Source organism: Pseudomonas sp. PGPPP4, assembly GCF_002256045.1.
Classification (GTDB): domain Bacteria; phylum Pseudomonadota; class Gammaproteobacteria; order Pseudomonadales; family Pseudomonadaceae; genus Chryseomonas; species Chryseomonas oryzihabitans.
Window position 1 is genome coordinate 503,447 of the sequence record NZ_NKID01000002.1, and the last position, 111,968, is coordinate 615,414.

A 111,968-nucleotide genomic window follows, 5' to 3' on the forward strand; every position below is an offset into this window, starting at 1 on the left:
CGCCGAGGATCTGGATGGCTTCCAGGGCCATCTGGGTGGCCTTCTCGGCGGTGTAGAGGATCACCCCGGCGGCGTCCTTGCGGGTGGTCTCGCCGCGGTCGCAGGCCTGGGCCACGGCATAGAGATAGGCGCGGCTGGCGTTGAGGCCGGTGTAGAGATCGGCCACCTTGCCCTGGATCAGCTGGAATTCGCCGATGCTCTGGCCGAATTGCTTGCGGTCGTGGACATAGGGCAGCACCACGTCCAGGCAGGCCTGCATGATGCCCACCGGGCCGCCGGCGAGGACCACCCGCTCGTAGTCCAGGCCGCTCATCAGCACCTTGACCCCGCCATTGACCTGGCCCAGCACGTTGTCTTCCGGCACCTCCACGTCGTCGAAGAACAACTCGCAGGTGTTGGAGCCGCGCATCCCCAGCTTGTCGAACTTGCTGCCGCGGCTGAAGCCTTTCCAGTCACGCTCGACGATGAAGGCGGTGATGCCGTGGGCCGCCTTTTCCGGTTCGGTCTTGGCGTAGATGACATAGGTGTGGGCATCGGGCCCGTTGGTGATCCAGGTCTTGCTGCCATTGAGCACATAGCGATCGCCGCGGCGTTCGGCGCGCAACTTCATGGAGACCACGTCCGAGCCGGCGTTGGGTTCGCTCATGGCCAGGGCGCCGATGTGCTCGCCGCTGACCAGCCGGGGCAGGTAGCGAGCCTTCTGCGCGGCGCTGCCATTGCGGTGGATCTGGTTGACGCAGAGATTGGAGTGGGCGCCATAGGACAGGGCCACCGAAGCCGAGCCGCGGCTGATCTCTTCCATGGCCACCGCATGGGCCAGGTAGCCGAGTCCCGCGCCGCCGTATTCCTCGCCCACGGTGATGCCGAGCAGCCCCAGGTCACCAAAGGTGCGCCAGAGATCCATGGGAAAGCTGTTGCTGGCATCGATCTCGCCCGCGCGGGGCGCCACCTCCCGGACGACCAGGGTGCGCACCTGATCGCGCAAGAGATCGAGGGTCTCGCCCAGGGCGAAGTTGAGACTCGGGTAGCTCATGGGGTCACCTGTTGTCTGGATTGTCGGGTGCGAGCGGTCAGCCGATCAGGCGCGCACGGGGCGACTGCCAGGCACGGCGCGGAGCGGAAAGGGACAGGGCGGGGCTGTGTCATCGGCCAGGCGCGGGCGTGGCCCGGAAGCAGCAGCCGCAAGGACGTCGGGCAGGACCGCCGACGGCTGGGCAAGGGTGCGCTCGACGCGCGGGTGCGGAACGCGGGCGCCAGGGCGCTCATGGTCCGTCCTCCTGTTCATTGTTCTTGTCGTGGCGACCGCGAGAGGAAGGCGGCGCGCCTGTGCCTCTGAGTCTAGGAGGAGAAATGCGCTATCGTGAAACGATAAAAATAGAATCCAGGTATTGGAAAATCAGATGGCACTGCTCAAGGACATCTCGATGCGGCAACTGCGCTATTTCGTCGCCGCGGCGGAAAACAGCCAGTTCTCCCTGGCCGCCAGCGCGGTCAACGTCAGCCAGTCGGCGGTCACCACGGCGGTCAGCCAGTTGGAGGCGAGGCTCGCCGTGCGGCTGTTCGAGCGCCTGCCCCACGGCGTCAAGCTCACCGCCGAGGGCCACCAGTTCTATCACCATGCCCGGCACATCCTCGACACCCTGCAGGACGCCGTCAGCCAGCCGCTGTTCCAGAGCCATGCCCTGACTGGCCAGGCGCGGGTCGGCGCCTCCTATGCCGTGCTCGGCTACTACCTGCCGACCCTGCTGGCACGCTTCAAGCGCAGCTATCCGCAGATCGACATCGACCTGCGCGACATGGACCGACCTAGTATTGAAGCCGGCATCACCGACGGCACCCTGGAGCTGGGGCTCACCGTCATCTCCAACGTCGACGCCACCCAGCCCTTCGAACGTCACCTGCTGATGCGCTCGCCGCGTCAGCTCTGGCTGCCCAGCGCCCATCCGCTGCTGGCGCCGGAGCGCGTCACCCTGGCCGACATCGCCCCCTATCCCTACATCCTCGCCACGGTGGACGAAGGCGAGACCTCGACCCTGCGCTACTGGCGCGCGGCGGGCCTGGAGCCCAATGTGGTGTTCAAGACCTCGTCCATGGAATCCCTGCGCGGCCTGGTCGCCCACGGCTTCGGCGTGACCATCCTCTCCGACATGCTCTATCGCGGCTGGTCGCTGGAAGGCCGCAAGCTGGAAGCCCGCCCCGTGGCCGATGCCATCCCGCCCATGGAGCTGGGCCTGATCTGGAGTCCCGAGGAGCGCCTGGGCACTGGCGCTCAGGCGTTTCGGCAATTCCTGGTGTCGGCGGCGGGGTAGCGGGGCGAGGCGCGTCGGCCTCAGCCCTTGGACTGCGCCGGATCCGCACTGCGTGGATAGGTGCGCTCTTCCTCGATGCGGCCATCCGCGGTGTGGATCTTGACGCTGCCGGTCTTGCCGTCCAGATATTGCGCGGCCTGGTGGACGATGGCGTCCTTGGTCGAGGCCTTGAGCAGGGCGCGATCGCCGTGCTCTTCCTTGAATTCCCAGCCGGTATCGGTAGGTAGGATGTGGTAGTTCTGCATCTGGTCTCCCTGGGGCCCTGGGCCCGTGCCTGGTCTTGGGTTGCAGCTGTTTCGACCCGCTTTCGCTCGAGAACATTCGAGCGAAGCGGCCCGGCCAAGCCAGGCAGGGGGTCGGGCCGCGCCATTCAGCCCTGCAGATAGACCACCTGGGTATGGGTGTACTCATAGAGCCCGTGCTTGCCGTCGGCGCCGCCGATGCCGGACTTGCGCACCCCGGCGTGGTAGCCCTGCATGGCCTCGAAGTTTTCCCGATTGATGTAGGTTTCGCCAAAGTCGATCTCGCGCATGGCGTGCATGGCCTTGCCCAGGCTGCGGGTATAGACGGAGGAGGTGAGGCCGTATTCGCAATCGTTGGCCAGGGCGATGGCTTCGTCGAGATCATCGACTATCTGGATCGGTAGCACCGGGCCGAAGATCTCTTCGCGCATGATCGGCATGTCCGCACGACAGTCCGCCAGCACCGTGGGCTGGAAGTGGAAGCCGCGACCCAGGTCGGCGCGGCTGCCACCGGTGACCAGGCGGGCGCCCTGGCCGAGGGCGACGTCGACCTTGGCCGCCACCTTGTCCAGGCCGGCGGCGTTGATCAGCGGTCCCATCTCCACGCCGGTGTCGGCCAGAGGGTCGCCATAGCGGGTGGCGGCCATGGCGCGGCCGATGCGCTCGATGAAGTCTTCGGCCACCGCGCGTTCCACATAGACCCGCTCGGCGCAGTTGCACACCTGCCCGGTGTTGATGATGCGTGAGTCGCGAATGGCCCGGACCGCCAGGTCCAGGTCGGCATCGGCCAGGACGATGGCCGGCGCCTTGCCGCCCAGCTCCAGATTGAGCTTGGTCAGATTGGGCGCGGCAGCGGCCATGATCCGCGAGCCGGTGGCGACGCTGCCGGTAAAGCTGACCATGTCGATACCGGCATGGGCGCTGAGCTGGCCTCCCACCGCGCCGGCGCCGCTGACCAGGTTGAACACCCCGGGCGGCAGATCCGTCTCGGCCACCAGGCGGGCGAATTCATGGGCATTGATCGGGGTTTCTTCGCTGGGCTTGATGACGATGGTGTTGCCGGTGAGCAGCGCCGGCGCGAGCTTGCGGGCGATCAAAAAGAAAGGGAAGTTCCAGGGCAGGATGCCGGCCACCACGCCCAGTGGTTTGCGCAGGAGAAAGATCTGCTCGTCGGGCCGGTCGCTGGTGATGATCTCGCCTTCGATGCGGCGTGCCCACTCGGCCATGTAGTCGAGGTAGTCGGCGGTGAAGTTGACCTCTACCTCGGCCAGACCGTGGATCTTGCCCTGTTCGGCGACAATGGTTTGGGCCAGCCGCGGCGCCTGCTCGCGCAGCTTGGCGGCGATGGCCTGGTCGACGTCCTCGCGACTGGACGCCGGCACCCGGGCCAGGGCCTCGCCGGTGGCCGGGTTGTGGACGAGAAAGTCCTCGGCGACCGGGAGGAAACGGCCATCGATGTAGTTCTGGTAGAGGGGCAGATCAGCCATGGCGGACTCCGGGTCAGTAGGTGCGAGAGGGCGCCTGGGGCGCTTCGAGGGGGCGATAGCGGGCCAGGTTGGCCATCGCCGCCTGGCGGAACAGGCTGATGTCGATGCCGACGGCGACGAACTGGCAACCCCAGTCGCGATAGCGCCGGGCATCGTCTTCCTGGGGCGCCAGGATCCCGGCCACCTTGCCGGCCGCGCGGGTCGCGTCGATGGCGGCGCGGATGCGCGCCTGCACCTCGGGGTGGCCCGGATTGCCGGCATGGCCGAGGCCGCTGGAAAGGTCGGCCGGACCGACGAAGACGGCGTCCACGCCCTCCACCGCGGCGATCTCGGCGACATTGTCGCTGCCCAGCCGCGATTCCACCTGGACGATCAGGCACAGCTCGGTATGGGCGGTGTGCAGGTAGTCCGGCACTGCATCCCAGCGGGTGGCCCGGGCCAGGCCGCCGCCGACGCCGCGGATGCCGTGGGGGGGATAGCGCATGGCCCGCACCAGGGCGCGGGCCTGGTCGGCGGTCTCCACCATGGGCACCATCAGCGTCTGCACGCCGATATCCAGCAACTGCTTGATCAGCACCGCGTCACCGGTCACGCAGCGCACCACCGGCGCCGTGGGGTAGGGCGCCACCGCCTGCAACTGGGCGAGGATGCTCGGCACCGTGTTGGGCGCGTGCTCGCCGTCGATCAGCAGCCAGTCGTAGCCGGTGCTGGCGGCGATCTCGGCGGCATAGCCGGTGGCGAATCCGGCCCAGAGGCCATAGAGGGTATCGCTGCCCGTGAGGCGGGCCTTGAAGGGATTGCGTGGCAGTTCCATGACGGTGGTCTCCAGGGAAATCAGGAAGGGGTGTCGGGCAGGCGCACCAGCAGGCCGTAGCTCAGGGCGCCGGCCACCGCGACCGCGGCGGCGATGCCGAGGGCGAGGCCGAAGGAGCCGGTCTGCTGGACGATCATGCCGGTGATGACCGGGGCGAAGGCGCCACCGAAGTAGCCGCCGAAGTTCTGGATGCTGGCCAGCGAGGCCACCTGGTGCGAGGGCACGGCGACGCTCACCAGCGACCAGGTGCCGGCCACCGCCACGTTGAGGCTGAACAGCGCCAGGCTGAAGCAGAGGATGACGCTGCCGATGCCGGTCACCCCGGCGCTGCACAGGGCGAACAGCCCGGCCGCGGCCAGGCCGCCGCAGATCGGCAGCTTGCGACTGAAGGCCAGGCTGCGCCCGCTGCGGGTCAGGCGATCCACCAGCAGGCCGCCGCCGATCACGCCACAGGCGCCGGCCAGGAACGGCAGGCTGGCGACCCAGCCGGCCTGGGACAGGGACAGGTGGTGGACCCGCTCCAGGTAGGCCGGCAGCCAGGTCAGGAACAGCGACAGCATGTAGATGATGCCCACGTAGCCGATCACCACGCCCCAGGTCAGGCGGCGGCGGAACAGCCCCAGCCAGTCGGCGAAGGTCAATCGCTGGCCAGCGTCCTGGAGGGGCAGCCCGGCATCCAGGTGCGCCCGCTCGGCGGCGTCCAGCGCCACCTGGACCCGATCGCGATAGCTCAGGTACCAGAGCGCTGCCACGGCGATCCCGAGCACGCCCATGGCGATGAACATCTGCCGCCAGCCCAGCCACAGCAGCAGGGCGGTGAGGATCGGCTGGGAGATCGCCGGTCCCAGGGAGGAGGAGAGGTTGAAGATACCGGAGGGCAGGCCGCGCTCGCGCACGTTGAACCACTCGCTGACCACCTTGGCTCCGGCCGGGAATTGCGGCGCCTCGCCGATGCCCAGGCCAACGCGGGCGAGGATCATCAGGTGCAGGCTGCTGAGCAGCCCGAGCACGCCCTGGGCGATGGACCAGAGGCAGATGCCCAGGCCCAGGGTCAGGCGCGCGCCGAAGCGATCCAGCAGGCCGCCGACGGGCAGCTGGGCGAAGGCATAGGCCCAGGCGAAGGCCGACAGCAGCAGGCCCATCTCGGTCGGCGTGAAGCCCAGTTCGCCGCTGATGGTCTGGTTGGCGATGGCCAGGGTGCTGCGGTCCAGGTAGTTGACGAAGCCCGCCAGCACCAGCAGCGCCAGCGCAATCACCTGGACCCGCTTGAGGCGAGCGCTCTTGGGTGGCAGCGGCGTCGCCGCGGGACGTGCATCCGCCACGGGTGCCGCCAGGGTGTCTTGGGTCGCTTTCATCCAGCCCTCCCGGGCAACGCCTCAGTGGCGATAGGGACGTTCCAGGGCGCACTCCGGATTGAGACGCACGCCGAAGCCGGGCCGATCCAGCGCCGAGGCGCGCATGCGGCCCTGCACCGGGACGGGTTCGTCGAGCAACTGCGGATGGAACATGGGCACCACCTCGTCGGCCTTGGGCGCCATCATCAGGAACTCGGCGAAGGGACTGTTGGTGCGGGTGATGACGAAGTGGTAGCTGTAGACCGAGGAGCCATGGGGCACCACCAGGGCGTTGTGGGCATCGGCCAGGGCCGAGATGCGGATCAGCTCGGTGAGGCCGCCGCACCAGCCGACGTCCGGCTGGAGGATGTCGCAGCAACCCATCTCCAGCAGCAGGCGGAAGCCCCAGCGGGTGGCCTCGTGCTCGCCGGTGGTGACCAGCATGCCCTTCGGCACGTTGCGCTTGAGTTCGGCATAGCCCCAGTAGTCGTCCGGCGGCAGCGCCTCCTCGATCCACTTGAGGCCGAATTGCTGGGCGCCCTGGGCCAGACGGGTGGCGTAGTTGAGGTCCAGACTCATCCAGCAGTCGAGCATCAGCCAGAAATCGTCACCGACCCGCTCGCGCATGGTCGCCAGGGCCTCCAGGTTCTTGCGCAGGCCTTCCTCGCCCTCAGCCGGGCCATGCTGCAGCGGCAGCTTGCCGCCTATGAAGCCCATTTCCTTGGCCAGGTCCGGGCGGGCGCCGGTGGCATAGAACTGCAATTCGTCACGCACGGCGCCGCCGAGCAGCTGGTGCACCGGCTCCTGGCGCAGCTTGCCGAGCAGGTCCCAGAGCGCGAGATCCACCCCGGAGATGGTGTTGAGCACGATGCCCTTGCGCCCGTAGTAGAGGGTGGAGAGGTACATCTGGTCCCAGATCTTTTCCAGGTCGGTGACCTTGGCCCCCTCCAGGAAGCGCGCCAGGTGCCGCTCGACGATGAAGGCGCCCAGTTCGCCACCGGTGGTGACGGCAAAGCCCACGGTGCCGTCGCTGGCCTCGACTTCCACCACCAGGGTGCCTAGCACATTGATGCCGAAGCTGCGCCGGCTCTGGCGGTATTCAGGGTACTTGGCCATGGGCGTGGCGATGTGGTCGTCGATCCAGTGGCCGTCGCCCTGGTCGTGGTAGTCGGCGCCGCCGCCGCGAAGGGTGTAGGCGCGCACCTGCTTGATGGTGGGTAGGGTCATGGCGAGGCTCCCTTAATGACTGGGCGTGAGCTGGGGTTGGGGATCGGCCTGGTCGCGGCGGCGCAGGCCAAGGATCAGGGCGGCGGCGACCAGGGTGGTGCCGGCGAGCAGATAGAGGCCGGCGCCGGGGTGGGCGAAGGTCACCTCGGCCCAGCGCTTGGCCAGGGGCGCGATGAAGCCGCCGATGGCGCCGCAGGTATTGATCAGGGCGATGCCGCCCGCGGCGGCGCTGCCGCGCAACTGGTCGGACGGAAAGGTCCAGAACAGCGGCTGCACGGCGATGAAGCCGGCGGCGGCGAAGCACAGGGCGATCAGCGCATAGAGCGGCGAGAAGGTCACCGAGGCGGCGATGCCCAGACCGGAGATGGCCAGGGTGGCGGCGGCGGTGCGCCGGCGTTCGCCGGTGCGATCCGACCAGCTGGGGATCAGCCAGGCGGCGAGCAGGGCGCAGACCCAGGGAATCGCCGAGACCAGGCCGACCAGCAGCCCGACCTTCTGCCCGAGCAGCCCGGCCACCTGGGTCGGCAGATAGAAGACCACGCCATAGACGCTGGCCTGGATCAGCAGGTAGATGCTGCACAGCAGCAGGATGCGCGGCTGACCGAGCAGGCGCAGCAGGCCGCCGTGGTGCGGCTTGGCGGCGTCCTCGGCGTCCAGCGCCTGTTGCAGCGTCTGCTTTTCTTCGGCACTCAACCAACGGGCATCACGGGGCCGGTTGTCCAGATAGAACCAGGCCCAGACGCCCACCACGCTGGCCAGTAGCCCTTCGACCAGGAACATCCACTGCCAGCCGTGCAGACCGCCGAAGCCGTCGAATTCCAGCAGCAGGCCCGACAGCGGACTGCCGAAGATGAAGGCCAGGGGTGCGCCGAAGTAGAAGAAGCCCAGTGCCCGGGCGCGGTAGCGCGAGGGGAACCAGTAGGTGAGGTAGAGGATGACGCCCGGGAAGAAGCCGGCTTCGGCCACCCCGAGCAGAAAACGCAGCACATAGAAGGCCGTCGCCGTGTGGGCGAACATCATGGCGGCGGAGATCAGGCCCCAGCTCACCATGATCCGGCACATCCACAGCCGGGCGCCGACGCGGTGCATGATCAGGTTGCTGGGAATCTCGAGAAAGGCGTAGCCGACGAAGAAGACCCCGGCGCCAAAGGCGAAGGCCGCGTCGGAGATGCCGGTGTCGGCCTGGAAGGCGACCTTGGCGAAACCCACGTTGGCCCGGTCGAGAAAGGCCATGACGTACATCAGCAGCAGGAAGGGCAGCAGGCGCCGGGTGACCTTGGCGACCAGCCCCGGAGACAGGGTGGTGTGCATGGCGATCTCTCTTGTTGTTGTGATTCGGCCACGGCTCAAAGTAGTCGCAGTTGCAATGCCTGGATAATCGCTTTTTGTTTAGGGCCGATACCCTTAAGGTATCGCTACGCGCTCGAGACTCTGCTAGAGCCTTCCCGCCTTGCAGACCCCGCCGCCGCTCGCCCCATCAGGAGGCCGCCGATGAACGCTTCTTCCCATGCCCGCGCGCTGTTCAGTCGCCTGCGCTACAAGCACCTGCTGATGCTGGTGACCCTGGCCGGCACCCGCAATCTGCACCGCGCGGCGGAAGCCCTGCACATGTCCCAGCCGGCCACCACGCGGATGCTGCAGGACGTCGAGGAAGCCTTTGGCTGCGTGCTGTTCGAACGCCAGGCGCGCGGCCTGAAGCCCACCGCGCTGGGCGCGGAGATCCTGGAGTTCGCCCGGCGCGCCCTCAATGGCCTGGATCGCTGCGCCGAAGACCTCGATGCGCGTCGCGCCGGTGGCTATGGGCATCTGGCGGTGGGCGCCATCATGGGTGCCTTGCCCGACCTGGTGGTGCGGGCCATCGCCGAAAGCAAGGCGCGCCAGCCGGGCCTGCAGTTGCGCATCCTCGGCGACACCAGCGACCAGCTTACCGAGCTGCTCGAACAGGAGCGGATCGATGTGGCCATCGCCCGTTTCACCCAGCCAGCCGATCTCGGTCGCTTCACCTTCGAGCCCCTCGGCAACGAGCACCTGGCGGTGGTGGTGCGCACCGGGCATCCGCTGGCCGGGCGCGCCGCGCCCGATCTGGCCGAACTGGTGGCCGAGTGGCCGTGGATCCTGCAGCCCGAAGCCAGTCCCGCGCGGGTCGCGCTGGAGGCGGCCTTCGCCCGGCGCCAGTTGCCACCCCCGGCGGACGTCATCGAATGCGGCTCGGTGTTCGCCATGCTGCAGCTGGTACAGATCACCGACGCCATCCTGGTGCTGACCGAGGCGGTGGTGCGCGATCACCTGCGTACCGGGCTGATGGTCTCGCTTGATCTGGAGATCACCGAACCCCTGACGCCCTTCGGTATCCTGCTGCGCGCGGGCCAGGTACCCGGCGCGGCCCTGGAAGGCTTTCTCGGCCTGCTCAGGCAGCAGGCCGCTGGCGCCGCGGCCTGAACGAGAGGGGGGCGTCGCCGGCTGTGCACGGCGAGAAATATTTTCGCTACGCCTGTTGTTTCTTCCCTGATAAATCAGTATCTTAGCGGCCGCTGGTGCAGAGAACCCCGCTGAACAGGTTCTCGGCAAGTGCCAGCAGGATGCCGCAAGGCTTCCATGCGCAGCGGTAGTTCAGTCGGTTAGAATACCGGCCTGTCACGCCGGGGGTCGCGGGTTCGAGTCCCGTCCGCTGCGCCACCTACCGCCCGTGAGCCCTGGCTCGCGGGTAACGAAAGAAGCGGCCCTTGTGGCCGCTTTTTTTCGTCCTGCATTTTTGTCGCCAAGTCTTGCCGCCGGGAAACCCCAACGCTTCGCTAGCCTCCAATGGCTAACGTCGATGCGCGGGAGTGGCCATGAAGATCGCCTGTCTGGGTTGGGGGTCGTTGATCTGGAAGGCGGCGGAATTGCCAGTCGCCTCGAACTGGTTCGAAGACGGCCCCAGGTTGCCCATCGAATTCGCCCGGGAAGGTGACAGCGGCGAGTTGGCCACGGTCATCTGCGCAGGCGTGGCTGAGGTCCAGGTGCTTTGGGCCTATCTGGCGGTCGACACCCCGGAAGAGGCGCGCGAGGCCCTGCGCGAGCGCGAGGGGGTGCCAAGAGAGCAGCCCGAATGCATCGGCAGCTGGCCGAGCGGTCCGCATTCGCCCTTTCAGCCGCGCATCGCCGCCTGGGCGGCGGAGCAGGGCGTCGACGCCGTGGTCTGGACGGCCTTGCCGCCGCGCAGTGGTGGTCTGAATCAGCGCATGCCCACGGCGGCGGAAGCGCTTTACTATCTGCGCACCCTCGATCACGAGCGGCAGGCGCATGCGCGGGACTATATCCGGCGCACGCCGGTGGCCATAGATACCGAATACCGGCGGATAATAGCCCAGACCTTCAACTGGCAGCCCCTACCCGAAGCCCAACCGGACTTGGACGCCTCGGCCTGAGGCGCATGCCAGCGCGTTTAGCCAAGTCCAAGCCTGGAAGTTCTGCCAACTGCTGCATGATTATGCAGTTGGGTTAAGCGTTCTTACTTGGCTGGCTGTTTTCGATGGCTTCGGTTACTACCGGGTAACTTGCGAAGAGACCTCTCAAGACCTTGTTGGCGCCAATTCGCCGGCTTGGCTTAAGGTTTTCTTAATATTCCAACTTGCAGACACAAGAAGTGGCCTCTATTTTTTCAACAGGATTACTTGTCACTGGCATCTGGGGCATCAATCCTTTATTGTCGCGTGCAACTTTCGCCTGCGGGCGAAGTGTTCACCAGCCTTTTCAAACAGCCCTCAGGAGTGCCCATGTCCCGTCTCGCCGAATTCCGTGCCGCCGAAGAACAACTTCGCGCCCAATTGCAGCTGCTCGAAGATCTCAAGCAGGACAGTTCCCTGCAAAAAGAAATCGAATTCGAAAGTAAGCTCCAGGCCCTGATGGATGAATACCACATGAACCTGGGCGATATCATCGGCATCCTGGATCCCAACGCTGCCCCCAAGCACAAGGCGCAGACGCCGCACCCGGAAAAGCCGGCAGGCAAGCGTCGTCCGCGCAGCACCAAACGTTATCAGCATCCCAAGACCGGCGAAATCATCGAAACCAAGGGCGGCAACCACAAGTTGCTCAAGGCTTGGAAAGCCGAACACGGCGCCGATACCGTGGAAGGCTGGTTGCAGTAACGTTTCGACGGGATGGCGGTCGGTAGCCGTGCAAGACGAGTCTACCGACCGGAATCTTTCCCCACCCCTGCAATTCCTTCACCTCGCGCATTTCCGCCATCTTCAGGCCCCTATACTGGGGACGAATAAGTCTCAGGCGCTGCTCTAGCTGCGGTCACCCTCGCATTCATCATATCTTTTAGTCACCCCCTGGGCTCATAAGAACGGCCAGTGCCATTCAGACTTATGCAGAGGGTCTGGGATGCGGGAATAACGGCGAAGGCGGCGTGTTTCCGCACTGGATAAGCGGCATTCAGCCCAGCACGGCTAACCTTCGGCGCGCAGCCGATAACCCACGCCGGGTTCCGTGACGATATAGCGCGGCGCTACCGGATCGTCCGCGAACTTCTGCCGGAGATGGCCAATGACGATGCGTAGATAATGACTGTCCTGCGCATGGGTCGGGCCCCAGATATCGATCAGCAATTGCCTTTGCGTCACCACCCGTCCCGGATGTTGGGCGAGGGCGGCCAGCACGGCGTATTCCTTGCGCGTCAGGGCCACTTCGCTGCCGGCCAGCGTGACCCGGCGATAGGCGAAATCCACCTTGAGATCGCCCACTTCCAGCGCCGCCACCTGCTGGCTCGCCGTGGCCGAGGTCTGGCGCAACAGGGCGCGACTGCGCGCCAGGAATTCCTGGATACCGAAGGGCTTGGTCACGTAGTCGTTGGCGCCGGCGTCCAGGGCGCGGACCTTCTCGCGTTCGTCCGCCCGCACCGACAGCACCAGCACCGGCACCGCGGACCATTCGCGCAATTCGACCAGCACCTCCTGGCCGTCGCGATCGGGCAGACCCAGGTCGAGGATCACCAGGTCCGGCTGGCCCAGCGCCGCCTGGGCCAGGCCTTCGGTGCCGGTGGCGGCTTCGCTGACCTGGTAGCCCTGGGCCGCGAGACTGATGCGCAGGAATTTGCGGATCTGGGGTTCATCGTCGATGACGAGGACGTGAGCGGGCATCTGGGCGGGTTCCACACGAGAGGGCGTCATCATAGCCGCTGCGGCTGCCGCATGAGCCAGTCTTATGCCGCCGGAGGCGCGGGCAGCGGCAGGTGCATGCGCATCGTGGTACCGCGACCGTCCAGGCCGTCTTCCACGCTGACCCGTCCGCCATGGGCGCCGACCATGCCCTGGCAGATCGCCAGACCCAGACCGGTGCCCTGGCCACCGCGATCGCCGCGCGCCGCGGTATAGAACATGTCGAAGATCCGCGGGCGATCCTCGGGCGGAATGCCCGGGCCTTCGTCGGCCACGGCCAGTTGCAGTTCATTGCCCTGGCGCAGCAGGCTGATCTCCAGACGGCCGCCGGGTGCGGAGAAGCGGATGGCGTTCTCCAGCACATTGACCAGCGCCTGTTCGATCAGCGCCGGATGAACCCAGAGCAGCGGCAGGCCCGGTTCGATCCGGGTGGTTACCCGCAATCCCGTCAGCAGTGGCTGCAGGCGTTGCAGGGCGCTGGCGAGGATGTCGCCGGGGTCGACCCAGTCCCGCGCCAGTTGCAGGCTGCCGTGGCCGAGACGGGTCATGTCCAGCAGATTCTGGATATAGCGATCGAGGCGTTCGGCCTCCTGGCGGGTGGCCTCCAGCAACTCCTGGCGATCACTGGCGGGTATGGCTGCGCCCAGGGTCGCCAGGGCGTCGATGGAGCCGCGCATCACCGTCAGCGGCGTGCGCAGGTCGTGGGACACCGAGGCGAGCAGGGCGCTGCGCAGCTGTTCGGTCTCGCCGTGCAGGCGCGCGGCCTCGAGATCCTCGCTGAGGCGCACCCGGGCCAGGGCCTGGGCCAGCGGCTGCGCCAGGCTGGCCAGCTGGCGGCGCTCGGCGTGATCCAGCGGCTGGGCATCGTCACGCCGTATGCCCAGCACGGCCAGGCTGCCCCCCTCGCCGAGCAGCGGCCACCACCACCAGCTGCCGGACGGCAGGGTGTCGGTGCCGCGACCGGCCGGCTTTTCCTGCTTCCAGGCCCATTCGGCGGCGATGCGTTCACTGTCGGCCAGGCTCAGCTCGCCCGGTTGGCTCACCAGCTGCCCCGCCTTTTCCGGCAACAGCAGGCAGACGTGGCGAGTGGCATCGCCCAGTTGCTTGAGGGTGACGCTCGCCACCGCCTGGCGATCGCTGGCAGCGCTCAGCTGGCGGGTGAAGTCCAGCAGCGCCAGGGTCTCGCGTTGGGTCCGGCGCAGCGCCTGCAGCTGGCGCCGCTGACGGGCGGCCAGGTCGCCGGTGAGCAGGGCCATCAGCAGGAAGAAGGCCAGGGTGAGGACGTCCTGCTCGCGATTGATGGTCAGCGAGAAGGCCGGCGGGATGAACAGGAAATCGTAGGCGAGAAAGCCCAGCAGGGCGCAGAACAGCGCCGGACCGCGACTGCTGCGTACCGCCACCAGCAGGACGGCGGCCAGAAAGATCAGCGAGATATTGGGCAGTTCCAGCAGGCCGGACAGGCCTTCGGCGATGGCCGCGGCCACGGCGGTCGCCAGGACGGCGGCGCCATAGGGGCCGGGCTTGATGGACCGGCGCGGGCGGGCGGCCGGTGGGGCGTCGCGATCCAGATCGAGGATGGCGATCTCCAGCCCCTGGGCCAGGCGCAGCAGACGACTGGCCAGGCGGCGCCGCAGGCTGAAACCGCGCGGCCGGCCGCGGCCGATCAGCAGCACGCTGGCGCGCTGGTCGCGGGCATGGCGGACCAGGGCGCGGGCCGGATCGCTGTCTCTCAGGGTCAGCACCTCGCCGCCCAGGCGTTCGGCCAGGCGCTGGCTGGCCTGGAGGTTGGCGCGGGCGGCGTCGTCAAGCGGCTGGCCGGTGTCGACGTGGACCAGGGTCCAGGGCAGGTGGCGCTGGTCGGCGAGGCGGCTGGCATGGCGCACCAGGCGCTCCGCCGAAGGCGCGGTGCCGGCGCCGACGATCAGGCGACCCAGCAGCGGCGGGGCGGCCTGGCCCTGCTGGCGGTATCTCAGGGCGAGCGCCGAATCCACCTGGGCGGCGGCGGTGCGCATGGCCAGCTCGCGCAGGGCGGTGAGATTGGTCTGGCTGAAAAAGGCATCGATGGCCGCGCGCGCCTGCTCGGGCACATAGACCTTGCCCTCGCGCAGGCGCTCCAGCAATTCCCGCGGTGGCAGATCGATGAGCACCAGGTCATCGGCGTCGAGCAGCACCTGGTCCGGCACGGTCTCGCGCACCTGGACGCCGGTGATGTCGCGCACCTCGTCATTGAGGCTTTCCAGGTGCTGGACATTGACCGTGGTGTAGACGTTGAGGCCGGCGGCGAGCAGGTCTTCGACGTCCTGCCAGCGCTTGGCATGGCGACTGCCGGGGGCGTTACTGTGGGCCAGTTCGTCGACCAGCACCAGCTCCGGCGGATCGGCCAGCAGGCCTTCCAGATCCAGTTCGCTGAGCTTGAGGCCGCGGTGCTCGACCCGCCGCAGCGGTTGCTGCGGCAGGCCGGCGAGGAGGGCGGCGGTCTCCCGCCGCCCATGGGTTTCGACGATCCCGGCGCGCACCCGGCGGCCCTGGCGCAGGGCGGTCTGGGCCGCCTGCAGCATGGCGTAGGTCTTGCCCACGCCGGGCGCCGCCCCCAGGAAGACCTTGAGACGGCCACGGCCTTCGCGGTGTTCGGCGAGCAGCGCTTCGGCGCGCCCGGTGCTGTCGGTCATTTGCTCAGGTCTGCCAGGGCCAGGTTGAGGAGCAGGACATTAACCGTTGCCGGACCGAAGCGCGAGGTGCGCGTCTGTTCGCTCACCAGGGCTTCCAGGCGCTCCGGCGCCAGGCCGCGCGCGGCGGCGACCCGGGCGATCTGATAGCGGGCGCCGGCCGGGGTGAGGTCCGGGTCGAGGCCGCTGGCGGAGGTGGTCACCAGTTCCTGGGGCACCGGGCCCTGGCCGGTCACCTGGACCTCGGGCAGCGCCTTCTCGATCCGCTCGCGCAGCGCCGGGGCCGACTGGGCCAGGTTGCTGGCGCTGCTGGAGACGGTGGCGTAGTCGCCGGCCGAGGGGCGCGGCTGGAACCACTCGGGACCGCTGAATTTTTGCGCGATCAGGCGCGAGCCGACCACGCCGCCGTCGGCGCGCTGGATCAGGCTGCCGCCGGCCTGGTCGGCGAACAGCACCTGGCCGAGCACCGTCACCAGCAGGGGGTAGGCGCCCCCGGTCAGGGCGCTGAGCAACAGCAGCATCAGCACGGCGGAACGCAATTGCATGAGCATGGCGGTCTCCTCAGACCAGACCCAGGGCGCCGAGCGCCAGGTCGATAGCTTTGATGCCGACGAAGGGCACGACGATGCCGCCCAGCCCATAGATCAGCAGGTTGCGGCGCAACAGGGCGGCGGCACTGGCGGCCTTGACCCGCACCCCGCGCAGCGCCAGGGGAATCAGCGCGACGATGATCAGGGCGTTGAACACGATGGCCGACAGGATGGCGCTCTGCGGACTGGCCAGGTGCATCACGTTGAGCACGTTCAGCTGCGGATAGATGCCGGCGAACAGCGCCGGCAGGATGGCGAAGTACTTGGCCACGTCGTTGGCCACCGAAAAGGTGGTCAGGGCGCCGCGGGTCACCAGCAGTTCCTTGCCCACCTGCACCACGTCGAGCAGCTTGGTGGGGTCCGAATCCAGGTCCACCAGGTTGGCGGCCTCCCGGGCCGCCTGGGTGCCGTCGTTCATCGCCATGCCGACATCGGCCTGGGCCAGGGCGGGGGCGTCGTTGGCGCCGTCACCGCACATGGCCACCAGCTTACCCTCGGCCTGTTCACTGCGGATGCGCTCCAGCTTCTTTTCCGGGGTGGCTTCGGCGATGACGTCGTCCACCCCAGCCTCGGCGGCGATGGCGGTGGCGGTGAGGGGGTTGTCGCCGGTCACCATCACGGTGCGGATGCCCAGGGTACGCAGCTCGGCGAAACGCTCGCGGATGCCCGGCTTGACCACGTCCTTGAGGTGGATGGCGCCCAGCAGCCGGCCTTCACCGCAGACCAGCAGCGGGGTGCCGCCACTCTTGGCGATGGTCTCGATCTCCCGGGCCAATACCTCCGGCAGGTCGGCCCGGGTCTGGCCGAGAAACATCAGCACCGCGTCCACCGCACCCTTGCGGTACGCGCGGCTCTGCCAGTCGATGCCCGACAGGCGCGTCTCGGCGCTGAAGGGAATGGGCGTGACCTGGGCGCGCGGCGGCTCCTCCAGCGGATGCAGGTTACGCAGGTATTCCACTATAGAGCGGCCTTCCGGGGTCTCGTCGGCCAGCGAGGCATAGAGGGCGCCCTCGGCCAGGGCTTTGGGCGTGATGCCCTGGACCGCGTACAGGGCGCTGCAGCGGCGATTGCCGAAGGTGATGGTGCCGGTCTTGTCCAGCAACAGGGTATGGACGTCACCGGCGGCCTCCACGGCGCGCCCCGAGGTGGCGATCACGTTCAGCCGCACCAGGCGATCCATGCCGGCGATGCCGATGGCGGAGAGCAGGCCGCCGATGGTGGTGGGGATCAGGGTCACCAGCAGGGCCACCAGGAACAGCAGCGGCAGCTCGCCACCGGCCAGGGCGGCAAAGGGCTGCAGGGTCACCACCACCAGCAGGAAGATCAGCGTCAGGCCGATCAGCAGGATGTCCAGGGCGACCTCGTTGGGGGTCTTCTGCCGCTTGGCGCCTTCCACCAGGGCGATCATCCGATCGAGGGTCGACTCGCCGGGGTTGGCGGTGATGCGCACCCGGATCCAGTCCGACACCACCCGGGTGTTGCCGGTGACCGCCGAGCGATCGCCGCCGGACTCACGGATCACCGGCGCCGATTCCCCGGTGATGGCCGCCTCGTTGACCGCGGCCACGCCTTCGACGATCTCGCCGTCACCGGGGATCAGCTCGCCGGCTTCCACCCGCACGATCTGGCCCTTGCGCAGGGCGCTGGCCGGCACCATCCGGTGCTCGCCGTTTTCCTCCAGGCGAGCGGCGAGATTTTGGCCGATGCCCTTGAGGCTGTCGGCGCGCGCCTTGCCACGTCCCTCGGCGAGGGCTTCGGCGAAGTTGGCGAACAGCAGGGTGAACCACAGCCAGAGGGTGATCTGCACCGCCACCCCGGTGCTCACGCCATTGTCCGGCGCCAGGCACAGCAGGGTGGAGAACAGCGCGGTGATCTCCACCACGAACATCACCGGCGAGCGGATCTGCTGGCGCGGGTCGAGCTTGACGAAGGCCTGCCGCAGCGCCTGGCGCCACAGGGTGCCAGGGGTAGGAGTGGGCAGGGTGTGGGTCTGGGCATCCATTTCAGCGGACTCCGAACAGTTGCAGATGATCGGCGATCGGCCCCAGGGCGAGCGTCGGCAGGAACGTTAGGCCGCCCACCAGCAGCAGGGTGATCACCAGCAGGGTGACGAACAGCGGCCCGTGGGTGGGAAAGCTGTTGGGGCCGAGCGGCACGGGTCGCTTGGCGGCCAGGCTGCCGGCGATGGCCAGGATCGGCAGGATGTAGCCGAAGCGACCGATCAGCAGGGCCAGGCTCAGCATCAGGTTGTGGAAGGGCGTGTTGGCGCTGAAACCGCCAAAGGCCGAGCCGTTGTTGGCCGTGGCCGAGGTGTAGGCATAGAGCAGCTGGCTGAAGCCATGGGGGCCCGTGGCGCCGATCCCGGCCACACCGGCCGGAACGCTGGCAGCGATGGCGCCCAGCACCAGCACGCCCAGCGGCATGACCAGCAGGGTCGCCACCAGCAGCCGCACCTCGGGGGCTTCCAGCTTCTTGCCCAGGTATTCCGGGGTACGACCCACCATCAGGCCGGCGATGAAGACGGCGATCAGCACATTGAGCAACATGCCGTAGAGGCCGGCACCGACGCCGCCAAAGATCACCTCGCCGAGCATCATGTTGAACAGGGCGATCAGGCCGGTCAGGGGTGCCAGGCTGTCATGCATGGCGTTCACCGATCCGTTGGAGGCGGCGGTGGTTACCGTTGCCCAGAGCGCCGAGGCGGTACCGCCGAAGCGGGTCTCCACGCCTTCCAGGGACGCCCCCTGGGTGATCGACAGGCCGGCCAGCGCGGGGTTGGCGTGATTCTGGGCACCGATGGCCACGGCGCCTCCGATCACCAGCAGGCCGAACATGGCGGCGAAGATCGCCCAGCTCTGCCGCCGATCCTTGACGTAGTGGCCAAAGCTGAACACCAGCGCGGCCGGAATCATCAGGATGGCCGACAGCTCCAGCAGATCGCTCAGCGCCGTGGGGTTCTCGAAGGGGTGCGCCGAGTTGACGCCAAAGAAGCCGCCGCCGTTGGTACCCAGCTGCTTGATCGCGATCTGGCTGGCCGCCGGGCCCAGCGGCAGGGTCTGGCTGGCGCCCTGCAGGGTGGTGGCATCGACATAGGCGGCGAAGGTCTGGGGCACGCCCTGCCAGATCAGCAGCAGCGCCAGGGGCACGCACAGCGGCAGCAGCACATAGAAGGTGGCGCGAAACAGATCGACCCAGAAATTGCCGATCTCCTGGGCGCTACGGCGGGTGATGCCGCGCGCCAGGGCGGCCAGCACGGCCACGCCCACTGCGGCGCTGACGAAGTTCTGCACGCCCAGGCCAACCATCTGGCTGAAGTAGCTCAGCGAGGCTTCGCCGCTATAGGCCTGCCAGTTGGTGTTGGTGACGAAGCTGATGGCCGTGTTCAGCGCCAGGGTCCATTCGAGCCCGGGCAGGTGCTGCGGATTGAGCGGCAGTTCGCCCTGCAGCAGCAGGATGGCGAACAGCAGCCCGATGCCCAGTCCATTGAACAGCACCAGGGCGATGGCATAGGTGCGCCAGTCCTGGCCGCGGCCATCAGTGCCCACCACCTTGAGGGTCAGGCGCTCCAGGGGCTCGCCGACAAAGGTCAGCCAGGTCCGCTCGCCTTCCAGCGCGCGGTAGAAGTAGCGCCCCAGGAAGGGCGCGGGAAGAAAGGTCAGGGCCAGGAAGGCCAGGATCAGGAACGCGGCTTGGCTGTCCATGCCGCCTCCCTAGGACCGGCCGGCGCGCAACAGCGCCGCCAGCAGATAGACGAACAGACCCAGTGCCAGGAGCAGGGCCAGAAGATTCCAGGGGGTCATCGCGAGTTCTCCAGAGACGGCCGTTGCCGCGTGGAGAAATTGTCGGGAGGAGGGGTGTAAAGAAGCGAGGCGGGGAGCGGTGGCGGGGCGTAAAGAAAGCGTTAAATCGGCCCCGCCCGCCAGTGCTGGCGGGGCCTTGCGACTATTGCTTGGGCGCGGCCTGCTGTTCTTCCTTGGCCTTCTTGTTGGCCTCGTGGTGACCGATGGCGCAGCCCGCGGCGGCGCCGGCAACGCCGTGACCACCGGCGACATGACCCGCGGCGCCGCCGACCACGGCGCCCTTGACGCAACCGGCGGCGAAGGTGGCTTGGCTGGCGCCGAGCAGCAGAGCAGACAGGGCAAGGGTAGGCAGTAGCTTCATGGTGGCGACCTCTCGTGGGTGCGAAGTAATGTCCTGTAACAATTGACCAGGCCGAGCTTCGCCAGTTCTCTTGCTCTATCCATTTGCGTAGACCGGCAAAGGTTATCGCGGCCATGGGCCGCTCCTACGGGCCCGAGGTAACCGTAGGAGCGGCCCATGGCCGCGATAACCACCTCGGGCGCGAAGCATGAAAGGGCGGAAAGATCGCCACTAGATCGTGCTGCTAGCGCGGTGCCTGAGGCAGGACGGCCCAGTAGGCCGGTTTCGGCCGTTGCTGGCGGCCGAACAGCAGCGGCTGGTCGTCTCCCGGTACGCCGGGCGGGTTGTTCAGATAGCTGTGGTCGTCGGCCACGCCCCACCAGGTCACGGCGCTCACCTCGGGATGCCTCAGGACCATGGCCATGAGGTCGCGATAGCGCTCGGCCTGAAGGTCCAGCCGCTGCGGCAGACCGAGTGCGGGGTGGTAGTCGTGATGCTGATAGAGACTCATGTCCAGCTCGGTGATCTGGTTTTCCAGCCCCAACTTGGCGAAGGTGGTGAGCGACTGATCGATGGCCGCCAGCGCTGGCCAGTAGATGCTGATATGGGTCTGGTGGCCGATGCCCTGCACCGGCACGCCCTCGGCCAGCAGCCCTTTCACCACCCGCGCCAGGCAATCGCGCTTGGCGGGCTCCTGGGTGTTGAATTCGTTGATGAACAGCCGCGCCTGGGGATCGGCGGCATGGGCGGCGCGAAAGGCTTCGGCGAGGTAGTCCGGGCCGACCACCTGTAGCCAGCGGTCGTTGCGCAGGCAGCTGGGTTGGTTGGGATCGATGACCTCGTTGACCACGTCCCAGGCATAGACCCGGCCACGGTAGCGGCCGACCACCGTGGCGATGTGCTGACGCAATCGCTGCAGCACCCGCTCCCGCGAGGCCGGCTGGCCGCCATCCCCTTGCCAGAACCAGTCCGGCGTATGGCTGCCCCAGAGTAGGGTATGGCCGCGAATCGCCAGCCCATGCTTTTCGGCGAAAGCGACGATGGCATCCGCAGGGGCGAAGACGTAGTTGTCTTTCTGCGGATGGATGCGTGCGGGTTTCATGGCGTTCTCCGCCACGACACTGCTGAACTGCTGCGCCAGCAGTACGCCGTCGGGCCCCGCGAGCTGGTCGGGCTCGATGGCGGCGCCGATCTTCAGGCGCGGTGCATAGGCCGCGGCCAGGGAGCGGGTGGCGGATTCCAGCGGCTCAGCGGCCCCGGCAGCCGCAGCGGCACTGCAAAGACCGAGCGACAAAAGCATTGCAACGAGTGGGCGTGGCATCTGCATGAAGCTCCGGAAGGGGCGTGGGATTATCGCTTCGGCCGTGCGGAGCATCCTCAGGAGTGAGGATGCTGCTGCTCTTCCTTGGCCTTGGTGGCCAGGTGGTGGCCGATTGCGCAACCGGCTACCGCACCCGCGATGGCATGGTGTCCGGCGAAATGCCCGGCCACCCCGCCTGCCACGGCGCCCTTGATGCAGCCGGCCGCCATGCTCGTTTGGCTGAGGCCGAGCAACAGGGCGGTCAGGGTGATGGCAGCAAGACGTTTCATGAAAGGGACCTCGGGCTGGATGGAGAGCCGAGGGTAAGGGGCGCTGGGTTAACTAGTGCTTAAGGCCGCGTGCCTTCGTCTCGCACCGTATTGAATGCGGCTGCCATTTCCCGCCGACTGCCAGGCTCCCGTAGCGTGGAAAACGGCGCAGCCTTTTCCACTGCTTGCCACCGATGCCTCTCTCGACCTCGCAGCAGGGTGGACAAGCTTCGCGTTGTCCACCCTGCTGCGAGGTCAAAAAAACCGCCCCGAAGGGCGGTTTTCAGTACCGAACGCTAACGTCAGACTTCGACGGCGGCGATGCGGGCCTTCTCGGCGCTTTCACGGAATTCGGCGATCTGGTCGAAGCTCAGATAGCGGTAGACGTCCGCGGCCATGCTGTCGATGCTCTTCGCGTATTCCATGTACTCCTCGACGGTGGGCAGCTTGCCCAGGATCGAGGCCACCGCTGCCAGCTCCGCCGACGCCAGGTAGACATTGGCGCCGTCGCCCAGGCGGTTGGGGAAGTTACGGGTGGAGGTGGAGACCACGGTGGCGTTGGCGGCCACACGGGCCTGGTTGCCCATGCACAGCGAGCAGCCCGGCATTTCCATGCGCGCGCCGGCCTTGCCGTAGATGCCGTAGTAGCCTTCCTCGGTCAACTGGTGCTGGTCCATCTTGGTCGGCGGCGACAGCCACAGGCGGGTCGGGATCGAGCCCTTGACCTTGTCCAGCAGCTTGCCGGCGGCGCGGAAGTGACCGATGTTGGTCATGCAGGAACCGATGAACACCTCGTCGATCTTGTCGCCAGCCACCTGGGACAGCAGACGGGCGTCGTCCGGATCGTTCGGGGCGCACAGCACCGGCTCGTTGACCTCGGACAGATCGATCTCGATGACTTCGCTGTATTCGGCGTCGGCATCGGCGGCGAGCAGTTCCGGGTTGGCGATCCAGGCTTCCATGGCGCGCGCGCGGCGCTCCAGGGTACGCGGGTCACCGTAGCCTTCCTCGATCATCCAGCGCAGCAGGGTGATGTTGGACTGCAGGTACTCGGTGATCGACTCGGGCGACAGCTTGATGGTGCAACCGGCGGCGGAACGCTCGGCGGAGGCATCGGACAGCTCGAACGCCTGCTCCACGGTCAGGTCTTCCAGACCTTCGATCTCGAGGATGCGGCCGGAGAAGATGTTCTTCTTGCCCTTCTTCTCGACGGTCAGCAGACCCTTCTGGATGGCGTAGTAGGGGATGGCATGCACCAGGTCACGCAGGGTGATCCCAGGCTGCATCTTGCCCTTGAAGCGCACCAGGACCGACTCCGGCATGTCCAGCGGCATGACGCCGGTGGCCGCGGCGAAGGCCACCAGGCCGGAACCGGCCGGGAAGGAGATGCCGATCGGGAAGCGGGTGTGGGAATCGCCACCGGTGCCGACGGTGTCGGGCAGCAGCATGCGGTTCAGCCAGCTGTGGATGATGCCGTCGCCCGGACGCAGGGAGACGCCGCCACGGGTGCGGATGAAATCTGGCAGGGTGTGGTGGGTCTTGACGTCGATGGGCTTGGGATAGGCCGCGGTGTGGCAGAAGGACTGCATCACCAGGTCAGCCGAGAAGCCCAGGCAGGCCAGGTCCTTCAGCTCGTCGCGGGTCATCGGGCCAGTGGTGTCCTGGGAACCGACGGTGGTCATCTTCGGCTCGCAGTAGGTGCCGGGGCGCACGCCCTCGACGCCGCAGGCCTTGCCGACCATCTTCTGCGCCAGGGTGTAGCCCTTGCTGCTCTCGGCCGGCTGGTCCGGCTTGTTGAACAGGTCGGTCGGACCCATGCCCAGTTCGGCACGCGCCTTCTCGGTCAGGCCACGGCCGACGATCAGCGGGATACGGCCGCCGGCGCGGACTTCGTCCAGCAGCACGGGGGTCTTGAGTTCGAAGGTGGCGAGTACCTCGTCGCTGCCGTGGCGGGTGACCTTGCCGGCCTTGGGATAGACGTCGATGACGTCGCCCATTTCCAGCGCCGACACGTCGAATTCGATCGGCAGGGCGCCGGCGTCTTCCATGGTGTTGTAGAAGATCGGGGCGATCTTGGAACCGAAGCAGAAACCACCGGCGCGCTTGTTGGGCACGTAGGGGATGTCGTCGCCAAAGAACCACAGCACCGAGTTGGTGGCGGACTTGCGCGACGAACCGGTGCCGACCACGTCACCGACGTAGGCGACCGGGAAGCCCTTGGCGCGCACTTCCTCGATCTGCTTCAGCGGACCGATGCTGCCTTGCTGCTCGGGCACGATGCCGTCGCGAGCCATCTTCAGCATGGCCAGGGCGTGCAGCGGGATGTCCGGGCGCGACCAGGCGTCAGGCGCAGGGGAGAGGTCGTCGGTGTTGGTTTCGCCCGGCACCTTGAACACGGTCAGGGTGTACTTCTCGGCGATTTCCGGACGCTTCTTGTACCACTCGCCCTCGGCCCAGGACTGTATGACGGCCTTGGCGTGGGCATTGCCCGCCTTGGCCTTCTCGGCCACGTCGTGGAAGGCGTCGAACATCAGCAGGGTGTGCTTGAGTTGTTCGGCAGCCACGGCGCCCAGTTCGGCGTCGTCCAGCAGCTCGACCAGGGTGGCGATGTTGTAGCCGCCCTGCATGGTACCCAGCAGCTCGGTCGCGCGCTGCTTGGAAATCAGCGGGGACTGGGCTTCGCCCTTGGCGATGGCAGAGAGGAAACCGGCCTTCACGTAGGCGGCTTCGTCGACGCCCGGCGGCACGCGGTTGGTAATGAGGTCGACGAGGAATTCTTCTTCGCCGGCCGGGGGATTCTTCAGCAGTTCGACCAGACCGGCCGTTTGCTCGGCGTTCAGCGGCTGGGGCACGATGCCCTGGGCGGCACGCTCTTCTACGTGTTTACGATAGGCTTCAAGCACAGGTTGACCCTCATCAGTGGTCCAATATTGCGTCCGGGGGCTGGCGCCCCGAAATGTATCCGGCAGGGTAAGACGGGGGAGGCTGCGGGCAGGACCGCCGTCGCGCCGGACGCATTCCGCTGGAAGCTGTTTTCAAAGTTTTACGCCGGCTGCTGGAGAGCTGATCGGCAGCAAGGCGGTTGATGAGGCCGCCGCTGCCGGATCGCCGGATACTTTGCTCGTGACGCTTTGAAAACAGCTTCGTATCGGACATTGCGCCTATAAGGCTGCCTAATTCTACGCCAAGCCTCGAGCGAAGTTAAGCGCCGCGTTGTCGCATCGCTGGGACGGCTGATTGGACCTTGGCCGCAGGCTGCTACCGGCCCAGGTGCGCGAAGCGTCCGCTGAAGGGTTTGGCGATGGGGTATGCCAGGTCGCCATGCTTGCTGGTGCCCAGGCCCAGGTCGACCAGGGCTTCGGCCAGCTTGACCGCGGCGCTGACGCCCTCGATCACCGGAATGCCGATGGCCTCGCTCAAGGCCTCGCGCAGATCGGCCATGCCGCCACAGCCCAGCACGATGGCGCCGGCGCCTTCCTCGTCACGGGCGCGGCGGCCCTCGGCGGCGATCAGTTCGATCAGGCTGTCGTCGGCGGCTTCCAGGGCCAGCACCGGCAGGTCGATGCAGCGCACCGAGGTGCACAGCTCGGCGAAGCCGTAACGCTGCAGCAGGTGCTCGGCGATGATGCGCGTGCGGGTGAGGGTGGTCACCACCGCGAAGCGGGTGGCCAGCAGGCTGGCCAGGTGAAAACCGGCCTCGGCGATGCCCAGCACCGGCCCCTGGGCCATTTCCCGCGCGGCCAGCAGGCCCGGATCGCCAAAGCAGGCGATGACGTGGGCCGCGCAGCCGGCCTCGACGCCCTTGCGCATTTCCTCTATGACCCCGACCGCGGCCACGGCCTCGTCGTAATGACTCTCGATGGACACCGGACCGGCGTCCGGATTGCTGGCGAGAATGGTGGTGCCCGGACGGGCGATGGCCTGGGCCGCACGACCGATCTTGGCGGTCATGCTGGCGCTGGTGTTGGGATTGATGATCTGAATCTGCATGGGAGCCTCAGCTGCGTTTGAAGATGCTGCGGAAATCGGGTTCGGCGGCCGTGGGCCGGTCGATCCGGAGGGATTCGCGGATGAGGCGCAGGTGCTGCGCCATCCACTCGCTGGCGGCCGTGCCGTCGCCGCGGGCGAGCAGGTCCAGCAGGTCTTCGTGCTGGCCGCAATCGCAGCCCAGGCTGTGCCGCGAGCCATAGATGGCGATCAGCAGCGAAGAGCGACTGGCCAGTTGGGCGACCTGTTCGGTCAGCACCTGGTTATCGGCCAGGGCGGCGAGTTCGACGTGAAAGCGCGCGGACAACTGGATCGCCAGGCTGTGGCGGCCGCCATGCTGCGCTTCGTGCTCTTCGAGGCACAGTTGCCGCAGGGGCGCGAGCTGGGCGCTGTCGACGCGGGCGGCCACCAGGGGCATCAGCGCCGGTTCGATCAACTGGCGTGCGGCGAGGATGTCCTGGGCCTCCTTGGCGCTGGGCTGGGCGACCTGGGCGCCGCGATTGGCGCGCAGGGTCACCAGTCGCTCCAGGGCCAGCCGCTGCAGCACCTTGCGAATGCCCGTGCGGCTGATGCCGAAGGTTTCCGCCAGGGTGTCTTCCGGCAGACGGGTGCCCGGGGTCAGGCGATGCTCGACGATGGCTTCGAGAATGTCCTGGTAGATCCGTTCGTCCCGGGGCGAGGCGGCAATGGCGAGCGGTGAGGGTACTACACTCATGGGCTGACTCCGGCGATTTGACTGAATTGTATACAAAGTCTTGGGCGACGACGATGGGCGAATGTGTCCTGCTTTGTGCGCCAAGGTAGCGCCTGTCTGCCACCGAACGCCCCAGAGAAGTGCATCTGCGGTAACGCCTGCAGGCCTGGATTAGAGCCTCTTTTCTCTAAAATTCTCTATCGAGCCAGGAGGTTAAGGACATTTTTCGGTAGCTGGCACGTTCTCTGCCTGGTGGATTGTATACAAAACAAGGCGGGCGCCGTATGCAGGTGCCCGCTACCACGGAGGAGGCGATTCATGAACCAGCAGATTCCCCCGGGCTACAGCCCGCGCCTGTACAACGAAGACCTCGGCCCGGTCGAGCAGAAATGGAGCTGGTACAACATCTTTGCCTTCTGGATGAGCGACGTGCACAGCGTCGGCGGCTATGTCTTCGCCGCCAGCCTGTTCGCCCTGGGGCTAGCCAGTTGGCAGGTGCTGATCGCGCTGCTGGTGGGGATCTGCATCGTGCAGGTGGTCGCCAACCTGGTCGCCCGGCCCAGCCAGCAGGCCGGCGTCCCCTATCCGGTCATCTGCCGGCTGGCCTTCGGCGTCTTCGGCGCGAACATTCCGGCGGTGATCCGTGGCCTAATCGCGGTCGCCTGGTACGGCATCCAGACCTACCTGGCCTCCAGCGCCCTGGTCATCGTGGTGCTGCGCTTCTTTCCCGCGCTGGCGGTCTATGGCGACAGCAGCTTCCTGGGCCTTTCCTATCTGGGCTGGGGCGGCTTCCTCACCCTCTGGTTCCTGCAGGCCTGCGTCTTCTGGGCGGGGATGGAATCCATCCGCCGCTTCATCGACTGGGCCGGTCCCGCCGTCTATGCGGTGATGTTCCTGCTCGCCGCCTGGATCGTCTGGCGCGCCGGCTGGAGCAACATCAGCTTCACCCTGGCGGAAAAGCAGCTGACCGGCTGGGCGGCCTTTGGTCAGGTGATCGTCGCCATCGCCCTGGTGGTGTCCTATTTTTCCGGGCCCACGCTGAATTTCGGTGACTTCAGTCGCTACTGCCGCTCCATGCAGGATGTGCGGCGCGGCAATTTCTGGGGCCTGCCGATCAACTTTCTGGCCTTTTCCCTGGTCACCGTGGTGATCGTCTCCGGCACCCTGCCGGTGTTTGGCGAGATGATCCATGACCCCATCGCCACCGTGGCCCGCATCGACAACACCACCGCGGTGCTGCTGGGCGCCTTCACCTTCGTGACCGCCACCATCGGCATCAACATCGTCGCCAACTTCGTCTCGCCGGCCTTCGACTTCGCCAACGTGGCACCCAGCAAGATCAGCTGGCGTGCCGGCGGCATGATCGCGGCCGTGGCCTCGATCTTCATCACCCCCTGGAACCTGTTCAACAATCCCGAGGTGATCCACTACACCCTGGACGTGCTGGCGGCCTGCATCGGCCCGCTGTTCGGCATCCTGCTGGTGGACTACTACCTGCTGCGCAAGGGCCGGATCGACGTCGATGCCCTGTTCGACGATTCCCCGCAGGGCGCCTACTGGTACAGCGGCGGCGTCAACTGGGTCGCGGTCCAGGCGCTGGTGGCCGCGGCGCTGATCGGCTTGTGCTTCACCTTCGTGCCCTGGTTCAAGCCGATCGCCAATTTCGCCTGGTTCACCGGCTGCTTCCTCGGCGGGCTGTTCTTCTACGCCCTGAGCCGGCGCAGCGCCAGCCCGCTGCCGAGCCGCGGCGTCGCCGCGGTGTGATTCGACCTGAGGTTCTGCACGACCGGCGCGGGCCACCCGCGCCGGTCGTTGCCGTTTCCGGCTAGACTAGGCGTTTTGCTCCAAGGCTTGCCGCCCATGCCCGCTCCTGTCATCAAGACGCCCTGCGTCGGCCTGTGCTCGACGATGTTCGGCGACCACGTCTGCCGTGGTTGCAAGAGATTCCACCACGAGGTAGTGAACTGGAATCTCTACGGCGAAGAGGAGCGTCGCGCCGTCTGGGCGCGCCTGGAGCTGCTGCTGGTGCAGGTGGTGTCGGCCAAGGTCGATGTCTTCGATGCGGCGCTGTTGCGCCAGCAGTTGCAGCAGCGCAGCATTCGCTTCCGGCCGGATCAGTCCGAGTATTGCTGGGCCTATCAGTTGCTGGCCCGCGGTGCGCGCCATATCCAGCAGCTGGACGCCTATGGGGTGCGGCTCCTGCCGGAATTTCGCGAGCGCCCGCTGGCCGAGTTGCGCGACGCCATCGACCGGGAATTCTTTCTGCTCTCCGAAGCCCACTACGACCGCTACATCGCCCCGCGCTTCCTGCTCGAAGGCGTCGACAGCCGCGTCTGAAGACCAGCAGGCGGGCGGCGCTGCCCAGGCGCGCGCCTTTCTCTATAATGCGCGGCTTTTGCACGGGATTACGCTGATGTCCTTGCCCGAGATGAACGAATTCCTCGGTTGCCGTACGCCGGATGCCTGGGTCGAGGCCGCGCTGCAGGATCTGCCGACGCTGCTGCAGGACCACGCTAACAACGAGAAGAAGGCCGCCGGCGCCGCCTTCCACTATCTGTTCACCTATTCCAATCGCGCCGAACTGTCCTGGAAGATGTCGCGCATCGCCCGCGAAGAGTTGCGCCACTTCGAGCAGGTGCTGCAGATCATGAAGCGCCGCGGCATCGAGCACCGCAACGTCAGCTCGGCGCGCTATGCCGGCGCCCTGCGCAAGCTCTGCCGCAACCATGAACCGCTGAAGCTGACCGACAGCCTGGTGATCGGTGCCTTCATCGAATGCCGCTCCTGCGAGCGCTTCGGTGCGGTAGCGCCCCATCTGGACGCGGAGCTGGGCAAGTTCTACAGCGGCTTGCTGGCCTCCGAAGCCCGGCATTTCCAGGACTATCTCAAGCTCGCCTATCTCTATGGCGAGCGCGACGACGTCGACGCCAAGATCGCCGAGGTCCGCGCTCTGGAAGTGGAACTGATCACCTCCAGCGACAGCGAGCTGAGATTCCACAGCGGCATCCCAACCGCTGCTTGAGTCGCGCTACTTGCAGGCCTTGGTCTGGCCCACATAGGGATTGCCGTGGCCCATGATGCAGGCCAGGCGCTGATTGCGCTGGCGCTCCCAGGCCTCGGGCGGGTACTGCTTGGTCCAGGCGGTGTACAGCTGGCTGTCCTGCTTGGACAGGCGCAGGCCATAGCGGTCGCTCATATAGAAGTAGGTGCGGGCGACCATGCCGCGGATCTCCGGGCGTGGCATGGCGGTCTTGGCCTTGAAGTCCACCACCATCTGGCAGGCGCCGTACTGGCTGGGTTTCTGCGGCAGCCAGCCAAAGGCGAAGTTGCTGCGATCGCCATTGACCTCGCCAACCACCGGCACCAGGTTGAAGAGATCGGCCTCGGCCTTCTGGTAAACCGGATCGCTGGCCGTGCAGTTCTTGCGCCCGCCTTTCTGCCAGCACTGACGCTGGTGACCGATCACCCACGCCGGCACGATGTGCTCCCACTCGATGCGGCTCGCGCGCTGGGCGCTCTTGCGCGGGACGTAGCCGCAACTCTTCAGATCCACGGTCTTGCCGTTGTAGTGGCAGCCGCAATAGAAGTCCACGCCCTGCTTGGCATAGACCTTGGTCGCGACCACCTTGGCTTCGCTGAAGGTGCGGGGCGGCTGGGGTGTCGCCAGGGCGCTCAGGGAAGCCAGGCTCAGGCAGAACAGCAGGGCGGGGCGCAACGACATGGAGAATCCGTCCGAAAAAGCGCGGATACTACCGACCCGCCTGGGGTCGCGGTGTGACTGGGTTCACTGGAATTCGCCGCGCATTACCCACGGGCTGAAGCGAAACACGATTCGATATCAATGACTTAGAGGTATGGCATGGCAGCCTGGGACATCTTCTGCACGGTGGTGGACAACTATGGGGACGCCGGTATCACCTGGCGTCTGGCCCATCAGCTGGTCGCCGAGCATGGACAGCAGGTCCGCCTCTGGATCGACGACCTCTATCCCCTGGCGCGGATCCAGCCGGGGGTCGATGGCACGGCCGAGCAGCAGTGGCATCGCGGGGTCGAGGTACGCCGCTGGCATGCCGACTGGACGCCGGCCGAGCCGGGCGACGTGGTGGTGGAGGCCTTCGCCTGCCAGTTGCCGGACGGCTTCATCACCGCCATGGCGCGGCGCGCCGAGCGTCCCCTCTGGCTCAATCTGGAATACCTGAGCGCCGAGGAGTGGATCGAAGGCTGTCACGCCCTGCCGTCGCTGCAGCCCACCGGGCTGAACAAGTACTTCTTCTTTCCCGGCTTTACCGCCCAGGTCGGCGGGCTGCTGCGCGAGCGCGACCTGCTCGAGCAGCGGGACGGCTTCCTGCAGACGGCCGCGACGCGGGACGACTTTCTCGCCGGGCTGGGCGTCCGCCGGCAGCCGGGCGAGCGCCTGTTCTCGCTGTTCGCCTACGAGAATCCGGCGCTGATCGACTGGCTCGATGCCCTGAGCGCCGGTAACCGGCCGACCTGCCTGCTGGTGCCGGAGGGGCGGGTGCTGGCCAACGTCGCCGCCTGGCTGGGCGTCGACTGGCTCAAGGCCGGCGACAGCCACGGCCGCGGCGCCCTACGGGTGCAGGTGCTGCCCTTCGTCTCCCAGCAGCAATACGACCGCCTGCTGTGGTGCTGCGACTTCAATGCCATCCGCGGCGAGGACTCCTTCGTCCGCGCGCAATGGGCGGCGCATCCCTTCGTCTGGCACATCTATCCGCAGGAAGAGGACGCCCACTTCGTCAAACTCGAAGCCTTCCTGGCGCGCTATGTGGCGTCCGGTACCCCTGAGCTGGGCGCCGCGGTCAGTGCCCTGTGGCTGGCCTGGAACGGTCGCGGCGACCTGGCTGCGGCCTGGTCGGCGCTGGACGCACAGGTCGAAAACTGGCGTCTGCTGGCGCGCGACTGGAGCGATCGGATGGCTTCTCACAGCGATCTTGCCGCCAGCCTGGTGCATTTCCATACAGATTGGCTATCATATGGCGCCTCGAAATCCCGTTCTTCCATCCATACGGATAACCGCATGAAAACCGCACAAGAGTTCCGTGCCGGCCAAGTGGCCATGATCGACAACGCTCCCTGGGTCATCCAGAAAGCTGAATACAACAAGTCCGGCCGTAACGCTGCAGTGGTCAAGATGAAGCTGAAGAGCCTGCTCTCCGGCAGCGCGACCGAGACCGTCTTCCGCGCCGACGACAAGCTTGAGCCGGTGATTCTGGATCGCAAGGAAGTCACCTATTCCTACTTCGCCGATCCCCTGTACGTCTTCGTCGACGACGAGTACAACCAGTACGAAGTGGAGAAGGACGACCTGGGCGAAGCCATCGCCTTCATCGAAGACGGCATGACCGACGTCTGCGAAGCGGTGTTCTACAACGACCGCGTCATCTCCATCGAACTGCCCACCACCATCGTGCGCCAGATCGCCTACACCGAGCCGGCCGTTCGCGGCGACACCTCGGGCAAGGTCATGAAGACCGCTCGCCTGAACAACGGCTACGAGCTGAAGGTCTCCGAGTTCTGCGATATCGGTGACCACATCGAGATCGACACCCGTACCAACGAGTACAAGTCGCGCGCCAAGGTCTAAACCAGGCGTCTCGATCAGAAAGCCCGGCTTGCCGGGCTTTTTGCTGTCTGGGCTTTCGCCGTGGGCCGGTCTGGCCGGTCTCTCCAAATCTCTTTGCCGCTGGATAGAATCGCCGTGGAATCGCTGTTTACCTTGTTGATCGATGTCGTCCTCGGGGCGGTGCTGGGCGTGGTGGGTGGGCTGTTCGGCATCGGTGGCGGCCTCATCGCCATTCCGGTGCTGGCACTGCTGTTCGGCCTCGACCAGCAACTGGCCCAGGGCACCGCTCTGGTGATGGTGGTCCCCAACGTGCTGCTGTCGGTCTACAAGTACAACCAGCGCAATCGCATCGATTGGCAGCGCGCCGCCTTGCTAGCGGGCGCGGGCATGGTCTCGGCCCTGGTGGGCACGGCACTGGCGGTCTCCCTGGACGCCCGCTCCATGCGCCACGGCTTCGTCGGCTTCCTGCTGCTCCTTGTGCTCTACAACCTCTGGCAACTCTATCGCCGTGGCCAGCCACCGCTGACCACGCCGAGCCGTCTGGGCCTTGGCGTGCTGGGGCTGGTGGCGGGACTGGTCGGTGGGCTGTTCGGCGTCGGCGGGGCGGTGATCGCCACGCCCATCCTGGCGGGCGTGATGGGGCTGACCCAGGTCGCGGCCCAGGGCATGTCCCTGGCCATGGCGTTGCCCACCACGGGCGTCACCCTGGCCAGCTATGCCTGGCATGGCGAAGTGGATTGGAGCGTCGGCATTCCCCTGGCCATCGGCGGCCTGCTCAGCGTCAGCTGGGGCGTGAAGCTGGCCCACCAGTTGCCCGAACGGCTGCTGCGCCTGCTGTTCTGCGGTTTTCTGCTGCTCTGCGCGGCGCTGCTGGCGCTGCGCTGACTACTGCCGAAAGCCCTCGGCGATATGCTCGGCGAGGGTGTCGATGATCGGCGAGGCGCTGCGTGGATTACGCAGCAGTTCGATGGAACAGGAGGGCAGGTCGGGCATGCCGTCGGCTTCTCCCAGCCGGCGCAATTCGCTCGGCAGCAGGCTCTCCAGCTGCGCGGTGACCGCCAGGCCTGCCTTGACGATGCCCAGCAGAGCGGCAAGGCTGGGGCTGCTGTAGGCCAGGCGATAGCCACGGTCGCGATTGTCCAGGGCGCGGCGGGCCCATTCGCTGAGAAAGCAGGAGGTATTGAACATCGCCAGCGGCAGCGGATCGCGCTGGTGAATGTCGAACCCGGGTGCCTCGGCCCAGACGAAGCGTTCCCGCCGCAACGGCAGACCGATCTCGTTGCCCGGTTCGCGGGTGACGATGGTCAGATCCAGATCCTGACGCTGCAGCAGACCCGCGGTGGGCTCGCAGTGGACATCCACCTGCACCAGCGGGTAGGCCTTGGCGAAGCCCGCAAGGATGCCCGGAATGAACCTCATGACGTAGTCGTCAGGGGTGCCGATGCGCACCGTCCCCACCATGTGCGGCTCGCGCAGAGTGGTCATCACCTCCCCATGCAGCTTGAGGATCCGCCGGGCAAAGCCCAGCAGGATCTGGCCTTCCGCAGTCAGACGGACCTGGCGGCCGTCACGCTCGAACAGTCGCCGCTGCAGCACGTCCTCTTCCAGCTTGCGCATCTGCATGCTCACCGCCGACTGGGTGCGGTTGACCACCTCGGCCGCGCGGGTGAAGCCGCCCTGATCGGCGATGGCGACAAAGGTGCGCAGCAGATCGGTCTCTATGCTGGGGTAGTTCATGGCATCAGCTCGGTGAATGGATCGCATCAGAAATATTCGTTGAATTGATGTTAAGCCGGCTTCCAGACTTGAGCCATACCCTCTGGAGAAGGAGATGCACCATGGCTCAGCTCATAGCTCACCGAGATTCGTCCGGGCGTTCCCCTGGTGTTGCGGGCGTCACCTCTCGTCTGCGGCAGGCCTGGGCCTGGTTGCGGCGGGCGATAGAGCTTTCCCGCCAACGCCGAGCGCTCTATCGGCTGGATGAAGGCGCGCTGCACGACCTCGGCCTGAGTCGCGCCGATGCCTGGCAGGAGGCCGACAAGCCGTTCTGGCAGCAGCCCGCGGAGGAGCGCCGCCGCCGATCCTGCTAGGGTGAAAGATCCCTTCCTCTATCAGGAGCTCGGATGGACAGCCTTTCCCTGCGCGAGGCCCGGCGTCTGGCCTTGCGCGCCCAGGGTTTCGGTAATCAACCCAAGGGTGGCGCGGGTCCGGCCGCCCTGTATCGCCAGGCCGCACGCCTGAACGTGCTGCAGATCGATTCGGTCAATGCGCTGGTGCGCTCCCATTACCTGCCGCTGTTCAGCCGTCTCGGCCACTATGCCTTCGCCGATTTCGATGCCCTGGCCTGGGGCCAGGGGCGCAAGCGCCAGCTCTATGAATGCTGGGCCCACGAGGCTTCGCTGGTGCCGGCCGAGGTCTGGGCCGAGCTGCGCTGGCGGCGCGATCAGGCGCGCCAGGGCATCGGCATCTATCGGCAGCTGGCGCGTTTCGCCGTCGAACAGCCGCAGGTCGTCGCCCAGACCCTGGAGGCGGTGGTGCAGCGGGGTGCCCTGGGCGCCGGCAGCCTGGCCAAGCGGGTCGAGCAGGCCGGTCCCTGGTGGGATTGGAGTCCGGGCAAGCTGGCGCTGGAGTGGCTGTTCGCCGCCGGCGAGGTGACGGTGGCCGGGCGGCGCGGCTTCGAGCGCCTCTATGACCTGCCCGAGCGGGTGCTTCCTTCGGAGATCCTTGCGGCGCCGGCTGTTGCGCCCGAAGCCGCCCGCCGCGCCTTGCTCCTGCGCAGCGCCCGTGCCCTGGGCGTGGCGAGCGAGGTCCAGCTGCGTGACTATTTCCGTCTCAGTCCGGCCGAAGCCCGCCAGGGCCTCGCCGAATTGCTGGAGGAGGGCAGTCTGCAGTCCCTCCAGGTGCAGGGCTGGTCGAAGCCGGCCTATGTCGCCGAGACGCCCAGTCCCGGGTGCCCCGTGCGCGCCGCGGCGTTGCTGTCGCCCTTCGATTCGCTGGTCTGGGAGCGTGAGCGCACCGAGCAGCTGTTCGGCTTTCGCTATCGACTGGAGATCTACACGCCGGCGGCCAAACGGGTCTATGGCTACTATGTGCTGCCCTTTCTCTACCGGGAGCGGCTGGCGGGGCGGGTGGATCTGCGCGCCGAGCGGGCGCAGTCGCGGCTGGCGGTGCATGCCGTGCATCTGGAGGCGGCGGGGCTGGATGACGAGGGGCTGGACGCCCTGGCGGGGCAGTTGCGTACCCTGGCCGACTGGCTCGGTCTCGCCGACCTGCGGTTGCACGGGCCGGCGGACGTCTTGCGCGAGGCGGTGGCGCGGCACTAGAGCGCGCCGCGCCCTCTCTGCCTTAGCGGCGAATGCCCTTGAGCGTCTCGGCGATCATGAAGGCCAGTTCCAGGGACTGGTCGGCATTCAGGCGCGGGTCGCAATGGGTGTGGTAGCGATCGGACAGGGCGTCTTCGGTGACCGGGCGGGCGCCACCGATGCATTCGGTGACGTTCTGGCCGGTCATCTCGATATGGATGCCGCCCGCGTAGGTGCCCTCGGCCTGGTGCACGCCGAAGAATTCCTTGACTTCGCCCAGCACGCTGGCGAAATCCCGGGTCTTGTAGCCGGTGGACGCCTTGATGGTGTTGCCGTGCATGGGGTCGGAGCTCCACAGCACCTGACGACCCTCCCGCTCGACGGTCTGGATCAGGCGCGGCAGGTGATCGCCGACCTTGCCCACGCCCATCCGCACGATGAGATTGAGGCGACCCGGATCGTTCTCGGGGTTGAGGGTGTCGATCAGGCGGATCAGGTCTTCGCTGGTGGTAGAAGGACCGACCTTGACGCCGATGGGGTTGTTCACGCCGCGCAGGAATTCGACGTGGGCGCCGCCGGGCTGGCGGGTGCGGTCGCCGATCCAGAGCATGTGCGCCGAGCAGTCGTACCAGTCCCCGGTCAGGCTGTCGCGACGGACGAAGGCTTCCTCGTAGTTGAGCAGCAGCGCCTCGTGGGCGGTGAAGAAGTTGGTTTCCTTGACCTGGGGCGCGGTGTCCAGGCCGCAGGCGCGCATGAAGGCGAGGGTCTCGTCGATGCGGTCCGCCAACTGGTGGTAGCGGTCGGCCAGCGCCGAGTTGGCGATGAAGTCCAGATTCCAGCGATGCACCTGGTGCAGGTCGGCGAAACCGCCCTGGGCGAAGGCGCGGAGCAGGTTGAGGGTCGCGGTGGACTGGTTGTAGGCCTGGATCAGGCGCTGCGGGTCGGGGATGCGGCTGCCTTCGGTGAAGTCGATGCCGTTGACGATGTCGCCACGGTAGGCCGGCAGGGAGACGCCGTCCTGGACCTCGTCGCCGGAGGAGCGCGGCTTGGCGAACTGGCCGGCCATGCGGCCGACCTTGACCACCGGGCAACCGGCGGCAAAGGTCATGACCACCGCCATCTGCAGCAGCACCTTGAAGGTGTCGCGAATCTTGCCGGCGGAAAATTCGAAGAAGCTTTCCGCGCAATCGCCGCCCTGCAGCAGGAAGGCCCGGCCCTGGGTGACCTCGGCGAACTGTCGGCGCAATTCGCGGGCTTCGCCGGCGAACACCAGCGGCGGATAGCCGGCCAGGGTGCGCTCGACATCGGCGAGACGGGCTTTGTCGGGGTATTCGGGCTGTTGCTGGATGGGCAGGCCTCTCCAGCTGGTGGGGCTCCAGGGCGCGGACATGATTCTCTCTGAGGGTGCGATGAAGCCGTCCATGGTAACCGATAGCGGCCGCATGGCTCGATAGACAGTGCCCATCGCGGCTACCATGGGCGGCTATAGAGGAGGGTGGTGATGGTCGAGACGGAAGTGTTGCTGGAAGAGGTCGTCGATGACCATGGCCGGATCCGGGTGGTGGAGGTGGGACCTTATCGCTTCCTGGAGTTTGGCGAGGAGGTGGAGCAGAGCTGCGTCTTCACCGCGGACCCCGCCTGGCTGGAATACGACTACAACCGCGCCATGCTGCTCGGCGCGCTCTGCCACCCACAGCCGCGGCGAGCGCTCTTTCTCGGCCTGGGCGCCGGCACCCTGACCCAGGCCTGCCTCAAGTGGCTGCCCCTGGAGGCGGTGGAAGTCCTGGAACTGCGCCCCGCGGTGCCGCGCCTGGCGCGCCAGCATCTGGGCCTCGACGAGGACCCGCGCCTGGCCATCCGCATCGGCGATGCCCTGGACCTGCTCGACAGCGCGGCGCCTGCCGATCTGATCTTCGTCGACCTCTATACCGATGTCGGTCCGTCCAGTGCCCATCTGGCCTGGCGCTTCCTGGAAAATTGCCAGGCCAAGCTCAACCCCGGCGGCTGGCTGATGATCAACCAGTGGAGCGCCACCGACGGCAAGCCCCTGGGCGCCGCCCTGCTGCGCGGTCTGTTCCGCCACCACTATTGGGAGTGCCCGGTGGTGGAGGGCAACGTCATCCTGCTGGTGCCGGCCAGGCTGGAGCAGGCGCTGGACGAGGCGGGCACGCGGCAGCGCGCCCGGGAGTTGACCCCGCGGATCGGCTTCGATCTGGAGGCCTATCTGGACAACCTGCGTGCGGCAACCTGACCACAAAAGTAGACCAAGGTTCTCTGGAGAAATGTCCAGGGTTCGGGTATCATTCGCCCCGGTCTTTTTGACCTTCCGTTCAGGAACTGCATTTTCCCGGTCCGCCGCCATGGCCACACCGGTCGTGCGTTCGCCCGACGGCGAACAATCCTAGACGCTTCACCCCTTTTTCATCCGCTATTTCGCAAAAAGCTCACACCTTGGCTGCCTGGGCGACTTCGGTCATTCGGATAAGCGCAGCTCTTGGCTTTGGGGTCTTTGCGAAGCACACGAGGCAAGACAATGACCCAGGACACCAGCGGTTTCGCTGCGCTCAATCTCAATCCCGCCATCCTCGCCGCCATCAAGGCCGTCGGCTATGAAGAGCCGTCGCCCATCCAGTCGCAGTCCATCCCGGTGATTCTCTCCGGTCACGACATGATCGGCCAGGCCCAGACCGGTACCGGCAAGACCGCAGCCTTCGCTCTGCCGCTGCTTTCCAAGCTCGACCCGTCCCGCCGCGAACCCCAGATTCTGGTGCTGGTTCCCACCCGTGAACTGGCCCTGCAGGTGGCTACCGCCTGCGAAACCTATTCCACCGAGATGCCCGGCGTGAAGGTCGTGGCCCTCTACGGCGGCGCGCCCATGGGCCCGCAGCTGAAGTCCCTGCGCATGGGCGCCCAGGTTCTGGTCGCCACCCCCGGTCGTCTGTGCGACCACCTGCGTCGCGACGACAACCTGCTGGCCACCGTCCAGCACCTGGTGCTCGACGAAGCCGACGAGATGCTCAAGCTGGGCTTCATGGATGACCTCGAATTCATCTTCGAAGCCATGCCGGAATCCCGCCAGACCGTGCTGTTCTCGGCGACCCTGCCGCCGTCGATCCGCGCCATCGCCGAGCGTCACCTCAAGGAACCGCAACACGTCCGCATCGCGGCCAAGACCCAGACCGTCGCCCGCATCGAGCAGGCGCACCTGATGGTCCACGCCGACCAGAAGCCGGCCTCGGTGCTGCGCCTGCTGGAAGTGGAGAACTTCGACGCCCTGATCGCCTTCGTCCGTACCAAGCAGGCGACCCTGGACCTGGCCGAGCTGCTGGAGCGCCAGGGCTATCGCGTCAGCGCCCTGAATGGCGACATGCCCCAGGCCCAGCGCGAGAAGACCATCGAGTCGCTGAAGGACGGTTCGCTGGACATCGTGGTCGCCACCGACGTCGCCGCTCGCGGCCTGGACGTGGCGCGCATCACCCACGTGCTGAACGTGGACATGCCCTACGATCCGGAATCCTACGTGCACCGTATCGGTCGTACCGGCCGGGCCGGTCGTGAAGGTCGCGCGCTGCTGCTGGTCACCCCGCGCGAGCGCCGCATGCTGCAGGTCATCGAGCGCGTCACCGGTCAGCGCGTCGGCGAAATCCGTCTGCCCGACGCCGAAGCCGTACTGGAAGCCCGTATCTCCCGCCTGGCCGATGGCGTGGGTTCGCTGCTGGCCGATGCCGACACCACTCACGGCGCCCTGCGTCAGGAGCTGTGCGAGCGTCTGCAGTGCGATCCCTCGACCCTGGCCGCGGCCCTGCTGGCCAAGCTGACCAGCGGCCGCGCCCTGGACATCGAGTCGGTCCGTCGCGAGCAGCCGCTCACCCCCGGCGCCGGCCGTGGCGAGCGTCCCCGTGGCGAGCGCAGCGAGCGGGGCGATCGTCCCGAGCGTGGTGAGCGTCCGGACCGTGGCGAGCGTCGTCCGATGCAGCCGCTGCCGGAAGGCCGCGTGCGCTGCCGCACCGCCCTGGGCGCCCGTGATGGCGTCGCCGCCAAGAACCTGCTGGGTGCCATTATCAACGAAGGCGGCATGGATCGCGAGGCCATCGGCCGCATCCAGATCCGTGACTCCTTCAGCCTGGTGGAGCTGCCCGAAGAAGGCCTGGAGCGTCTGCTGACCAAGCTCAAGGATACCCGCGTAGCCGGCAAGGCCCTGCGTCTGCGTCGCTATCGCGAAGATTGATCCCCGCGGTCACATGAAAAAGCCCCGGATATCCGGGGCTTTTTTCTGCCTGCAGGAAACGCGGGCGGTTAAAGGATCACCTTGTCCTTGAGCTTTTCCGCCGCCAGCTGCAGCGCCTGGATGACCCGCTCCTTGTCGTAGTTCTGGATGTTGTTGGTATCCAGGTACATGGAGAAGCCCGGCAGTTCGTGCTCGACATAGCTGGGGGAGGCGCCCAGGTCGCGACGGAAGTCCACCACCTGATAGATCTGTACCGGCTTGCTGAAGCCCTTGACGGTGATCCAGCTCTTGTCCCGGCACATGATGGTTTCCTTGACCAGCGAGTAGGTCTCGTGGCTGATCAGGATCTCGCCGGCATCAGCGGCATTCTCCAGGCGGCTGGCCAGGTTCACTTCGCGACCGATGATGGTGTAGTCCATGCGCGTGCTGGAGCCGAAGTTGCCGACCGTGCAGTAGCCGGTGTTCAGGCCCATGCGGATCTCCAGCGGCTTGTTGATGCCCTGGCTGCGCCACTGCTGGCGCAGGACCTTCATGTGCTTGCGCATGGCGATGGCCATGGAGACCGCGGCCACGGCGTCCTTCTTGGCGCCCTGGCTGTTGGCGTCGCCAAAGAACACCATCACGCAGTCACCGACGAACTTGTCGATGGTGCCACCGTATTTGACGGCGATCTTCGACATCTCGTTGAGGTAGTTGTTGAGCATGTCGGTGAGGGCTTCGGCCTCGAGTTCTTCGGACAGCTCGGTGAAGCCCTTGATGTCGGAGAAGAACACCGTGATCTTCTTGCGCTGGGTGCCCAGGGCGATGTGCTGCTTGCCGGTGAAGATGGATTCCCAGACCTGGGGCGAGAGGTACTTGGCCAGGTTGTGCGCCAGGATCGCCGACTTTTCCTGCTCGCGCTTGAGGTCGTCGTTGATCTGGATGAGTCGCTTGCGCTGGCGATGCAGGAAGTAGCCGGTGCCCCAGAGGTGCAGCATGGTGCCCACCACGCTGGTGACCGCTACCAGCAGCGGACTGGTGAGGTCGACGCCCTGAAAGAAGGTGGCGCTGCCCAGCGCCGCGGCGCTGGTGGCGAACAGCAGGCACAGGCCGAGCAGGCGCGGACCGCCGCGCAACATGCTGGTATAGCCGAGCATGAACAGCAGCATCAGGGTGGGCATCAGCGGGAAGCGCAACACCACCGCGGCCATGCCGACATGGATGGCGTCCAGCGCGGCAAGGATGATATCGGTCTGGGCGCCGCGATCCCGTCTGAGCTTGAGGCTCAGGGTCTGGGCCACATGGGGGTAGAGCAGGGCATAGGGGATCAGCCACAGGCCCACCGCATCGGCCTGGGTGTAGTACCCGGCGGTGACGCTGGCGGCGGTGATCAGATAGGCGAATACCCGGGCGTAGTAGACGCCCAGGCTGTCACCGGACGCAGCGAGGAACCGGTTGAGCGCAAACTTCATCTGTCGGGTCCGTTTCGAAAAAGGCGAGAGGTCGGGATAACTCCGTTCGCGACGATGAAAGCGGCCGGGTTTTCTAGCATTCGCGATCTTAGCCGACCGCCCCGGTAGCGGCCAAGAATGTCAGCCATTCCGCTGCTGTGACAGCCAAATTCGGCAGTCGTCCCTGGGGTACACTGCGGCATCTTTACAGGAGAGACGCTATGGATGCCCTCGAAGCCCTTTGCAATCGCGCCTCGGTCGGTCGTCTGACCGAACCGGGCCCAACGCCCGCGCAACTCGAGACCCTGCTGCGCGCCGCGGACCGGGCGCCGGACCACAAGCTGCTGCGCCCCTGGCGGCTGATCCTGGTGAGTGGCGCCGGCCGCACGGCGCTCGGCGAGCTCTATGCCGACGCCCTGCGCCGGCGCGAGCCCGACGCCGATGCGGCGGCCCTGGACAAGGCGCGGCGCATGCCGCTGCGGGCACCTCTGGTGATCGCCGTCGTCGCCACGCCCCAGGAACACCCCAAGGTGCCGGTCCAGGAGCAGATCATCACCGCCGGCTGCGTGGCGCATGGCCTGGTCAACGCGGCCTTCGCCCTGGGACTGGGCGCGGTCTGGCGCTCCGGTGAGTTCAGCTACGATCCCTGGGTCTTGCAAGGGCTGGGACTGGCCGAGGGCGAACAGCTGGTGGGCTATATCTACCTGGGCACGCCGGAGGTGGCGCCGCGGATCCCGGCACCGCGTGATCTGAGCGGCCAGGTCAGCCATTGGTCAGGACCGGCCTGAGCGGCAGGGTGACGGTGGCAAGAAAGCCGCCGTCCGGGTGATTGCTCAGGTGCAGCTCGCCACCGTGGCGCTGGATGGCGCGGCGGGCGATGGCCAGCCCCAGGCCGTAGCCGGTCGCGTGCTGTTGGTCCGAGCGGAAGAAGGGCTCACCCAGCCGGGGCAGGTCATCGACCTTGACCCCGGGGCCATGGTCGCGCACCTGGATGCGCACCTCGCCCGCGGCGGCGGTCGCCGAGATGACGATCGGCAGGGCGGGCGGGTTGAAGCGCAGCGCATTGCGCAACAGATTGTCCAGCGCCCGTTCCAGCACATCGGGCCAGCCGTCCAGCCGCAGGGCGGCGGGAACGTCCAGTTCCACCCGCTGCTGCGGGGCGCTGAGCTGGGCATCCTCGACCAGGCCTTCCAGCAGCGGGTGCAATTCCAGCTGCTCGGGCGGACCGGGATCCGCTTCCTGGCGGGCCAGGGCGAGAATCTCGCCGATCAGGGTTTCCAGGCGGTCGCATTCCAGGGTCAGGCGCGGCCACATGTTGCCCAGGTCACGGGGATCGGAGCGTTCGGCCAGCGCCAGGGCGATGCGCAGGCGGGCCAGCGGGGAACGTAGCTCGTGGGACACGTCGCGCAGCAACTGCCGCTGGCTGTCGATCAGGCGCTGCAGATGGGCGCCCATGCGATTGAAGTCTTCGGCCAGCACGCCCAGTTCGTCCTTGCGGCGGGCGAGGCGGGCGAGGGTGTCCTGCTGATAGGCGGTCTGCCCGAGATCATGAACCGCACGCCTGAGATGATTGAGCGGGCGGGTCAGGCTGAGGGTCAGCAGCAGGCTGAACAGGGTCAGCACCACCGTGGCGATGGCCAGCATGCCGACCGGCCAGAACAGGCTCTGGCGGCGCCAGGCACCCAGCTCGGGGGTGGGCAGGTGGTAGATGAACAGGTAGGTCTGGCCACTCGGGCTGGTGTATTCGTCGGTCAGACGTCGCCAGGGCAGCGGCCGGTTGGGGTCGCGGGCGCCGGGACCGGGGCGCTGCTGACGCTGCGGCTGGTCGAGATCCTGGTCGAAGATGCGCGGTGGCAGGGTGCCGCGCACCAGGGGCGAGCCGTTCTCGCCCAGCACCAGCACATCGATGCCGTAGCGGCCCTTGCGTTGCTCGAGCAGGCCTTGGGCGGCGGCGGGACCGTCGTTTTCATAACGTTGTACCCACTGTTCGGGGAGATCGCGCAGGCCGGGATGCTGCGCGAGGATCCAGGAATCCTGGTCGGCCAGGTGGCCGAGCAGCATGGTCAGGCCGACCGCGGACAGGATGGCCAGCCAGAAGGTGGCGAAGATGCGCCAGAAGAGGGAACGGAAAACCATGCGGTCGCCTTGGTCAGACGCTGCGCCGAGGACCATCGGCGCAGCGATCGGGGATCAGGAGGACTTGTGGTCCTGCTTCCACTGCTGGAATTCGGCCCACTCCTTGGCGCGATCCTCACGCTTCTTTTCCATTTCGTCGAAGCGCTTCTGCTGATCGGGCTTGAGCAGGGCGCGAATGGACTGACGGGTCTTGTCGCGACTGCCATCCAGCTGATCGTGCAGGGCCTTGCGCTGATCCTCGGGCAGCTTGTCGAGGTAGCTCTTGACGATCTCGCGCTGCTGCTGGCGTTCCTCGCCCATCAGCTTGCCGACCTGCTCGCGTTGCTCGGGGGTCAGCTTGAGGCCGCGCAGGGGGCCATCGCCACGCGGACCGCCATCCATCAGCTTGCCGTGGGGCGGCGGGGTGATGTCGGTGCTGTCCTGGGTAGCGGCCAGGGTCAGGGTCGGCAGCAGGGCGGCGAACAGCACGGCGGGCATGAGTTTGCGCATCGGGAAATCTCCTTGGGATGACCGGTGCAACACCGGATGAGCCCAGTCTAGGAGCGGGGGAGTCAGTGGCGGTCAGCGGGGGTAAAGAGGGGGTAAAGGCTGCGCGGTGGGCTAGACGCTGTAGTAGTAGCCGCGGCCCCGCAGCGCCAGGATGCGCGGACGACCGTCGGCATGGCTGCCGAGCTTGCGGCGCAGATTGCTGACATGCATGTCCAGGCTGCGATCGTAGAGGGTCAGCTTGCGGCCCAGGGCCGCCTGGGCCAGCGCCTGCTTTTCCAGGGGTTCGCCCGGTTGCCGCAGCAGGGCTTCGAGGATGCGGCTCTCGGTGAGGGTCAGGGTGATCTCGGTTTCGCCGATGTTGGCGACGCCGCGCGCCAGACTCAGCGACAGGTCGCCCAGTTGCAGGCGGGCCGCGGGCTGGGCCGGATGACTGCGTCTGAGGATGGCTCGGAGGCGCGCGGTGAGTTCGCGCGGATCGCAGGGCTTGGCCAGGTAGTCGTCGGCACCCAGCTCCAGGCCGAGGATCCGGTCGAGCGGTTCACCCCGTCCCGACAGCATCAGCACGGGCAGTTGCGGATGATCGCTGCGCAGCTGCTTGAGCAATTCCAGGCCACTGCCGTCAGGCAGCATGACGTCCAGCACCACCACGTCCGGCGTCGCCTCGCGCAACTGGCTGCGGGCGTCGCTGCCGGCATGACAGGCGGTGACCTCGAAGCCTTCCTGTTTCAGCCAGGCACCGAGCAGGTCGCACAGTTCCTGGTCGTCGTCGATCAGCAGTATCTGACTCATGGGATCAGTCTCGCGGTTCATCCATGGGTTGCAGATGGCGCGCCAGATAGAGGCCCTGACCGAGCATGAACACCAGGGTCATCGCCAGACTGCCAAAGACCTTGAAGTCGACCCAGAAACTTTCATAGGTGAAGGCCACGTAGAGATTCGCGCAGCCGCAGACGATGAAGAAGACGATCCAGGCGATGTTCAGCCGCGTCCAGATAGGGGCTGGCAGGCGCACCGCGTGGCCCAGCATGCGCTGGATCAGCGGCTTGTCGCCGATGAACTGGCTGCCCAGGAAGGCCAGGGCGAACAGCCAGTTCACCACCGGCGCCTTCCATTTGAGGAAGGTCTCGCTATGGAAGGCCAGGGTCATGCCACCGAACACCAGGCAGGCGATCAGCGTCAGCCACTGACTCTTCTCCAGCCGGCGCTGGGTCGCGAAGATCGCGCCGTAGACCACCAGGGAGGCGATGATCAGCACCGCGGTGGCACTGAAGATGCCGCCCAGGGTAAAGGTGTGCCCGGCGAACTCCAGCGGACGCGGATCGAGCTTGTAGACCAGGAAGAACAGGAGCAGGGGGATGAAATCGATGAATTGTTTCATTAACGCAGCCGATAGCAGTGCATCGCGGCATAATACCTGATGAAGCCGGAGGAGAAAGCCATGCGTATCGACCTGCACTGTCATACCACCGCGTCGGACGGCGCCTTCGCGCCCGCCGAGGTGGTCAGACGCGCCCATGAGCGCGGGGTGCAACTGCTGGCCATCACCGACCACGACACCCTGGATGGCTATGCCGAAGCCCTGGAAGCCGCGGACGACCTGGGTCTGCGCCTGCTCCCCGGGATCGAGATGTCCTGTACCTGGGGCGGGGCTACCCTGCATGTGCTGGGCTACAACTTCGCCCCCGAGGCGCCCGAATTGAACGCCGCGCTGGAAGCCCTGCACGAGGGACGCTGGGAGCGCGCCCGGGAAATCGACCGGCGGCTGGCGGCCAAGGGCATGCCCGGAACCCTGGATGGCGCCCGGGCGGTGCAGCTGGCCCTGGGCGACAGTCGCAACGCGCCGGCCCGGCCGCATTTCGCCGAATACCTGGTGCAGGCGGGCTTCGTCGAAGACCGCGGCGATGCCTTTCGCAAGTGGCTGGGCGGCGGCAAGCTCGGCGACGTCAAGCAGCACTGGCCGACCCTGGCCGAGACCCTGGCGACCCTGAAGGGCGCCAAGGCCTGGATCAGTCTGGCCCACCCGCTGGCCTATGGCTTCACCCGCACCAAGCTGCGCAAGCTGATCGGCGAATTCGTCACCGGCGGCGGCCACGCCATCGAGGTGGTCAATGGCGTGCAGCCGGCGGAGCAGGTCGGCACCCTGGCAATTCTGGCGCGGGAATTCGGTCTGATGGTCAGTGCGGGCAGCGATTTCCATGCGCCGGCCGACTGGTCGGAGCTGGGGATGTACCGCCCGTTGCCCGAAGATCTGCCGCCCCTCTGGGCGCGCTTCAGTCAACCGCTGTACCCTCAGAATCGGGAACCCCAATGAGCCAGTTCATCGAGATTCATCCGCAGAATCCCCAGCCGCGGCTGATTCGTCAGGCCGTGGAAATCATCCAGTCCGGCGGTGTCATCGCCTATCCCACCGATTCGTCCTATGCCCTGGGCTGCCGTATCGGCGAGAAGAGTGCGGTTGAGCGTATCCGCCGCATCCGCCAGCTCGACGACAAGCACAATTTCACCCTGGTGTGCTGCGACCTCTCCGAGTTGGGCATCTATGCCAAGGTGGACACCAGCGCCTTTCGCCTGCTCAAGGCCTACACCCCCGGACCCTATACCTTCATCCTCAACGCCACTCGCGAGGTGCCGCGCATGCTGCTGCATCCCAAGCGGCGCACCATCGGCGTGCGGGTGCCCCAGCATCCCATCACCCTGGCGCTGCTGGAGGCGCTGGGCGAGCCGCTGATGAGCGTGAGCCTGATCCTGCCGGGGGATGACGAGGCCCTGGGCGATGCCTGGGAGATTCGCGAGCGTCTCGAGCATTTCGTCGACCTGGTGATCGAGGGCGGACCGGGTGGCCTGCAGCCCTCCACCGTGATCAGCCTGGCCGACGACGAGCCGGAAGTGATCCGCGTCGGTGCCGGCGATCCCACGCCCTTCATGATCGAAGCATGAGCGAAGCCCTGGACCCCCAGCTGCTCGAACCCGAGCAGCTGCGCCTGGCGCTGGTCTATGGCGAGGCCTTCACCGAACTGCCCCAGGACCTCTACATTCCGCCGGATGCGCTGGAGGTCTTTCTCGAAGCCTTCGAGGGGCCCCTCGACCTGCTGCTCTACCTGATCCGCAAGCAGAACATCGACATCCTCGACATTCCGGTCGCCGAGATCACCCGGCAGTACATGAGCTACGTCGAGCTGATGAAGGCGGTGCAACTGGAGCTGGCCGCCGAATACCTGCTGATGGCCGCCATGCTGGCGGAGATCAAGTCGCGCATGCTGCTGCCGCGCGCCGAGGGCCTGGAGGCCGAAGAGGAAGACCCGCGCGCCGAACTGATCCGCCGGCTGCAGGAATACGAGCGCTTCAAGAAGGCCGCCGAGGATCTCGACGACCTGCCGCGGGAGGGACGCAACTTCGTGGTGCCCAGCTTGCCGACGCCCGAGGCGCGGGCGCGCAAGCTCCTGCCCGAGGTGGAGCTGGGCGAGTTGCTGCTGGCCATGGGCGAGGTCCTGCGCCGCGCCGACCTGTTCGAGAGTCACCAGGTGACCCGCGAGGTGCTGTCCACCCGCGAGCGCATGAGCCAGGTGCTGGAGCGCCTCAAGGATGGCGCCTTCGTGCCCTTCGTGGCGCTGTTCACTCTGGACGAGGGCCGGCTCGGGGTGGTGGTGACCTTCATGGCCATCCTCGAGCTGGTCAAGGAGTCACTGGTGGAGCTGGTGCAGAACGAGCCCTTCAGCCCCATCCACGTCCGCGCCCGGGTCAGAGACACCGATGCGGAAGAGGTCGCTCAGGCGTAAGCCAGCGCTGCCGTCGCGGCCGCGCTCTTGCGCTTGCCGACCCGCAACCGGGCGCCTTCACCGGCCGCGGCCAGGGCCGCGGCTTCAGCCACGCTGGGGCTGCCGGTGTGCTGCAGGGCGACCGCACTCGGCGAGGCGACGCCCTCCTGTTGCGCCAGACGTTCGGCGGAGAAGCCCTGCAAGGGCAGTTGCCAGCGCTGGGCCAGGTGTTGCAGGGCGCTTTCCTGCACACGTCGGTCCACCGTGGCCAGCGCCGTCAGGGCGCCGGGGTCGCAGCCGGCCTCCTGCAGCACCGCCAGCGCCAGCGCGGCCAGCTCTTCCAACGAACAGCCCCGGCGGCAACCCAGGCCCAGCACCAGCGCCATCAGGCGTGCGGCGCCTGGCGCCGGAACAGCCAGCTGCAGGCGAGCCCCAGGAGCAGCCAGAACGGCAGGTTGCTGGCCAGCACGGCGATCTGGAAGTGCCGTTGCAAAGCCTCCGGTGCCAGGCTGGTATGGGCGACGGGTTGGGGCGCACCCAGCAGATGGGGAATGACCAGTAGCCCGAGGGCGGCGATCTTGAAGCCGGGATGGCGAGCGAACGCCAAGAGCGCGAGCGCCGCGGCAGTGGTACCGGCAGTGCCCAGCCACCAGGCCTGACGCAGGGTGAGATCCGCCGCGGCCGTGCCGGGTAGCTCCGGCGGCAGGCCGAGGCTGGGGGCCAGGCAAAAGGTGGCATAGCCGGCCAGGCCCCACAGCAGGCCCTGGTACAGGCGGGTCGGGCCCCTCAGGTTGAACAGGCCCGCCAGGATCAGGCCGAAGCCTACCGCCACCACCAGGTTGCCACCAAAGGTCGACAGGGTTCGCGGCCAGCCATCCGCCGGCGCCCAGGCTGCTTCTTCACCGTGATCATGCGGTCCGGCCATGGCGGGCGCCTCGGTCTGGACCTCGTAGGTTTCCGCCTGAAGGATGAGCGGCGTCAGCCACAGGCTTTGCAAGACGCTCAATAGCAGGGCAGCGAGCAGACCGGCCACGCTGGCACTGAAGGCAATACGCTGGAACATGGCGAACTCCTTTTAGTGGCAGGGGAAGCCTTCGCTATGGCGGGTATCGTGGGCGCCGTTGTGCAGCGCCTCGACATGGGAGAAGCCGGCCAGAAGCACCAGGCCCAGGCCGAGCAGGCAGGCGAGCAGGGTGGCGGTCAGGCGCTGGGTGCGGGTAGTGGTCTGGGGCAGAGCGGTGGTCGAGCGGGTAGCGGTCATGGCAGGGCCTCGGAGTCGAAGCGGCAGGGACGCGCCAAGGCAGCGAGCCGCAGGCGGCCGCCGTCCAGCACGACCGCCCACCGCGGGTTGCTTGAAAGCGACAGGCCGGTCTCCGGACTCACGAGGGTCTCAAGGTGCGGTCTTGGCTGCGCGTCGGCCTGGCTGCGTTGAAACCCTCCGCGGAATGCTCATTTACGCTCGGTAAACTGCGCTTCCTTGGAGGATTTCGCCTCGCCAGGCGCTAGCTCGCTCAAGACCGCCTACCTGTACGACTACCAGGATCGCCTTCCCCAGACTTGCCGGCCGGGTGGCATCGTGATCCTGCGCTCGTCTACCGTTGCGGGGGCAGTGCCGGACTCGGACCGGCTTCCCGTTTCACCGCGACCCATGGCGGAGTCGCGACACCTGAAGCAGCGGCGAGCAGACCACGCGCCTCGTCCGCCGGTCAAGTCTGGCCGATTGACACCCCGGCGGGGCGCTCGTAGCCTGTCGCGTTCCGAGGTGCTCTTGTCGGCAAGAGCTTGAAAGGGAACGCGGTGCGACACCGCGGCTGCCCCCGCAACTGTAAGCGGCGTTTTTAGCCTCTCCACTAGAGCCTGTTCATAATTTGCTGCGCGTCGGCCAAACTGCGTTGAAGCTGCTTTCGGAATGCTCATTTACCATTCGTAAACCCGAGCGCGGGTCCGATCCGCTTCCTCAAGCATCTTCGCCTTGTTTGACTCTAGCTCGCGAAATTATGAACACGCTCTAAGGCCACTGCTCACGCGGGAAGGCCGGAGCCGGGCGCCGCGAGCCAGGAGACCTGCCTCGCCACGTTTCGAACACGCAACCGGGCGGGGTGATCCGGGCTGCCATTGGGGCCTCGCCGCGGTGCGAGCGCCCGGCATGCCTGCCCGTCTTCTTTCGCTTTCTCTCTAAGGGCAGCCCATGAAAACCCTGGCCAAGACCCCCGTCACCATCGTTACCGGCTTCCTCGGTTCCGGCAAGACCACTCTGCTGCGGCACATGCTCGACCACGCCGAAGGCCGCCGCATCGCGGTGATCGTCAACGAATTCGGCGAATTGGGCATCGACGGCGAGATCCTGCGCCAGTGCAGCATCGGCTGTACCGAGGAAGAGGCCCAGGGCCGCGTCTTCGAACTGGCCAATGGCTGCCTGTGCTGCACCGTGCAGGAAGAATTCTTCCCGGTGATGAAGGAGCTGGTGGCCCGCCGCGGCGACATCGACCATATCCTCATCGAGACCAGCGGCCTGGCCCTGCCCAAGCCCCTGGTACAGGCCTTCCAGTGGCCGGAGATCCGCAACGCCTGCACGGTGGATGCGGTGATCACCGTGGTCGACAGCCCCGCGGTGGCGGCCGGCACCTTCGCCGCCCATCCCGAGCAGGTGGACGTCCAGCGCCGCCAGGACCCCAACCTCGACCATGAATCGCCGCTCCACGAGTTGTTCGAAGACCAGCTCGCCAGCGCCGATCTGGTGATCCTCAACAAGGCCGATGGCCTGGATGCCGAGGCCCTGGCGCGGGTACGTGCCGAGGTCACCGAGGAGTTGCCGCCGGCGGTCAAGGTGGTGGAAGCCAGTCGCGGCGTGCTGCCGCTGTCGGTTCTGCTGGGGCTGCAGGCCGAATCCGAGGCCCATATCGACAGCCGTCCCACCCACCATGACCTCGAAGGTCATGAAGACCACGATCACGACGAATTCGACTCCTTCGGCGTCCAGCTGCCCGAGGTGGCCGAGGCGACCCTGCTGGCGGCCCTGGCCGAGGTGGTCAAGACCCATGGTGTGCTGCGGGTGAAGGGCTTCGCGGCCATCGCCGGCAAGCCGCTGAGACTGCTGGTCCAGGGGGTCGGCACCCGCTTCGACAAGCACTTCGACCGCCCCTGGAAGACCGATGAGACTCGCAGCACCCAGCTGGTGCTGATCGGCCAGGAGTTGGACCAGGCGGCTATCACCGCCCAGTTGCGCGCCGCGGTCGCCTGACGCCAGATGCATCTGCTGCGTACCCAGCCGGGCGGCTTCGTCCCCGACGACGGCATCGCCCACCTGGCGCAGACGCCCGGTGAGATCGTCGTACTCTGCAGTGGCGATTCGCACCTGGCGCTGCTGGCGGAGGCGACCCGTAGCCTGGACGAAGACTATCCGAGTCTGCGCCTGGCCAATCCCATGCAGTTGCAGAACCACGCCTCGGTGGACCTCTATGTCGAGGAGGTGCTGAGCCAGGCTCGGGTGGTGTTCATCTCCCTGCACGGCGGCCAGGGTTACTGGCGTTATGGCATGGAACGGCTGGCCGAGTTGGCCGCGCGGGGGCTGACCCTGATCGCGGTACCCGGCTGCGATCGGCCTGATCCGGAGCTGATGGCCCTGGGTACGGTGGCCCCGGAGCTGGCCGAACGGCTGTGGCGCTATCTGCGCCAGGGAGGGCTGGGCAATGCCCGGGATTTCCTGCATTGCCTGGCGGCCGAATGCCTGGGTGCCCCGTACACCTACCAGCCGCCACGGGAATTGCCGCGGGTGGCGGTCTATCAGCCGGAAGGCCTGGGTCTGGACGGCTGGCGCCAGCACTGGCGACCGGATTGGCCGACCGCGGCGCTGCTGTTCTATCGCACCCATCTGCAGTCGGCCAACACCGCCTTCGTCGACGTCTTCTGCCAACAGCTGGCCGCCGAAGGGCTGAATCCGTTGCCTATCGCCGTGGCCAGTCTCAAGGAGCCGGCCTGTCTGGAGGAGGTGGAGCGGCTGCTGGACGAGACCAACGCCGCGCTGATCCTCAATACCACCGGCTTCGCCCAATCCAGTCCGGAGCGGCCGAATCTCACGCCGTTCCGTCGCCCGGTGCCGGTGCTCCAGGCCATCTGCGCCCAGGACAATCGCGAGCGCTGGCTGGAGAATCCCCAGGGTCTGGGTGCCCGCGATCTGGCCATGCATATCGCCCTGCCGGAATTGGACGGGCGCATCATTACCCGGCCGATCAGCTTCAAGGGCCTGGCCTGGCGCTGCGAGCGCAGCCAGAGCGACGTGGTCAACTACCAGGCCGATGGCGAGCGCATGGCCTTCGTCGCCCGCCTGGCGCGCAACTGGATCGAGCTGGCGCGGCGTCCCGCGGCGGACAAGCGCATCGCCCTGATCCTGGCCAACTATCCGACCCGTGACGGCCGCATCGGCAATGGCGTGGGTCTGGATACCCCGGCGGCGGCGCTCGGGGTGCTGCAGGCCCTGCAGGGCGCCGGCTATCCGGTGGCCAATCTGCCGGAGAGCGGCACCGCCCTGATCGAGCGCCTGCTCGGTGGGGTGACCAACGACAGCGCTCTGCGCGATCTGCGTCCGGCGTTGCAGAGCCTGGCGCTGGATGACTACCAGGCCTTATTCGCCGGGTTGCCACCCAGCCTGCAGCAGGCGGTGACCGAGCGCTGGGGTGGGCCCGAAGCCGATCCCATGCACCGTCGCGGTCGGCTCATGGTGGCCGGGGTGCGCTTCGGCCTGACCTTTGTCGGCATCCAGCCGGCGCGTGGCTATGACGTCGATCCGGCGGCGGTCTACCACGATCCTGCGCTGGTGCCGCCCCATGGCTACCTGGCCTTCTATTTCTGGCTGCGCGAGGCCTATGGCGCCCAGGCGGTGGTGCATCTGGGCAAGCACGGCAATCTGGAGTGGCTGCCGGGCAAGGGCGTCGGGCTGTCGGCGGAGTGTTGGCCGGACGCCATCCTCGGACCGCTGCCCAACGTCTATCCCTTCATCGTCAACGACCCGGGCGAGGGCGCCCAGGCCAAGCGCCGTACCCAGGCGGTGATCATCGACCACCTGATGCCGCCGCTGACCCGGGCCGAGAGCTACGGGCCGCTGCGCGACCTGGAGCGCCTGGCCGACGAATACTATGACGCCAGCCTGCTGGATCTGCGGCGCGCCACCGAACTGCGTGGCGAGATCCTGCAACTGGTGCGCGAGACCGCCCTGGATCGCGAGCTGGGGCTGGTGATCACCGACGATCCGGACAGCTGGTTGCCGCAACTGGACGCCTATCTCTGCGACCTCAAGGAGTCGCAGATCCGCGACGGTCTGCACGTGTTCGGTAGATCTCCGACCGGACAATTGCGGCGCGATACCCTGGTGGCCCTGCTGCGCATCCCCCGTGGCGATGCCCAGGGCGGCAATGCCAGTCTGTTGCGGGCGCTGGCCAAGGATCTGCGGTTGGACTTCGATCCCCTGGCCGCCGACCTGGGCGAGCCCTGGCAAGGGGCGCGCCCGGCTTGTCTGGCGGCGCTGTCCGCCGAACCCTGGCGCACCCTGGGCGATACCCGAGAACGCCTGGAGTTGCTGGCCCTGGCGCTGGTCGCCGCGAGGGTCGATGCCGAGCCGCTGCCGTTGGCGCTGGACGAACTGCCGGCGACCCGGCCGGTGCTGGAACACCTGGTCACCCAGGTGGCGCCGGCGCTGGACGGCTGTGGCCGCGCTGAAATCGGCGGCCTCCTGGCGGCCTTGGACGGACGCTTCGTGCCGGCCGGTCCCAGTGGCGCGCCCAGTCGCGGGCGGCTGGATGTCCTGCCCACCGGGCGCAACTTCTTTTCCGTGGACGTGCGCAACCTGCCGAGCATGACCGCCTGGCGGCTCGGCTGGCAGTCGGCCAATCTGCTGCTGGAGCGTCATCTGCAGGAGGAGGGCGACCACCTGCGCCAGCTCGGGCTCTCGGTCTGGGGCACCGCGACCATGAGGACCGGCGGCGACGACATCGCCCAGGCCATGGCCCTGCTGGGCGTGCGCCCGGTGTGGCAGACCGGCAGCGCCCGGGTCGAAGACTTCGAGATCCTGCCGCTGTCGCTGCTGGATCGCCCGCGGGTGGATGTCACCCTGCGCATCTCCGGTTTCTTCCGCGATGCCTTCGGCGGTCTGGTACGGCTGTTCGATGCCGCCGTCCAGGCGGTCGCGGCCCTGGACGAACCGGACGATCTCAACCCCCTGGCCGCCCAGGTCCGCCGCGAGCGCGCTGCCCTGGAAGCGGCCGGTACCGCTGCTGACCTCGCCCGGCGTCAGGCCGGCTGGCGCATCTTCGGCGCCCAGCCCGGCGCCTATGGCGCCGGTGTCCAGGGCGTGGTGGAAGAGCGCCAGTGGCAGGATCGCAGCGAACTGGCCACGACCTACCTCAACTGGGGCGGCTATGCCTATGGCGCTGAGGATGAGGGCACCGCCGCCCGTGACGACTTCTCGCGCCGCCTCGGCCGGCTGCAGGCCGTACTGCAGAACCAGGACAACCGCGAGCACGATCTGCTCGATTCCAACGACTACTACCAGTTCCAGGGCGGCATGCTGGCCGCCGCCGAGACCCTGAGCGGGCAGCGTCGCGCCAGCTACTTCGGTGACCACGCCCAAGCCGATCTGCCGAGGATCCGCACCCTCAAGGAAGAACTGGGCCGCGTGGTGCGCTCGCGGGCGGCCAATCCCAAGTGGATCGCCGGCATGAAGCGCCATGGCTACAAGGGGGCCTTCGAGATGGCCGCCACCGTGGACTACCTGTTCGGCTTCGGCGCCACCACCGAGCTGGTGGAGGATCACCAGTACCGGCAACTGGCCGATGCCTATCTGCTCGACGCCGATACCCGTGACTTCGTCGAACGCCACAACCCCGAGGCCCTGCGCGACATGACCGAGCGCCTGCTGGAAGCCCAGCAGCGCGGCCTCTGGCAGGATCCGGGCGACTACCGCGAAGCCCTCGAACAGCTCCTGATGGATATGGATGAAGCCTGAGATGACCGCCCCCGTCTTTCCCCTGGCCGCCGTGGTCGGCGCCGACAGCCTCAAGCTGGCGCTGTGCCTGAATGCCATCGATCCCCGTATCGGCGGTGTGCTGATCGAAGGACCCCGGGGCATGGCCAAGTCGACCCTGGCCCGGGGCCTGGCCGATCTGCTCGGCGACGGTCCCTTCGTCACCCTGCCATTGGGCGCCAGCGAAGAGCGCATCGTCGGCACCCTGGATCTGGAGGCGGCGCTGGGCGAGGGCCGGGCGCGCTTCGCGCCGGGCGTACTGGCAGCGGCCCATGGCGGCGTGCTCTATGTCGACGAGGTCAATCTGCTGCCGGATCACCTGGTCGATCTGCTGCTGGATGTGGCGGCCAGTGGCGTCAACCGGGTGGAGCGCGACGGCATCTCCCATGAGCACGCCGCGCGTTTCCTGCTGGTCGGCACCATGAATCCGGAGGAGGGGGAGTTGCGTCCGCAGTTGCTGGATCGCTTTGGTTTCGCCCTGGCGCTGGACAGCCGGCCGGCCCCCCGGGAGCGGGCGGAGATCCTGCGCCGGCGGCTGGCCTTCGACAGCGATCCGTCAGTCTTCATTGCGCAGTGGGAGGCGGCGCAGGCGGAACTGCGGCAGCGGTGCGCTGTGGCCCGTGCACGGCTGGCGGACATTCCACTGGACGATGCCGCGCTGGACGCCATCACTGCAGGCTGCCACCAGGCCGGGGTCGACGGCCTGCGTGCCGATCTGGTCTGGTTGCGCGCGGCCCGCGCCCATGCGGCCTGGCGCGGCGCCACGTCGATCGAAAACGCCGATATCGCCGCCGTGGCCGAATTCGCCCTGCGCCATCGGCGCCGCGAGTTGGCGGATGGTTCTTCAGTAATACCACCCCTTCAGGATAATTTGGCGCCCGCTACTTCGGAGCGAGCGCCTGGCGATCAACAGGAGCAGCGGGATGCCGAGCCCGCGCAAGGCGAGGGCGATAGCTGGGGTGCCCTGGCGCCGGAGCCCACTGCAACGGGTCCCAGACGCCGTTTGGGCGGGGCAAAAAAGTCCTAGGCATCCGATCGTCCTACCCCTTGGATCGCGATGCCCGAAGCGGGACAGGCAAGGCCGCGGGCGGTCGCCAGGGCGCGCGTTCGCCGGGTACCGAAGGCCCTGTCGCCTGGGTACCGACGCTGCTCCGCGGGCGTCCGCGTCGCGCGGGTGATCTCCTGCGGCAACCGCGCCGACGGCGTCCGGCCCAGCTCTGGCTGGTGATCCTCGATCACTCCGCGTCCACCCGCCGCCACGGTGCCCTGGCCCAGGCCAAGGGCCTGCTGGCCGACTGGTTCGAGCAGGCCTATCGCCAGCGGGTCAGGGTCGCGGTCCTGCAGACGGCCGGAGATCGTCCTGAGTGGTCTTTCCAGGGACAGCGCAGCGGTCAGGCCCTGCAGGCCTGGCTGGAGCAGCTGGGGGCGGGCGGGGGAACGCCCTTGCTGGCGGGACTGGCGGAAGCCCAGGCCTGGCTGAAGAGTCGCCGGCGGCAGCGTCCCGGCGAGGAATGCCAGCTGCTGCTGGTCACCGATGGCCGCCTGCGTGAGCTGGAGGGGCTGGCCCTACCGGACTGTCCCATCCGGGTGCTGGATATCGAATTGGGACCGCTGCGTCTGGGGCGGGCAGGGGAATTGGCTCGGCGCCTGGGTGCGGAATACCTTCACCTTGAGGAAGTACCGGTGGTCTAGCCTCCGGTCCGGTGTGGGTTGGGCCGAGACGGCCTCTTCGTCGAAGCCCCACATCGAGGAACTAGAGTCTTGCTCTGTTGGGCTTCGCTGCGCTTAACCCAACCTACCGGTGTAGCGTAGGTTGGGTTGAGACGGCCTTATCGTCGAAGCCCAACACCGAGGCACTCGAGCCTCGCGCTGTTGGGCTTCGCTGCGCTCAACCCACCCTACCAGAGCGCCTTAATGCCCGCTCTTCATCGCCTTGACCAGGGTATCCACGTTGTAGCGGAACATGGCGGCATAGGTGGGCGCCGGGCCGTCTGCCGGTGACAGGGCTTCGACGTACAGCTCGCCACCCGGCTGGGCGCCGCTGGCCTTGGCGATCTGCTGCACCAGGCGCGGATCGTTGGAGTTCTCGAAGAAGTAGGTGGCGACATGCTCCTGCTTGATCTGGCGGATCAGCTTGGCGACGTCCTGGGCGGACGCCTCGGCCTCGGTCGACAGCCCCAGCGGCGAGATGAAGGTCACGCCATAGGCGTCCGCGAAGTAGCCGAAGGCGTCGTGGGAGGTCAGCACCTTGCGTTTGGCCTTGGGTACCTGGCCGATCTGCTCGCGGGCATAGCGATCCAGGGCTTCCAGTTCGGCGATGTAGCGATCGCCGTTGGCCTTGAAGGTGGCCGCGTCCGCCGGATCCACCGCGGACAGCGCCTTCACCACGTTGCGGGTGTAGACGATCACGTTGAGCGGGTTGTTCCAGACGTGGGGGTCGATACCGCCATGGTCGTGATCATGGTCCGCGTGGCCGTGCTCATCCTCGTCTTCCGCCATCTCGCGGGTCTTGATCCCTTCGCTGAGCACCACCGGCGGGCGCGCCTGGCCGGAGGCCTTGATCAGGCGGTCCATCCAGCCTTCCAGGTGCAGGCCGCTCATGAACACCACATCGGCCTGTTTCAGCGCCTGGGCATCCGTGGGCGTCGGTTCGTAGGCATGGGGATCGCCATTGGGACCGACCAGGGAGGAGACCTGCACCTGATCGCCACCGACCTGTTTGACCACGTCGGCGATCACGGTAAAGGTGGCGACGGCCTTGACCGGGGCGGCCTGGGCCTGGCCGGCAGCGGCAAGCAGCAGGGCAGCGCCCAGGGAGAACAGGGATTTCATGGTGACTCCTTTCAGTGGGTGAGGTGGGGGCGGGGGCGCAGTCGCCGGTAGAGACCCAGGCGACCGAACAGCAGGGACAGGAGGTAGCAGCCACCTGCAGTAAGGACGATGGCCGGACCCGAGGCGCAGCCGAGGTGGTAGGACAGCACCAGGCCGATCAGGCCGCTGAGGCTGGCGATCAGGCTGGCCACCGCCATCAGCCCGGGCAGGCTGTTGGCCCAGAAGCGCGCCGCGGTAGCCGGCAGCATCATCAGACCCACCGCCATCAGGGTGCCCAGCGCCTGGAAACCGGCGACCAAATTGAGCACCACCAGCAGCAAAAACAGCAGGTGATAGAGCGAGCCACGCCCGCCCACGGCGCGCAGGAAGCCCGGATCGAAGCACTCCAGCGCCAGCGGCCGGTAGATCACCGCCAGCACCAGCAGCGACAGCGTGGCGATGCCGGCGACCAGATAGAGCGCCGTGGCGTCGATGGCCAGGATGGTGCCGAACAGCACATGCAGCAGATCCACGCTGGAGCCGTGCAGCGACACGATCAGCACCCCGGCGGCCAGGGACATCAGGTAGAAGCTGGCGAAGCTGGCGTCCTCGCGCTGGCTGGTGAAGCGGCTGACCAGACCGGCGAGACCGGCCACCAGCAGGCCGGCAAGCATCCCGCCGATGCCCATGGCCGGCAGCGACAGCCCGGCGACCATGAAGCCCAGGGCCGCGCCGGGCAGCACGGCATGACTCATGGCATCGCCCACCAGACTCATGCGCCTGAGCATCAGCAGGACGCCCACCGGACCGGCGCCCAGCGCCAGGGCCAGACAGGCCACCAGGGCGCGGCGCATGAAGCCGAATTCGACGAAGGGTTCGACGAGGAATTGATAGAGGGTCATGCGCGTTCACAGACCGCCGCGTTGGCGTCCCAGCGTTCGGCGAGATTGCGGGCGCGGGCCAGATGCTCGCTGACCAGCACCTGATCGGTGTTGCCCCAGGCGATGGCCTCCCGGGCCAGCAGCAGGGTCTCGGGAAAGTGCTGGCGAACCTGCTCCAGGTCGTGCAGCACGGCGATCACCGTGCGGCCCTGGCCATGCCAGCGGCGGACGATGGTTAGCAGGTCCGCGGTGGTGCGGGCATCGATGGAGGTGAAGGGCTCGTCCAGCAGCAGCACGGGAGCGTCCTGCAACAGCAGCCGGGCGAACAGCACCCGCTGGAATTGTCCGGACGAGAGCGCGCCGACCAGGCGATCCTCCAGGCCTTCGAGACCCACCGCCTGCAGCGCCCTGGCCGCTTCCTCCCGGTGGGCGGCAGTCACCCCGCGCCAGAGGCCCAGCCCGCGCCAGGCACCCAACACCACGGTTTCCAGCACGCTGAGGGGAAAGCTGCGGTCGATCTCCGCGGCCTGCGGCAGGTAGCCCAGACGGCGTTGCGGCACCGCGCGGTTGACCCGGCCACTGACCGGTCTCAGGGTGCCGGCGATGGCCTTGAGCAGGGTGGACTTGCCCGCCCCGTTGGGGCCGACGATGGCGGTAAGACTGCCGGTGCGGAAGCAGCCACTGAGATGATGGATGGCCGGATGCCGCTGATAGGCCAGGGTCAGGTCCTGGAGTTCGATGGCGGCGCTCATGGCAGGGCGACTGCCCAGAGCACGGCCAGCCACAGGGCGACCAGGGGAATGCTGGCGAGCAGCAGGCGGGCGGGTACGGAGAGCAGCAACAGGGAAGCGCGCGGGGATGCCATGATCGAGCCTTGGGTAACGTGCAAAAGTTATAACATAACAATTACAGTGACGTCATCAGGGCGTGCGGGATGAAGCTCGCTAGGCGAGCAGCGTCGGATTTTTCCGCAGAATGTTCCCTGCCCCAAGTAAGAGGCAGGGTAGGGAGCGACCCTGTCAGGCCGCCTGGGTCTCCCCCATCCGCTGTTCCAGGCGTTGCAGGAAGTTGAGCAGCAGCACCTCTTCCTCCTTCAGCCCTTTGCGCTTGCGCGGTTTGGGCAGGGTGCAGAGGTCGCCGGCGAGGAAGGCATCCAGCACGCCGGGGTGGATATAGCACTTGCGGCAGACCGCCGGGGTATTGCCCAGGGTGCGGGATACCGCCTTGACCATGTCCACCAGTTCCTTCTTGGCATCGGTCTGGGTCTCGCAGCGCAATTCGCGCAGGGCTTCCAGGGCTAGGGCGCTGCCCGCCCAGGTGCGGTAGTCCTTGGCGGTGAAGTCGGCGCCGGTGAGTTCGTGCAGGTAGGCGTTGACGTCCGAGGAGGTCACGGTATGGCGTTCGCCATCAGCGTCCACATACTGGAAAAGGTGCTGGCCCGGTAGCTCCAGGCACTTCTTCACGGTTCGCGCCAGGCGCGGATCGCTGACCTTGATGTCGTGCTCCACCCCGCTCTTGCCGCGGAAGTGGAAGGCAATGGTGTTGCCATGCACCTCGGCGTGCCGGTTGCGCAGGGTGGTGAGGCCATAGGACTTGTTGCTCTTGGCATACTGGGCGTTGCCGACCCGGATCAGCGTCGCGTCGAGCAGGCTGATGACCGTGGCCATGACCTTTTCCCGACAGAGGCCGCGGCGGGCGAGATCCTCTTCCACCCGCTGCCGCAGCTTGGGCAGGGCCTGCCCAAAGGCCAGCATCCGTTCGTACTTGTCGGTATCGCGGATCTCGCGCCAGCGCGGGTGGTAGCGATACTGCTTGCGGCCGCGGGCGTCGCGTCCGGTGGCCTGCAAATGGCCGTTGGCGTCCGGACAAATCCAGACATCGGTATAGGCCGGCGGGATGGCCAGCTTGTTGATCCGCTCGACTTCCGCCTGGTCGCGGATGCGCTCGCCAGCGGGGGTGAAGTAGGCCCATTTGCCGCGTAACTCGCGCCGGCTCAAACCCGGCTGGCTGTCGTCGACGTAGTTGAGATCGGGGGGCAAGGGGGTGCAGAGGGCGGTACCGGTGTCGTCACGCTCATCGGCGGGGATGGGCAGGTCGGTCTGAGCGAGGCGTTGCATTACTTTCGAGGGTTTCGAGCGAGAGGTCATGACTGCACCGACGATTTCCTGGTCGAAACGGTGGACTCCAGGAAACAGGACCCGGTTCTCATGACAGCGCTCGAGCCGACCGACGCACAGTTGCGCAAAGCCTTGCTGGCCAAGGCACGGGCGCGCCGCCTAGGGACCACCTTCTGTCCTTCGGAGGTGGCGCGCGACCTGGCCGCGGACTGGCGGCCATTGATGGAACCCCTGCGCGAGGTGGCGCGGGAACTGGCTCGCGCAGGCCAACTGCGGGTGACGCAGAAGGGTGAAACCCTGGACACCGAAGCGCCCTGGCGCGGTCCGATCCGATTAAGCTTGGCTTAAGCGGCGTTTAAGTTTCGATTAATGGCCGATGGCTACTCTGGAAACCGTTCAGACAGCAACCAGAGGAATCACCATGAAAAAGCTCACCGCCCTTGCGACCGCCGCCCTCCTGCTCACCGGTGTGGGCGTTGCCCAGGCCCGCGATCTCGGCCCCGACGAAGCCCTCAAGCTGCGTGACAGCGGCAAGATCAAGAGCTTCGAGGTGCTCAACCAGGCCGCCATCGCCAAGCACCCGGGCTCGACCACCCACGAGACCGAACTGGAAGAAGAATACGGTCGCTACATCTACCAACTGGAACTGCGTGACCCCAAAGGTGTGAAATGGGATCTGGAACTCGACGCCACCACTGGCGAAGTCCTGAAAGATCAGCGCGACGACTGACCGTCGCCCTCGCCGGACTCTTGCTGCTCGGCAGTGTCTCGCCGCTGATCCAGGCCCGCGACCTGGATCAGGACGAGGCCCTCAAGCTGCGCAAGGAGGGGGTGATCCGCCCGCTCGAGACCCTCTTGCAGCGGGTCAACGAACGTTATCCCCAGGCGCGGCTGCTGGAAGCCGAACTGGAGGAAGAAGACGGTCAGTATCGCTACGAGATCGAGATCCTCGTCGGCGAGGTCGTTCGCGAACTGGAAATCGGCGCGATGGATGGCGCCATCATGAAGGACGAGGTGGACGACTAGATGCGCCTACTGCTGGTGGAAGACGATGTCGCCCTGGCCGACGAGATTTCGGCGTTCCTTGCCCGCCAAGGCTATGCCGTAGACTGGCTGGCCGATGGCCGCGACGCTGCCTGGCAGGGTGCCCAGGAGCCCTATGACCTCATCGTGCTCGATCTCGGCCTGCCGGGGCGGCCAGGGCTCGAGGTGCTCGGGGAGTGGCGCGCGAAGGCGCTGGCGACGCCGGTCCTGATCCTGACCGCCCGCGACAGCTGGGCGGAGCGCATCGACGGTCTCAAGGCCGGTGCCGACGACTACCTCACCAAACCCTTTCACCCCGAGGAGCTGAGCCTGCGCATCGCCGCCTTGCTGCGGCGGGTCCGCGGCGTGGCCAACCAGCCGCTCCTGCAGGCCGCCGGACTCGCGCTGGACGAAGCGCGCCAGTGCGTGGTGCGTGGCAGCGAAACCATCGCCCTAAGCGCCGCGGAATTCCGTCTGTTGCGCTGTTTCCTGCTGCATCCGGGGCAGATCCTCTCCAAGACGCGCCTGAACGACCACCTCTACGACGGTGAGAGCGAGCGCGACTCCAATGTCATCGAGGTGCACGTCAATCATTTGCGACGCAAACTGGGGCGTGAGGTCATCGAGACGCGGCGCGGCCAGGGCTATCGCCTGGGCGGTGTCGATTGAGGTCCATCCAGGCCCGCCTCAGGGTCGGGCTGGTGGCCGTTTTGCTGGTGGCGGGCCTGGTACTGGTCCTGGGGGGCGCCTGGCTGGTGGACCATGCCCTGCGCCGCTATCTGGAGACCGGGCTGCGCGGCGAGACGGAAAATCTGCTCGCCGCCCTGGTGCGCGGGCCCCATGGCCTGCAACTGGACGAGGGGCGCCTGGGCAGCCTTTACACCCGCCCGCTGTCCGGTCGCTATTTCCTCATCGAGATCCCGACGCTGGATATCCGCTGGCGCTCGCGCTCGCTGTGGGACGCGCAACTGGAAGCGCCGCCCGGTAGTGGCCTGAGCGAGACCCTGGCGGACGGCCCTAGCGGCCAGCGACTGCTCACCTATCGCGCCGATTATCAGCGCTATGGCCAGACGGTACGGGTCGTGGTGGCCGACGACTACAACCCGCTGCTGACCAACCTGACGCGCATCCTCGCGTTCGGTGCCCTGCTGGGGCTGGCGACCCTGCTGCTGGTCCTGCTGCTGCAACGGCTGATCGTGCGCCGGGCGCTGCGCCCGCTGGAACAGGTGCGCGAGCAGATCGCCCAACTGCATCAGGGGCGCCGTTCGACGCTGGACGCCAGCGTGCCCACCGAACTCGCGCCGCTGGTGGAGGAGATGAACGCCTTGCTGCGCCATACCGAGGACAGCCTTAAGCGCGCGCGGCATGGCATCGGCAACCTGGGGCATGCGCTCAAGACGCCGCTGGCGGTGCTCACCAGCCTGGCCGAGCGTCCCGAACTCCAGGCGCTGCCCGAGCAGCGCGAGGTCTTGCGCGAGCAACTGGCGCGTATCCGCCAGCGGCTGGAGCGGGAGTTGCGCCGCGCCCGGCTAGCCGGCGAGGCCCTGCCCGGTGCGCATCTGGCTGGCGCCGAACTGCGCGAACTGTGTGGGCTGCTCAATCGCCTGCATGGCGAGCACCTGCTGTTCGATTGCCGGCTGCCGGCAGAGCTGCGCCTGCCCTGGGACCGGGAAGACCTGCTGGAGCTGTTCGGTACCCTGCTGGACAACGCCGGCAAGTGGGCGGATCAGCAGGTCCGGCTGGAGGTGGCGCAGCATGACGAGGGTTATCTGATCCGGATCGAAGACGACGGGCCCGGTGTGCCTGAGGCGCAGCGCGAGGCCATCCTCGCGCGGGGTTCCCGGCTGGACGAGGCGGTGGCCGGTCATGGCCTGGGGCTGGGAATCGCCAAAGATATCGTCGAGGGTTGCGGTGGAACCCTCGCCCTTGAGACTTCCGGGCTGGGTGGGCTGGCGGTGGTCATCCGCCTTCCGGCGTCGGTGCGCACAGCGTCTACGAGGTGACTTCTCAGTCAAGTTCTGTAGCGCGACGCCGATAACGGCACCAGCTCTTGCGATCAAGGAGAACCTCGTGAGCCTCAAACTTAAAGTCACCCTACTGGCAGTCCTGCCCGTCTGCCTGTTCACGCTCGTACTGGGTGGCCTGTCCTACTGGGTCTTGCACGAGCAGGCGCTCAAGGATGTCGCCGATGCCCGCGAGCGGCTGATGGTGCAGAGTCGCAACGGCCTGCAGAACACCGTGGAAGCGGCCATGACCGTGGTCAAGCCGCTGTACGACAGGGCCGCCGCGGGTGATACCGAGGCGCGCCAGGAGGCTATCCGCCTGCTGTCCGCCATCAGCTACGGCAAGGATGGCTATATCTTCGGCTACGATTCCAACGTGGTCCGCCTGTTCAAGGGCAACGACCCGGCCGGGATCGGTAAGAGCTTCAAAGACAATCGCGATCCCAGCGGCGTCTACCTCAACCAGGAACTGGTCCGGGTCGGCAAGGATGGCTCGCATTTCAGTCGCTACAGCTCTTCGCTGCCGGGTAACAAGGACGTGCTAGTGCCCAAGCTCGCCTATACCGACTACCTGCCCAACTGGGACCTGGTGATCGGTTCCGCGGTGAACCTGGATGGCGTGGAAGCCGAGGTCGCGGCCGTGGCCGACCAGGTCGCCAAGCGTACCCAGGACCAGCTCTGGCTGATCTTCGGTACCTCCGGCGTGCTGCTGGTGATGATCGGTATCGCCGCGCAACTCTTTGCCGCCCGGACCCTCAGGCCCCTGGCGCAGATTCGCGAGAACCTCGATGACATCGCCGCCGGCGAGGGCGATCTGACCCGCCGCCTGCCGGTCAACGGGCGTGACGAGATCGGTGAGCTGGCCGCCGCCTTCAACCGCTTCGTCGATCGCATCCAGGGCACCATCGCCCAGGTCGTCGACATCACTCACCAGTTCACCGGTCTGCTCGACGACGTCGCCCAGCAGGCCCAGCGCACCGATCGCGACATGCAGCGCCAGCGCAGCGAAACCGACCAGGTGGCCACCGCTATCAACCAGATGTCCGCGGCGGCCCAGGAAGTGGCGAGCAGTGCCCTGCAGGCCTCCGAAGCCACCCGCCAGACCGAGGAGAAGGGCCGGCTGGCCCGCGAGACGGTCGCCATCAGCGTGGCGCGCATTCATGAACTGGTCGAGGAGGTGCGCCAGAGCAGCGTGTCCCTGGATAGCCTCAAGCAGGACGTGGGCGCCATCGTCGGCGTACTGGACGTGATCCGCGCCATCGCCGAACAGACCAATCTGCTGGCGCTCAATGCCGCCATCGAAGCGGCGCGCGCCGGGGAGGCCGGTCGCGGCTTCGCCGTGGTCGCCGACGAGGTACGGGCCCTGGCCAGCCGGACCCAGCAGAGCACCCAGGAAATCCAGGGCATGATCGATCGCCTGCAACAGGCCACCGGCCGCGCGGTCGGGGCCATGGAACGCTCGGGCGGGATGGGCGAAGCCACCACGGCCCAGGCCGAGCAGGCTGGCACCGCCCTGGCTGCCATCAGCGAACTGATCGCCACCATCAACGCCATGAACAGCCAGATCGCCAGTGCCGCCGAGGAACAGACGGCGGTGGCCGAAGAAGTCAATCGCAGCGTCCACACCATCGCCAATGCCGTCGACAGCATGGCCCAAGGCGCCCAGCAGGGCGCGCGCAACACCGCCGGCATGGTCGGCCTGGGCGAGCGCCTGGACGGCCTGGTCCGCCAGTTTCGGATATGATCCCGGGCGCGCCGGTCTCGCCGGCGCGTCTCTTCGGGTCGAGTTGGGGTGCTTATGGGAACCCCACGGCTTCCGAGGCTCTAAGCAAGGCCTGTCATCCTTGTTTGGAATCGCGAAAGCCAATGAAAAGTGCTCGGCTGGAAAACAAGACGTTCCTGATCCTGCTGGTGGTGGTCTCGCTGGCCTTCGTCTGGATCCTCACGCCCTTCCTGGGGGCGGTGTTCTGGGGTGCCATCCTCGCCATCCTGTTCGCCCCGCTGCAGCGCTGGTTCGTCCGCCGCTTCAACAACAGACGTAACCTCGGGGCGCTCTGCACCCTGTTCGTGATCCTGCTCATCGTCATCCTGCCGGTGGTGTTCATCGCCATCTCCCTGGTGCAGGAAGGCTCGCTGCTGTATCAGCAGGTCAGCAGCGGTCAGCTCAACTTCGGCCAGTACTACCAGCAGATCTGGGGTGCCTTGCCGGATTCGGTACGCAGCGTCCTGCAGCGCTTTGGCGCCGGTGACCTGGACGGCATCCGCCAGAAGCTCTCCGCCGGTGCCATGCAGGGCAGCCAGTGGGTCGCCACCCAGGCCTTCAGCTTCGGGCAGGGCACCTTCCAGTTCCTGATCGGCTTCGGCGTGATGCTCTATCTGCTGTTCTTCCTGCTGCGCGACGGTTCGCAACTGGTGGCACTGATCCGCAAGGCGATCCCGCTGAGCGACATGCACAAGCGCAGCCTGATGGCCAAGTTCACCGCCGTGGTGCGCGCCACGGTCAAGGGCAACATCATCGTCGCCGTGGTGCAGGGGGCCCTGGGCGGCTTCATCCTCGGCGTGCTGGGTGTGCAGGGCGCGGTGCTCTGGGGCACCCTGATGGCCTTCCTCTCGCTGCTGCCCGCGGTCGGCTCGGCGCTGATCTGGGTGCCGGTGGCCATCTACTTCCTGGCCACCGGCGCGGTGATCAAGGGCGTGATTCTGATCGTCTTCGCCGTGGTGGTGATCGGCCTGGTGGACAACCTGCTGCGCCCCATCCTGGTCGGCAAGGACACCAAGATGCCCGACTACGTGGTACTGATCTCCACCATCGGCGGCATGTCGCTGTTCGGCCTCAACGGCTTCGTCATCGGCCCGCTGATCGCCGCGCTGTTCATGTCGACCTGGGACTTGTTCAGCCACCGCGACGACATCTGAAAACCTGCTTACGATCTGCTACGCGTCGGCCAGACCGCGTTGAAAGCGCCCTGGAAGGCCAGCCCCTTCGGAATGCTCATTTACTAGATGTAAACTCCGCTTCCTCAGGCGCTTTCGTGGGGCCGCCTAGGCCTTGTCTGGCTCTAGCTCGCGTGATCCTAAGCAGGTTTTGCACAGTGAGGGCGCTTAGCCCTGGTCGGGCTCCGAGGGATAGCGGGTGGCGACCAGGCTTTCCTTGACCTTGCGCAGGTGCGGCTGGAAATCCACGCCGCGCTTGAGCGTGACCCCGGTAGCCAGGATGTCCAGCACGGTGAGCTGGATGATCCGCGAGGTCATGGGCATGTAGATGTCGGTGTCTTCCGGCAGCGGGATGTCCAGGCTGTGGGTGCAGACCTTGGCCAGCGGGGTATTGCTGGCGGTGAGGCCGAGCACCGAGGCGCCGTTGTCCCGGGCCAGCTTGGCCACGTCTACCAGTTCGCGGGTGCGGCCGGTGTAGGAGATGATCACGAAGAGATCGCCGGTCCTGGCGATGGAGGCGAGCATCCGCTGCATCAGCACGTCCGAATGCGCCGACACCGCCATGTTGAAGCGAAAGAACTTGTGCTGGGCGTCGAGGGCCACGGGTGCCGAGGCACCGAGACCGAAGAAGTGGATCTGCCGCGCCTGGATCATCAGGTCGACCGCGCGATCCACGGTGCGGGCGTCCAGCCGCTGGCGGGCGCTGTCCAGCGAGGCGATGGTGCTGCTGAAGATCTTTTCCGCGTACGCCTCGGGTTCGTCGTTGGCTTCCACCGCCTGGCTGACATAGACCGCGCCACTGGCGATGCTCTGCGCCAGCTGGATCTTCATTTCCGGATAGCCGCTCACGCCCAGGGAACGGCAGAAGCGGTTGACGGTGGGCTCGCTGACCTGGGCCGCCTGGGCCAGGGCGGCGATGGTGTAGCGGGTGGCCTGCCGGGGATTCTGCAGAATGACCTCGGCGACCTTGCGTTCTGCGCGGTTGAGTTCGCCGATACGGGTCTGGATGGTTTGCAGCAGGGTGCTGGCACGATCCATGAGAACTCCTAGTGGTTGTTGTGCCTCTATCCTAAGGCTATAAAAGGTGTGGGCCGGGCTTACCCCTGCGCCGTATTTTTTAATATAAAGACTACGCGAATCGCCCCGGCTCCCCTATGATGGGGCTGGAATATCTCAAACTTTAAGTAAAAGAACGAATATTTATGGCTGGCGTCCGAGTTCTACCCTGTACCCTGGCAATCTTCGGCGCGTTGGGCGACCTGGCCCTACGCAAACTTTTCCCTGCCCTGTATCAGCTGGATCGTGAAGGTCTGCTGCACGAGGATACCCGCATCATGGCGCTGGCGCGTGACCAGGGCGATGGGGTCAAGCAGCTGGAACACATCGAGGAGCGCCTGCGCCACTATGTGCCCAAGGCCGATTGGGACGAAACGGTATGGACCCGGATGCGTGGTCGTCTCGGCTATCGCGCCATCGATTTCCGCAATCGCGAAGACTATACGGGACTTGCCGAGGATGTGGGTGAGACGTCGCCGCTGATCGCCTATTTTGCCACCCCGGCGCTGGTCTACAGCGCCATCTGCGAGAACCTGGCCGCCGTCGGCCTGTGCGAGCGCACCCGGGTGGTGATGGAAAAGCCCATCGGCTACGACCTGGAATCCTCCAAGGTGGTCAACGACGCTGTGGCGCGCTTCTTTCCCGAAGACCGCGTCTATCGCATCGACCACTACCTGGGCAAGGAAACCGTGCAGAACCTCATCGCCCTGCGGTTCGCCAACAGCCTGTTCGAGACCCAGTGGAACCAGAACTACATCTCCCACGTGGAGATCACCGTGGCGGAGAAGGTCGGCATCGAGGGTCGCTGGGGCTACTTCGACCAGGCCGGCCAGCTGCGCGATATGGTGCAGAACCACCTGCTGCAACTGCTCTGCCTGACCGCCATGGATCCGCCGGCGGATCTTTCCGCCGACAGCATCCGCGACGAGAAGGTCAAGGTGCTCAAGGCGCTGGAGCCGATCACCGCCGACCAGCTCGCCAGCCGAGTGGTCCTGGGTCAGTACACCTCCGGCTACAGCGACGGCAAGCCTGTGCCGGGCTATCTGGAAGAGCCCAATTCCAACACCGAGAGCCGCACCGAGACCTTTGTCGCCATCCGCGCGGACATCCGCAACTGGCGCTGGTCCGGCGTGCCTTTCTATCTGCGCACCGGCAAGCGCATGCCGCAGAAGCTGTCGCAGATCGTCATCCATTTCAAGGAACCACCGCACTACATCTTCGCCCCCGAGCAGCGCAGCCTGATCAGCAACCGCCTGATCATCCGCATCCAGCCGGACGAGGGCATCTCGCTGCAGGTGATGAGCAAGGATCAGGGCCTGCGCAAGGGCATGCAGCTGCGCAGCGGTCCGCTGCAACTCAACTTCTCTGAGACCTTCAAGCATCTACGCACGCCGGATGCCTATGAGCGACTGCTGCTGGAAGTCATGCAGGGCAACCAGTCGCTGTTCGTCCGCAAGGACGAGATCGAAGCGGCCTGGAAATGGTGCGACCAGCTGATGGATGGCTGGTCGAAGATGGGCGACTCGCCCAAGTCCTATGCCGCCGGCAGCTGGGGTCCGCTGACCTCCATCGCATTGATCGCACGAGACGGGAGATCCTGGTATGGCGACGTCTGATCTGGGGCAGGGCGTGACCCTGCGCGAATTGCCTGACCGCGACGCCCACGCCGCGGCGCTGGCCGAGACCGTCACCACCGCGCTGCGTGAGGCCCTGGCAGCCCGCGGCGAGGCGCTGCTGATCGTCTCCGGCGGTCGCAGCCCGGTGCCCTTTCTGGAGCGCCTGGCCCAGACCGAACTGGACTGGTCCAAGGTACTGGTGACCCTGGCGGATGAGCGCTGGGTACCGGCTGACCATCCGGACAGCAATGCCGGCCTGTTGCGCAAGCACCTGTTCCAGGGGCCTGCCGCTGCGGCGGGCTTCGTCGATCTCTACAGCCCGGCCAACTCCACGGAAGAGGGCATGGCCCTGACCGAAGCCCGGCTGCGCGGCGCCCTGGCGACGCCCGATGTGCTGGTGCTGGGCATGGGTGACGACGCCCATACCGCCTCGCTGTTCCCCGGCAGTCCCGGCCTGGAAGAGGCCCTGGATCCGGCCAGCGAGCGCCTCAGCTTTCCCGGCGTGGCACCGTCCGCGCCCCAGACCCGTATCACCCTGAGCCGTGCCTACCTGAGCCGCGCGCGGCAACAGATCCTCGCCATCCAGGGCGCAGGCAAGCGACAGGTGCTGGAAACCGCTCTGGCCGAGGGCGACGAGCTGGCCACTCCGATCAAGGCGTTCCTGCGCGAACCCCTGGTCGTCTATTGGTGCCCCTGACGAGGAGTTGAGTTTTGGACATGCAGAACAAGATCGCGACCCTAGATGCCCTCTGCGCCCGTGCGCGGATCCTGCCGGTGATCGTGATCAACGATCCGGCCGACGTGCTGCCCTTCGCCGACGCCATGGCCGCCGGGGGGCTCACCGCCCTGGAGATCACCCTGAGATCGGCCCATGGGCTGGATGCGGTGCGCCTGCTGCGCCAGGAACGTCCGGAGCTGGATGTCGGCGTGGGCACCGTGCTGGACGTGCGGATGTTCGACGCCGCGGTCGAGGCGGGCGCCCAGTTCATCGTCACCCCGGGCACCACCGAGGAAATCCTCCAGGCCGGGGTATCGGCGCCCATCCCGCTGCTGCCCGGCATCGCCACGCCCTCGGAGATCATGCAGGCCTACCGCCTGGGGTATCGCCGCTTCAAGCTGTTTCCCGCCAACGTCTATGGCGGCGTCGATGCGCTCAAGGCCTTTGCCGGTCCCTTCGCCGAACTCAAGTTCTGCCCCACCGGCGGCGTCAACCCAGGCAACGTGAAGAACTACTTCCAGCAGCCCAACCTGCTGTGCGTTGGCGGCAGCTGGATGCTGCCCGGCGACGTGGTGAAGGCCAAGGACTGGACCCGCGTCGAGCAACTCTGCCGCGAGGCCCTGGCCACACTGGACTGACACTGCGGCCATCCTTCACCCGCCAGGCCAGTGCGGTGTCTCTGAAGTTCGCGCAAGAATTGGCGAGGGATTTTTTGGCGGTTCGGCGCTCCGATGTGGCCAGGCGCCGGTACGAGTCATAGCAGGGCTATGGCGAGGAGTGGCAACGCCGCCACAGCCGAAAAAGCGCCGCCAAAATTGTGCAGTCAACTTCAGAGACACCACACTCGCTAGGCTGGCGCGAGCAGGGGCGCTATCATGCGCCCCTGTCTTTTTCCTGGCGCCCGTTCCGCGGCGCCTTTGTCGTCCACTACACCGGGAGGTGCCTGATGACCCTCGACAAGAATCCCCCAAACGAAATCCTCGAAGAAAGCGCACCCGCGCCGGCTGGCGAAAAGCTGCAGAAGGTGCTGTCGCGCCTGGGCGTCGGCTCGCGCCGCGACGTCGAGGCCTGGATCGGCGAAGGCCGCATCAAGGTCAACGGCGTGGTCGCGCCCCTGGGCCTGCGCGTCATGCCCAAGGACGCCATCGCGGTGGACGGACGGCTGCTCAAGCGCGACCAGGCCGAGGAAGTGGTACGCCGCGTGCTGATCTACAACAAGCCCGAAGGCGAGATCTGCACCCGTGACGATCCCGAAGGCCGGCCCACCGTCTTCGACCGCCTGCCCAAGCCCAAGCAGGGCCGCTGGATCAACGTCGGTCGCCTGGACATCAATACCACCGGCCTGCTGCTGTTCACCACCGACGGCGAACTGGCCAACCGGCTGATGCACCCGTCCTACCAGATGGACCGCGAGTACGCGGTACGGGTACGGGGCGAGGTGACCGAAGAGATGCTGCTGCGCCTGAAGAACGGAGTGATCCTCGAAGACGGCCCGGCGCGCTTCACCGACGTCCAGCAGGCGCCGGAAGGCGACGGCTTCAACCACTGGTTCCATTGCGTGGTAATGGAAGGCCGCAACCGCGAAGTCCGTCGGCTGTGGGAATCCCAGGGCCTGGTGGTGAGCCGGTTGAAGCGCGTACGTTTCGGTCCGGTGTTCATGACCAGCGATCTGCCGGTCGGGCGCTGGCGCGAGATGACCCAGGGGGAGATCGACATCCTCGCGGGCGAAGTCGGCCTGCCGCCGGTGGCGCTGCCGTCCATGGGCGGCAAGACCAAGGAAAAGCTCGAGCGTCAGCAGCGCAAGACCGCGCGGCCGATCGATGCCGGTCGGGGTTCGCGCAACAAGCTCAACAAGACGGGCAAGACCGGCAAGCCCCAGGGGTCGGCCGTGGCCGAGCGTCCCAGCGAAATGGGTCGCAAGCCGGTCAGCAAGGGCCGTACCTCGCCGGGCATCGCCCCGCGTCGCGGTCCGAGTGGCGGCGGTACCGGCAAGGGCGGTCGCCGCTAAGCAGAAGGGTCGTCTGGCTCCAGGCGACCTTCAGGCCAGGCTGCAGAAGCGATTGCGGCCTTCGGCCTTGGCCTGATAGAGGGCGCGATCCGCGCGGAGCAGCAGGCAGCGCGGGGATTCCACGTCGCGCAGGGTCGCCAGACCCAGGCTCAGGGTGACCGGCAAGGGGATGGCGCCGGCGGTCTCCGACTGGACCTCCACCGCCGCTCTCAGCCGTTCCGCCACGATATGCGCCGCGTCGTGGCCGGTGGCCGACAGCAGTACGCAGAATTCCTCCCCGCCAAAGCGAAAGACCATGTCCATGCTTCTCAGGTTGTTGCCGAGGGTGCGGGCGGTCTGGCGCAGCACGTCGTCACCGACGCTGTGGCCGAACCTATCGTTGATGCGCTTGAAGTGGTCCAGATCCACCATCAGCAGCGACAGCGGCTGCTGGGTCCGGCGGGCCAGTTCCAGTTCCCGCACCAAGGCACGATCCAGGGCGCTGCGATTGCCGACACCGGTCAGGGCATCGCGCAGGGCGTTGTTCTGGGCCTCGCGATAGAGCAGGGCATTGCGCAGGGGAAACAGCAGACTGCCGAGCAGGTATTCCAGCGCCCCGAGTTCGCTGTCCTGGAAGCGCTCCTGACGGTAGAAGGTCAGGTCGCCCAGACGCAGGTCCCCCTGGCTCAGGTGATAGTGCACCTGATGACCCTGTTCTTCGCCCAGGCCGATGGCCACGTCTTCCGCGGCATTCCGGTAGCTGAGGCCGGGCAGCTCCACCAGGGTATCCACCTCCTGCCGGAAGAGTTGCAGAACCCGTTCGAGCTCCAGCGAGGTCTGCAGGACGCTGAGCAGGCGCTGACGCAGCGCGCCCAGCACCGCCGGATCGCTGTCGCGGGCGGGGGTGGCCAGGTTGGCGTTGCGTTGCTGGCGAGCGCGATCGAGATTGATGGTGTTGGACGAGGGCGGGACCATGCCTGTTCTCCTTGGCGGATAGTCCCTCTACAGCGAGAAGCGTGCCAGTCTTGCAGTGCCAGTAAAATCAATGGCTTAGGCGGATGGTGGCGATTGGCCGTCTGTAAGTTGACGCCTTAAAGCCAGGCGGGTCGCTTTCGCGACCCGCTCGTGACGACTTTCCGACGCGCGGCCTATACCTTAAGTACCAGCTTGCCGAAGTTCTCGCCGGAGAACAGCTTCATCAGGGTCTCGGGGAAGGTGTCCAGGCCTTCCACCATATGCTCGCGGGATTTGAGCTGGCCGTCGGCCAGCCAGATCGCCAGCTGCTTCTGCGCCTCGGCATAGCGAGCCGCGTGGTCGAGCACGATGAAGCCTTCCATGCGCGCGCGATTGCTGAGCAGCGCCAGGTAGTTCTGCGGGCCCTGCACCTTGTCGCTGTTGTACTGGCTGATGGCGCCGCAGAGCACCACCCGCGCGCGGAAATTGATCTGCGCCAGCACCGCGTCCAGGGTCGGACCGCCGACGTTGTCGAAATAGACGTCGATGCCGTTGGGGCACTCGCGCTGCAAGGTGGCTGCGAGGTCCGGCTCGGCCTTGTAGTCGATGGCGGCGTCGAAGCCGAGCTCCTCGATCAGATAGCGGCATTTCTCCGCGCCACCGGCGATGCCCACCACATGGCAGGCCTTGAGCTTGCCGATCTGGCCGACCATGCTGCCCACCGCGCCGGCCGCGCCGGAGACCACGATGGTCTGGCCGGCCTTGGGCTCGCCGACCTCGAGCAGGCCGAAGTAGGCGGTCAGGCCGGTCATGCCGAGTACGGAAAGGTACTGGGGCAGGCTGGCCTTGCTGGGATCCACCTTGTAGAAGCCCTGGGGCTCGCCCAGGTAATAGTCCTGGATGCCGAGCATGCCATTGACGGTATCGCCCACCTTGAAGTCCGGGTGGTTGGACGCCACCACCTCGCCGACGCCCAGGGCGCGAATGACCTCGCCGATGCCGATGGGCTTGATATAGGACTTGCCCTCGTTCATCCAGCCGCGCATGGCCGGGTCGAGGGACAGGTACAGATTCTTGATAAGCACCTGACCGGCGCCGGGTTCGCCGATCGGCTGCTCGACGCGCTCGAAGGTGTCGGCGGTGGGTTCGCCGGATGGGCGTTTGGCGAGCAGGAACTGGCGATTGGTACGGGACATGGTGTTCTCCTGACGGGAAGGATCCAGTTCCGACCCGTCGGGAGGGGCGCGGGTTCTAACGGCGGCGTGCGGTGAGTAGCAAACTGGCCAAAAGACCGGCGACCAGGCCCCAGAAGGCCGAGCCGATCCCGCCCAGGGTCAGGCCCGAGGCGGTGACCAGAAAGGTGATGAGCGCCGGTTCGCGCTGGCCGGGGTCGGCGAGGGCGCCGTGCAGGCCGTTCATGATGGAGCCGAGCAGCGCCAGGGCGGCCACCGAGATCACCAATTCGCCGGGCAGCGAGGCGAACAGCGCCGCCAGGGTGGCGCCGAACAGCCCGGCGATGCCATAGAAGAGTCCGCACCAGACCGCCGCCGTATAGCGCTTGCTGGCGTCTTCATGGGCCTGGGGACCGGTGCAGATCGCCGCGCTGATGGCCGCCAGGTTGATGCCATGGGAGCCGAAGGGTGCCAGCAGCAGCGAGGCGAGGCCGGTGGTGGCGATCAGCGGCGAGGCCGGGACCGCGTAGCCATCGGTGCGCAGCACGGCGATACCGGGCATGTTCTGCGAGGCCATGGCCACTACGAACAGCGGGATGGCGATGCCGATGGTGGCGGCCAGGGAAAAGGTCGGGGTGGTCCATACCGGCATCGCCAACTCCAGGCGCAGGCTGTGGAAGTCCAGCAGGCCCAGTCCGGCGGCCAGCAGCAGGCCAGCCACCAGGGCGACCAGTACGCAGTAGCGCGGCCACAGCCGCTTGGCCACCAGATAGGCCAGGGCCATGCCCAGCACCAGCGCGGTCTGGTGCTGGGCCGCGGCGCAGATCTCGATGCCGATGCGAAAGAGGATGCCGGCCAGCAGGGCGGCGGCCAGCGCCGGCGGGACCCGGCGCAGCAGGCGGTCGACGCTGCCGGTGATGCCGCAGAGCGCGAGCAGCACGGCGCAGAGCACAAAGGCGCCGATGGCGTCGCTGTAGGGCACCGACGGCAGGCTGGTGACCAGCAGCGCGGCGCCCGGGGTCGACCAGGCGATGACGATGGGGGTGCGGTACTTCAACGACAGGCCGATGGTAGTCAGCGCCATGCCGATGGACAGTGCCCAGATCCAGGAGGAGATCTGTCCGCTGCTCAGGCCGGCATTCTGACCGGCCTGGAACATCAGCACCAGGGAACTGGTGTAGCCCACCAGCATGGCGACGAAGCCGGCGACCACGGCGGCGGGCGAGGTATCGGCCAGTGGGGAAAGGCGTTGCGGAGCCGCGTGCATCGAAAAACCTCAGTGATGGCCGAACAGGATGGGGTAGAGGGACAGCACCAGCAGCAGGGCCATGCTCCAGTTGAACAGCCGCAGCCGTGCCGGGCTGCTGAGCAGACGGCGCAGGCCCATGCCGAACAGCGTCCAGAGGCTGACGCTGGGCAGGTTGATCAGGGCGAAGAGCAGGGCCACCAGCAACAGGTTGGCGGTGAAGTTCTCGGCCGGAATATAGGCGGTGACCGCGCCGATGGCCATCACCCAGGCCTTGGGGTTCACCCATTGAAAGGCCGCTGCCTGGAAGAAGCCGAAGGGCTTGCCGCTGCCCGATTCCCGCGGCGTGGGGGCGGAGGCGGTGGCCAGCTTCCAGGCCAGATACAGCAGGTAGGCGCCGCCAATGACCCGCAGGGCGATCTGCAGCGGCGGATAGAGCACGAACAGCTGACCCAGGCCGAGGCCAGTGCAGATGACCAGCAGCATGTGGCCCAGGCTGATGCCGAACATGTGCGGCAGGGTCCGCCGGAAACCGAAATTCACCCCCGACGCCAGCAGCATCATGTTGTTGGGGCCGGGCGTGGCGGAGGAGACGAAGGCGAAGAGCATGAAGGCGGAGAGCAGTTCGACGGTCATGAGGGGCATCCCTGGGCTTTGCGCCAGCTTAGCCAGGCCGCTCGGGGCGGTATCCGTACACCGAGGCCGCGAACCAGCGGTACAGTTTTCAGGAGCCGACCGAAGGGGTCGAACTGTCCTGGCTGTCGCTTTCGCTCTCCTGGCGGCCGGCCAGGGCCTGATTGAACGCCAGCCAGCCCTCGGCCGCATCCGCTCCGGCCGTGGCCAGCGCCGCCTGCACCAGGCGCATCTGCTCGCGTCTCAGGGTCTGCTCCAGGGCGGCGCCACCCCGGGTCAGGGACAGCCGCCGCTTGCGCTTGTCCGCGGCATCCGTCTCCATGGCCACCAGTTGCATCTCCAGCAACTGCCGCAGCGGGATGTTCAAGGCCTGCTTGCTGACGTTGAGCACCTCCAGCAGCGCCTTGTTGCTCAGGCCCGGCTCGCGCGCGATGAAGAACAGGATGCGCTGGTGGACCCGGCTCAGACCACGCCGCGCCAGCATGTCGTCGGCCTTGGCGGTGAACGCCTGGTAGCCGAAGAAGAAGGTCTCCATGATCAGGCGCTGCTGGGAGGTCTGATTTAGGTCAAGCATATTGACTTGTCTTTCCGGAGTGGATTAGGGTCGGTCAAGTAGTTTGACTCATTACCAGGCCACGGGCCACAGGAGGGCAGATGGCATTTTCCGAACGGGTGACCCGACTCAAGAGCAGCCTGATCCGCGACATCCTGGCAGCGGCGCAGCGTCCGGAGGTGATGTCCTTTGCCGGAGGGCTGCCGGCCGAGCGCTGTCTGCCAGCGGTGGACTGGAGCACGATGCCGGCCGGCCTGGGTCAGTACGGCATGAGCGAGGGCGAGCCGGCGCTGCGCGAGGCCATCGCCGCCCAGGCCCGCGCCTATGGCCTGGACTGCACGGCGGACCAGGTGCTGGTGACCACGGGTTCCCAGCAGGCCCTGGATCTGATCGCCAAGCTCTATCTCGACGTCGGCACCCCGGTGCTGGTGGAAGGCCCAACCTACCTGGCGGCGCTGCAGAGCTTCCAGTTCTTTGGCGCGGAGTGCCTGGAGGTCAGCCTGACGCCGGAGGGGCTGGACCTGGAGGCCTTGCGCCTGCGCCTGGAAGAGCGACGCCCGGCCTTCGCCTATCTGATCCCGACCTTCCAGAATCCTTCCGGGGTGCGCTATTCCGCAGCCAACCGTGCGGCGGTGGCAGCCCTGCTGGACGAGTACGGCGTGACCCTGGTAGAGGACGAGCCCTATCGCGAACTCAGCTACGATGGCGCGCCGGCGCGGCCGCTATGCGCCCAACTCCGGCGCAGCGCCTGGATCCACACCGGCAGCCTGTCCAAGACGCTGCTGCCCGGCCTGCGCGTGGGCTACCTGATCGCCTCGCCTGAATTGCTCAAGCCCTTGCGGGCGCTCAAGCAGGCGGCCGATCTGCACACCTGCCGCATGAGCCAGTGGCAGGTGCTGCAATGGCTGGGTAGCGAGCGCTACGCCCGGCACCTGCAGGAGGTGCGGGCCTTCTACCGTGAGCGTCGGGATGGCTTCGCCCTGGCCCTGACGCGACATTTCAGCGACATCGCCGACTGGCAGATTCCCCAGGGTGGGCTGTTCTTCTGGTTACGGCTGAAAACGCCCCTGGATACCCGTACGCTGCTGGACGCCGCCCTGGCTCAGGACGTCGCCTTCATGCCGGGCGAGCCGTTCTTCGCCGAGCCGGATCGTCACCGCGGTCTGCTGCGGCTCAATTTCAGCCATGTGCTGCCCGAACGGCTGGATACGGGCCTTCCGCGCCTGTCCGGCGTGATCCGGGAAGCCACCCCCCATGACAAGGAGCTGTGAGATGTATCAGGTCTATGGCGATCGCCGTTCCGGCAACTGCTACAAGGTGGTGCTGATGCTGCACCTGCTCGGCCTGGAGTATCGCTGGCACGAGGTCGATATCCTCGCTGGCGAGACCCACAGCGAAGCCTTCCTGGCGAAGAATCCCAACGGCAAGATTCCGGTGCTGGAGCTGGAAGACGGCACCTGCCTGTGGGAATCCAATGCCATCCTCAACTTCCTCGCCGACGGCACGCGCTTCCTGCCCAGCGAACCGCGGCTGCGGACCCAGGTGCTGCAGTGGCAATTCTTCGAGCAGTACAGTCACGAACCCTATGTGGCGGTGGCGCGCTTCATCCAGCTTTACCAGGGGCTGCCGGCAGAGCGCCGTGAGGAGTACGAGGTGTGCCTGGTGCGCGGCTACAAGGCGTTGCGGGTGATGGAGCAGCAGCTGCAGCGCACGCCCTTCCTGGTCGGCGAGGACTACTCGATCGCCGATATCGCGCTCTATGCCTACACCCACGTCGCCCACGAAGGCGGCTTCAGCCTGGACGACTATCCGGCCATCCAGGCCTGGCTGGCGCGGGTGGCGGCGCAGCCGGGGCATGTTGCCATCGGCTGAAACGCGCGCGGGGAGCCCAGGCTCCCCGCGGGACGCCGGGGCATGATCAGCGGGCGCTGACCACGAATTGCCAGTACTGGTTGAGGCGGCGCTCGCCACCGTTGGCGGTCAGCAGCACCGAGGACGGCGGCTTGGACTGCAGCTCCGGCAGGGATTTCATCAGCGTCAGCCAGTTGCTGTAGTAGGTCTGCAGGCAGCGGCGGGCGGTGCCGTTGTTCTGCAGGGAGGTAAGGGCCTTCTGGTAGGCCGGCTCGATCTGCGACAGTGCCTGGACGACACAGCTGTCGGTATCGGAGAAGCGAGCCGTGTCGCCGATGCGGGTTCCGGCGATCACCGCCTTGTTCGCACAGCTCTTGAAGGCGACCATGCTGGCCTGCTCGAATTGCAGGGCATCCTGATCCATGGCGAAAACGGGTGTGCTGCAGATGGCGGCTGCAACGAGGGCTAAGGCGTAAGCGTGGCGTTTCATGGTGGCGTCCCTGGCTACGTCATACAACGTGATGGCATCAATGCACAGCGGCAGACTGCGCCGCCGGACAAATGTTCAGCGCGAAAGGCGGCAAAGCGCCATCAGGTGAATTCCACCAGACCGACGGTAGTGAGACCTATGAACAGGGCGGTCAGAGCGACCATGGCGAACGCCAGGAGATAATCTTCCATCAGGGCTTTCCCTACTACGATGACGGCAGTAGGACCGATGGCAATTGGCCAGGTTCGTGCGGAAGCGCAGGGCGCGCAAGCGGGCCGACGAAAGGTCATCGGGCCGAGGGGAGGGCGACGACGCCCGATGGGCGCCGTCGCCTAGACATCACTCTTCCAGGCGGTTCTTGTCGAGTTGCTTGGCCAGGCCGGCGCCCAGATCGGCACCCGTTACCGGTGCAGCATTCGGGTCCGACATGGTGCGGGTCGCGAGCTGTTCGACCGCCTTGGCCTGCATCGGCGGCAGCTTGACGCTGGCCAGGCCGTCGCCGCCGTCCACGGCGGGGCTGGGCTGTTCCACGAACTCCCAGTCCTGACCCTGATTCCAGGGACCGCGCATATCGCCTTCGCCTTGCGACATGTTGTAGTAGACGCTGGCGAATTCCGGCCGCGGTGGCATCTTGCCCTGGGGGAAGTTGGGCTGGATGGAGTGCAGCGCGTTCTCGAAAGACTTCTGGTGCGCGATCTCGCGGGTCATCAGAAAGCTCAGGGTGTCCTTGATGCCGGCATCGTCGGTGACGTTGATCAGGCGCTCGTAGACGATCTTGGCCCGGGCCTCGGCGGCGATGTTGGATCGCAGGTCGATGGTCGGCTCGCCGACGGTGTCGATGTAGGCCGCGGTCCAGGGCACCCCGCCCGAGTTGATCAGTTGCGGGCCGCCACCGTAGAGGATCTGGGTGAGGTGGGAGTCATTGCCGGCACCGGTCAGGGAGCGGTACATGTCCGCTTCTTCCTGGGTCTTTTCCGCCAGGTCGCCCTTGGCGCCCTTGTTCAGCATGGCGATCATCGAACCGATGATTTCCAGGTGGCTGAGTTCTTCGGTGGCGATGTCGAACAGCATGTCCTTGCGGCCCGGGTCGAGCTCGGCTATCGCCTGGGTGAAGTAGCGCATGGCGGCGGCGAGTTCGCCTTGGGGACCGCCGAATTGCTCCAGCATCAGGTTGGCGAGACCGGGATTGGGTTCGGACACGCGCACGGTGTATTGCAGTCGCTTGTTATGGACGAACATGTAACCTCCAGGGGCTAGTCACGGTATAACTCGGGCGTTTCAGCGCTTCGCGGTCAGATCGGGGTCGGCGGAGCGTTCCAGGAAGGCGCGGGTGGTGGCGGGCAGGTCTTCCAGCAGCCAGGCCGCCATGGCCTTCTCCTGTTCGAGGATGCGTTCGCAGGCCTGCTGCGTTTCGCTGTCGCCGATCTCGGCAGCGGCCGCGATCAGCGTGGTGTAGGTGGCGATTTCGATGTTCTCGAAGACATAGCCGGCGATGGCCCCCTTGATGACCTCATCGCTCATAGGAGCGCCGCCGATCGCCTGGCCCAGCGCCATCAACTTGCCGCCCATGTCCTTGAGGGTCGAAGGGCTGCTGCCGTGACGGCTCAGGCAGCCTTCGATCACCTGCCGCTGTTCCTGGGTCTCGCGGATGTGCTGCTCGATACGCTGGCGCAACTGCGGATAGTGCTCGAGGCGCGCGGCCTGGGCCGAGAGCATCTTCTCGGCCTGTTCCTCCATGGCATGGGCATCGCGCAGCCAATCGATGAGGTTGTCTTGCTTGGAAGCGGTCATGAAAAACTCCTGCTCGTGGAGAGTGGCGACAACGGGCTGGAGCGCCCCGCCAGATTGCGTTCTGTCTGCTTATTAGTGGTCCTGGCCTAGCCAGAGATTCGGGTGGCGACGGCCTTTCGGATCGATGGGGAAGCCCTGGGCTTTTTGTTTTACAAGCCCAGCGGCAGGGGATTGTCTGGAACACTGAGTTGTTGGACAGGCGCCTGTCGGCTGTACAACTCTTGTATTAGCCAAATAGCGTCTTTAGTCATATCTTTGCCGTTCACCCCCTCGAGCAAACCGTTCATTCCGTACTTGCCGAAGCCAGGGACATCTGTGTCAGGATCCGGCGAATGCATGGGAAGGAGTCAGCATGAAAGGGGCTGAGGAACAGCTGCCAGGCGTAGGCCCGGTCAGGCCGCCGGAGACACGCTGGCCGGATCCGAATGTGCCGGGGCTGGAGCCGGACGAGATCATCGCGCAACTGCGGGCGTCGGCTGCGGGCGCTGACTGGGCCTGGTACCAGCGCCGTGGCCACTGGTCTTGCATGGCCACCGGAAATGACGCCGGTGGCTGGCCGGAATTGCTCGACGACGAGGAACTGGCGCTACTGTCCGCCCAGACCTCGCTCCGCTGCTATCCCACCGGCAGTGGCCCGACCCCGCTGGGCTGGTTGCTCGCCCGTCCCGATGGCCATACCGATTTCGCCGCCCTGGCCCTGAGATTCGGCTTCGTACTGCAGCGCCTGCAGTTGCAGCGGGCCCAGGCCATCCAGCAGGTGCTCTACGACATCACTTACCTGGCCAGTTCGACCCTGGATCGCCAGCTGTTCATGCAGCGCACCCATGAGTTGCTGGTGACCCTGATCGATGCGGAGAATCTCTGCCTGGCACTGCTCGATCCCGACGCCGACCGGATCCACTATCCCTATTACTTCGATCAGCGCGACGAGAGCCCGCCAGCGCCGGGTTCCTTCGAGCCGCTGGACCGCGAGCAGCCGAGCCTGACCGCCTTCGTGCTGATGCACGGCGAGCCGCTGCTGCTGCCCAAGGAGGCCATGGAGGCCGCCCAGGCCAACGGACCCTATTACTGCCAGGGCAGCGTGCCCGAATTCTGGATGGGCATCCCGCTCAAGGATGGCGCCGATCGCACCTTCGGCGTGCTCAGTCTGCAGGTCTACGACCGCGAGCGCCGTTACGGCCCTGAGGACCAGGCACTGTTCCAGGTCATCGCCCGTGACGTCGCCATGGCCCTGGACCGCATCCTCCGGCGCGAGGATCTGGAAGCCACCGTGGGCCAGCGCACCCAGGAGCTGTCGGAGGTCAACGCCCGGCTGCGCGAGCAGATCGCCGAGCGCGAACGCGCCGAGCAGTTGCAGGCGGCGCTGTTCCGTATCGCCGAGCTGTCCAGCGCCAGCACCGACATGCCGGAATTGCTGGGGGGGCTGCACCGCGTCGTCGGCGAGTTGCTCTATGCCCACAACTTCTACATCGCCCTCTACGACGACGCCTCGGGCGAGGTGAGCTTTCCCTATTTCGCCGATGAGCGCCGTACCGCGGCCCCTGTCGCTCGGCGCGGCAGCCGCGGCTATACCGAATACACCATCCGCCAACGGCGGCCCTGCATCATCGATCGGCACAAGGCCCGCCTGCTCATCGAGCGCGGCGAGATCACCCCGGTCGAGGGCACCCCGGAAGCCTGTTCCTGGCTGGGCATCCCGCTCTATGACGGCAAGCAGGTCCGCGGCGTACTGGCGGTGCAGAGCTATCGCGAAGACGTCCGTTACAGCCAGCGCGACCAGGAGCTGCTGACCTTCGTCTCGCGCCACATCGATACCGCCTTGTCCCGGCGCAGCGCTGCGGAAGCCATCCAGCAGTCGCGCCAGGCCCTGGAGGTCAGGGTGCAGGAGCGCACCCGGGCCCTGGATGCGGCCAATGCCCGACTGCTGTACGAGAACAATCACGATGCCCTGACCCGGCTGCCCAATCGCAGCTTCTTGCAGCAGCGCCTGGGCGAACTCTGGACGGCGCTGGAGCGCGACGGCGCCGGCCTGGCGGTGATGTTTCTCGACCTGGACAGGTTCAAGCGCATCAACGACCAGTTCGGCCATCCCTTCGGCGATCTGCTGCTGGTGGCGGCGGGGGAGCGGCTGTCTGGCTGCCTGCGGGAGACCGACCTGCTGGCGCGGCTGGGGGGTGACGAATTCGCCATCCTGGTGCCCGGTGGCGGCCTCGATTCACCGGTGGCCATCGCCCAGCGCATCATCGACGCCTTCGATCGCCCGCTGGTGATTGACGACCACAGTCTGTTCGCCTCCTGCAGCATCGGCATCGTGGTGGCCGATCCCAGTTTGCATCGCCAGCCGGATGACCTGCTGCGCGATGCCGACACGGCCATGTACCGGGTCAAGCAGGGCGGCCGCGACAACTTCGCGGTGTTCAACCAGGAACTGCGCCAGGTGGTGTCCGACCAGGTGGTGCGCGAAGGCGCGCTGCGCAAGGCGCTGAAGAACGGCAACGAACTGGAGCCCTTCTTCCAGCCGATCATCGAGGTCGGCACCGGTCGCGTGGCGGCGCTGGAGGCGCTGATCCGCTGGCGACAGCCCGATGGCAGCGTGCTGGCGCCGGGGGCCTTTCTCCCCGAGCTGGAAGGCCTGCGCCTGATCGGACGGCTGGATACCTACATGCTGACGCGCATCGCCGCCACCCTGGCCGAGCCCGCCCAGGCTCATTGGCCGGTGGTGCACGTCAACTGCTCCAGCTACAGCATCGTGCAGCCGGAATTCGCCGACGAGGTGCTGAGCATCCTCGCCGCGTACGGTGTGGCGCCGTCACGGATCTGCCTGGAATTGACCGAAGGGGCCCTGGTCGCCGAGCCCGAGCGTGCCAAGGCGGCCATGGAGGCCCTGGATCGCCACGGGGTCTCGGTGGTGCTGGACGATTTCGGCGCGGGCTTCTCGTCGCTGGGCTATGTCCACGAATACCGCTTTCGCGGCCTCAAGATCGACAAATCCTTTGTACTGCGCCTGGGCGACAGCACGCGCAGTGTCGCCATCGTCCGCGCCATCGTGCGCATGGCCGAGTCGCTGGGCCTGGATGTGGTCGCCGAGGGCGTCGAGGACGCCCAGGCACTGCAACTGCTCAAGGACATGGGCGCCCGCCATGCCCAGGGCTATCTGTTCGCCCGGCCGCTGGACCTGCAGGCGACCCGGCAGCTGCTGGGCAGGGCCGCCGGCTAGAAGGTGACGCCGGCCACCAGGATCAGGTTGGTGTAGGGCTGGCACTCGCCGGTACGGATCTGCACCCGCGCCTGGCGACACAGCGTCTTCATCTCGTCATGGGAAACCAGGCGGCGGCTGCCCAGGGCGCCGTCGGCGTTGAGACGCTCCAGTTCGGCCAGGGCCGGGGGCTGGACCTCGAGGGTTTCCTCGGCGAGCAGGTGACTTTCCACCTGCATCTCGCTGAGCAGCGCCTGCACCACACTGAGGAAATCCGGGACGCCCGGGGTCACGGCCAGATCGACCAGGGGCGTGCCCGGCGGCACCGGCATGCCGGCGTCACCGATGACCACCAGGTCGCCGTGGCCGAGACTGGCGACGGCCTGGGACAGGGCGATGTTGAGCAGAGCGGTCTTCTTCACCGGGCGAGCTCCTGGCGGGTGGGGATGGAGGGCTGGGCGCCCGGGCGGGTGACGGCGATGGCGGCGGCCTGCTGGCCGAGGGCGATGGCCGCCGAGACGCTCAGCCCCTCCGCCAGGCCGGCAGCGAAGCCGCCTAGGAAGGTGTCTCCGGCGGCGGTGGTGTCCACCGCCTTGACCGGCGTGGCCGGGTGGTGCTGGCAGCCGTCGGCGGAGACCTGCAGCAGGCCCTGGCCGCCCAGGGTCAGCAGCACCTGGCGGGCGCCGGCGGCGACCAGCTGGCGCGCCGCGGCTTCGGCCTGCTCCAGCGTGTCCACCGGCAGGCCGGTCAGCAGGCTGGCCTCGCTTTCGTTGGGCACCAAGTAGTCGATATGGGCGTACCACTCGGCCGGCAACGGTCCGGTGGCCGGCGCCGGATTGAGGATCACCGTCTTGCCCAGCGCATGGGCGCGGGCGAGGGCGGCGCCCACGGTGGCCAGCGGGACTTCCAGCTGGGCGATCACCAGCTTGGCCTGGTCGAGCACATGTTCCTGGGCCTGCAGATGGGTGGCGGACAGTTCGCCGTTGCCACCGGCGACGATGACGATGGCGTTCTGGCCCTGGTCGTCCACCAGGATGGAGGCGATACCGGTGGGCACCTCGGCGGCCACCGAGACGCCCTGGCAGTCGATGCCCTCCTGGAGCAGGCTGCGGGTGAGGAAGTCGCCATAGGGATCGGCGCCGACGCAGCCGATCATGGCGACCCGGGCGCCCAGGCGCGCGGCCGCCACGGCCTGATTGGCACCCTTGCCGCCGGGGGCGGTGGTGAAGGTATGGCCGGCGAGGGTCTCGCCGCCCTTGGGCAGGCGCGGGGTGCGCACCACCAGGTCCATGTTCAGGCTGCCGATGACGACGACGTCAGGGTGCATGGGAGGTCTCCAGAGCAGAGGGCGCCGCGGTGGATTCGCGCAGCACCAGCCGGGGTACGGCGATGTCGTGGGTGGAAGGGCTGCCGACCGTCTCGCGGCGCGCCAGCAGCAGCTGGGCGGCGCGTTCGCCGAGGTCACGGATCGACTGGCCGATGGTGGTCAGGGCCGGGTAGAGATAGCGGCTGAGTTCGATGTCGTCGAAGCCCACTACGGACAGCTGGCCGGGGACGCTCAGGCCCCGTTCGGCGGCGGCGCGCAGCACGCCCAGGGCGATGGTGTCATTGCCGGCGAAGATCGCGGTGGGGCGCTCCGTCCGGGCCAGCAATTCGCGGGCCGCAGCATGGCCGGCGGCGGCGGTGAAGGGGCAGCGCTGGATGGCGCCAGGGGCGATACCGGCCTCCGCCAGGGCCTGCTGGTAGCCGGTGATGCGCTCGCTGGCGACGGGAGAGTCGGCCGGGCCGCCGATGCAGGCGATGCGCCGATGACCGAGTTGCAGCAGGTGGCGGGTGGCGAGCAGGCCACCCTGGTGGTGATCGATGCGGATATGCGCGGCCTGGACGCCATCCAGCGGGCGGTCGGCCAGCACCAGCGGGATGCGCAGGCCGGCGAGGGCGCGGGCGAAGCGCGGATCGCCGTCCACGGTGGCGACCACCAGACCGTCGATCCGGCGCTCCTTGAGCACCCGCAGATAGCGCAGCTGCTTGTCGGCGTCGTCATCGGAATTGCAGAGGATGACGCTGTAGCCCTGGCGTTCGCAGTGATCCTCGATCCCCCGCGCCAGCTCGGCGAAGTAGGGGTTGACCGCATTGGGCACCAGCACGCCGAAGGTGCCGGTGGCGCGACTGCGCAGGGAGCGCGCCACGCCGCTGGGCACATAGCCCAGTTCGGCGATGGCCGCCTCGACCTTTTCCCGCACGCCCGGACTGACCGGGCGGCTGTTGTTCACCACATGGGAGACGGTGGTGTAGGAGATGCCGGCACGGGCGGCGACATCCTTGATGGTCGCCATCAGCCCTTGCTCTTGGCGCGCTGGCTGCGGTAGGTATCGAGGATCACGGCGACCACGATGACCGCGCCGGTGATGATGCGCTTGGTCGGCTCGCTGGCGCCGATCTGGGCCAGGCCCGCGGCCAGCACCGAGATGATCAGCACGCCGAAGAAGGTGCTGATGACCGAGCCGCGACCGCCCATGAGGCTGGTCCCGCCGATCACCACGGCGGCGATCACCTGCAGCTCCAGGCCGACGCCGGCATTGGGATCGGCGGCTTCCAGGCGGGAGATCTGGAACAGTGCGGCGAGGCCCGCCAGCAGGCCCATGAGGGCGAAGACGATGACCTTGTAGGGCTTGGGATTGATGCCGGCCAGGCGCACCGCTTCCTCGTTGGTGCCGATGGCGATCAGGTAGCGCCCGAGCACCGAGCGGGTCAGCAGCAGCTGGGCGACCACGATCACCAGCAGGGCGATCACGAAGGAGGGCGAGATGCCGAAGGCGAAGGGCGTCGACAGCCAGGCATAGGCATCGCCGATGTAGGCGGTGCGCGAATCGGTCAGCTGATAGGCCGCGCCGCGGGCCATCTCCAGCACGCCCAGGGAGACGATGAAGGAGGGAATGCGCCAGGCCACGGTCACGCTGCCGGTGAGGGTGCCGGTCAGGGCGGCGCAGAGCATGCCCAGGGCGGCGGCGGGCAGGATGCCCCAGCCCCATTCCAGGGTGGCGACGCTGACCACGGCGGCGGCCAGGGCCACCACCGAACCCACCGAGAGGTCGATGCCGCCGATGATCAGGATGAAGGTCATCCCGGTCGCCAGCACCATCAGATCGGGGATCTGGTTGGCGAGGGTGGTGAAGGTGGCATAGGAGAGAAAGTGACTGCTCATGAGGGAGAACAGCACGATCATGGCCAGCAGGGCGGCGGCCAGGCCGACGTAGGTGCCCAGGCCCAGGCCGAAGGCGCGCCGGGAGGAGGTGACGGGAAGACTGCTCATCGAATGGCTTCCTGAGAAAGGGGTTGCGGCGGGACAGGTTCTTCCAGCAGGGCTTCGCGGGAGCGATAGCCGGCGAAGGCGGCGGCCAGCAGCCGCTCCTGATCCCAATCATGGCGTTCGAAGGTGGCTTCCAGGCGGCCGGCGGAGATCACGCCGATGCGATCGCAGATCAGCATCAGCTCGCGCAGGTCGCTGGAGACCACGACCAGGGCCTTGCCCTGGCGGGTGAGTTCGGCCAGCAGGCCGTAGATCTCGAACTTGGCGCCGACGTCGATGCCGCGCGTGGGTTCGTCGAACAGCAGCACCTGGCAGTCGCGTTCGAGCCAGCGGCCGATGACCACCTTCTGCTGATTACCCCCGGAAAGTTCGCCCACCGGCTGGGTGCCATCGTTGCAGCGGATGCGCATGCCCTTGATATGGCGCTCGGCCAGGGCCGCTTCTCGGGTGCTGCTGACCAGGCCCTGCTGGGCGACCTTGGCCATGTTGCCGAGGGCCAGGTTGGCGCTGATCGGCTGGCTGAGCAGCAGGCCTTCGCCCTTGCGGTCCTCGGTGATCAGGGCGATGCCCTGGCGTACCACCTTGGCCGGCGAGGCCAGGTCGACCGGTTTGCCCGCCAGGTGCACCGCGCCGGAGTCGGCGCGATCGGCACCAAAGATCAGCCGCAGCAGCTCGGTCCGTCCGGCGCCGATCAATCCGGAAATGCCATAGATCTCCCCGGCGCGGACGCTGAAGGAGACGTCCTGGACCTTGTCGGCGCGCGACAGGCCCTTGACCTCCAGCAGCGGCGGCCCGAACCGGCGCTCGCCCATGTCCAGGTGCTCGCCGAGATCGCGGCCGACCATGAGGCTGACGATCTGGTCGGTGCCGTACTCCGCCATGGGTGCATTGGCCACCAGGCGGCCATCGCGCAGCACCACCAGTTGCTGGGCGATGCGCTTGAGTTCTTCCAGGCGATGGGAGATGTAGACCAGCGCCACGCCCCGGGCACGCAGCCGCTCGATCTGCTCGAACAGCAGCTCCACCTCGCGCGAGGTGAGCATGGCGGTGGGCTCGTCGAGGATCAGCACCCGGCAATCGCCGATCAGGTTGCGGGCGATTTCCACCATCTGCTGGTGCCCCACGCCCAGTTCGGCGATGGGGGTATCCGGATCGATGGACTCCAGGCCGACCTGGGCCATGGCCAGCCGCGCCTGTTCGCGCAGCTGGCGGCGGTCGATCCAGCCCAGCCGTCGGGGCAGGCGGTCGAGAAAGAGATTTTCCGCCACGGTGAGGGTGGGCAGCAGATTGAGCTCCTGCATGACCATCCGCACCCCCTGGGCTTCCGCCTCGCGGCGGCTGCCCGGGGCATAGGGTCGGCCGAGAAAGCTCAGCTCGCCGGTGGTGGGTTGCACCAGGCCACAGAGGATCTTGGACAGGGTGCTCTTGCCGGCGCCGTTTTCTCCGGTGAGCGCCAGCACCTGGCCGGCGCGCAATTCCAGGTCCACGCCGCCGAGTACCGGCTGTGCATAGGTCTTGCCGATGCCACGGGCGCTGAGGATGACCTCGGACGACATGGGGGCTCTCCTCGGATCAGGGCTGGGTGACGAGTTCGACCGGGGTCTCGATCACGCCGTCCTTGGCACCGGTGGGCTCGCCCTTGACCAGCTTGAGCGCGGCTTCGATCCCGAACACGGCCTGCTTGGCGGCGAACTGGTCGGCGGTGGCAAGGACGCGACCGTCCTTGAGCATCGGGTGGATGGCCTTGATGTTGTCGTAGCCGACGATCTGCACCTGGCCTTTCTTGCCGGCTGCGCGCACGGCGGAGACGGCGCCCAGCGCCATGCTGTCGTTGCCGGCCAGCAGGGCCTTCAGGTCGGGGTATTCGTTGAGCATGGCCGCGGCGACGGCATTGCCCTTGTCGATTTCCCAGTTGCCGGACTGCACGCCGACGATCTTCATGCCGGCCGCTTCCATGGCGTCCTTGAAGCCTGCGGTGCGCTGCTGGGCGTTGGTGGTGGTGGAGACGCCCTCGATGATGCCGACCTGGTCACCCTGCTTGAGCTGCTTGGCCAGGTACTCGCCCACCAGGCGCGCGCCCTTGCGGTTGTCGGGACCGACGAAGGGGATGTCCAGGGACTTGGACTTGAGCACCTCGGGATCCAGGCGGTTGTCGATGTTGACCACCTTGATGCCGGCGTCGCTGGCCTTCTTCAGCACCGGAACCAGGGCCTTGGAGTCGGCCGGGGCGATGACCAGGGCGTCGACCTTGGACACGATCATCTGCTCGACGATACGGATCTGGCTGGAGGTGTCGGTCTCGTCCTTGATTCCGTTGGAGATCAGGTCGAAATCGGCGGAATGGTCTTTCTGGTAGGTCTTGGCGCCGTCTTCCATGGTCAGGAAGAATTCGTTGGCCAGGGACTTCATGACCAGCGCGACCTTGGGCTTTTCGGCGGCCGTGGCATGACTGGCGGCGAGCGGCAGGATCAGCGAAGCGGAGGTGAGAGCGATAGCCGCCAGCAGGCGGGCAGGGCGAAAGGCCAGCATAGGGGAATCTCCGAATTCTTATGGTTCTTGTGGTCGCGCAAACGTTTGCGCCAAAGCGAGAATGTCCGCTTCGCTGGTAGCTGTCAACGGAAGTCACTACATGAATCGATTCAGCATCAGGGGACAGCAGGTTGGCCCCGGCCCGGCAGCCCCCGGTATACTGTGCAATCGTGTTCAACCAGGCGCCCGGCGCCCGAGAGTCTCTGCCATGTCCTTTTCCGAATCCGCCCTGAAATCCCTCATCCGCGCCGTGCCCGATTTTCCCAAGCCGGGGGTGATCTTTCGGGACATCACGCCGCTGTTCCAGTCGCCCGAAGGCCTGCGCGCCGTCATGGCGGAGTTGCTGGAGCGCTATCGTTCGGCGTCCTTCACCCATGTCGGGGCGCTGGATGCCCGCGGATTCCTCATCGGCCCGATCCTGGCCTATGAGCTGGGCAAGCCGCTGGTGCTGTTTCGCAAGCAGGGCAAGCTGCCGGCCGAATTGCTGACCGAGGTCTACAGCACCGAATACGGCGATTCGGTGATCGAGGTGCACAAGGACAGCGTCGGCGCCGGTGATTCGGTGCTGCTGGTCGACGACCTCATCGCCACCGGCGGCACCCTGGTGGCCGCCGGCAACCTGATCCGCCGCCTGGGCGCCGAGGTCCACGAGGCCGCCGCCATCGTCGACCTGCCCGAGCTGGGCGGCTCCAAGCGCCTGGAAGCCGCCGGCATCCCCACCTTCGCCCTGACAAGCTTTGCGCTGTCCGAGTATTGAGTGGCCCCCAATCGCGGCCATGGCGGTCCGCCGATGCGGCCGCTCCTACAGGCGCATCGAACACCTGTAGGAGCGGCCCATGGCCGCGATAACGGCGTCGATCCTGACCTCAGCGTTCTCCCTGCACCTCCCGCGGTACCCGTTCGCGGACAAGGCTGCGCCGTTGTCCACCCTACGACTTTTGTTGGGCTTCGGCGATAGAACCGTCTCAACCCAGCCTACGATCCTGCCACGGGCACCGTAGGTTGGGTTGAGCACAGCGAAGCCCAACGGATGTTGCTCCGCGGCGCTTTTGTTGGGCTTCGACGATAAAGCCGTCTCAACCCAACCTGCGATCCTGCCACGGGCACCGTAGGTTGGGTTGAGCGCAGCGAAGCCCAACGGATATTGCCTCCGCGGCGCTTTTGTTGGGCTTCGACGATAGCGCCGTCTCAACCCAACCTACGATTTAGCACAACCTTGCCAGACCCTCGTCAAAGCTCGGCCGTCGGCCCTTTCGGCTCCAGCGGATACAGGTCCACCTCGTCCGCCAGCTTGGGCAACTCGTCGAGGAAGGCGAGGGTATGGGGCTGGTTGAAGTGATCGTCCTGGGCGGCGACCGAGGCCCAGCGAGCCTGGATCACCCAGAGGTCGCCATCCTCGCTGCCCTGGAATACCCGGTAGTCCAGGCACCCTGCATCGGTCACCGCCACGGCGGCGAGATCGAGCAGATGGGCGCCCAGCGCCTGGGAGCGTTCGGGCTGGGCCCTGAGCAGGGTGAGGCTGTGGACGTCCGGCATGGCGTGCAGGTCTCCTGGAGGTTCGAGGCTTCGACCCTCCAGGGCAGCGGACGTCGCAGCCGACTCAGCGATTGATCAGGCTGAGGAATTCGGCGCGGGTGGCGTCGCTGGCGCGGAACTGGCCGAGCATCACCGAGGTGACCATGGAGGAATTCTGCTTTTCCACGCCGCGCATCATCATGCACATGTGCTGCGCCTCGATGACCACCGCGACCCCGGCGGCACCGGTGACCTGCTCAATGGCCTCGGCGATCTGCCGGGTCATGTTTTCCTGGATCTGCAGCCTACGGGCGTACATGTCGACGATGCGTGCCACCTTGGACAGGCCGAGCACCTTGCCCTTGGGCATGTAGGCGACATGGGCCTTGCCGATGAAGGGCAGCATGTGGTGCTCGCACAGGGAGTACAGCTCGATGTTCTTGACCAGCACCATCTCGCTGTTGTCGGACGTGAAGAGCGCCTCGCCCACCACCTCTTCCAGCGTCTGGTTGTAGCCCCGGCAGAGGTACTGCATGGCCTTGGCCGCGCGCTTGGGCGTGTCCACCAGCCCCTCCCGGCCGATGTCTTCGCCGAGTCCGGTCAGGATCGAGGAGTAGTGCTGTTCGAGAGACATTTGGGTTCCTGTTTGTCGATAAGGAGGTTGGCGCTCGGATGAGACGTCATCCGAGTCGCGGAGTCACTCGTCGCGACCTTCGAGCATGGTGCGCTTGAGCAAGACATAAAGCGAGCCGGTACCGCCGTGGCGGGGCAGGCAGGAGGTGAAGCCCAGCACCTGGGGGTGCTGGCGCAGCCAGGTGTTGACGTGGCTCTTGATCAGCGGACGGCGCCCGTCGAGGCGCGCGGCCTTGCCATGGGTGATGCGCACGCAGCGGATTTCCAGGCGGGTGGCCTCGGCGAGAAAGTCCCAGAGGGTTTCCCGGGCCTTCTCCACGGTCATGCCGTGCAGGTCCAGACTGCCCTCGAAGGGGATCTGGCCACCCTTGAGGCGGCGCAGCTGGGTGTCCTGGACACCGTCGCGGCCCCAGTAGAGTTCGTCTTCGGCGCCCACATCGATGACGAAGGCATCGCTCAGGCCATCCACCCGGGTCGTGGTCGAGGTCCTGGTCGCATCGGCCCGGCGCTGGGCGATCTGGCCCAGGTCGGCGCGCGGTTTGCCGGTGTCGGCGCGATCCTGCTTGAGCGGACGGATCCCGCGGGTGAAGTCGGCGAAAGAGGCATCGTCGTCGTGCATGGCGTTCTCCGGTGTAGGACGTCATTCTACCGGCGGGTCAGGGCTCGTGCAGCAATCGGCTTACCGCGGCCAGCGCGGCCCTTTGCCGCTCGGGCCAGTCGCCGGCGATTTCCAGCACTGGCTGGCCATGGGCCTGCAGCCAGTCGCGGCAGTGGGCGAAGAAGGCCAGCCGCTCGGTCAGTTCCGGCTGGCAGCGCTGACCGTCGTCCTGCCAGGCGACGTCGCGGGGGTCGAGCAGCAGGTGCAGATCGTAGCGGCGGGCCAGCAGCGCCGGCTCCAGCCAGGCCGGTGCGGCGCCAAACAGCAGCCGACTCCACAGCAGATTGCTCAGCAGGTGGGTGTCCAGCAGCAGCAGGGACGGCGCGGCGGCGCGCGCCTGGTCTTCCCGGCGCACTTGCTCGCGGGCGATGAGCTCCACATCCGCCAGGGTGGTGTCGGTGCCGTGCCGCTCGCAGTATTTGCGGACGTACTCGTCGACCCGCACACCGCCGAGCCTCTCGCTCAGCACCTGCGTCAGCCAGGACTTGCCACTCGATTCAGGGCCGGTCAGTACCACCACCTTCATCGCGCAGTCGCCAGGGCGCGACGCCAGTCGAGCCAGCCATAGGCCGCCAGGCCGACAAAGACCGCATAGAGGATCGCGGTGGGATAGAGGCCCTTGTAATAGAAGAGGCCCACATAGATCACGTCCAGCACGAACCACAGCACCCAGCACTGCAGGCGCTTCTGCGCCATCCAGAACTGGGCGACCAGACTGAAACCGGTGAGCGCGGCGTCCAGCCAGGGCAGGGCGGCATCGGTATGGGTGCCCATGAGATAGCCGAGCGCCAGGCTACCCAGGGCGCCGACGGCCAGACCGGCCAGCAGGGGTTTCGCCGCCAGCGAAGTGACCTCGCGGCCCTGGTGCTGCTGGCCACCCCTGAGCCATTGCCACCAGCCATAGAGTTGCAGCACCGCATAGATGCACTGCAGCAGCATGTCCGAATAGAGCTTCACGTCCAGGAAGATCCAGGCGTAGAGCACCACCATCACCAGGCCGATGGGCCAGGCCCAGATGTTCTGGCGCACCGTCAGCCAGACGGCGATCACCCCGAGAACGGCGGCCAGCAGCTCCACGGGCGACATGCCCAGCAGGGTGGTGAGCGACTCCAGAAACGACATGCTTCACATCCGGAAAGATTGAATTCGTCATTGTACGGCACCTAATGGCCGTCTATCGGTCTCTTCAACCGGTCTCGCTCTGGTAAGGTGCCGGGCGCTGACTTCAGCACGTGCTGTCTTGGGTACCGCGAAGGGCCATGCCCTGCGGAGCGTCACGGTTCGAACCCCGTTGCCGCCGGAGCCTGCAGCTCCGGCTACCTGCAAATGTTTCACTTGGATGGAGTAATACCATGGACCTATGGAGTGCCTTGCAGGCGCTGATTCTGGGGATCGTCGAGGGCATCACCGAGTTTCTGCCCATTTCCAGTACCGGCCACCAGATCGTCGTTGCCGATCTGATCGGATTCGGGGGGGAAAGGGCCATCGCCTTCAATATCATCATCCAGCTGGCGGCCATCCTGGCTGTGGTCTGGGAATACCGCTTCAAGGTCTTCGAGATCGTCACCGATCTGCCGCGCAAGTCCTATGCACAGCGGTTCACCGGCAACCTGATCATCGCCTTCCTGCCCGCCGCGGTGCTGGGCGTGATCCTCGGTGACCTGATCCACGAATACCTGTTCAACCCCATCACCGTGGCCTTCGCCCTGGTGATCGGCGGCGTGATCATGATCTGGGCGGAAAAGCGTACCCATCGCATCCGCGTGGAAGAGGTGGACGACATGCGCTGGCACGACGCCCTCAAGGTCGGCTGCGCCCAGTGCCTGGCGATGATCCCGGGCACCTCGCGTTCCGGTTCCACCATCATCGGCGGCCTGCTGTTCGGCCTGTCGCGCAAGGCGGCCACCGAGTTCTCCTTCTTCCTGGCCATGCCGACCATGGTCGGGGCGACGGTCTATTCCGTGTACAAGTACCGTCACCTGTTCACCGCCAGCGACGTCCTGGTGTTCGGGGTCGGCTTCGTCACCTCCTTCCTCTTCGCCATGCTGGCGGTCAAGGCCCTGCTGAAGTTCATCGGCAACCACAGCTACGAGGTCTTCGGCTGGTACCGCATCGTCTTCGGACTGCTGATCCTGGCCACCTGGCAATTCGGCTGGATCGACTGGCACGCGGCCAAGGCGGCCGGGTGAAACCCGAGAAGGAACAGCAGAGCCGGCGCAAGCCGGCTCGTGCGTCTGGGCAGAATGCTTCCCCCAAGGCCGCCAAGCGGGCAGGGCCGCTGACGCCCTACCAGCAGCGCGCCGCCATCGCCCGCCAGGACATGCTGGCGCTGCTGCAGATCGCCGTCTTCATCCTGCCCCTGGTGGGCATGCTGTCGCTGGCCTTCGGCCGCGGGGTGCTATGGCCGATGCCGCTCTATCTGGTGGCCAGCGTGACCACCTACCTGCTCTACAAGCACGACAAGCAGCGCGCCCGCGACAAAGGCTGGCGCGTGCCGGAACGCATGCTGCACCTGGGCGAATTGCTCGGCGGCTGGCCGGGCGCCCTGATCGCCCAGCAGCGCTTTCGCCACAAGACCGTCAAGCTGAGCTTTCGGCTGGTGTTCTTCGCCATCGTCGCCCTGCACCAGCTGCTCTGGCTGGATGTGCTCTGCGGCGGCTTTCTGCACCGTCACCTGCCGCTCTGAGGTCGGACAGGCGGCAGCGGGGCAGGTGATGGGCTAGGCTTGGCGGGCGAAAGCCCCCGTTGCCCAGGAGCCCCCCGTTGCGAACCCCTCTGTCGATCCTCACGCCCCTTTTCCTCTCCCTGACCCTGGCCGCCTGTAGCCAGGGTCGCGAGACCTCCCTGCCCACGGCCCCCGAGGCCGGTTCCGGTTACCGCTCCGGGCTGACGGCCAGCGCAGCCACCCGGCAGATGGCGGCCGCGGCCAATCCCCTGGCCGCCGAGGCCGGCCGGGAGATCCTGCGCCAGGGCGGCTCGGCCATCGACGCTGCCATCGCCATGCAGGCGGTCCTGACCCTGGTCGAGCCGCAATCTTCCGGGATTGGCGGCGGCGCCTTCCTGCTCTATTGGGACGGCCGCAAGGTCCAGGCCTACGACGGTCGCGAGACCGCGCCCGCCGGGGCCACGGAAAGGCTCTTCCTGCACCCGGATGGCAGCCCCATGGCCTTCGAAGAGGCACGGATCGGCGGTCGTTCGGTCGGGGTGCCCGGGGTGCTGCGCGCCCTGGAGCTGGCGCATCGCGACCACGGCAAGCTGGCCTGGCAGGTGCTGTTCGAGCCGGCCATCCGCCTGGCCCGGGAGGGTTTCCCGTTGTCGCCGCGGCTGCATAACCAGCTGCTCCACGACCCCTTCCTCAAGCAGTCACCGGGTATGGCCGGGCTCTACCTGGATGCCCAGGGGCAGGTGAAGCCGGTAGGCACCCGGCTGCGCAATCCGGAATTGGCCGCTACCCTGGCGCTGATCGCCCGGGAGGGCGCCGGGGCGCTCTATCGCGGCGACCTGGCCCAGGCCATCGCCAGGGCCGTGCAGGAGAGCCCCAATCCCGGCAGCCTGAGTCTTCAGGACCTGGCCGGTTATCGCGCCAGGACGCGCACGCCGCTGTGCACCGACTACCAGCGCTGGCGCGTCTGCGGCATGCCACCGCCCGCCGGCGGCATCACCGTGGCCCAGACCCTGGGCATTCTCCAGGCCCTGGAAGCCCGCGATCCGGCCTGGGCCTTGGCGCCACTGCGGCCGGTGCCGACCGCGCTGCCGGCGGGCCAGGAACCGCGCCCCGAAGCCGTGCACCTGATCGCCGAGGCCGAGCGCCTGGCCTATGCCGATCGCGCCCAGTACGTAGCCGATCCGGAGCGGGTGCCGGTCAACGTCAAGGGGCTGCTTGATCCCGGGTATCTGGCCAGTCGTGCGCAGCAGGTGGGTGAGCGTAGCCTGGGCAAGGCCGCGCCGGGGGTTCCGCCCGGCCCGACCCTGGCCTGGGCGCCGGATCGCTCGCCGCTGCGCATCTCCACCTCCCAGGTGGTGGCGGCGGATGCCTGGGGCGGTGCCCTGTCCATGACCACCACGGTGGAGAGCTACTTCGGCTCCCACCTGATGGTGAAGGGCTTCATGCTCAACAATCAGCTGACGGACTTTTCCTTCGTGCCACGGGAGAAGGGCCTGCCGGTGGCCAACCGGGTGGAGCCGGGCAAGCGGCCGCGCTCGACAATGTCGCCCACCCTGGTGTTCGATCGCGACAGCGGCGCCCTGGTGGCCGCCCTGGGTTCGCCGGGTGGCTCGCAGATCGCCGGCTATGTGGTCAAGACCCTGGTCGGCTTGCTGGATTGGCAGCTGGATCCCCAGGCGGCCGCGGGCCTGCCCAATTTCGGCAGCCGTAACGGCCCCACCGAACTGGAGCGCGGCGAGACTACCCCGGCCTTGCGCCAGGCGCTGGAGCAGCGTGGGCACCAGGTGCGCGAAGACGAGATGACCAGTGGCATCCAGGTGATTCGCCGAATGGGCTCAGGTTGGCAGGGCGGTGCCGATCCGCGGCGGGAGGGCGCGGCGCTGGGGGATTAGGTAGGCATCTGAAGGCGATAGCCCCTCACCCCAACCCTCTCCCTGGGGGAGAGGGGGCGGTTTTGCCGGGGTGGGGAGGCCAGGAGCAGGGATGGCCCACCAGAGGGCCATCCAGATGGGGTCAGGCCGGCTGGTCGAGTTGCAGCACGCGGGTGGTGCGCTCGCGCACTTCGCGCAGCAGTTCGGGCTCTTCCGCCAGCTTGTGACCGAAGGCCGGGAACATGGTGCGCAGCTTGGCCTGCCAGTCTTCGCTCTGGAAGCGGCTGGGGAAGCAGCGCTCGACCAGGGTCAGCATGATGGACACCGAGGTAGAGGCACCCGGGGAGGCGCCCAGCAGCGCGGCGATGGTGCCGTCGCCGGAGGCGACGATCTCGGTGCCGAATTGCAGCACGCCGCCTTTCTGCGGGTCCTTCTTGATGATCTGCACCCGCTGGCCCGCCACTTCCAGGCGCCAGTCCTGCTTGCGCACGGCCGGGTAGAAGGCCCGCAGTTCCTCGACGCGCTGGTCGAAGGATTGCAGCACCTGGCCGACCAGGTAGCGGGTCAGCGGCATATTGTCCCGCGCCACGGCGAGCATGGGGCCGATGTTGCCCGACTTGATCGACTTGGGCAGGTCGAGGAAGGAGCCGCGCTTGAGGAACTTGGTGGTGAAGCCGGCGAAGGGGCCGAACAGCAAGGACTTCTTGCCATCCACCACCCGGGTATCCAGGTGCGGGACCGACATCGGCGGCGAGTTGACGCCGGCCAGGCCGTAGACCTTGGCCTGGTGCCGTTCGACGATGTGCGGATCGTCGCAGCGCAGCCACTGGCCACTCACCGGGAAGCCACCGTAGCCGGCGCCCTCGGGGATGCCGGACTTCTGCAGCAGCGGCAGGGCCGCGCCACCGGCGCCGAGGAAGACGAACTTGGCGATCAGGGTGCGGGTGGCACCGGAGCGGCTGTCCTCGATGGTCAGGCGCCAGCGCTGGTCGGCCTCGCGGGTCAGGTCCACCACCTTCTGGTTGTAGCGGACCTGGGTGCCGGGACGGGTCTGCAGGTGACCCAGCAGGCTCATGGTCAGGGCGCCGAAGTTGACGTCGGTACCGCCGGCCACATGGGTCGCGGCCACGGCTTCGGTGGCCGGCCGGCCTTCCATCACCAGGGGCATCCACTCGCGCAGTTTGGCGTGATCCTCGGAATACTCCATGCCGTCGAAGCAGGCGTGGTCCTTGAGGGCCTCGTAGCGCTTGCGCAGGAAGGCCATGTCCTTGGCGCCATGGACGAAGGACATGTGCGGCACCGGGCTGATGAAGGCGCGCGGCGAGCCGAAGTGGCCTTCCTCGACCAGGTAGGACCAGAACTGCTTGGAGGCCTCGAACATGCCGTTGATGCTGAGGGCCTTGGTGATGTCGATGCTGCCGTCCGCCTTTTCCGGCGTGTAGTTCAGCTCGCAGAGGGCCGCATGGCCGGTTCCGGCGTTGTTCCAGGGGTTGGAACTCTCCGCCGCGCCTACGTCGAGCAGTTCGAGCACCTCGACGGTGCTCGTGGGCTCCAGTTCCTTGAGCATGACCGCCAGGGTCGCGCTCATGATTCCCGCGCCGACGAAAACGAAATCCGACTCTTCGTTACCACTGTGCATTCATCGTACTCCTGAGACAGTGTCTCGCTTTACACCTGAGGGAGAGCGGGCGTCGGAGCCCGCTCTCGAGTTGGGCAACCCCGGGCCGACCGCGAACGGCCGGGCAGGGGCGAGCAACCGGTAGGGCATGGCAGTCAGTTGCGACAGCGGCCGTCCGGCAATGTTCTGATTTATTGAGTGGGGAGCAAGGGTCCTGGCGAACCGGCAGAGGCCGGTACCAGGCGGGGAGATCAGGATGCGACAGGGAACCCGTCGAGCGTGCCGGAAGGGGGCGCTACGTGTTACGAGACGTGGCAGGAGACCCCTGGTCTCCTGGCGCAAACGATAGGTGATGATCGCGGCGATCCTGGTCGAGTACCCGTTTCGGTGCGAAATGATACCTAGGGTAACTGCTTAGGGCACCCTCTATTTTGTTCGTGTAGTGGGCGTCGCGACCCACTACACGAACCCTGGGTCAGCCGTTGATGCCTTGGCTGCGCAGGTAGTCGTCGTAGCTGCCGCTGAAATCCACCACCCCGGACTCGCTCATGTCGAGGATGCGGGTGGCCAGCGAAGAGACGAATTCGCGGTCGTGGCTGACGAAGATCAGGGTGCCCGGATAGTTTTCCAGCGCCAGGTTCAGCGCCTCGATGGATTCCATGTCCAGGTGGTTGGTGGGTTCGTCCATCACCAGCACGTTGGGCTTCTTCAGGATCAGCTTGCCGAACAGCATGCGACCCTGTTCGCCACCGGAGATGACCTTGACCGACTTCTGGATGTCGTCGCTGGAGAACAGCATGCGACCCAGGGTGCCGCGCACCATCTGTTCGCCGCCCTGGGTCCACTGACCCATCCAGTCGAACAGGGTGACGTCGTCGGCGAAGTCCTCGGCGTGGTCCTGGGCGAAGTAGCCCACGTCCGCGCTGTCGGTCCACTTCACCTCGCCGCTCTGCGGCGCCATCTCGCCCACCAGGGTGCGCAGCAGGGTGGTCTTGCCGATCCCGTTGGGGCCGATGATGGCGACCCGCTCGCCGGCTTCGATCTGCAGGCCGAGACGCTTGAACAGCGGGGTGCCGTCGAAGCCCTGGGTGACGTTTTCCAGGGTCACCGCCTGGCGGTGCAGCTTCTTGTACTGCTCGAAGCGGATGAAGGGGCTGACGCGGCTGGACGGCTTGACCTCGTCCAGCTGGATCTTGTCGATCTGACGCGCCCGGCTGGTGGCCTGCTTGGCCTTGGAGGCGTTGGCCGAGAAGCGGCTGACGAACTGCTGCAGCTCGGCGATCTGGGCCTTCTTCTTGGCGTTGTCCGACAGCAGGCGCTCGCGGGCCTGGGTGGCCGCGGTCATGTACTCGTCGTAGTTGCCGGGAAACAGGCGCAGTTCGCCGTAATCCAGGTCGGCCATGTGGGTGCAGACGCTGTTCAGGAAGTGGCGATCGTGGGAAATGATGATCATGGTGCTGTTGCGGGCGACCAGGATGCCTTCCAGCCAGCGGATGGTGTTGATGTCCAGGTGGTTGGTCGGTTCGTCGAGCAGCAGCAGTTCCGGATCGGAGAAGAGCGCCTGGGCCAGCAGCACGCGCAGCTTCCAGCCGGGGGCGACGGCGCTCATGGGGCCGAAGTGCTGGTCCTGGGGGATGCCCAGGCCCAGCAGCAGTTCGCCGGCACGGGCTTCGGCGGTGTAGCCGTCGTATTCGGCGAACTGGACCTCCAGCTCGGCCACGGCCATGCCGTCGTCTTCGCTCATTTCCGGGAGGGAATAGATGCGGTCGCGCTCGGCCTTGACCTTGGCCAGCTCGGCGTGGCCCATGATCACGGTATCGATGACCGTGCAATCTTCGTAGGCGAACTGGTCCTGGCGCAGCTTGCCCAGTCGCACGTTGGGCTCGAGCATCACTTGGCCGCCAGTGGGTTCCAGGTCACCGCCGAGAATCTTCATGAAGGTGGACTTGCCGCAGCCGTTGGCGCCGATCAGGCCGTAGCGATGGCCGTTGCCGAATTTGACGGATACGTTCTCGAACAGCGGCTTGGCGCCAAACTGCATGGTGATGTTAGCGGTGGAGATCAAGGGGGGTACCTGTAGGGGTTTCAGACCGGAGCTCGCCAGCAGCCCGAACCGGCGGGCGGCTTGGGCAGGGCGTTTCGATCGGATGGGCAGAGCTCCAGCGGGCAGGGTCGAGGGGTCGCGACGATGCGCGGCGGCCTGGCTGGGCTGCGGTAAAGGCGGGCGGCGCCCGACATGCCGCCTATTGTGTCATAGCTGCGAGGTCCTTTGTACGGGGCAGGCGGCGGCCGGGTGTCGCTGGACTAGCGGGCGGTCGGACCGGGGGTGCCAGGCCGGGGTACCACCTTCCAGACCGCTTCGGTCAGCTGATCAAGCGTCCAGGGCTTGTGCAGGAAGGGCACCCCGGCCGGGATGTCGTTTCTCAGGCCGGCATAGCCGGACATCAGCACGAAGGGGACCACGGGCCAGCGCTCGCTGACGATCCTGGCCAACTGGACGCCATCGATCACGCCCGGCATCCGCACGTTGGACACCACCACATTGACCTGCTGCCAGTGCAGCTCCAGAAACTGCAGGGCGGCATCGGCGGTGCCGAAGGTTTCCACATGGAAGCCTTCCTGCTTGAGGACCTCGCGGACCAGTGCCTGGAGCAGCAGTTCGTCCTCGGCCACGACGGCGAGCAGATTCGGGGTGCTGGCGGAGCGGGTCGGCGTATCCATAGGCAGGCAGTCCGGAGTGGGGGAATCCCTGAAGTCTAGTCAGCCTCGGGCCAGGCTGCTGGCCATTGGCCCGGATCAGCACTCATCTTTTTAAGGATGGGCCTCTCCGTCCAGGCAGCTGATTCGCGCGAAGGCTCTGGCAAGGGGGCGATGCCGCTTGGCGGTCGGGCGACGTGCGGTAAGCGTCCGGATGAAACATCTGACGCCGCCGACCTACTAACCTCTGAGACCGACCGGCACAGGAGCCATGGCATGATCCTTTCTCTATCTCCCGCGCCCGATACCACCTCTCCGCTCGCCCTCTGGCTGGGCGGCGATCAGGCACCGCTGAACGATTCCGACATGGCTGACGAGGAGATCGATACCGAGATCCCCGACGAAGTCGTCGAGAACCTGACCGAGCCAGCCAAGCCGCCGGCGCCGATTCCGGATCCCGGTCCGCTGTAGACGCGGATCCGCTCTCACCTGCCGGTCAGGCCTGCGCCAGGTCAGGGCGTTCGCGCAGCGCCCTGTGATAGAGCAGGGCGCTGAGACCCAGACCCGCCAGGGCCATGAGGCCGGCGAAGAGGAAGATGGCACTGAAACCGAAGCCGTTGGCGATGGCTCCTGCCAGCGGGCCGGTGATGCCCAGGGCCAGATCCAGGCACAGCGAATAGGCGCCCAGCGCGGCACTACGATTGGTGGGCGGTACCTTGACGATGGCTTCCACCCCCAGGGCCGGATAGACCAGCGACAGCCCGAAGCCGGCCATGGCCGCGCCGATCAGTGCCATCTGCGGCGTGACCGCCAGCCAGAGCAGCAGCAGACCCAGGGTCTCGACGGTGAAACAGGCCAGGGCGACCCGAAAGCCACCCAGCTTGTTGATGGTGCCGGCGAACAGCAGTCGCGCGCAGATGAAGGCGGCGCCAAAGGCGGTCAGGCAGAAGGCGGCATTGGGCCAGCCATTGCTCGCGTAGTAGAGCGTGACGAAGGTGGCGATGGCGCCAAAGCCGATGGAGCTCAGCAGCAGGCAGAGGCCGAAGGGGCTGATGCGCCAGAACACCTTGTGAAAGGGCAGTCGCTCACCGGGAATCACCGGTGCCGGCTCCTTGTTCCAGGCCAAGGCCAGGCCCAGGGCACCCAGGAGGGCAATGGCCACGCCCAGGCTCCACAGGCCGAGAGCCGCGACCATGGCCACGCCCAGCGGCGCGCCCAGGGCCAGGGCGCCATAGGCGGCGATGCCATTCCAGGAGATCACCTTGCTGACGTGTTGCATGCCGACGCTGCCCATGCCCCAGCTCAGGCAGCCGGTGCCTATCATGGCCTGGGACATACCGAGGATGATCCTGCCGACGATCAGCAGGCCCAGGCTCAGGCCAGGCACGCTTTGCAGCGACGTGGCCAGCAGGGTGAGCACGCCACAGGCGACACAGCCGAACAGCCCGTAGATCACCCCACGCTTGGCGCCGATGCTGTCGGCCAGCTTGCCGGCCAGGGGCCGGGTGAAGAGGGTGGCGAGGTACTGGATGCTGATCGCCAGTCCCGCGATGACAGAACCGTAGCCGAGATCGTCGTGCACATACCCCGGCAGGATCGCCAGCGGTAGGCCGATCGCCAGGAACAGCAGAAAGCTGAAGACGACGATGGAAACGATCCGCAGCGTGACGGCGAGGGAGCTGGCGGGTGGGGCGGTCGTGGTCATGGCTGTTCTCGAGAGGACTCGTCGAAACGGCAGAGGAGGCGAACGCTGAGCGCCAGGCCTGCCAGCGCGGCCATCGCGGCGCAGAGAAAGCTCGCGGCATAGCCGAAATGGGTGGCCACGGCACCGATCAGCGGACCGGTCACCGCCAGGGAAAGGTCGATGAACACCGAATAGCCGGCCAGGGCGGCGCCCCGGTTGGAGGACGGCACCCGCTGCACCGCTTCCACGGCCAGCGCCGGGAACACCAGCGAGAAGCCGATGCCGGTAAGGGCCGCGCCTACCAGGGCGGTGGTCACGCTGGGGGCCAGCCAGAGGACGGCCAGGCCGACGGCTTCCACCGCCAGGCTGACGATGGCGACACGAAAGCCGCCGTGGCGATTGATGGCATTGGCACAGACCAGGCGCACTCCGATGAAGAAGGAACCGAACACGGTCAGGCACAGGGCCGCTCCGCTCCAGCCCTGACTGGCGTAATAGAGGGTGATGAAGGTCGCCAGGGTGCCGAAGCCAATGCCGCCCAGCGCCAGGCCGAGCCCGAAGGGCAGGACCCGGCCCAGCACCGTGGTGAAGGGCAGGCGCTCGCCGCGGACCGGGACGATGGGCGGACGGGGCTTGGCGATGCGATAGCCCAGGGCGGCCAGGCCGATGATGCTGACGCCCATGATCCACAACCCCAGGGTATCCACCAGGACCACGCCCAGCGGTGCGCCTATGGCCAGGGCGCCATAGCTGGCGACGCCGTTCCAGGAGATCACCTTGGCGGTGTTGGCCGGGCCGACCCGGCCGATCGCCCAGGAGATGGCGCCGGTACCCGAGAGGCTTTCGGCGCAGCCCAGCACCAGTCGGCCGAGCAACAGGGCGGCGAGGCTGACCCAGGGCCAGGCCTGCAGGAGCACCGACGCCAGCATCAGGACGCCGCTGAGCCCGCAGCCGAGCATGCCGTAGAGCACCGACTGCTTGGCGCCGACCGTGTCGATGATGCGTCCGGCATGGGAGCGCGAGAACAGCGTCGCCAGGTACTGACTGCTGATCACCAGGCCGGCGATGATGGAGTTGAAACCCAGTTGGTCGTGCACATAGCCCGGCAGCACGGCCAGGGGAATGCCGATGGTAAGGTAGGCGATAAAGGTGAAGAGCACCGTACCCAGGGTGATGCGGGTGGCCAGAGCGGGTGAGGGTGCGGGCGGTAGGCTGGCGGTCGACATCGGACTCGAGAGGTTGTCTGACAATGTGGGATAGATTGCTTTCGCCAGGTAAAGGTCACATGCGATGACATTTTTTGTCCATGCTCGGAAGCGAGCGAAACGGCGGCTGGGCCCGTGCTGGCTTGGCGCGCTGTTGCTGGCCACGCTGGTGGCCGTGCCGGCCTGGGCGGCAGAGCGGGTCGAATTGCGGATCGGTGGGCAGCGCCTGACCGTCGAGGTGGCGGCGACGCCGGCGCAACGGGCCCAGGGACTGATGGGGCGACCGCCACTGGCTGCCCGCGAGGGCATGCTGTTCGTCTTTGCCGGGGATGACGAGCGCTGCCTGTGGATGCGCGATACCCCCAGCGCCCTGGCGGCCGCCTTCATCGATGCCAGCGGCAGGATCCTCAACACGGTGGAGATGCAGCCGCAGACCGATACCCGGCACTGCTCGAGGGCGCCGGCGCGCTATGCGCTGGAAGCCCAGGCCGGCTGGTTTGCGGCGCGCGGGATCAAGCCGGGCGAATCCGTACAGGGGTTGGAAGGGGTGGCGCCGGCATCCCGGTGAGCCCGTGGAATTGAAGTCTTTTATTATTTAAAAGTCATTCAAAAACATGAGCTTGAGAGATTTTCTTAGAGTCGAATCTAGGCATCATGTGAGAAATCACTTTAAGTACCGTGTAGCGCTTGAAACGCAATCGGCACCTGTATCCAGGCGACTCGGCAACTGCCCTCTACCCACGAGAGCGACGACGCCGTCCATTGCTTCTTACCGTTTCCCGCAAGAGAACCAGCCAGGCGATCGCTAATGGATCCAGGCCTCGACGCGCCGATTCTTCACTCGGCCATTGGCTGACAGCCCGGCAACCGGCAACTGGTCGCCCAGGGAAAGCACTTCGCTGGCAAAGGCCTGCTGATGCCGCAAAGCCGTGGCCACCGCGGTGGCCCGCAGGCGCGCCAGCAGCGCCGCCCGTGCCGGATCCTCGGTGGCGTCGTTGAAGCCCACCAGGATCAGCTGCCGGTTGGCGTTCTCAGGCTGGCGCATGAAAGCGGCCAGCCGCTCGACATCGCGCAGCGCCTTGTTGTCCAGGCGTGCGCTGCCGGCGGTGAAGCGGAAGTTGACCGTGAGCCGCTGCGCCCGGCGCGCCAGCTCGCTGTAGGCGGGCGGCATGCCGCGGGTGTCGCCTATGGTCAGAGGCTCGATGCGCTGGGCGACGAAGCCGCTTTGCTGCACCACCGCCTGGCCCGCCGGGGTCTGGCTGAATTCCAGCAGGCTCCGCGTCCAGTCCGAACGCTGAGCCGGCGGCGCATAAAGGAAGAGGCGGCGGGCGAGCGGATAGTCTTCGGTGGCGATGCTGGCTTCGCTGGGCGCGATGGCGCGGCCTTCACCGTCGCGCAGGGCGAGCTTTGGCGATCCGGCAGCCGCCGCCAGGCTGGTGAAGCCTATGCCGGCGGGATCGTCGGCCACCCGCTGCGCCAATTCTTCGTTGGACTCGAAGCGCTGGGCGGCGGCGCTCAGGCGTTTGCCGGCCGGATTCAGGACCAGCTCGCGAAAGGTGTCGTAGGTGCCCGAGCGATCATCCCGCGCATAGATCCGGATCGGGCCGGGCGGGCCGCCCAGTTGTTGCCAGTCGCCAATGTCGCCGGAGAAGACCTGCGCCAACTGCTGCAGATCGAGTTCCCGCAGCGGATTGCCGGGATGCACGATGATCGCCAGACCATCCAGGCCGATGACGTATTCCGCCTCCTTGCTGCGCAGGTCACCCAGATTGGCCAGGGCACTCACTTCACTGTCGGTGATGGGGCGCGAGGCCGCGGCGAGATCGGTCGCGCCCGCGGCCAGGGCGGTAAAGCCGGTACTGGAACCATGGGCCGCGATCTGCACGGCCACGGTATTGCCGTGCGGGGCTCGGGCCACCAGTTGCCATTCGTCCATGACGGCGGTGGGCACCACCTGGGGGTCCCGGTAGCCACGTTCGGCGAGCAGGGCCGCGACCAGGCGCGGCCCCAGCCGGGCATTGATGGTGTTGGAGCCCTGCAGGCGCAGGAGGATGGTCATGGACTCGCTGGCCAACAGGGGGGAGGGCAGCAGCGGAAGCAGGGTCGCGAGCACCGCTCGCCGCAGAAAGGCGCGGCGGAATACCGGGGCGGAGCAATTCATGGGTCGGCCTCGAGCCTAAAGGCGAGGCCGACACCTTAGGGATGGCGCATGACGTCGATGTGACAGCCGCTCACGCCAATTCCAGCCAGATCGGCGCATGGTCGGAGGGTTTCTCCATGCCGCGGATCTCGTAGTCCACCCCGGCAGAGACAATGCGCTCGCGCAGGACCCGCGAAGCGAGGATGGTGTCGATGCGCAGACCGCGCTTGGGCTCGTCCTCGAAACCGCGGCTGCGATAGGGGAACCAGCTGAAGCGGTCGTCGACTTCCGGATGCAATTGGCGATAGCTGTCGATCAGGCCCCAGCCCAGCAGCCGCTGCATCCATTCGCGCTCTTCCGGCTGGAAGCTGCAGGCGCCGGTACGCAGCCAGCGCTTGGCATTGGCGGCGCCGATACCGATATCGCGATCCTGGGCCGAGATATTGAAGTCGCCCATCAGCAGCAAGGGCGTGTCCGGCGAGAAACGCTCTTCAAGTAGATTCTGAAGATCCGCGTAGAACTTCCTCTTGCCAGGGAATTTTGTCGGATGGGCGATGTTCTCGCCCTGGGGAAAATAGCCGTTCATGACCACCAGCGGCTGACCCTGGCGGTCGGCGAAGACGCCATAGATGAATCTCTTCTGGGACTCTTCGCCATCGCCGGGAAAGCCCTTGTGCAACTCCAGGGGCGCCAGGCGCGACAGCAGGGCCACACCGTAATGACCCTTCTGGCCATGGTAGTGCACGTGATAACCCAGGGCCTCGACCTCGGCCAGGGGGAACTGATCATCCGAGACCTTGGTTTCCTGCAGGCCGATCACATCCGGCTCATAGCGTTCGATGATGGCAGAAAGTTGATGAGGTCTTGCACGCAACCCATTGATATTGAAGCAAACTACCTTCATGACGCCCTCCCAAAACGTGGATGGCCCTAGCCTAGCAGAAAGCCTGTCGCCGAAGCGGCAAGCGGGCGAACCCCGGCCACTCCCGTTTGTCTCACAGCGCAACGCCCGTTAGCATCCCTGTATGAATAAGCCGAACGCTCTACGTCGCGCCCTGATTGGAATTTGTTGTCTGCACGGGGTGGCCTGGGCGGCACCGGCCGAAGTCAGCGTTCGCGTCCAGCCTGCCAATAACGCCTTGCGAGACAACATCCAGGCCTATATCGGCTCCGTCGAAGGGCGCGATGTCGCCGGGCTGCAACGCCTGCGGCCGGCAACGGAGCGGCAGGCCGAGCAGGCGGCCCAGGCGCTCGGCTACTACCACGCGCAGATCGAGACCCGCGTCGAGCCGGGCGAGACGCCACGGCTGGTGGTCGATGTACGGCCCGGCGAGCCGGTCAGGCTGCGCAACGTGGATATCCGTATCGAAGGCCCGGCACGTGAGCTGCGCGCCTTTCGCCAGCCGATACCGGCCGGACTCAAGGCGGGCCAGCCGCTGAATCAGGGCCTCTACGAAGACGCCAAGAGCCTGATCCAGAATCAGGCCCAACGGTATGGCTTCTTTCGCGGCACCTTTACCCAGCACCAGCTGCGGATCGATCCGGCCACCGGCTTTGCCGACATCGCCCTGGTGTTCGACAGCGGGCCGCGTTTCGTTCTCGGCAAGGTGTCCTTCGAAGGGGATGCGCCCTTCGATCCCGATCTGCTTCAGCGCATGGTGCCCTTCGCCCAGGGCACGCCCTACGATTCCGAGCTGATCGCCGACTTCCAGAGCAATCTGCTGGCCAGCGGCTTCTTCGATGGCGCGCGGCTCGATACCTATCCCAAGCAGGAAGGCGCCGCCGAGGTGCCGGTGACGGTCACCCTGCGCACGCGCAAGCCGCGCACCTTCGGCTTCGGCCCCGGCTACTCCACCGATGTCGGTCCGCGGCTGAGATTCACCTGGGAAAATCACTGGCTCAATCCCCAGGGCCACAGCCTGGGTGCCGAGGCGGAGTTGTCGGCGCCACGCCAGAGCATCGCCACCTGGTACGACATTCCCGGGCAGGACCCGATCAACGACAAGTTCCGTTTCGCCGGCGGCTACCAGTACGAGCAGATCGCCAACGACGACTCCCTCAGCCAGCTGCTGACCGTGGGTCCCGAGTGGCATCGCAAGTTTCCCAACGGCTGGGAGCGGGTGCTCTCGCTCAAGTGGCGCAACGAAAGCTATCGCCTGGGCAATGACGAGGGCACCTCCAACCTGGTGATGCCGGGGGTGGATTTCTCCCTGCTGCGCAGCGACAACCGCATCGACCCCAATCGCGGCTACCGCCTGCAATTCGGCGTCTCGGCGGCGAAGGAGGGGTTGCTCTCGGATGCCAACATGATCCACACCACGGCGCTGGCCCGTGGCCTGATCACGGTGGGCGATGGGCACCGCTTCCTCGGACGCCTGCAGCTGGGCGGCAACTTCACCAATGGCTACAACAAGGTCCCGCCATCGCTGCGCTTCTTCGCCGGCGGTGACCAGAGCGTTCGCGGCTACGACTACCAGACCCTGTCGCCGGAAAACGACGAAGGTGACTATGTGGGCGGTCGCTACCTGGTCGCCGGCGGGGTCGAATACCAGTATCCCCTGCGCGACAAGTGGCGGCTGGCCACCTTCATCGACCAGGGCAGCGCCTTCAACGACCTCAACAACTACGAACTCAAGACCAGCGTCGGCGTGGGCGTGCGCTGGGTCTCGCCGGTCGGCCCTATCCGCGTCGACCTGGCGCACGGCCTCGATGAACCCGGCGGTATCCGCCTGCACTTTTCCATAGGACCTGAGCTGTGAAGTCGGTAGGCGGTGTCATCCTCGGCGTATTGGCGGCCCTGCTGGGCGCCCTGATCCTGCTGCTGGCCCTGGTGCTGGGCAACGCCAGCGTCAGCCGTCTGGTGCTGGAACGGGTGCCGGGTCTGACCCTGACCGACTTCCAGGGGCGCCTGGGTGGCCATTGGCAGGCTCGGCAGCTGGTCTGGGAGGGGGGCGCCACCCGGGTAACGGTCGAGGCACCCGAATTCGCCTGGCGACCCGGCTGCCTGCTCAGGCTGCAGCTGTGCATCGATACCCTGGCTGCCACGCGCATCGCCATCGACCAGGCGCCCAGTCCGGAGCCGGTGCCGGAAAAGAGCGGACCCATCCAGTTGCCCAGCCTCGGCTTGCCGTTGGGGGTGCAGCTGGGTGAGGTACGGATCGGCGAGGTCCTTTACAACGGCGCCGAGCAGGCCCGCGACCTGGAGCTCCAGGCCCGCTGGCAGGCTGACGGGGTAGCCATCGAGCGCCTGGCCGGCATGGCCCACGGCATCACCCTGGATACCCACGGCCGGTTGCAACCCAGCGGCGCCTGGCCGCTGCAGTTGCAGGGCACCCTCGGCCTGCCGGCGCCGGAGGCCGCGCCCTGGTCGCTGGCGCTCAAGCTGAACGGCGAATTGCAGAAGACCTTGCAGCTGGAGGCCGACAGCAGCGGCTATCTGCCCGGCCGCCTGACCGGCACGGTGCAGCCGCTGGTGGACAACGTCCCGGCCGATCTGCAACTGGTGGCCGATGGCTTCAAGGCGGCCGCCAGCCTGCCCGATACCCTGCGGCTGAACGACCTCAAGCTGACCGCGCGAGGCGATCTGGCTGCGGGCTACGCCCTGGTCGGCCAGGCGAAACTGCCGGGCGAGGGCGGTCCGGTGGACCTGAATCTGGAGGGTCGCGTCGATGCCAAGGGCGCGCGGATCTCGGCCTTGCGCCTCCAGGCCACGCCCGAGCAGCGCTTGGCGCTGGCCGGCCAGGTCGACTGGCAGCAGGGGCTCGCCGCCGACGCCACCCTGGATTGGCGTGACTTTCCCTGGCGCCGGCTGTATCCCATGGCGGAGCCCCCGGTGAGCCTGCAGCGTCTGCAGGGTGAAGTGGCCTATAGAGACGGCGCCTACCTGGGCAATCTCAAGGCTGCGGCCACCGGTCCGGCCGGTGCCTTCACCCTGGCCACCCCCTTCAGCGGCGATACCACCCAGCTCAATCTGCCCTCGCTGGACCTGCAAGCCGGCCAGGGGCGGGCGCAGGGCAAGGTCAACCTGGGCTTCGCCGAGGGCGTGAGCTGGCAGGTGGCCCTGGATCTGAGCCGCCTGGATCCGGCCTTCTGGGTCGCCCAGCTGCCCGGCAGCCTGGCCGGTCCGCTGCGTAGTTCCGGTGCCTTCAAGGATGGCCGCCTGCAGCTGGATGCCGACCTGGACCTCAAGGGTCGGCTGCGCAACCAGCCGGCCGTGCTGGCCGCCAAGGCCAAGGGCGCCGGCGAGCAGTGGCAGGTCTCGCAGCTGGACATCCGCCTGGGTGACAACCGCATCCAGGGGCAGGGCGCCCTCAATCAACGGCTGCAGGGCCAGCTGCAACTGGATCTGCGACGCCTCGGCCAGCTCTGGCCTGATCTGTCCGGCAGCGTCCAGGGCCGCCTGGATCTGGCCGGCACCCTCAAGGCGCCGGCTGGCCAGCTGCGCCTCGACGGGCGCCAGCTCGCCTATGCCGACAACCGCATGAGCAGCCTGGCGCTGGCGGCCACTCTGGACGACCGCCAGCGCGGCAACCTGGAGCTGACCGCCCAGGGCCTGCAGGCGGCCGGGCGCGATTTCGGCGTCCTGCGCCTGCAGGGGCAGGGCGATCGTCGCCAGCAGCAGGCCGAGCTGTCGCTCAAGGGGCCCCAGCTCAACCTGGCACTCGCGGCCGGCGGCACCCTGGCCGACAACGGCGACTGGAAGGGCCAGCTGGCCCGCGGCTCGGTTGCCGCCAGCGGCCAGAACTGGACCCTGCAAAGCCCCGCGCGTATCGAACGCCTGGCCAGCGGGCGCCTGGAACTGGGCCGGCACTGCTGGCGGTCCGGCGCGGCCAGCCTCTGTGGCGACGATCAGCAATTGCTGCCCGACACCCGTCTCGCCTGGCACCTGCGCGCCTTCCCGCTCGCCAGTCTGCAACCGCTGCTGCCCCCGGAACTGGCCTGGCAGGGCACCCTCGATGGCGACGTCGACCTGCGCCTGCCCAAGGCCGGACCCGATGGCGAGATCCGTCTTCAGGCCGGCCGTGGCAGCCTCAGGCTGCGCGACGCGGCGGGCCAGTGGCAGACCTTCGGCTACGACAGCCTGGACGTCACCAGCGTCCTGAAGCCGCAGCAGGTGGACACCCAGGTGCGCCTGACCAGTGCCGACCTCGGCCGGCTCGATGTGCAGGCGCGGCTGGATCCCCGCGATCCGAATCAGGCGCTGGCCGGTCGCTTCCAGTTGCAGGGCCTGAATCTGGCCCTCGGCAAGGCCTTCGTCGAGGGCATCGAACACCTCGAAGGCAAGATCAACGGTGCCGGCGAGCTGGGTGGGACCCTGCTGCAACCGCGGGTCAACGGCCAGATCCAGCTCAGCGGCGGCGACATCGGCGGCGGCAGCGTGCCGACGCGCCTGCAGGACCTCGGCCTGACCGCCCGCATCCAGGGCGACACCGCCTTGCTCGACGGCGGCTGGCGCAGCGGCACCCAGGGGCGCGGCCAGATCCGGGGCAGCGTCGGCTGGGCCAATGGCCTGGACGTCAATGTGGCGGTCACCGGCGACAAGCTGCCGGTCAACGTCGAGCCCTATGCGCAGCTGGAAGTGGCGCCCGATCTCAAGATCCTGATGAAGGACGGCCGCCTGGCCCTGGCCGGCGAGGTGCGAGTGCCGCGCGGGCGCATCCAGGTGCAGCAGCTGCCGCCGTCCACGGTCAAGGTGTCGGACGATGCCGTCATCGTTGGGCAGGAGGCTCCGGCCAAGCAGCAGGCGATGCAGGTCGCCATGGACGTCGATGTGCTGGTCGGGTCCGACAAGCTCACCTTCGATGCCTTCGGCCTGTCCGCCGAGATCGTCGGCAAGGTGCACATCGGCGACAACCTCGACACCCGCGGCGAGCTGAATCTGCGCAACGGTCGCTACAACGCTTACGGCCAGCGGCTGACCATGAGACGCGCCAGATTGTTCTTCCAGGGTCCCGTCGCCCAGCCCTATATCGATGTGGAAGCTGTACGGGTGGTGCAGGAGCAGAATGTCACCGCCGGCCTGCGGCTCTCGGGTTTCGCCCAGCAGCCGCGCATCGAGGTGTTCTCCGAACCGAGCATGAGCCAGGAGCAGGCGCTGGCCTACCTGGTGCTGGGCCGTCCGCTTTCCAATGGCAGCGAAGGCGACAATAACGTGCTCGGTCAGGCGGCGCTGGCCCTGGGTCTGGCCGGTAGCTCAGGTACCGCCGGCGCCCTGGCGCAACGGCTGGGCATCCAGAACTTCCAGCTGGATACCGCCGGTTCGGGGGACAAGA

104 protein-coding genes, 1 tRNA gene, 1 pseudogene and 2 riboswitches (2 of these 108 running past the window's edge) are annotated in these 111,968 nt (G+C 66.8%); of the genes and pseudogenes, 45 read left to right on the top strand and 61 right to left on the bottom strand.

The window, feature by feature from the left end; all coding sequences use genetic code 11:
* Positions 1-1,033, bottom strand: the 5' portion of a protein-coding gene (locus CFE50_RS05155; protein WP_286731806.1) for an isovaleryl-CoA dehydrogenase. The gene continues 131 nt to the left of window position 1, outside the view; the window shows 1,033 of its 1,164 coding nt (coding positions 1-1,033); its start codon is at positions 1,031-1,033; its stop codon lies off the left edge, out of view.
* A 367-nt stretch (positions 1,034-1,400) separates the two neighbouring features.
* Between CFE50_RS05155 and CFE50_RS05160 the strand changes: the two genes are divergently transcribed.
* Positions 1,401-2,309, top strand: coding sequence for a LysR family transcriptional regulator (locus CFE50_RS05160; RefSeq protein ID WP_286731809.1), 909 nt, complete (start codon positions 1,401-1,403; stop codon positions 2,307-2,309).
* A 20-nt stretch (positions 2,310-2,329) separates the two neighbouring features.
* Here the strand turns inward: CFE50_RS05160 and CFE50_RS05165 are convergent, their stop codons facing one another.
* The 6 genes from CFE50_RS05165 to CFE50_RS05190 form a co-directional block, all read right to left on the bottom strand.
* Positions 2,330-2,554: a DUF2188 domain-containing protein gene (locus tag CFE50_RS05165; protein WP_007158522.1), complete on the bottom strand. Its 225-nt coding sequence runs from the start codon at positions 2,552-2,554 to the stop codon at positions 2,330-2,332.
* A 125-nt stretch (positions 2,555-2,679) separates the two neighbouring features.
* Positions 2,680-4,038 (bottom strand): aldehyde dehydrogenase, encoded by a 1,359-nt coding sequence (gene aldA, locus CFE50_RS05170; protein ID WP_286731812.1) that lies wholly within the window; start codon positions 4,036-4,038, stop codon positions 2,680-2,682.
* Positions 4,039-4,051: 13 nt separating this feature from the next.
* Complete coding sequence (locus CFE50_RS05175; protein ID WP_286731814.1) at positions 4,052-4,852, bottom strand: aldolase/citrate lyase family protein; 801 nt, start codon at positions 4,850-4,852, stop codon at positions 4,052-4,054.
* A 20-nt stretch (positions 4,853-4,872) separates the two neighbouring features.
* Positions 4,873-6,207, bottom strand: a complete 1,335-nt coding sequence (locus CFE50_RS05180; RefSeq protein ID WP_286731817.1) for an MFS transporter — start codon at positions 6,205-6,207, stop codon at positions 4,873-4,875.
* 21 nt (positions 6,208-6,228) lie between these two features.
* Complete coding sequence (gene rhmD / locus CFE50_RS05185) at positions 6,229-7,413, bottom strand: L-rhamnonate dehydratase (protein WP_286731819.1); 1,185 nt, start codon at positions 7,411-7,413, stop codon at positions 6,229-6,231.
* Between the two features lie 12 nt (positions 7,414-7,425).
* Positions 7,426-8,724, bottom strand: a complete 1,299-nt coding sequence (locus CFE50_RS05190) for an MFS transporter (RefSeq protein WP_241810274.1) — start codon at positions 8,722-8,724, stop codon at positions 7,426-7,428.
* Between the two features lie 180 nt (positions 8,725-8,904).
* On the opposite strand from CFE50_RS05190, the gene CFE50_RS05195 reads away from it, so the two are divergent.
* The 4 genes from CFE50_RS05195 (at position 8,905) to CFE50_RS05210 (ending at position 11,543) form a co-directional block, all read left to right on the top strand.
* Positions 8,905-9,852 (top strand): LysR family transcriptional regulator, encoded by a 948-nt coding sequence (locus CFE50_RS05195; RefSeq protein ID WP_286731822.1) that lies wholly within the window; start codon positions 8,905-8,907, stop codon positions 9,850-9,852.
* 160 nt (positions 9,853-10,012) lie between these two features.
* Positions 10,013-10,089 (top strand) — tRNA-Asp (locus CFE50_RS05200).
* Positions 10,090-10,244: 155 nt separating this feature from the next.
* Positions 10,245-10,820, top strand: a complete 576-nt coding sequence (locus tag CFE50_RS05205; protein WP_241810240.1) for a hypothetical protein — start codon at positions 10,245-10,247, stop codon at positions 10,818-10,820.
* Between the two features lie 348 nt (positions 10,821-11,168).
* On the top strand, positions 11,169-11,543 hold the full coding sequence (locus CFE50_RS05210) for a histone-like nucleoid-structuring protein, MvaT/MvaU family (RefSeq protein ID WP_007158514.1): 375 nt from the start codon (positions 11,169-11,171) through the stop codon (positions 11,541-11,543).
* A 306-nt stretch (positions 11,544-11,849) separates the two neighbouring features.
* Here the strand turns inward: CFE50_RS05210 and CFE50_RS05215 are convergent, their stop codons facing one another.
* The 12 genes from CFE50_RS05215 to CFE50_RS05270 all read right to left on the bottom strand — a co-directional run bounded on the left by CFE50_RS05215 (position 11,850) and on the right by CFE50_RS05270 (position 26,224).
* Positions 11,850-12,539 carry a response regulator gene (locus CFE50_RS05215; RefSeq protein WP_241810241.1) on the bottom strand — a complete coding sequence of 230 codons (690 nt, stop codon included), beginning with the start codon at positions 12,537-12,539 and terminating at the stop codon, positions 11,850-11,852.
* Between the two features lie 62 nt (positions 12,540-12,601).
* Positions 12,602-15,226 carry a DUF4118 domain-containing protein gene (locus CFE50_RS05220; protein ID WP_286731827.1) on the bottom strand — a complete coding sequence of 875 codons (2,625 nt, stop codon included), beginning with the start codon at positions 15,224-15,226 and terminating at the stop codon, positions 12,602-12,604.
* Entirely contained in the window at positions 15,223-15,774 is a 552-nt protein-coding gene (kdpC, locus tag CFE50_RS05225; RefSeq protein ID WP_286731830.1) for a potassium-transporting ATPase subunit KdpC, read from the bottom strand. The genes CFE50_RS05220 and kdpC overlap by 4 nt, the downstream gene beginning before the upstream one ends.
* 10 nt (positions 15,775-15,784) lie before the next feature.
* A complete protein-coding gene (kdpB, locus tag CFE50_RS05230; RefSeq protein ID WP_286731832.1) occupies positions 15,785-17,815 on the bottom strand; it encodes a potassium-transporting ATPase subunit KdpB in 2,031 nt (676 codons plus the stop codon).
* 1 nt (position 17,816) lies between these two features.
* The gene (gene kdpA, locus CFE50_RS05235) at positions 17,817-19,514 is read right to left on the bottom strand and encodes a potassium-transporting ATPase subunit KdpA (RefSeq protein ID WP_241810245.1); all 1,698 of its coding nucleotides are present in this window, start codon (positions 19,512-19,514) and stop codon (positions 17,817-17,819) included.
* Positions 19,515-19,523: 9 nt separating this feature from the next.
* Positions 19,524-19,613: a potassium-transporting ATPase subunit F gene (locus tag CFE50_RS05240; RefSeq protein ID WP_017640468.1), complete on the bottom strand. Its 90-nt coding sequence runs from the start codon at positions 19,611-19,613 to the stop codon at positions 19,524-19,526.
* A 142-nt stretch (positions 19,614-19,755) separates the two neighbouring features.
* Positions 19,756-19,974: a hypothetical protein gene (locus CFE50_RS05245; RefSeq protein ID WP_027602181.1), complete on the bottom strand. Its 219-nt coding sequence runs from the start codon at positions 19,972-19,974 to the stop codon at positions 19,756-19,758.
* 223 nt (positions 19,975-20,197) lie between these two features.
* Positions 20,198-21,247 carry an endo-1,4-beta-xylanase gene (locus CFE50_RS05250; protein WP_286731843.1) on the bottom strand — a complete coding sequence of 350 codons (1,050 nt, stop codon included), beginning with the start codon at positions 21,245-21,247 and terminating at the stop codon, positions 20,198-20,200.
* 83 nt (positions 21,248-21,330) lie between these two features.
* A complete protein-coding gene (locus CFE50_RS05255; RefSeq protein ID WP_286731846.1) occupies positions 21,331-21,543 on the bottom strand; it encodes a hypothetical protein in 213 nt (70 codons plus the stop codon).
* A gap of 281 nt (positions 21,544-21,824) precedes the next feature.
* The gene (gene acnB, locus CFE50_RS05260; RefSeq protein ID WP_286731848.1) at positions 21,825-24,425 is read right to left on the bottom strand and encodes a bifunctional aconitate hydratase 2/2-methylisocitrate dehydratase; all 2,601 of its coding nucleotides are present in this window, start codon (positions 24,423-24,425) and stop codon (positions 21,825-21,827) included.
* A 355-nt stretch (positions 24,426-24,780) separates the two neighbouring features.
* Entirely contained in the window at positions 24,781-25,512 is a 732-nt protein-coding gene (locus CFE50_RS05265; RefSeq protein WP_286731850.1) for an aspartate/glutamate racemase family protein, read from the bottom strand.
* Between the two features lie 7 nt (positions 25,513-25,519).
* Positions 25,520-26,224, bottom strand: coding sequence for a GntR family transcriptional regulator (locus CFE50_RS05270; RefSeq protein WP_286731852.1), 705 nt, complete (start codon positions 26,222-26,224; stop codon positions 25,520-25,522).
* Positions 26,225-26,521: 297 nt separating this feature from the next.
* Between CFE50_RS05270 and CFE50_RS05275 the strand changes: the two genes are divergently transcribed.
* From CFE50_RS05275 to CFE50_RS05285, 3 genes are all read left to right on the top strand, one after another.
* A complete protein-coding gene (locus CFE50_RS05275; RefSeq protein WP_027599520.1) occupies positions 26,522-27,967 on the top strand; it encodes an NCS1 family nucleobase:cation symporter-1 in 1,446 nt (481 codons plus the stop codon).
* 96 nt (positions 27,968-28,063) lie between these two features.
* Positions 28,064-28,540: a DUF1289 domain-containing protein gene (locus tag CFE50_RS05280; RefSeq protein ID WP_027602188.1), complete on the top strand. Its 477-nt coding sequence runs from the start codon at positions 28,064-28,066 to the stop codon at positions 28,538-28,540.
* Between the two features lie 73 nt (positions 28,541-28,613).
* Positions 28,614-29,225: a MiaE family protein gene (locus CFE50_RS05285; protein WP_161796600.1), complete on the top strand. Its 612-nt coding sequence runs from the start codon at positions 28,614-28,616 to the stop codon at positions 29,223-29,225.
* Between the two features lie 6 nt (positions 29,226-29,231).
* Here CFE50_RS05285 and CFE50_RS05290 read toward each other — a convergent pair whose 3' ends face one another.
* Positions 29,232-29,924: an endonuclease gene (locus CFE50_RS05290; RefSeq protein ID WP_286731857.1), complete on the bottom strand. Its 693-nt coding sequence runs from the start codon at positions 29,922-29,924 to the stop codon at positions 29,232-29,234.
* Positions 29,925-30,062: 138 nt separating this feature from the next.
* Between CFE50_RS05290 and earP the strand changes: the two are divergent.
* The 3 genes and pseudogenes from earP to CFE50_RS05305 all read left to right on the top strand — a co-directional run.
* Positions 30,063-31,190, top strand: a pseudogene (gene earP / locus CFE50_RS05295) (elongation factor P maturation arginine rhamnosyltransferase EarP); the annotation flags it as partial.
* A gap of 48 nt (positions 31,191-31,238) precedes the next feature.
* Complete coding sequence (efp, locus tag CFE50_RS05300) at positions 31,239-31,805, top strand: elongation factor P (RefSeq protein WP_278442465.1); 567 nt, start codon at positions 31,239-31,241, stop codon at positions 31,803-31,805.
* A 123-nt stretch (positions 31,806-31,928) separates the two neighbouring features.
* On the top strand, positions 31,929-32,669 hold the full coding sequence (locus tag CFE50_RS05305) for a sulfite exporter TauE/SafE family protein (RefSeq protein ID WP_286731972.1): 741 nt from the start codon (positions 31,929-31,931) through the stop codon (positions 32,667-32,669).
* Here the strand turns inward: CFE50_RS05305 and CFE50_RS05310 are convergent, their stop codons facing one another.
* Positions 32,670-33,521 (bottom strand): LysR substrate-binding domain-containing protein, encoded by an 852-nt coding sequence (locus CFE50_RS05310; protein WP_044342058.1) that lies wholly within the window; start codon positions 33,519-33,521, stop codon positions 32,670-32,672. It lies immediately after the preceding gene.
* Between the two features lie 101 nt (positions 33,522-33,622).
* Here CFE50_RS05310 and CFE50_RS05315 point away from each other — a divergent pair, with 101 nt between their 5' ends.
* Complete coding sequence (locus CFE50_RS05315) at positions 33,623-33,874, top strand: DUF1127 domain-containing protein (RefSeq protein ID WP_197851670.1); 252 nt, start codon at positions 33,623-33,625, stop codon at positions 33,872-33,874.
* A 33-nt stretch (positions 33,875-33,907) separates the two neighbouring features.
* The gene (locus tag CFE50_RS05320; protein ID WP_286731863.1) at positions 33,908-35,107 is read left to right on the top strand and encodes a winged helix-turn-helix domain-containing protein; all 1,200 of its coding nucleotides are present in this window, start codon (positions 33,908-33,910) and stop codon (positions 35,105-35,107) included.
* 22 nt (positions 35,108-35,129) lie between these two features.
* Here CFE50_RS05320 and CFE50_RS05325 read toward each other — a convergent pair whose 3' ends face one another.
* Positions 35,130-36,476 carry a class II 3-deoxy-7-phosphoheptulonate synthase gene (locus CFE50_RS05325; RefSeq protein WP_241810257.1) on the bottom strand — a complete coding sequence of 449 codons (1,347 nt, stop codon included), beginning with the start codon at positions 36,474-36,476 and terminating at the stop codon, positions 35,130-35,132.
* Positions 36,477-36,587: 111 nt separating this feature from the next.
* Here CFE50_RS05325 and CFE50_RS05330 point away from each other — a divergent pair, with 111 nt between their 5' ends.
* Entirely contained in the window at positions 36,588-37,337 is a 750-nt protein-coding gene (locus CFE50_RS05330) for a spermidine synthase (RefSeq protein ID WP_286731865.1), read from the top strand.
* Between the two features lie 282 nt (positions 37,338-37,619).
* Positions 37,620-39,314, top strand: coding sequence for a DEAD/DEAH box helicase (locus CFE50_RS05335; RefSeq protein WP_007158490.1), 1,695 nt, complete (start codon positions 37,620-37,622; stop codon positions 39,312-39,314).
* A gap of 68 nt (positions 39,315-39,382) precedes the next feature.
* On the opposite strand, the gene CFE50_RS05340 is transcribed toward CFE50_RS05335, so the two are convergent.
* Positions 39,383-40,765 carry an adenylate/guanylate cyclase domain-containing protein gene (locus CFE50_RS05340; protein ID WP_286731870.1) on the bottom strand — a complete coding sequence of 461 codons (1,383 nt, stop codon included), beginning with the start codon at positions 40,763-40,765 and terminating at the stop codon, positions 39,383-39,385.
* A gap of 200 nt (positions 40,766-40,965) precedes the next feature.
* Between CFE50_RS05340 and CFE50_RS05345 the strand changes: the two genes are divergently transcribed.
* Positions 40,966-41,532, top strand: a complete 567-nt coding sequence (locus tag CFE50_RS05345; RefSeq protein ID WP_286731873.1) for a nitroreductase family protein — start codon at positions 40,966-40,968, stop codon at positions 41,530-41,532.
* Here CFE50_RS05345 and CFE50_RS05350 read toward each other — a convergent pair.
* The 4 genes from CFE50_RS05350 to CFE50_RS05365 form a co-directional block, all read right to left on the bottom strand.
* Positions 41,507-42,880: a sensor histidine kinase gene (locus tag CFE50_RS05350; protein WP_286731875.1), complete on the bottom strand. Its 1,374-nt coding sequence runs from the start codon at positions 42,878-42,880 to the stop codon at positions 41,507-41,509. The two genes, CFE50_RS05345 and CFE50_RS05350, sit on opposite strands and share 26 nt — an antisense overlap.
* A 54-nt stretch (positions 42,881-42,934) precedes the next feature.
* Positions 42,935-43,369, bottom strand: a complete 435-nt coding sequence (locus CFE50_RS05355) for a Spy/CpxP family protein refolding chaperone (RefSeq protein WP_007158486.1) — start codon at positions 43,367-43,369, stop codon at positions 42,935-42,937.
* A gap of 111 nt (positions 43,370-43,480) precedes the next feature.
* Entirely contained in the window at positions 43,481-44,158 is a 678-nt protein-coding gene (locus CFE50_RS05360; protein ID WP_027599507.1) for a response regulator transcription factor, read from the bottom strand.
* A 4-nt stretch (positions 44,159-44,162) separates the two neighbouring features.
* Positions 44,163-44,747, bottom strand: coding sequence for a septation protein A (locus CFE50_RS05365; protein ID WP_145150697.1), 585 nt, complete (start codon positions 44,745-44,747; stop codon positions 44,163-44,165).
* A 60-nt stretch (positions 44,748-44,807) separates the two neighbouring features.
* On the opposite strand from CFE50_RS05365, the gene CFE50_RS05370 reads away from it, so the two are divergent.
* From CFE50_RS05370 to CFE50_RS05380, 3 genes are read left to right on the top strand one after another with little or no spacing between them, the layout of a single operon-like run.
* Entirely contained in the window at positions 44,808-45,680 is an 873-nt protein-coding gene (locus tag CFE50_RS05370; protein WP_144953746.1) for a PHP domain-containing protein, read from the top strand.
* Entirely contained in the window at positions 45,677-46,306 is a 630-nt protein-coding gene (locus tag CFE50_RS05375) for an L-threonylcarbamoyladenylate synthase (protein WP_027599504.1), read from the top strand. Before CFE50_RS05370 ends, CFE50_RS05375 begins: the two co-directional genes overlap by 4 nt.
* Complete coding sequence (locus CFE50_RS05380; RefSeq protein ID WP_502694677.1) at positions 46,303-47,145, top strand: segregation and condensation protein A; 843 nt, start codon at positions 46,303-46,305, stop codon at positions 47,143-47,145. The genes CFE50_RS05375 and CFE50_RS05380 overlap by 4 nt, the downstream gene beginning before the upstream one ends.
* Here the strand turns inward: CFE50_RS05380 and CFE50_RS05385 are convergent.
* From CFE50_RS05385 to CFE50_RS05395, 3 genes are read right to left on the bottom strand one after another with little or no spacing between them, the layout of a single operon-like run.
* Positions 47,136-47,510, bottom strand: a complete 375-nt coding sequence (locus CFE50_RS05385; RefSeq protein WP_286731883.1) for a cobalamin biosynthesis protein — start codon at positions 47,508-47,510, stop codon at positions 47,136-47,138. The genes CFE50_RS05380 and CFE50_RS05385 overlap by 10 nt on opposite strands.
* Complete coding sequence (locus CFE50_RS05390) at positions 47,510-48,187, bottom strand: CbtA family protein (RefSeq protein WP_286731886.1); 678 nt, start codon at positions 48,185-48,187, stop codon at positions 47,510-47,512. The genes CFE50_RS05385 and CFE50_RS05390 overlap by 1 nt, the downstream gene beginning before the upstream one ends.
* A 12-nt stretch (positions 48,188-48,199) precedes the next feature.
* Positions 48,200-48,385 (bottom strand): CbtB domain-containing protein, encoded by a 186-nt coding sequence (locus CFE50_RS05395; RefSeq protein ID WP_286731889.1) that lies wholly within the window; start codon positions 48,383-48,385, stop codon positions 48,200-48,202.
* Positions 48,386-48,471: 86 nt separating this feature from the next.
* Positions 48,472-48,809: riboswitch (cobalamin riboswitch) on the bottom strand.
* Between the two features lie 58 nt (positions 48,810-48,867).
* Positions 48,868-49,209: riboswitch (cobalamin riboswitch) on the top strand.
* A gap of 103 nt (positions 49,210-49,312) precedes the next feature.
* Between CFE50_RS05395 and cobW the strand changes: the two genes are divergently transcribed.
* Genes cobW through CFE50_RS05415 form a run of 4 tightly spaced genes read left to right on the top strand, consistent with a single transcriptional unit; the run spans position 49,313 to position 55,831 of the window.
* Positions 49,313-50,365 (top strand): cobalamin biosynthesis protein CobW, encoded by a 1,053-nt coding sequence (gene cobW, locus CFE50_RS05400; protein WP_027599500.1) that lies wholly within the window; start codon positions 49,313-49,315, stop codon positions 50,363-50,365.
* Between the two features lie 6 nt (positions 50,366-50,371).
* Positions 50,372-54,121: a cobaltochelatase subunit CobN gene (gene cobN, locus CFE50_RS05405; RefSeq protein ID WP_286731894.1), complete on the top strand. Its 3,750-nt coding sequence runs from the start codon at positions 50,372-50,374 to the stop codon at positions 54,119-54,121.
* Position 54,122: 1 nt separating this feature from the next.
* The gene (locus tag CFE50_RS05410) at positions 54,123-55,166 is read left to right on the top strand and encodes a magnesium chelatase ATPase subunit I (RefSeq protein WP_286731896.1); all 1,044 of its coding nucleotides are present in this window, start codon (positions 54,123-54,125) and stop codon (positions 55,164-55,166) included.
* Between the two features lie 20 nt (positions 55,167-55,186).
* A complete protein-coding gene (locus CFE50_RS05415; protein ID WP_286731899.1) occupies positions 55,187-55,831 on the top strand; it encodes a vWA domain-containing protein in 645 nt (214 codons plus the stop codon).
* Positions 55,832-56,050: 219 nt separating this feature from the next.
* Here the strand turns inward: CFE50_RS05415 and CFE50_RS05420 are convergent, their stop codons facing one another.
* The 4 genes from CFE50_RS05420 to CFE50_RS05435 form a co-directional block, all read right to left on the bottom strand.
* Positions 56,051-56,971, bottom strand: coding sequence for a metal ABC transporter substrate-binding protein (locus CFE50_RS05420; RefSeq protein ID WP_286731901.1), 921 nt, complete (start codon positions 56,969-56,971; stop codon positions 56,051-56,053).
* 11 nt (positions 56,972-56,982) lie between these two features.
* The gene (locus tag CFE50_RS05425) at positions 56,983-57,852 is read right to left on the bottom strand and encodes a metal ABC transporter permease (RefSeq protein WP_007158472.1); all 870 of its coding nucleotides are present in this window, start codon (positions 57,850-57,852) and stop codon (positions 56,983-56,985) included.
* The gene (aztA, locus tag CFE50_RS05430) at positions 57,849-58,583 is read right to left on the bottom strand and encodes a zinc ABC transporter ATP-binding protein AztA (RefSeq protein ID WP_286731903.1); all 735 of its coding nucleotides are present in this window, start codon (positions 58,581-58,583) and stop codon (positions 57,849-57,851) included. Before aztA ends, CFE50_RS05425 begins: the two co-directional genes overlap by 4 nt.
* 267 nt (positions 58,584-58,850) lie before the next feature.
* Positions 58,851-59,948, bottom strand: coding sequence for a DNA topoisomerase IB (locus CFE50_RS05435; protein WP_286731904.1), 1,098 nt, complete (start codon positions 59,946-59,948; stop codon positions 58,851-58,853).
* A gap of 90 nt (positions 59,949-60,038) precedes the next feature.
* Here CFE50_RS05435 and CFE50_RS05440 point away from each other — a divergent pair, with 90 nt between their 5' ends.
* The 7 genes from CFE50_RS05440 (at position 60,039) to CFE50_RS05470 (ending at position 65,890) form a co-directional block, all read left to right on the top strand.
* Entirely contained in the window at positions 60,039-60,296 is a 258-nt protein-coding gene (locus CFE50_RS05440) for a DUF3253 domain-containing protein (protein ID WP_286731905.1), read from the top strand.
* 73 nt (positions 60,297-60,369) lie between these two features.
* Positions 60,370-60,678, top strand: a complete 309-nt coding sequence (locus CFE50_RS05445; protein WP_115945580.1) for a PepSY domain-containing protein — start codon at positions 60,370-60,372, stop codon at positions 60,676-60,678.
* Positions 60,679-60,698: 20 nt separating this feature from the next.
* A complete protein-coding gene (locus CFE50_RS05450; RefSeq protein WP_145151289.1) occupies positions 60,699-60,974 on the top strand; it encodes a PepSY domain-containing protein in 276 nt (91 codons plus the stop codon).
* Positions 60,975-61,640, top strand: coding sequence for a response regulator transcription factor (locus CFE50_RS05455; RefSeq protein WP_286731906.1), 666 nt, complete (start codon positions 60,975-60,977; stop codon positions 61,638-61,640).
* Positions 61,637-62,974 (top strand): ATP-binding protein, encoded by a 1,338-nt coding sequence (locus tag CFE50_RS05460; RefSeq protein ID WP_286731907.1) that lies wholly within the window; start codon positions 61,637-61,639, stop codon positions 62,972-62,974. Before CFE50_RS05455 ends, CFE50_RS05460 begins: the two co-directional genes overlap by 4 nt.
* Positions 62,975-63,041: 67 nt before the next feature.
* Positions 63,042-64,718 (top strand): methyl-accepting chemotaxis protein CtpM, encoded by a 1,677-nt coding sequence (ctpM, locus tag CFE50_RS05465; RefSeq protein ID WP_286731908.1) that lies wholly within the window; start codon positions 63,042-63,044, stop codon positions 64,716-64,718.
* A gap of 122 nt (positions 64,719-64,840) precedes the next feature.
* On the top strand, positions 64,841-65,890 hold the full coding sequence (locus CFE50_RS05470; protein ID WP_241810114.1) for an AI-2E family transporter: 1,050 nt from the start codon (positions 64,841-64,843) through the stop codon (positions 65,888-65,890).
* Positions 65,891-66,076: 186 nt separating this feature from the next.
* On the opposite strand, the gene CFE50_RS05475 is transcribed toward CFE50_RS05470, so the two are convergent.
* Positions 66,077-66,946 (bottom strand): MurR/RpiR family transcriptional regulator, encoded by an 870-nt coding sequence (locus tag CFE50_RS05475; protein ID WP_007158461.1) that lies wholly within the window; start codon positions 66,944-66,946, stop codon positions 66,077-66,079.
* A 164-nt stretch (positions 66,947-67,110) separates the two neighbouring features.
* Here CFE50_RS05475 and zwf point away from each other — a divergent pair, with 164 nt between their 5' ends.
* The 4 genes from zwf to rluB all read left to right on the top strand — a co-directional run bounded on the left by zwf (position 67,111) and on the right by rluB (position 71,306).
* Positions 67,111-68,580 (top strand): glucose-6-phosphate dehydrogenase, encoded by a 1,470-nt coding sequence (gene zwf / locus CFE50_RS05480; protein WP_026083779.1) that lies wholly within the window; start codon positions 67,111-67,113, stop codon positions 68,578-68,580.
* Positions 68,567-69,277: a 6-phosphogluconolactonase gene (pgl, locus tag CFE50_RS05485; RefSeq protein WP_286731910.1), complete on the top strand. Its 711-nt coding sequence runs from the start codon at positions 68,567-68,569 to the stop codon at positions 69,275-69,277. Before zwf ends, pgl begins: the two co-directional genes overlap by 14 nt.
* 20 nt (positions 69,278-69,297) lie before the next feature.
* Positions 69,298-69,936 (top strand): bifunctional 4-hydroxy-2-oxoglutarate aldolase/2-dehydro-3-deoxy-phosphogluconate aldolase, encoded by a 639-nt coding sequence (locus CFE50_RS05490; protein ID WP_058791468.1) that lies wholly within the window; start codon positions 69,298-69,300, stop codon positions 69,934-69,936.
* A 308-nt stretch (positions 69,937-70,244) separates the two neighbouring features.
* Positions 70,245-71,306 (top strand): 23S rRNA pseudouridine(2605) synthase RluB, encoded by a 1,062-nt coding sequence (gene rluB / locus CFE50_RS05495; protein ID WP_042133979.1) that lies wholly within the window; start codon positions 70,245-70,247, stop codon positions 71,304-71,306.
* Between the two features lie 30 nt (positions 71,307-71,336).
* On the opposite strand, the gene CFE50_RS05500 is transcribed toward rluB, so the two are convergent.
* The 5 genes from CFE50_RS05500 to CFE50_RS05520 all read right to left on the bottom strand — a co-directional run bounded on the left by CFE50_RS05500 (position 71,337) and on the right by CFE50_RS05520 (position 75,864).
* On the bottom strand, positions 71,337-72,260 hold the full coding sequence (locus tag CFE50_RS05500) for a GGDEF domain-containing protein (RefSeq protein ID WP_241810108.1): 924 nt from the start codon (positions 72,258-72,260) through the stop codon (positions 71,337-71,339).
* A 173-nt stretch (positions 72,261-72,433) separates the two neighbouring features.
* Positions 72,434-73,435 carry an NADP-dependent oxidoreductase gene (locus CFE50_RS05505; protein ID WP_286731912.1) on the bottom strand — a complete coding sequence of 334 codons (1,002 nt, stop codon included), beginning with the start codon at positions 73,433-73,435 and terminating at the stop codon, positions 72,434-72,436.
* Positions 73,436-73,490: 55 nt separating this feature from the next.
* On the bottom strand, positions 73,491-74,678 hold the full coding sequence (locus tag CFE50_RS05510; RefSeq protein ID WP_286731913.1) for a benzoate/H(+) symporter BenE family transporter: 1,188 nt from the start codon (positions 74,676-74,678) through the stop codon (positions 73,491-73,493).
* A gap of 9 nt (positions 74,679-74,687) precedes the next feature.
* A complete protein-coding gene (locus CFE50_RS05515) occupies positions 74,688-75,293 on the bottom strand; it encodes a LysE family translocator (RefSeq protein WP_042133985.1) in 606 nt (201 codons plus the stop codon).
* Between the two features lie 88 nt (positions 75,294-75,381).
* Positions 75,382-75,864 carry a MarR family winged helix-turn-helix transcriptional regulator gene (locus tag CFE50_RS05520; RefSeq protein WP_286731914.1) on the bottom strand — a complete coding sequence of 161 codons (483 nt, stop codon included), beginning with the start codon at positions 75,862-75,864 and terminating at the stop codon, positions 75,382-75,384.
* 80 nt (positions 75,865-75,944) lie between these two features.
* On the opposite strand from CFE50_RS05520, the gene CFE50_RS05525 reads away from it, so the two are divergent.
* Positions 75,945-77,114 (top strand): aminotransferase-like domain-containing protein, encoded by a 1,170-nt coding sequence (locus tag CFE50_RS05525; RefSeq protein WP_286731915.1) that lies wholly within the window; start codon positions 75,945-75,947, stop codon positions 77,112-77,114.
* A 1-nt stretch (position 77,115) separates the two neighbouring features.
* Positions 77,116-77,715 carry a glutathione S-transferase family protein gene (locus CFE50_RS05530; protein ID WP_286731916.1) on the top strand — a complete coding sequence of 200 codons (600 nt, stop codon included), beginning with the start codon at positions 77,116-77,118 and terminating at the stop codon, positions 77,713-77,715.
* Between the two features lie 46 nt (positions 77,716-77,761).
* On the opposite strand, the gene CFE50_RS05535 is transcribed toward CFE50_RS05530, so the two are convergent.
* From CFE50_RS05535 to CFE50_RS05545, 3 genes are all read right to left on the bottom strand, one after another.
* The gene (locus CFE50_RS05535) at positions 77,762-78,118 is read right to left on the bottom strand and encodes a hypothetical protein (protein WP_027599480.1); all 357 of its coding nucleotides are present in this window, start codon (positions 78,116-78,118) and stop codon (positions 77,762-77,764) included.
* Positions 78,119-78,523: 405 nt separating this feature from the next.
* Positions 78,524-79,423 (bottom strand): manganese catalase family protein, encoded by a 900-nt coding sequence (locus tag CFE50_RS05540; RefSeq protein ID WP_007158448.1) that lies wholly within the window; start codon positions 79,421-79,423, stop codon positions 78,524-78,526.
* Between the two features lie 39 nt (positions 79,424-79,462).
* Positions 79,463-79,975: a ferritin-like domain-containing protein gene (locus tag CFE50_RS05545; RefSeq protein WP_007158447.1), complete on the bottom strand. Its 513-nt coding sequence runs from the start codon at positions 79,973-79,975 to the stop codon at positions 79,463-79,465.
* A 352-nt stretch (positions 79,976-80,327) separates the two neighbouring features.
* Here CFE50_RS05545 and CFE50_RS05550 point away from each other — a divergent pair, with 352 nt between their 5' ends.
* Positions 80,328-83,192, top strand: coding sequence for a sensor domain-containing phosphodiesterase (locus CFE50_RS05550; protein ID WP_244950562.1), 2,865 nt, complete (start codon positions 80,328-80,330; stop codon positions 83,190-83,192).
* On the opposite strand, the gene rbsD is transcribed toward CFE50_RS05550, so the two are convergent.
* The 6 genes from rbsD to CFE50_RS05580 are packed head-to-tail and all read right to left on the bottom strand — an operon-like array spanning position 83,189 to position 89,010.
* Positions 83,189-83,593 (bottom strand): D-ribose pyranase, encoded by a 405-nt coding sequence (rbsD, locus tag CFE50_RS05555; RefSeq protein WP_027599478.1) that lies wholly within the window; start codon positions 83,591-83,593, stop codon positions 83,189-83,191. The genes CFE50_RS05550 and rbsD overlap by 4 nt on opposite strands.
* Positions 83,590-84,498, bottom strand: coding sequence for a ribokinase (rbsK, locus tag CFE50_RS05560; protein WP_286731917.1), 909 nt, complete (start codon positions 84,496-84,498; stop codon positions 83,590-83,592). The genes rbsD and rbsK overlap by 4 nt, the downstream gene beginning before the upstream one ends.
* On the bottom strand, positions 84,488-85,507 hold the full coding sequence (locus tag CFE50_RS05565) for a LacI family DNA-binding transcriptional regulator (protein WP_286731918.1): 1,020 nt from the start codon (positions 85,505-85,507) through the stop codon (positions 84,488-84,490). Before CFE50_RS05565 ends, rbsK begins: the two co-directional genes overlap by 11 nt.
* Entirely contained in the window at positions 85,507-86,484 is a 978-nt protein-coding gene (locus tag CFE50_RS05570) for an ABC transporter permease (RefSeq protein WP_007158442.1), read from the bottom strand. Before CFE50_RS05570 ends, CFE50_RS05565 begins: the two co-directional genes overlap by 1 nt.
* On the bottom strand, positions 86,481-88,037 hold the full coding sequence (locus CFE50_RS05575; RefSeq protein ID WP_286731919.1) for a sugar ABC transporter ATP-binding protein: 1,557 nt from the start codon (positions 88,035-88,037) through the stop codon (positions 86,481-86,483). The genes CFE50_RS05570 and CFE50_RS05575 overlap by 4 nt, the downstream gene beginning before the upstream one ends.
* 16 nt (positions 88,038-88,053) lie before the next feature.
* Positions 88,054-89,010 carry a sugar ABC transporter substrate-binding protein gene (locus tag CFE50_RS05580; RefSeq protein ID WP_007158440.1) on the bottom strand — a complete coding sequence of 319 codons (957 nt, stop codon included), beginning with the start codon at positions 89,008-89,010 and terminating at the stop codon, positions 88,054-88,056.
* Positions 89,011-89,218: 208 nt separating this feature from the next.
* Between CFE50_RS05580 and CFE50_RS05585 the strand changes: the two genes are divergently transcribed.
* Positions 89,219-89,767 carry an adenine phosphoribosyltransferase gene (locus CFE50_RS05585; RefSeq protein ID WP_017640536.1) on the top strand — a complete coding sequence of 183 codons (549 nt, stop codon included), beginning with the start codon at positions 89,219-89,221 and terminating at the stop codon, positions 89,765-89,767.
* Positions 89,768-90,240: 473 nt separating this feature from the next.
* Here the strand turns inward: CFE50_RS05585 and CFE50_RS05590 are convergent, their stop codons facing one another.
* The 5 genes from CFE50_RS05590 to pnuC all read right to left on the bottom strand — a co-directional run bounded on the left by CFE50_RS05590 (position 90,241) and on the right by pnuC (position 92,902).
* Positions 90,241-90,546: a putative quinol monooxygenase gene (locus CFE50_RS05590; RefSeq protein ID WP_007158438.1), complete on the bottom strand. Its 306-nt coding sequence runs from the start codon at positions 90,544-90,546 to the stop codon at positions 90,241-90,243.
* Positions 90,547-90,610: 64 nt separating this feature from the next.
* A complete protein-coding gene (folE, locus tag CFE50_RS05595) occupies positions 90,611-91,159 on the bottom strand; it encodes a GTP cyclohydrolase I FolE (RefSeq protein WP_241810073.1) in 549 nt (182 codons plus the stop codon).
* A 63-nt stretch (positions 91,160-91,222) separates the two neighbouring features.
* The gene (locus tag CFE50_RS05600) at positions 91,223-91,777 is read right to left on the bottom strand and encodes a Smr/MutS family protein (RefSeq protein WP_286731921.1); all 555 of its coding nucleotides are present in this window, start codon (positions 91,775-91,777) and stop codon (positions 91,223-91,225) included.
* Between the two features lie 37 nt (positions 91,778-91,814).
* Complete coding sequence (locus tag CFE50_RS05605; RefSeq protein ID WP_286731923.1) at positions 91,815-92,342, bottom strand: AAA family ATPase; 528 nt, start codon at positions 92,340-92,342, stop codon at positions 91,815-91,817.
* Positions 92,339-92,902 carry a nicotinamide riboside transporter PnuC gene (pnuC, locus tag CFE50_RS05610; RefSeq protein ID WP_027602227.1) on the bottom strand — a complete coding sequence of 188 codons (564 nt, stop codon included), beginning with the start codon at positions 92,900-92,902 and terminating at the stop codon, positions 92,339-92,341. Before pnuC ends, CFE50_RS05605 begins: the two co-directional genes overlap by 4 nt.
* Positions 92,903-93,168: 266 nt before the next feature.
* Between pnuC and CFE50_RS05615 the strand changes: the two genes are divergently transcribed.
* The 3 genes from CFE50_RS05615 (at position 93,169) to CFE50_RS05625 (ending at position 96,373) form a co-directional block, all read left to right on the top strand.
* On the top strand, positions 93,169-94,005 hold the full coding sequence (locus tag CFE50_RS05615; protein ID WP_027599468.1) for an undecaprenyl-diphosphate phosphatase: 837 nt from the start codon (positions 93,169-93,171) through the stop codon (positions 94,003-94,005).
* Positions 94,002-94,502, top strand: coding sequence for a DUF1294 domain-containing protein (locus CFE50_RS05620; protein ID WP_286731925.1), 501 nt, complete (start codon positions 94,002-94,004; stop codon positions 94,500-94,502). The genes CFE50_RS05615 and CFE50_RS05620 overlap by 4 nt, the downstream gene beginning before the upstream one ends.
* Positions 94,503-94,579: 77 nt before the next feature.
* The gene (locus tag CFE50_RS05625) at positions 94,580-96,373 is read left to right on the top strand and encodes a gamma-glutamyltransferase family protein (protein ID WP_502694678.1); all 1,794 of its coding nucleotides are present in this window, start codon (positions 94,580-94,582) and stop codon (positions 96,371-96,373) included.
* A 121-nt stretch (positions 96,374-96,494) separates the two neighbouring features.
* On the opposite strand, the gene mqo is transcribed toward CFE50_RS05625, so the two are convergent.
* From mqo to CFE50_RS05640, 3 genes are all read right to left on the bottom strand, one after another.
* Positions 96,495-97,991, bottom strand: coding sequence for a malate dehydrogenase (quinone) (gene mqo / locus CFE50_RS05630; protein ID WP_286731926.1), 1,497 nt, complete (start codon positions 97,989-97,991; stop codon positions 96,495-96,497).
* Between the two features lie 454 nt (positions 97,992-98,445).
* Positions 98,446-100,035 (bottom strand): ABC-F family ATPase, encoded by a 1,590-nt coding sequence (locus CFE50_RS05635; RefSeq protein ID WP_074582462.1) that lies wholly within the window; start codon positions 100,033-100,035, stop codon positions 98,446-98,448.
* Between the two features lie 239 nt (positions 100,036-100,274).
* Positions 100,275-100,691: a response regulator gene (locus CFE50_RS05640; protein WP_286731928.1), complete on the bottom strand. Its 417-nt coding sequence runs from the start codon at positions 100,689-100,691 to the stop codon at positions 100,275-100,277.
* Between the two features lie 252 nt (positions 100,692-100,943).
* Between CFE50_RS05640 and CFE50_RS05645 the strand changes: the two genes are divergently transcribed.
* Positions 100,944-101,138, top strand: a complete 195-nt coding sequence (locus CFE50_RS05645; RefSeq protein ID WP_007158427.1) for a hypothetical protein — start codon at positions 100,944-100,946, stop codon at positions 101,136-101,138.
* Between the two features lie 25 nt (positions 101,139-101,163).
* On the opposite strand, the gene CFE50_RS05650 is transcribed toward CFE50_RS05645, so the two are convergent.
* Together CFE50_RS05650 and CFE50_RS05655 are read right to left on the bottom strand one after the other, a co-directional pair.
* Positions 101,164-102,372, bottom strand: a complete 1,209-nt coding sequence (locus tag CFE50_RS05650; RefSeq protein ID WP_286731930.1) for an MFS transporter — start codon at positions 102,370-102,372, stop codon at positions 101,164-101,166.
* Entirely contained in the window at positions 102,369-103,577 is a 1,209-nt protein-coding gene (locus CFE50_RS05655; protein WP_286731932.1) for an MFS transporter, read from the bottom strand. Before CFE50_RS05655 ends, CFE50_RS05650 begins: the two co-directional genes overlap by 4 nt.
* A gap of 133 nt (positions 103,578-103,710) precedes the next feature.
* On the opposite strand from CFE50_RS05655, the gene CFE50_RS05660 reads away from it, so the two are divergent.
* Positions 103,711-104,124, top strand: coding sequence for a DUF192 domain-containing protein (locus CFE50_RS05660; protein WP_286731934.1), 414 nt, complete (start codon positions 103,711-103,713; stop codon positions 104,122-104,124).
* A gap of 237 nt (positions 104,125-104,361) precedes the next feature.
* Here CFE50_RS05660 and CFE50_RS05665 read toward each other — a convergent pair whose 3' ends face one another.
* Together CFE50_RS05665 and xthA are read right to left on the bottom strand one after the other, a co-directional pair.
* Positions 104,362-105,717, bottom strand: a complete 1,356-nt coding sequence (locus tag CFE50_RS05665) for a substrate-binding domain-containing protein (RefSeq protein ID WP_286731935.1) — start codon at positions 105,715-105,717, stop codon at positions 104,362-104,364.
* A gap of 70 nt (positions 105,718-105,787) precedes the next feature.
* Entirely contained in the window at positions 105,788-106,600 is an 813-nt protein-coding gene (gene xthA, locus CFE50_RS05670; protein ID WP_007158422.1) for an exodeoxyribonuclease III, read from the bottom strand.
* Positions 106,601-106,721: 121 nt separating this feature from the next.
* Here xthA and CFE50_RS05675 point away from each other — a divergent pair, with 121 nt between their 5' ends.
* On the top strand, positions 106,722-108,455 hold the full coding sequence (locus CFE50_RS05675; protein WP_286731937.1) for an autotransporter assembly complex protein TamA: 1,734 nt from the start codon (positions 106,722-106,724) through the stop codon (positions 108,453-108,455).
* Positions 108,452-111,968, top strand: the 5' portion of a protein-coding gene (locus CFE50_RS05680; RefSeq protein ID WP_286731939.1) for a translocation/assembly module TamB domain-containing protein. 176 nt of this gene lie beyond the right edge of the window; 3,517 of the gene's 3,693 nt are visible here — the first part of the coding sequence; its start codon is at positions 108,452-108,454; the stop codon falls past the right edge of the window. Before CFE50_RS05675 ends, CFE50_RS05680 begins: the two co-directional genes overlap by 4 nt.

Excerpts from the sequence above, each read along its gene's own strand:
- CFE50_RS05500 (WP_241810108.1), bottom strand. The coding sequence starts at position 72,260 with ATGGTCCCGCCCTCGTCCAACACCATCAATCTCGATCGCGCTCGCCAG.
- CFE50_RS05435 (WP_286731904.1), bottom strand. The coding sequence starts at position 59,948 with ATGCAACGCCTCGCTCAGACCGACCTGCCCATCCCCGCCGATGAGCGT.
- CFE50_RS05650 (WP_286731930.1), bottom strand. The coding sequence starts at position 102,372 with ATGACCACGACCGCCCCACCCGCCAGCTCCCTCGCCGTCACGCTGCGG.
- CFE50_RS05255 (WP_286731846.1), bottom strand. The coding sequence starts at position 21,543 with ATGAAACGTCTTGCTGCCATCACCCTGACCGCCCTGTTGCTCGGCCTC.
- CFE50_RS05580 (WP_007158440.1), bottom strand. The coding sequence starts at position 89,010 with ATGCTGGCCTTTCGCCCTGCCCGCCTGCTGGCGGCTATCGCTCTCACC.
- CFE50_RS05190 (WP_241810274.1), bottom strand. The coding sequence starts at position 8,724 with ATGCACACCACCCTGTCTCCGGGGCTGGTCGCCAAGGTCACCCGGCGC.
- CFE50_RS05290 (WP_286731857.1), bottom strand. The coding sequence starts at position 29,924 with ATGTCGTTGCGCCCCGCCCTGCTGTTCTGCCTGAGCCTGGCTTCCCTG.
- CFE50_RS05275 (WP_027599520.1), top strand. The coding sequence starts at position 26,522 with ATGAACCAGCAGATTCCCCCGGGCTACAGCCCGCGCCTGTACAACGAA.
- CFE50_RS05220 (WP_286731827.1), bottom strand. The coding sequence starts at position 15,226 with ATGACCGACAGCACCGGGCGCGCCGAAGCGCTGCTCGCCGAACACCGC.
- CFE50_RS05160 (WP_286731809.1), top strand. The coding sequence starts at position 1,401 with ATGGCACTGCTCAAGGACATCTCGATGCGGCAACTGCGCTATTTCGTC.
- CFE50_RS05675 (WP_286731937.1), top strand. The coding sequence starts at position 106,722 with ATGAATAAGCCGAACGCTCTACGTCGCGCCCTGATTGGAATTTGTTGT.
- CFE50_RS05165 (WP_007158522.1), bottom strand. The coding sequence starts at position 2,554 with ATGCAGAACTACCACATCCTACCTACCGATACCGGCTGGGAATTCAAG.
- CFE50_RS05510 (WP_286731913.1), bottom strand. The coding sequence starts at position 74,678 with ATGCACGCGGCTCCGCAACGCCTTTCCCCACTGGCCGATACCTCGCCC.
- CFE50_RS05445 (WP_115945580.1), top strand. The coding sequence starts at position 60,370 with ATGAAAAAGCTCACCGCCCTTGCGACCGCCGCCCTCCTGCTCACCGGT.
- CFE50_RS05330 (WP_286731865.1), top strand. The coding sequence starts at position 36,588 with ATGGTCGAGACGGAAGTGTTGCTGGAAGAGGTCGTCGATGACCATGGC.
- CFE50_RS05310 (WP_044342058.1), bottom strand. The coding sequence starts at position 33,521 with ATGAACTACCCCAGCATAGAGACCGATCTGCTGCGCACCTTTGTCGCC.
- aztA (WP_286731903.1), bottom strand. The coding sequence starts at position 58,583 with ATGAGCGCCGCCATCGAACTCCAGGACCTGACCCTGGCCTATCAGCGG.
- CFE50_RS05380 (WP_502694677.1), top strand. The coding sequence starts at position 46,303 with ATGAGCGAAGCCCTGGACCCCCAGCTGCTCGAACCCGAGCAGCTGCGC.
- CFE50_RS05385 (WP_286731883.1), bottom strand. The coding sequence starts at position 47,510 with ATGGCGCTGGTGCTGGGCCTGGGTTGCCGCCGGGGCTGTTCGTTGGAA.
- CFE50_RS05270 (WP_286731852.1), bottom strand. The coding sequence starts at position 26,224 with ATGAGTGTAGTACCCTCACCGCTCGCCATTGCCGCCTCGCCCCGGGAC.
- CFE50_RS05195 (WP_286731822.1), top strand. The coding sequence starts at position 8,905 with ATGAACGCTTCTTCCCATGCCCGCGCGCTGTTCAGTCGCCTGCGCTAC.
- CFE50_RS05315 (WP_197851670.1), top strand. The coding sequence starts at position 33,623 with ATGGCTCAGCTCATAGCTCACCGAGATTCGTCCGGGCGTTCCCCTGGT.
- CFE50_RS05320 (WP_286731863.1), top strand. The coding sequence starts at position 33,908 with ATGGACAGCCTTTCCCTGCGCGAGGCCCGGCGTCTGGCCTTGCGCGCC.
- CFE50_RS05180 (WP_286731817.1), bottom strand. The coding sequence starts at position 6,207 with ATGAAAGCGACCCAAGACACCCTGGCGGCACCCGTGGCGGATGCACGT.
- pgl (WP_286731910.1), top strand. The coding sequence starts at position 68,567 with ATGGCGACGTCTGATCTGGGGCAGGGCGTGACCCTGCGCGAATTGCCT.
- CFE50_RS05245 (WP_027602181.1), bottom strand. The coding sequence starts at position 19,974 with ATGAAGCTACTGCCTACCCTTGCCCTGTCTGCTCTGCTGCTCGGCGCC.
- xthA (WP_007158422.1), bottom strand. The coding sequence starts at position 106,600 with ATGAAGGTAGTTTGCTTCAATATCAATGGGTTGCGTGCAAGACCTCAT.
- CFE50_RS05360 (WP_027599507.1), bottom strand. The coding sequence starts at position 44,158 with ATGAGTCAGATACTGCTGATCGACGACGACCAGGAACTGTGCGACCTG.
- rhmD (WP_286731819.1), bottom strand. The coding sequence starts at position 7,413 with ATGACCCTACCCACCATCAAGCAGGTGCGCGCCTACACCCTTCGCGGC.
- CFE50_RS05530 (WP_286731916.1), top strand. The coding sequence starts at position 77,116 with ATGTATCAGGTCTATGGCGATCGCCGTTCCGGCAACTGCTACAAGGTG.
- cobW (WP_027599500.1), top strand. The coding sequence starts at position 49,313 with ATGAAAACCCTGGCCAAGACCCCCGTCACCATCGTTACCGGCTTCCTC.
- rbsK (WP_286731917.1), bottom strand. The coding sequence starts at position 84,498 with ATGCACCCTGACGTCGTCGTCATCGGCAGCCTGAACATGGACCTGGTG.
- CFE50_RS05570 (WP_007158442.1), bottom strand. The coding sequence starts at position 86,484 with ATGAGCAGTCTTCCCGTCACCTCCTCCCGGCGCGCCTTCGGCCTGGGC.
- CFE50_RS05375 (WP_027599504.1), top strand. The coding sequence starts at position 45,677 with ATGAGCCAGTTCATCGAGATTCATCCGCAGAATCCCCAGCCGCGGCTG.
- CFE50_RS05645 (WP_007158427.1), top strand. The coding sequence starts at position 100,944 with ATGATCCTTTCTCTATCTCCCGCGCCCGATACCACCTCTCCGCTCGCC.
- CFE50_RS05605 (WP_286731923.1), bottom strand. The coding sequence starts at position 92,342 with ATGAAGGTGGTGGTACTGACCGGCCCTGAATCGAGTGGCAAGTCCTGG.
- kdpB (WP_286731832.1), bottom strand. The coding sequence starts at position 17,815 with ATGGATGCCCAGACCCACACCCTGCCCACTCCTACCCCTGGCACCCTG.
- CFE50_RS05265 (WP_286731850.1), bottom strand. The coding sequence starts at position 25,512 with ATGCAGATTCAGATCATCAATCCCAACACCAGCGCCAGCATGACCGCC.
- CFE50_RS05215 (WP_241810241.1), bottom strand. The coding sequence starts at position 12,539 with ATGCCCGCTCACGTCCTCGTCATCGACGATGAACCCCAGATCCGCAAA.
- CFE50_RS05350 (WP_286731875.1), bottom strand. The coding sequence starts at position 42,880 with ATGGTTTTCCGTTCCCTCTTCTGGCGCATCTTCGCCACCTTCTGGCTG.
- CFE50_RS05395 (WP_286731889.1), bottom strand. The coding sequence starts at position 48,385 with ATGACCGCTACCCGCTCGACCACCGCTCTGCCCCAGACCACTACCCGC.
- CFE50_RS05505 (WP_286731912.1), bottom strand. The coding sequence starts at position 73,435 with ATGTCCCGTACCAATCGCCAGTTCCTGCTCGCCAAACGCCCATCCGGC.
- pnuC (WP_027602227.1), bottom strand. The coding sequence starts at position 92,902 with ATGTCGCCCGTGGAGCTGCTGGCCGCCGTTCTCGGGGTGATCGCCGTC.
- CFE50_RS05600 (WP_286731921.1), bottom strand. The coding sequence starts at position 91,777 with ATGCACGACGACGATGCCTCTTTCGCCGACTTCACCCGCGGGATCCGT.
- CFE50_RS05515 (WP_042133985.1), bottom strand. The coding sequence starts at position 75,293 with ATGACCGTCGAACTGCTCTCCGCCTTCATGCTCTTCGCCTTCGTCTCC.
- kdpC (WP_286731830.1), bottom strand. The coding sequence starts at position 15,774 with ATGCTCATGCAATTGCGTTCCGCCGTGCTGATGCTGCTGTTGCTCAGC.
- CFE50_RS05280 (WP_027602188.1), top strand. The coding sequence starts at position 28,064 with ATGCCCGCTCCTGTCATCAAGACGCCCTGCGTCGGCCTGTGCTCGACG.
- CFE50_RS05535 (WP_027599480.1), bottom strand. The coding sequence starts at position 78,118 with ATGGATCAGGATGCCCTGCAATTCGAGCAGGCCAGCATGGTCGCCTTC.
- CFE50_RS05545 (WP_007158447.1), bottom strand. The coding sequence starts at position 79,975 with ATGACCGCTTCCAAGCAAGACAACCTCATCGATTGGCTGCGCGATGCC.
- zwf (WP_026083779.1), top strand. The coding sequence starts at position 67,111 with ATGGCTGGCGTCCGAGTTCTACCCTGTACCCTGGCAATCTTCGGCGCG.
- CFE50_RS05205 (WP_241810240.1), top strand. The coding sequence starts at position 10,245 with ATGAAGATCGCCTGTCTGGGTTGGGGGTCGTTGATCTGGAAGGCGGCG.
- CFE50_RS05365 (WP_145150697.1), bottom strand. The coding sequence starts at position 44,747 with ATGAAACAATTCATCGATTTCATCCCCCTGCTCCTGTTCTTCCTGGTC.
- CFE50_RS05340 (WP_286731870.1), bottom strand. The coding sequence starts at position 40,765 with ATGAAGTTTGCGCTCAACCGGTTCCTCGCTGCGTCCGGTGACAGCCTG.
- mqo (WP_286731926.1), bottom strand. The coding sequence starts at position 97,991 with ATGCACAGTGGTAACGAAGAGTCGGATTTCGTTTTCGTCGGCGCGGGA.
- CFE50_RS05490 (WP_058791468.1), top strand. The coding sequence starts at position 69,298 with ATGCAGAACAAGATCGCGACCCTAGATGCCCTCTGCGCCCGTGCGCGG.
- CFE50_RS05565 (WP_286731918.1), bottom strand. The coding sequence starts at position 85,507 with ATGGCGACCATCAAGGATGTCGCCGCCCGTGCCGGCATCTCCTACACC.
- CFE50_RS05540 (WP_007158448.1), bottom strand. The coding sequence starts at position 79,423 with ATGTTCGTCCATAACAAGCGACTGCAATACACCGTGCGCGTGTCCGAA.
- CFE50_RS05425 (WP_007158472.1), bottom strand. The coding sequence starts at position 57,852 with ATGACCCTCTATCAATTCCTCGTCGAACCCTTCGTCGAATTCGGCTTC.
- CFE50_RS05470 (WP_241810114.1), top strand. The coding sequence starts at position 64,841 with ATGAAAAGTGCTCGGCTGGAAAACAAGACGTTCCTGATCCTGCTGGTG.
- rluB (WP_042133979.1), top strand. The coding sequence starts at position 70,245 with ATGACCCTCGACAAGAATCCCCCAAACGAAATCCTCGAAGAAAGCGCA.
- CFE50_RS05665 (WP_286731935.1), bottom strand. The coding sequence starts at position 105,717 with ATGAATTGCTCCGCCCCGGTATTCCGCCGCGCCTTTCTGCGGCGAGCG.
- CFE50_RS05355 (WP_007158486.1), bottom strand. The coding sequence starts at position 43,369 with ATGCGCAAACTCATGCCCGCCGTGCTGTTCGCCGCCCTGCTGCCGACC.
- CFE50_RS05525 (WP_286731915.1), top strand. The coding sequence starts at position 75,945 with ATGGCATTTTCCGAACGGGTGACCCGACTCAAGAGCAGCCTGATCCGC.
- CFE50_RS05475 (WP_007158461.1), bottom strand. The coding sequence starts at position 66,946 with ATGGATCGTGCCAGCACCCTGCTGCAAACCATCCAGACCCGTATCGGC.
- CFE50_RS05550 (WP_244950562.1), top strand. The coding sequence starts at position 80,328 with ATGAAAGGGGCTGAGGAACAGCTGCCAGGCGTAGGCCCGGTCAGGCCG.
- CFE50_RS05440 (WP_286731905.1), top strand. The coding sequence starts at position 60,039 with ATGACAGCGCTCGAGCCGACCGACGCACAGTTGCGCAAAGCCTTGCTG.
- CFE50_RS05455 (WP_286731906.1), top strand. The coding sequence starts at position 60,975 with ATGCGCCTACTGCTGGTGGAAGACGATGTCGCCCTGGCCGACGAGATT.
- CFE50_RS05590 (WP_007158438.1), bottom strand. The coding sequence starts at position 90,546 with ATGCCGGACGTCCACAGCCTCACCCTGCTCAGGGCCCAGCCCGAACGC.
- CFE50_RS05175 (WP_286731814.1), bottom strand. The coding sequence starts at position 4,852 with ATGGAACTGCCACGCAATCCCTTCAAGGCCCGCCTCACGGGCAGCGAT.
- CFE50_RS05655 (WP_286731932.1), bottom strand. The coding sequence starts at position 103,577 with ATGTCGACCGCCAGCCTACCGCCCGCACCCTCACCCGCTCTGGCCACC.
- CFE50_RS05640 (WP_286731928.1), bottom strand. The coding sequence starts at position 100,691 with ATGGATACGCCGACCCGCTCCGCCAGCACCCCGAATCTGCTCGCCGTC.
- CFE50_RS05390 (WP_286731886.1), bottom strand. The coding sequence starts at position 48,187 with ATGTTCCAGCGTATTGCCTTCAGTGCCAGCGTGGCCGGTCTGCTCGCT.
- CFE50_RS05585 (WP_017640536.1), top strand. The coding sequence starts at position 89,219 with ATGTCCTTTTCCGAATCCGCCCTGAAATCCCTCATCCGCGCCGTGCCC.
- CFE50_RS05240 (WP_017640468.1), bottom strand. The coding sequence starts at position 19,613 with ATGACCCCCTGGAATCTTCTGGCCCTGCTCCTGGCACTGGGTCTGTTC.
- CFE50_RS05410 (WP_286731896.1), top strand. The coding sequence starts at position 54,123 with ATGACCGCCCCCGTCTTTCCCCTGGCCGCCGTGGTCGGCGCCGACAGC.
- CFE50_RS05370 (WP_144953746.1), top strand. The coding sequence starts at position 44,808 with ATGCGTATCGACCTGCACTGTCATACCACCGCGTCGGACGGCGCCTTC.
- CFE50_RS05615 (WP_027599468.1), top strand. The coding sequence starts at position 93,169 with ATGGACCTATGGAGTGCCTTGCAGGCGCTGATTCTGGGGATCGTCGAG.
- aldA (WP_286731812.1), bottom strand. The coding sequence starts at position 4,038 with ATGGCTGATCTGCCCCTCTACCAGAACTACATCGATGGCCGTTTCCTC.
- CFE50_RS05575 (WP_286731919.1), bottom strand. The coding sequence starts at position 88,037 with ATGTCGTCCGAGGTCATCCTCAGCGCCCGTGGCATCGGCAAGACCTAT.
- CFE50_RS05325 (WP_241810257.1), bottom strand. The coding sequence starts at position 36,476 with ATGTCCGCGCCCTGGAGCCCCACCAGCTGGAGAGGCCTGCCCATCCAG.
- CFE50_RS05210 (WP_007158514.1), top strand. The coding sequence starts at position 11,169 with ATGTCCCGTCTCGCCGAATTCCGTGCCGCCGAAGAACAACTTCGCGCC.
- kdpA (WP_241810245.1), bottom strand. The coding sequence starts at position 19,514 with ATGGACAGCCAAGCCGCGTTCCTGATCCTGGCCTTCCTGGCCCTGACC.
- folE (WP_241810073.1), bottom strand. The coding sequence starts at position 91,159 with ATGTCTCTCGAACAGCACTACTCCTCGATCCTGACCGGACTCGGCGAA.
- cobN (WP_286731894.1), top strand. The coding sequence starts at position 50,372 with ATGCATCTGCTGCGTACCCAGCCGGGCGGCTTCGTCCCCGACGACGGC.
- CFE50_RS05420 (WP_286731901.1), bottom strand. The coding sequence starts at position 56,971 with ATGAAATCCCTGTTCTCCCTGGGCGCTGCCCTGCTGCTTGCCGCTGCC.
- efp (WP_278442465.1), top strand. The coding sequence starts at position 31,239 with ATGAAAACCGCACAAGAGTTCCGTGCCGGCCAAGTGGCCATGATCGAC.
- CFE50_RS05345 (WP_286731873.1), top strand. The coding sequence starts at position 40,966 with ATGGATGCCCTCGAAGCCCTTTGCAATCGCGCCTCGGTCGGTCGTCTG.
- CFE50_RS05520 (WP_286731914.1), bottom strand. The coding sequence starts at position 75,864 with ATGCTTGACCTAAATCAGACCTCCCAGCAGCGCCTGATCATGGAGACC.
- CFE50_RS05335 (WP_007158490.1), top strand. The coding sequence starts at position 37,620 with ATGACCCAGGACACCAGCGGTTTCGCTGCGCTCAATCTCAATCCCGCC.